The following is a 103,689-nucleotide window of genomic DNA, read 5'->3' on the forward strand; positions in this document are numbered from 1 at the left end:
ATATTCCCAACGCGATGGCGCTGGTAGCGGCGCAGGTGCCGCGCGACCGCAGCGGCTGGGCGCTGAGCTGCGTCTCGACCGGCCAGATCGGCGGGGTGATCCTCGGGCCGATGCTCGGCGGGCTGCTGGCGGACTGGGTCGGCCTGCGCATGGTCTTTATCGTTACCGCCGCGCTGCTGCTGGTAAGTTTCCTGGTGACGCTGTTTCTGATTAAAGAGACCGGCTATACGCCGGTGAGTAAAAAGGACAAGCTGAGCGGGCGCGAGGTGTTCGCTTCGCTCGACAACCCCAGGCTCATGCTTTGCCTGTTTGTCACCACCATGGTGATCCAGATGTGCAACGGCTCGGTTAACCCGATTCTGACGCTGTTCGTGCGCGAACTGGCGCCGACCGCGGATAACATCGCCTTTCTCAGCGGGGTGATCGCCGCGCTGCCGGGCATTTCAGCGCTGATTGCCGCGCCGCGCCTGGGCAGGCTGGGCGACCGTATCGGCACCCAGCGGATTCTGCTGGCGACCATGGTGGTGTCGCTGCTGCTGCTGATCGCCATGTCTTTCGTCACCAGCGCCACCCAGCTCGGCGTGCTGCGCTTCCTGCTCGGCTTTGCCGACGGCGCGATGATGCCGGCGGTGCAGACGCTGCTGGTGCGCCACTCGCGCGACAACATTACCGGCCGTATTTTCGGCTACAACCAGTCCTTTATGTATCTCGGCAACGTCGCCGGCCCGCTGCTCGGCGCGGCGGTGTCGGCGCTGACCGGCTACCGCTGGGTCTTCTTCGCCACCGCGCTGGTGGTGCTGGTTAACGTGCTGCTGCTGAAGCGCTTTTACCGGCGTCCACGTACGGTGCTGGAGCCGAAGGGGAAAAGCGCAGCGCATAGCGCCAGCGACGCTGAGTCAACAGAAACTCGGCGCTGACGCTCGGGCTCCAGGAGTCGTCGCCGCCTACGCCCATATGCGCGGCGTCGAGATGCAGCCAGCATCCCGGCTCCGCACGCAGCAGATGGCGGTGCGTCGCGTCGCGCAGCTGCTCAAGGCTGTAGCGGCTCAGCGAGAAGCTGAAGTCGCCGCTGACGCGCCAGCCTTCCGCCTCCAGCCGCCGCGTGCCGCCGCGCAGGCCGTTTTCGCTCGGAAAAACGTAAGGGGTATGCAGCGCGTCGAGAGGCAGCTGCCAGCGCGAGAACTGCGCCGCCAGCTGGCGATCCGGATAGTTTTCATGGGGGCCCAGCCCCAGCCAGGTAACCTGCTGCGGCGCGGCGGCGAGCTGACAGCGCAGGCCGATGCGCGCCGGCGCGGGCGCGTCGGCGGCCTGTTCCACCTCAACCTCCAGATGCATTTCGCCCAGCGCGTCGAACCGGTAGCGTTTGTGGCTGAGAAAGGCGAGCCGACCCTGGGCGTACCAGCCGTGCAGCACGCTGATCTGCACCGCGTCCGACAGCGTCGAAGCCTCTGTTCGCTCTACGCGGCAGGTCATGGCGTCGTAGCCGGCCGCTTTCCAGCGCTCTGACCAGGCGTTGGGATCGACGCGCTCCGCTTCACTGGTGCCGATATCGTTATCGAGCGGCGCGCGGATAAAGCAGTCCTGCAGCGGCGACAGCAGCCTCGCCTGCTCGTCGACCAGCCACTGCGTCAGCTCGCCGCTTCTGCGGTTAAACTGCCAGCGCTGATTGCGGTGCGTGACGGCGATAGCCGTCTCCTCCATGCTGAGCCTCGGCGGCTCGCCCGCACTCGGCTGCGGCGGAAGCGCCAGCGCGGCGGGCAGCGGCCACTGATGCCAGGCGACGCGCCAGTCGGCGTCAGACCAGGCGGTGGCGGCGCGCTGGTGTACGGCGACGTTTAGCCAGCACTCGCCGGTAAGATCCGCTATCGGCGGAACGCAAATGCGCTGCATTCCCTGGGGCGCGATATCCAGCGCGGTTTCGCCCTGCGCCACGACCTCGCCCTGCTGCTCAACGCGCCAGCGCAGCACCTCATTATCGCTGCGGCGAAACAGGTAGTCGCTGCTGACGGTAAAGCTAAAGGGATCGTCGGCGTCCGGGGTAAAGTGGAAGAACTGCTGCGCGCGCTGCGCTTCAAACAGCGCCGGATGCGGCGTGCGGTCGGCGAACACCAGACCGTTCATGCAGAACTGGCGGTCGTTAGGCTTGTCGCCGAAGTCGCCGCCGTAGGCCTGCCAGGGCTGCCCGTTTTCATCGTAGCGCGTCAGGCTCTGGTCGACCCAGTCCCAGACGAAGCCGCCCTGCAGGCGCGGAAACTGACGAAACGCCTGCCAGTATTTTGCAAAGCCGCCGAGGCTGTTGCCCATGGCGTGCGCATACTCGCACAGGATCAGCGGCCGGTTTTCGCCCGGCAGGCCGATCCACTTTTTCAGCGACCATTTCGGCACGGCGGGGAAGGGCTGATCTTCATCGACGCGCGCGTACATCGGGCAGAGAATATCGGTCGCCGCGCTGTTGGCGCCGCCGCCTTCATACTGCACGGGGCGCGTCGCATCGGCGCTTTTCACCCAGCGATAGAGCGCGTCGTGCGTGCTGCCGTGCCCCGACTCGTTGCCCAGCGACCAGATAATAATGCTGCAGTGGTTGCGGTCGCGCTGCACCATGCGCGTGACGCGTTCGCTAAAGGCGGCAAACCAGCGCGGGTCGTCTGCCAGGCGGCTCATCGGCTGCATGCCGTGGGTTTCGATATTGGCTTCGTCGACCACGTAGAGGCCATAGCGGTCGCACAGTCGATACCAGAGCGGATGGTTAGGGTAGTGCGAACAGCGCACCGCGTTGAAGTTATGCTGCTTCATCAGTTCAATGTCGCGCCGCATCGTCGCTTCATCCACCACCTGGCCTCTCTCCGCGTGATGTTCGTGGCGATTCACGCCGCGTATCAGCAGCGGCTGGCCGTTCAGGCAGAGCAGGCCGTTTTCGATAGCGACGCGGCGAAAGCCGACATCGTACGCCTCGACCTCAATGGTTTCGCCCTGCGCGTCGAGCAGCGCCAGCGTGACGCGGTAGAGCGTCGGCGTTTCTGCGCTCCACAGCGCGGGCGCGTCAACGCGCAGGCGCAGCTCGGCGCGATCGGCATAGTGGCCGCGCTCGTCGATAATCGCGCTGCCGAGCGGCTGCTCGATGACGCCAGTCTGCTTGCCTTCTCGCCACAGCGTCAGCCGCAAACGCAGCGCCGCGTCCTGAGCGGTGACGCGTACCCGCGCCACCAGATCCGCGCTGCGATATTCCGGGCTCAGCAGCGTCTCCAGCTGGACATCCGCCAGGTGCGGCGTCGGCTTATGCAGCAGCGAGACGTCGCGGAAAATGCCGCTCATGCGCCACATATCCTGGTCCTCCAGCCAGGTGCCGTCGCTCCAGCGCAGCACCATCACCGCCAGGCGATTCGCGCCGCGCACCAGCGCCGCGCTGAGGTCGAACTCAGCAGGCAGACGGCTATCCTGGGAGTAGCCGATAAACCGGCCGTTGCACCACAGGTAAAAGGCGGAGCTGACGCCGTCAAAGATAACGCGCGTCTGTCCCGTTTCAGGCCAGCTGTCGTCAAGAGTGAATGTGAGCGAGTAACAACCTGTAGGGTTCTCTGCCGGCACGCACGGCGGCGTCGCCGCGATTGGATACTGGACGTTGGTATAAATGGGGGCGTCATAACCGTGCATCTGCCAGTTAGCGGGTACCGGCAGCCTTGCTGCGTCAGGCAGATCCTGCTGCAGCCAGCTTTCCGGCACCGATTCAGGACGGTTGAAGTAGCTAAAGTTCCACGCGCCGTTCAGGCTGCGCTGCGCGGCAGAGGGCTGCTCGTCGCGCGCCGCCTCTTCGCTGCGCCAGCTGGCGAAAGGCGGATGGGCATCAAGGCGATGCAGGCTGGTGACGACCGGGTTCTCCCAGTCGCGGCGGGCAAGAAGTTGACTCAGCGAAATCGGCGGCGTTGACATAGCGGTGTCCTTAAATTGTATTGCGCTCACAATGCAGGGTTTGCCGCGCTCTGTAAAGAGCGAAGGTTTAATGAAAGGGGCAATTTTTTAACGCGCTCTGCGCCGTGAACCGCCACGATGTCGGTTTTATGTCACTTTCGTACCAGTAAATTGTTAAGCCTGGTATGCAAGGATTAATACCGCCCTGAGTCAGAGAATTCTCTCTTGTCGCCTCGGTTTGCCGCTCATACACTCAGCCCGATTTCATCCATCCTGAGGTTGTTATGGTACGTATTGTTAAACTTGCCGCGGTCGTGGCGCTGGCGACCGCGCTGAGCGGCTGTATTTTCCCGCCCCCGGGCGGCGGCTGGGGAGGTCCTGGTGGCGGCGGCGGTGGCGGTGGCTGGGGCGGTCACGGTCACGGTTTTACTGGTCCGCGTTAACCCCACATAACTTCCGCTTTATTTCGGGCTGAAACGATTTGCGTCTCGCTTAATTAGCAGTAAAACGTTTCGCCCGCTCCTTAAAAAATGTTTAAGCCCTGTTTTAATAAAACACGTTATAAAGAGCCGCGGAAAATCGGCCAAAAACGCTGTTTTTTTATTTTGGCGAGTGATAACGTCTGCTTTTATTTACCCCATGGGAAAAGGGCATGAAGAACCTTATCGCTGAATTACTGGTAAAACTGGCGGCAAAAGAAGAAGAATCGAAAGAGCTGGTCGCTCAGGTTGAGGCGCTGGAAATTATCGTAACGGCGATGCTGCGCAAGCTGGAGCCGGAACAACAGCGCGCTATCGCCGCCGGTATCGACAACGCGATGCATAATGCCGATGCCGACGCCAGTAATGAAGACGCGCTTTTGTTACGTAACTACCTGGACAAATTACTTAATCATCCGCGCGTCTGATGGTTGATAGCGGAGCAGTGCGATCAGTGCTGCAAATTTGTGCAAATTTCCACCACTCTGTTTCTCTCGTGCCAGAATTAACGGATTATTCATCAAGGGAGTCATACCATGAAGTTGCATTTAACGGCAGTCGTGATGGCAGGTTTGCTGATGAACGGCGTCAGCATGGCGCAGGCCGCCGAGAAAACGGCGCAGCAGCAAAAAATGACGCAGTGCAACCAGCACGCCAGCACGCAAAATCTGAAAGGGGACGCGCGTAAATCTTTTATGAGCGAATGCCTGAAAAAAGAGAGCAATATCTCCAGCATGACGCCGCAGCAGGTAAAAATGAAAAGCTGCAACACCGCAGCGGGCGATAAAAAGCTTAGCGGCGACGCGCGTAAAAGCTTTATGAGTTCCTGCCTGAAAAAAGCCTGATATGCGGTTTATTACGGCCGCCGCGCGGCCGTAATATTCCCGCGCCACTCCCGCTTAGTTTTTTTAATATTTACACTTGCTAAAACTTTAAATAGACGCCTTAACAACGGCTTAGCCGCTTTTTTTATTTTCAGACTCTGCCTTCCGCTTTCCTTTGCCACACTTACTTTTTGTAGGGGAATAGCGGCGTCCGTCGAGGGCGCATTGTTGAATAACGACAAAGAAGGAGCCGTGTCATGAATTATCAGCCCGTCATCGCCCTAAAGGATCTGCCCGATCGCCAGCCCACCAAAACGAAAATAGCCGATACCGATATTCTGCTGGTGCGCGACGGAGAAAAGGTGCGCGCTTATCAGGCCACCTGTCCGCATGCGGGCGCGCCGCTGGAGCAGGGCGCTATCTGCGGCGATAAGCTGGTTTGCCCCTGGCATAAGGCGGTGTTTGCACTGGAAGATGGCCATATGTGCGAGCCGCTGGCGCTGGCCGATCTCAAACAGTTTCCGCTGCGCGTCGAGAACGGCATTGTGCAGGTCAATCCCAAAGCCATGTCATCTGCGACGCCCATTGGCAGCGGCGGCGACGCGCCCGTTTATGCGGTGCTCGGCGGCGGCGCGGCAGGCAGCGCCGCCATCTGGACGCTGCGCCGGGAGGGCTTTAAGGGAAAGGTGGTGCTGGTGGAACGCGAGCCGGAGGCGCCCTATGACCGCACGGCGCTGACGAAATTCGTCCCCTCCGGCAAGATGGATATCAAGAATGTGCCGCGCATTCTGAAAGAGGACATTTTGCAGCACGTCGATCGCCTCCAGGGCGAAGTAACGCGTCTCGATACGCGTGAGCAGCGTATCCACTTCGCCGACGGCGGCTCGCTGTTTTACGACAAATTGCTGATCGCCTCAGGCGGCGCGCCGCAGCGTCCCGATTTAGCGGGCAGCGATCTGGCGGGCGTACACCTGCTGCGTTCGCTGGCGCAGGCGGATGCGCTGCTCAAGGAGGTTGACCAGAGCCAGCAGCTGGTGATTGTCGGCAACAGCTTTATCGGCATGGAGATGGCGTCGGCGCTGCGCAATCGCGACGTTGAGGTCACGGTGGTGGCGCGGCATCCACTCCCTTTCGCGCGCCAGTTCGGCGAGCAGATTGGCCGCTATTTCCGCGATCTGCACGGCAGCAACGGCGTGCACTTTGTTGATGGCGAGCCGGCAGAGCTGGAGGGCGAGCAGCACGTTACCGCGCTGCGTCTGCAGGATGGCCGCCGCATCAAGGCAGACGTGGTGCTGCTGGCGACCGGCATTCAGCCCGCTACCGGGTTTATTCACAATCTGCCGCTGCGCGAGGATGGCAGCCTGCTCGCCGACAGCCAGCTGCGCGTGACGCAAAACGTCTGGGTGGCGGGAGATATCGCCAGCTATCTGACGCCGCAGGGGCCGCTGCGCGTCGAGCACTATCGCGTCGCCCATCAGCAGGGACGCATCGCCGCCTTTAATATGCTGGACAAGCGCATGATGTACGACCGCGTGCCCTTTTTCTGGACCACGCACTTCGGCACGCGCTACGAGTATCTTGGTCATGCCAGGGAGTGGGACGAGTATCGCCTCATCGGCTCGCTGGAGGAGAAAAAGTTTATCGCGCTTTACGGCCAGCAGGGCAAGCTGGCGGCGGCGTTCTCCTGCGGCATGTATACGCTCACGGCGGCGCTGGTGCTGGAGATGCAGCAGCCGATGACCATGGAGCAGGCGCTGGCGACGGTGGCGAGCCGGCAGGGATAGCGGAAGCGGGCGGAGCGGGCGCTCCGCCCTGTGCGTTACTTCTTGCTCAGCGCTTCAGACTTCGCCATGCACTGCTGCATCGCCTCCATCACGGCGGCGCGAAAGCCTTTCTCTTCCAGCACTTTCACCGCTTCGATGGTGGTGCCGCCGGGCGAGCAGACCATATCTTTCAGTTCGGCGGGATGTTTGCCGGTTTCCAGCACCATTTGCGCCGAGCCTTTTACCGCCTGGGCGGCGAACTGATAGGCCTGGGCGCGCGGCATGCCGCCAAGCACGGCGGCATCCGCCATCGCCTCGATGAACATAAAGACATAGGCGGGCGCCGAGCCGCTAACGCCGACCACCGAATGGATCAGATATTCGCTGACCACCGCCGCTTTGCCGAAGCTCTCGAATATCGTGACCACCTCGTCGATTTCCGGCTGGTCGACCAGCACGTTCGGCGTTATCGAGGTCATCCCTTCGTTGACCAGCGCCGGCGTATTCGGCATGACGCGCACGATCTTGCGGTCGTGGCCTAGCACCGTCGCCAGCGAATCGAGCGTCACGCCCGCGGCGATAGAGACCACCAGCGCCTCTTTTTTCAGCTGGCTGGCCAGATCTTTCAGCACTTTCAGGATGACGTTGGGTTTGACCGCGCCAAACAGAATATCGACTTCGCGCGCCAGCGCCTCGGCGCTCTCGGCGGCCTGAATGCCGTACTCGCGCGCCAGCGCCTCGTTGGCCTCCGCCTTGCGGTCAAATACCCAGATGTTCGAGGGCGCGACCTGGCCGCTTTTCACCAGTCCGCCGATAATGGCTTTGGCCATATTGCCGCCGCCGATAAACCCAATCTTCTTCTCCAGCATCGCCGTATCCTTAAGAAAGTTCGAAAATCTTAACGCGTTAGCTTACTTCAGCCAGGATTAATAACAAGTCAGCAAGGAGAACACTGCATGGGCGACAATGAAAATCAAAGCCGGCACTACCCGGTTAAAGAGAATATGCCGTGGCAACGTATTGAGTGGCGTATTCAGCATGCGGGCTTCGCGCTGCTGCTGCTGATTGTCGTCGCTGGCGCGGCAGGGCTGTTTTCAAAAGGCTGGCTGAGCAACCAGAGCGTCGCCAGCGCGGATAAGCGGCTGAGCGTCGATTACGAACGCTTCGGGCGACGAGAAAGCAACATGGATATGACGCTGCGTCTGAAGCAGCTGCGCGGCGACGATTATCAGATCAGGCTGCGCGGTCCGCAGCTCGACGATATTCAGCTGCAGACGCTCCAGCCGCAACCGGACGAGGCCTGGAGCACAGGCGATAGCCTGCTGCTGCGCTGGCACCGGCGCGCCGATCAGCAGGAGGCAACTATCTGGATCGGCACCCAGGCGCAGGATTTCGGCCGCTATCACCTTACCGTCACGCTCGACGACGCCTCCAGCGTACGCTTTAGTCAGTTTATCTACCCTTAGGAGAGCCATATGGAAACGGTTTTGCGCGCAGCCAGCATGTATCTGCTGTTGATGGTGGTGTTTAAAATCGCTGGACGGCGCACCCTCATGGAAATGACCTCTTTTGATCTGATTTTGCTGCTGATTATCAGCGAGGCGACCCAGCAGGCGCTGCTCGGCGATGACTTTTCCGTCACGGGTGCCGGATTGACCATCGTTACGCTGATTGTGATTGATATTCTGTTCGGCGTGATGAAAACGCGCTTTCCCCGCATGGAGCGGCTGATTGACGGCTCTTCGCTGATCCTGGTGGAAGAGGGCAAACTGCTGCGCCAGCGGGCGAAGCGCGCCGGAGTAGACGAAGAGGATATTCTGCAGAGCGCGCGTAGCTCGCAGGGACTGGAGCGGCTGGACCAAATAAAGTTTGCCATTCTGGAGAAGACCGGCAAGATCTCCATCATTCCCAAAGAGTAAGGAAAGAACATGGTTATCTGGGTTGATGCCGACGCCTGCCCCAACGTCATTAAAGAGGTGCTCTACCGCGCGGCGGACCGCACCAAAACGCAGGTGACCTTCGTCGCCAACCAGTCGCTGCGCGTGCCGCCGTCGCCATATCTGAAAACGCTGCGCGTGCCTGCCGGGTTCGACGTCGCGGATAACGAGATCGTAAAGCGCGTGGAAGTGGGGGACCTGGTGATTACCGCCGATATCCCGCTGGCGGCGGAGGTACTGGAGAAAGGGGGCGCAGCGCTTAACCCGCGCGGCGAGCGCTATTCGCCCGCCACTATCCGCGAAAAGCTGACCATGCGCGACTTTATGGACACGATGCGCGCCAGCGGCGTACAAACGGGCGGTCCAGCGGCGATGAGCCCGCGGGACCGCCAGCAGTTCGCTAACGCGCTCGACAGCTGGCTGACGCAGCGCCAGCGCTGAAATCAGACAAAGCTGTCGTCGTCGTCGTTAAAGCCGTCGAAGCTGTCGTTGCCGAGATCGTTGAAGTCGTTATTATCCGCGTAGTTGTTATCCCAGCCGTTGTTCTGGTCGAGGAAACCGCTGCCGCCGCTGTTGAAGGTGTCGAGATTGTCATCGACCTGCGGCAGCGGCGCGTCGGGTTCGTTGATAATGTTAACGATCTCTTCCGGCTGCGAGTGGTGGAACAGGCTGGTCAGCATATCCGCCATCACCACGCCGCCTGCGACGCCCACTGCGGTTTGCAGCGCGCCGCCGAGAAAGCCGGTGCCGCGCGCTGGGGCGGCAGGTGCATTGTTATATTGCTGCGGCTGCTGCGGCTGCTGCGGCGCATTGTTCCACGCCTGCTGCTGTGGCTGCTGCGCAGGCGCCTGCTGGCGCGATCCGCCGCCGAACAGGCTCGACAGAAAACCGCCGCTGCTCTGCTGCTGAGGCTGCTGTTGCTGTTGCGCCAGGCGATTCTCCAGCTCGGTGATGCGCTCGTTGAGTTTCTTCATCGCCGCTTCCTGGATCAGGATCGCCTGCGCCATATAGTAAGGCGCGCCGGGCTGCTGCTGCAGATGTTCTTTAATCAGCTGTTCCGCCGCCGCGTCACGCGGTCCGGTCTGGCTCTCGGCCTGTTTCAGACGGCTGAACAGACCCTCAATTAACTGATGTTCCTGACTGTACATAATGGCTCTCCTGTTGCGATTGAATAAGTATATGGGGACGCGGCGCGGCAAAGTAAAATCCACCAGGTAAGCAAATGTTGCCGCCGCTTGATTTGACGCGATCTGCACGAAATGCGCATGGTTAACCCGTTAATATTTAATGAAATTGGTGTGAAAGTCTGAAAAGGATGCGCAATTCTTGCTTCACGGGTGGAGGCTATAGCGGTTTCCAGTTATGATGCGTCGCATTATTAAGCGATACGCCGAGATTTACGGCCTGTAACGGCGGAGGAACTGCCCGATGTCTCTACCCATTTATCTGATCGGCGCGCGCGGCTGCGGGAAAACCACCGTGGGCGAGGCGCTATCGCGCGCGCTCGGCTACGCCTTTCGCGATACCGATCACCATCTGCAGCTCAGCACCCAGCGCAGCGTTGCGCAGATTGTGGCCGATGAAGGCTGGGAAGGCTTTCGCGCGCGGGAAACGGAGTCGCTAAAAGCGGTTACCGCGCCATCCACGGTGATCGCTACCGGCGGCGGCATGGTGCTGGCGGAGCACAATCGTCGCTTTATGCGCGAACAAGGACGCGTGATCTGGCTCAGCGCGCCATCACATATTCTGGCGCAGCGGCTGGAGAGCCAGCCGGAAGCGGCGCAGCGCCCAACGCTGACCGGCCGTCCTATCGCTGAAGAGATGGGCGATATTCTGCGTGAACGCGCGCATCTCTATCGCGACGCCGCCCACCATGAAGTCAACGCCATGCAGACGCCGGAGCGCGTTATCGACGAGATTCTTCAGTCGCTGTCGCTGGCGCGCGCCAGCTAGTTTCCGCTTTTTTCTTCAGATTCCTCCCGCTTTCCCGTCTGGGTTGCGTAGCCTGGCTATACTGATCCTCAGACGGGAATCGTCTCGTCGTGTGGAATACGATTAGCCAGGAGGGATTAAATATGCCGACCAGACCGCCTTATCCACGCGAAGCTCGCGTCGTCACCGTTGAGAAGGGACCGCCGGGCAGCACCGTAACCTCATGGGAGTTACGCGCCGATCATCCATCGCCCAATACCTTAATTAGCGAACATACGTCTGAAGCGGAAGCGCAGGATGCCAAAGTTCGCTATGAAGATGTGGAAAAAGAGTAGGATAATCTCTCTGGCAGGGACGCCAGCCTGAATACGCTTTTTCGCTGATTTCTATTTGCTGTTATTAGCTGCCTGGGCGCAGCGAAGCTGTTATCCATTCTGCTATTTCTCTTAACTCCCCTATAAAATCATTTCTCTTTGCCGCCTGCCCGGTTATTTCACTGCGCACTATTTCCCCTGACAAAAATTGACGCTTGACCCTTATTCCCCCGCGTTTTAGTTTTAACCATCGATACAGGAACTCGGTTCCATATAGTGAAACTCGCAATATGACCACACTCGAAAACGCTGCCGCGGTGCTTAAGCTGTTTCAGCAAAAAGGGGTGACGCAGGGAAATCCCGGGCTGACGTTTACCGATGTCGTCGAGGCGCTGCGCCTGCCGAAAAGCACCGTATCGCGCCTGTTGGCCACCATGGAAAGTCAGGGCATGCTGGAGCGCGACGCAGAGAGCCGCTGTTTTCATATTGGCCGCGTGCTGCTGTCGGCCGCCGGACACTATCTTTCCGCGCCGCTGGTAGACAGCGCCGCGCCGGCGATGGCGCGGCTGGCGGATAAAACCGGCAGCATCGGCTATATCTCGCGCCTCGACGGTCGCGATCTGGTGGTGATGCGCATGTTTCACGGACGCCACTTCACCCAGTTGGTGACGCCGCCGGGAAGCCGCATGATCGCCGCCGCTACCTCGACCGGCCGCGTGCTGCTGGCGCAACTCAGCGAAGACGAGGTGCGCGAGCGCTACCGCGACGCCTGGCAGCCGCTGCCGCCCAATTCGCCGCAAACGCTGGAGGCGCTCTGCGCGCAGCTGGCGGCGATCCGTAGCCAGCGCTGGTCGCTGGCGCGCAATGAAACGCTGCCCGGCATCAGTTCGCTCTCCGTCGCGCTGCATAATAAATATCACGGCGACACGGTGGCGCTTTGCCTTTCGTTTTTATCGCAGGAGAGTTCACCTGGCTATCCGCCTGCGCTGCTTGATGAATTACGCATAACGGCCAGCGACCTGGCCGAGAAATATGGCGCAACGCCACTCTGAATTTAATTTTTTATCGGCGCAATACTTTCGCCACACCGGGAAAACGCCAGGCCTTCGGGCCTGTTTATTCAACCTCACGGACGAAATAAAAAAACGACGTAAGCGAGCCTGATTCAGGCTCGCGAAGCGTCATTTCATTTCTACCGGCATTGCTGACGGGGACAATATGGAGAAGGTTAATCCAGTTAAACAGGCTGGCGTGGCGATAGTATTAATCGCCCTGTCGGTGGCGGGCGCCATTATCGGCGTGCAGCTTATTACCACTATCGGCGTGACGCCGAATACCTCAATTATCGGCGCGCTATTCGCCATGCTGCTGGCGCGAATTCCCTTACAGGCGTTTCGCCGCTATCGTTCGATTGAAATTCAAAACCTCGCGCAAACCGCAATTTCTTCTGCCACCTTCGGCGCGGCCAACAGCTTATTAATGCCGATCGCCGTGCCGTGGGCGCTGGGCGAGCCGCAGCTGGTGCTGCCGATGTTCTGCGGCGTCAGCGCGGCGATGCTGCTGGACGCTTATCTGCTCTACCGCCTGTTCGATACCCGCGTCTTTCCCGCCAGCAACGCCTGGCCGCCGGGCGTGGCCGCCGCAGAGGCGATCAAAGCGGGCGACAGGGGCGGTCGACAGGCCTGGCTGCTGGCGGCGGGCATCGTCGGCGGCATTCTCGGCTCGATGCTGAAGATCCCGATGTCCGCTTTCGGCACCGCCTTTATCGGCAATATCTGGGCGCTGGGCATGCTCGGCGTCGGCTTTCTGGTGCGCGCCTATGCGCAACCGGTTGCCGGCATCGATATCAACGCGCTCTATTTGCCGCACGGCGTCATGGTCGGCGCGGGGCTGGTGGCGCTGATTCAGGTGGTGATGGTGATCCGCAGCCGTCGCCACGACGAGCAGAAAGTGAGCCGCGGCGGCAATGAGGTCAGGCGCGCGCTCGGTCTTGGCGGCGCGGGCTACCTGATTATTTCGGCGCTGCTGGCGCTGGCGGGCGGTCTGTGGAGCGAAATGAGCCTGCCGATGCTGCTGCTGTTTGTGATTTACGCCGCGTTCGCCGCCTTCGTGCATGAGCTGATCGTCGGCATCGCCGCGATGCACTCCGGCTGGTTCCCGGCCTTCGCCGTGGCGCTGATTACCCTGATCGTCGGCATCCTGCTCGGCTTTCCGCCGCTGGCGCTCTGCTTGCTGTGCGGCTTTACCGCGGCGACCGGGCCCGCCTTCGCCGACATGGGCTACGATCTGAAAGCGGGCTTTATCCTGCGCGGCAACGGCGCGGATCTGCAGCAAGAGCTGTGGGGCCGCCGCATCCAGCTGATCGCGGCGATGATCGCGTTCCTGGTCTCTATTCCGGTCGTCTGGTACGCGCATAACCTGTTCTTTGCGGAAAACCTGCTGCCGCCGGTGGCGCGCGTTTACGCCAAAACCATCCAGGCGGGCGCGGAGCCCGGCATCGCCGGCAGCCTGCTGATATGGGCGATTCCCGGCGCGGTTATTCAGCTGATCGGCGGGCCGAAGCGCCAGCTCGGCGTGCTGCTTGCCACCGGCCTGCTGATCAACAATGCGATGGCCGGCTGGGCGGTGGTGGTGGGCATCGCGCTGCGCATCGTGATCCTTCGCGTATGGGGCGAACGCGGCCGCTCGCCAATGGAGGTGATGGCGGCGGGCTTTATTGCCGGCGACGCGCTCTATAGCTTCTTTCACTCGCTGTTTGCCAGCGGAAAAAAATAATTAAGGGATGTCATGAGCTTGCACCAGACGTTACAGGTATTTGAATTATTCGACAGCGCATTGATCGACGGTCAGCAGGTGGTGGATCTTTTTGCCGCTTTTCCCGGCGTGAACGCCAGCTTTAAACGCGTCAGCGGGCCGAAAGGGCGCACCGATTTCGTTCGCATCGATATTCCGGGCGCGCAGGGCAAAGCCGGCGGCGGCAGCGCGCCGACGCTCGGCATTATCGGCCGCCTGGGCGGCATCGGCGCGCGCCCGACGCGCATCGGCATGGTCTCCGACGCCGATGGCGCCGTGGCGGCGGTGAGCAGCGCGCTGAAGCTGGCCGTTATGCAGACCAAAGGCGACGTGCTGGCGGGCGACGTCATCGTCACCACCCATATCTGTCCCGATGCGCCGACGCGTCCGCACGAGCCGGTCGATTTTATGGATTCGCCTATCGACGACGTCACCATGAACGACAATGAGGTGGTGCCGGAGGTTGACGCTATCCTGTCGATCGATACCACCAAGGGCAACCGCATTATCAACCACAAAGGATTTGCGCTGTCGCCTACGGTAAAAGAGGGCTATATCCTGCGCATATCGGACGATCTGCTGCGCATCATGGAGATGACCACTGGCCGTCCGGCGGTGACCTTTCCCATCACCACGCAGGATATAACGCCTTACGGCAACGGCATTTATCACCTCAACAGCATTCTGCAGCCCTCAACCGCCACCGATGTGCCGGTGGTCGGCGTGGCGATCACCGCCGAGTCGGTGGTGCCGGGCTGCGGCACCGGCGCCAGCCACGAAGTGGATATCGCGGCGGCGGCGAAGTTTGCGGTGGAGGTGGCGAAAGAGTTCGGCCGCGAGACCTGCCATTTCTACGATGCGGACGAATATGCCCGCCTGCTGGCGCTCTATGGCAGCCTGAGCCATCTGCGTAAACGAGACTAATATGACGAAATCCCTGGTTACGCTGACTATCGGTCAGTCGCCGCGCAGCGATATCATGCCGCTGCTGACAGAGTTTTTACCCGGCGAGCAGACCGACCATGTCGGCCTGCTGGATGGGCTGAGCGAAGCGGAGATCGCCACGCGCTACGCGCCTGACGCCCAGGACGGCGTGCTGGTGTCGCGCCTGCAAAACGGCGCGCAGGTGCGGCTGGCCACGGCAAAGGTAGAACAGGGATTGCAGGCAAAAATCGCCGCGCTGGAAGCCGAAGGCTACGACACTATTCTGCTGCTCTGCACCGGCGAGTTCGGCGCGCTGACCGCGAAAAGCGCGCTGCTGCTGGAGCCGGACCGCATTATTCCGCCGCTGGTTTCCGCCATTGTGCAGGAGCATCAGGTCGGCATCGTGGTGCCGGTCGAGGAGCAGATTCAGCAGCAGGCGAATAAGTGGCGCAATCTGAAGCGCCGCCCCTGTTTCGCCGTCGCCAGCCCCTATATTCCCGATAATGAGAAGCTTACCGACGCCGCGCTCTCCCTTCAGGAGCAGGGCGCGGACGTGGTGGTGCTGGACTGCGTCGGCTATAACCAGACTCATCGCGACTTTTTGCAGAAGCTGCTCGGCATTCCGGTGCTGCTCTCCAACGTGCTGGTCGCCAAACTGGCCGCTGAACTTATCGTCTGATAACCGACGCGATCACAAAGCGGGAGGCGGCGCTGCAATTCGCGTGACAGATCAGCGAGTTCCGCTCTACACTGCCAGCTACCTTAATGTGCTGTGAGGAAGTAATATGCTCAATGTAAGCGAGTATTTTGACGGAAAAGTGAAATCGATCGGTTTCGACAGTGCCAGCACTGGTCGCGCCAGCGTAGGCGTGATGGCGGAAGGCGAATACACCTTCGGCACGGCGCAGCCGGAAGAGATGACGGTAGTAAGCGGATCGCTGAAGGTGCTGCTGCCGGGCGAAACCGAGTGGCAATGGTTTGAAGCGGGTTCGGTGTTCAACGTGCCGGGCCACAGCGAGTTTCATCTGCAGGTGGGCGAGCCGAGTTCCTATCTCTGCCGCTACCTGAAAGAGTAAAAATCACCGCAAAGCGGCCCGCGACGTTCTTAGCGCGGGCCGCTTTACTACTCGGGATAGGTTATCCCGGCCGTCTGTCGGGCGATTTTTAGCGGGTGACAGTGACCTGCTCCAGCCGCGTATCCTGCCACGGCGCGCTGCCCAGCTTCGACGCCAGCGGCACCAGCACGCGCAGATCCTCCAGCCACGCGTCGCGCGTCTCATCCGTCTTCTGTCCGTCACCCTCACTACGACAGGCTACCTGCAGGTAGCGACCGCTGAAAGCGGGGTTGATGCGCTGCGCCTCGCCGCCTGCCAGCACGCTGCACTGCTGCCGCGTGCGGCGCACGTCCGATGACGGCGCGCGCGCCACTAAATCCGTATCGACGGTAAACGTCTGTCCGACCACCAGGGGGAAACGCAGCGTGGTTTTTAGCGCTTCCAGTCGACTGGGCTGCGAGGCAATCGACATCGCAAACTTCAGCTGGAGCAGATTGCCCAGCGTCAGGCGCTGCACCTTCCAGATACCGTAATTTTCCAGCTTGCGCAGGTAGCCATGCTCGTCGACGTCGATACGCACCGCGACCTTGCCCGAGGGGCTATTTTCCACCCAGTTCAGCTGACGAAAACGCGGCAGTGCCCAGGGCGCAATCAGCTGATGAACCTGCTGTTCCAGCCCCTTGTCCAGCGGCAGCGCCGCCATAACGGAGGCCGGGTTATCGCTTAGCGCGGGCAGAATCGCGCGCGCGTCGCGGCTGACCGCCTTGTGTGCTGCAGAGACAAAGCGACCCAGCGCGCGGAAGCGTTGCAGATCGGCGGTGGCGCAAAGGCGGGTAAAGGTCTGTTTCATGAGCGGCGTCAGTGGGAAAGAGGCTTTACGATCTGCGATATCGCCGCTGTCCAGCGAGTCGGTCACGTAGCCTTTGTCATCCACATCCATCATCGACACGGGTGCAAACGCCTGTGTCTGACAGTTGAAGCGATAGTTTTCTACCTTGAACGCGTAAGGGGCGTCATAGGGTGGATCGAAATCGCGCGTCGCATAGTCATAGCCAAAACGCACCTGCAATTCGTCGCCGCTGCGCTTCAGGCTGGCGACGTCAACGAGCGCGGTAGAACCAAAGCGGTTGGTCGGCGCGATCTTTTCCCAGACGACCGCTTTCTCCGGCAGGCGACAGATGCGCTTCAGCGTTTCAGGATCCTGATTGGGGCCCGGCTGCGGCGGTGTGTAGCGGCCAAATTCGCTGCCGTAGAAGCGCGCGGTGGTCATGCCTTTGGCGTCGAGCAGATTGCGATAGAGCGCCTCGGCAGAGAGCGTTTTACAGTCGTAAGCCTGCCAGACCTGCATCGCGCCGCCCGATTTACCGGCCAGCGCCACCATCACGTTAAGGCGGTCGTTGATGCGCAACGCATTCAGGCGGGTAAAAGAGGCGTCGCCAATGCTGGCGGAGGAGAAGAGCATCAACCCGGCGAGCAGCGCCGCGCGGGTAGAGGAACGAAACATAGCGGGAATCCTTTGCCGAAAGAAGTGATTATCGGCAAAGGCGCGTCATTCTTGAACCGTCAGCGTTTTGCTTCGCCGCCCAGCGCTTCCACCAGATTGCTGGTGAGCGCGGCGAGTTCGCTGGTCATCAGGATAAAGTCGGCGTCGAAACGCTGAGCGAAATCTTCACGGTCGATATCGTCATTCTGCTCGCGCAGCGTGTCGCTGAACTTCAGGCGCTTCACCGAGCCGTCGTCCGCCAGCACGAACTGAATGCGCTCCTGCCAGTCGAGCGCCAGTTTGGTTACCAGCTTGCCCGCTTCGATATGGTTGGCGATCTCATCGCACACCAGATCCTGTTTTTTACAGCGGATCACGCCGCCATCTTCGAGGATCGCCTTCAGCTCCGCTTCGTCCATCAGGGCGAAACCGGCGGGCAGATCGCCGGAGCGCACCCATTCGGTCAGCATCAGCTCGATCGGGCTTTCCAGCGTCAGCGGCACGACCGGCAGCGAGCCAAGGCTCTTACGCAGGAGCGCCAGCGTATCTTCCGCCTTTTTCGCGCTGGTGCAGTCGACCATGATCAGGCTGTTGACGGTATCGATCCAGATAAAGGTCTGGCTGAGACGGCTGAAGGCGCGCGGCAGCAGGCTGTGCAGCACTTCATCTTTCAGCGAATCTTTTTCGGTTTTTTTCAGCTTGCGGCTCTGTTCCGCTTCCAGCTTGCTGATCTTCGCTTCCAGCGCCTGCTTCACCACCGGCGACGGCAGGATCTTTTCCTCTTTACGGGCGCAAATCACGATCTGGCCGTTGTTCACGTGGGTCAGCGCGTCGCTGCGGTTGCCCATTGGCGACACCCAGCCGGTTTTGCTCATATCCTGGCTGCCGCAGGGAGAGAAGGTGTAAGCCTCAAGCTGTTTTTCCATGTCGTCTGCAGAGAGCGGAATGTCCCGATTCAGACGATAAACCATCATATTTTTAAACCACAACATCATAATTCCTTACCGGGTCGCGCGATCTGGCGCACAAGTCGAGAGGTCAGGGCGCATGATAGCGAAACATCGAAACGGTTTCATTGCCTTTCCCCGACGCCGCTCCTAATGTATCTCCTACCCTGACGAATAATGAGGAATAATGCGTGCGTATAGGTATTGATTTGGGCGGTACCAAGGTCGAAGTGATCGCCCTGTCTGACGAGGGAAATGAGCTGTTTCGCCACCGCGTGGATACGCCGCGCGACGACTACGCCGCCACGGTGCAGGCGATCGCGGATCTGGTGCGTCTCGCCGAAGCGAAAACCGGCCAGACCGGCAGCGTCGGCGTCGGCATTCCCGGCACGATTTCGCCTTACGCGCACCGCGTGAAAAACGCCAACTCCACCTGGCTTAACGGCCAGCCGCTGGATCGCGATCTGGCGCTGGCGCTGCAGCGCGAAGTGCGCATCGCCAACGACGCCAACTGCCTGGCGGTCTCAGAAGCGGTAGACGGCGCGGGCGCGGGCCAGCCGCTGGTGTTCGCGGTGATCATCGGCACCGGATCGGGCGCAGGCGTGGCGATTAACGGCGAAGCGCGCATCGGCGGCAACGGCAACGCGGGTGAGTGGGGCCACAATCCGCTGCCGTGGATGGACGAAGAGGAGCTGCGCTACCGTGAGGAGGTGCCGTGCTACTGCGGCCAGAAAGGCTGCATCGAGACCTTTGTCTCTGGCACCGGCTTCGCCATCGACTACCGGCGGCTGAGCGGGCAGGCGCTGAAGGGCGCGGAGATCGTCAGGCTGATCGCGCAGCAGGATCCCGTCGCCGAGCAGGCGATGCGGCGCTACGAAACCCGGCTGGCGAAGTCGCTGGCGCAGGTGGTGAACCTGCTCGATCCCGATGTGATCGTGCTCGGCGGCGGCATGAGCAATAACGAGCGTCTTTACCAGACGGTGCCGACGTTGATGAAGCAGTGGGTTTTCGGCGGGGAGTGCGAAACGCCGGTGCTGAAAGCAAAACACGGCGATTCGAGCGGGGTGCGCGGCGCGGCCTGGCTCTGGCCGCTGAGAAAGTAGGGGCTACTGCGTCGCGCCGAAGGGGAACTGCCAGTCCTCCGGCACGCCGACCGGCGGCAGCGGCAGGTTGCGCGCGCTGCTGACCTGTTGCCAGGCGCGCAGGCAGAGCGCCTCGTCGCCTTCGGTGCGCAGCACGCTGTAGCCGCCGTCGGCGCGGCGGTGCGCCGACACCAGGCAGCTCTGGCCGGGATAGCGCGGCGCGACGCTGCTGTTGAAGCTGTCGATTAGCTGGTGCTGAACGTCACGCAAATAGTGGCACTGCGCCGCCGAGTAAGCGCGGTCGCAGCTGAGATTGCTTTGCGGTTTGCTGCTGCATCCCGCCAGCAGCGCGCTGGCGAGCAGCAGCGCCATGCCTGTTTTCATTACGCCTCCTGAGGGCGGGGCAGTTCCAGTTTGCTGTAGCCCAGCCCATTAATCTTGCGCACCCGAATCTGTACCGGAATGCGCTCTTTCATCGCCTCAACGTGGCTGATTACGCCGATGGTTTTGCCGCTGGCGTTAAGCGCGTCCAGCGCGTCCAGCGCGGTGTCGAGCGTTTCGGCGTCCAGCGTACCGAAGCCCTCGTCGAGAAACAAAGACTCTATGCGGGTTTTCACGCTGACTAAATCTGAAAGTGCCAGCGCCAGCGCGAGGCTGACCAGAAAACTTTCGCCGCCCGAAAGGGTACGGGTGTCGCGCGCGGCGTCCGCCTGCCAGGTATCGATCACGTCCAGCTCAAGCGCGTCGCTGGCGCGGCGCTGCAGCAGATAGCGGCCGTGCAGCCGATCGAGCTGGCGGTTGGCGAGCGCCACCAGGTGATCCAGCGTCAGCCCCTGCGCGAAGCGGCGGAATTTATCGCCGCTGGCGGAGCCGATAAGATCGTTTAGCTGGCTCCACTGCGCCAGCGCCGCTTCATCCTCTTCGATCTGGGTCATCAGGCTTTGCTGCTGTTCGCGCAGGCGCGCGTCGCTCTGAAGCTGCTGCTGCGCCTCGCCCTGCTGGCGCGCATTGTCGCGCAGCGCCAGACGCAGCGCCTCAAGCTGCGCTTCCAGCGCGGCGGCGTTTTCCGCTGCGCCCTCGGGTCGGCTTTGCTGATGCGTCGCCCGACGCTGGGCCAGCTGCTGCCGCTGAGCCTGCAGCGCCTGGCGCTGCTGCTCAAGCTGCTGTAACCGGCTGCGCAGCGCGCGCGCCTCCTCGTCCTCCAGCAGCGCGGCGCGCAGGCTGGCTTCATCGTCAAAACCGGCGGCGGCCAGCGCATCGCTGAACAACTGCTGCGCCTCGCGCAGCCCCTGGCGGATTTTTTCCTGCTGCGCCTCCAGCTCTGCGGCGCGTCCGGCCAGCTGGCTGAGATGGCTCTGGGTTTTTTGCAGCGCCTCCACCGCGGCGGCGAGGGCGGCTTCCTGCTGCTGGATCTGCGCCTGCATCTGCCGCCGCGCCGCGGCAACGTCGTTATCGCCGAACAGCGCCTGCCGCGTCGCGCGCTGCTGCGCCAGCGTCGCGTCGCTTTGCGCGCGCTGCTGCTGCAGGGCGTCGAGCCGCTGCCGTTCGCTCTCAACGCGCTGCTGCAGGCTGCTGCACTGCGCTTCGGCGCGCGCCAGCTGCGGCTGAAGTTGAGCCAGCTGCTGCTCGCTCTCGTTCCACTGCCGCCAGCGCTGCTGCTGCTGTTGCAGCCAGCCGTCGCGCGACGCCGCGTCGGGCAGGGCAAGACCGGCATCCGCCAGCTCCTGATGCAGCGCGTCGCGGCGCTGCCGCCAGTCGCGCTCTTCCTGTTCCAGACGCTGCGCCAGCGTCGTCGCGCCCTCTTGCAAGTTAGTGAGCGTTTGCTGGGCCAGCTGAAGCTGCTGCTGATGCTGCTGCAGCGCCTGCTGATGGAGCAGGTGCTCATCTTTCGCCTGCTGGCGCAGGCGCGCGGCGCTCTCCTGCTGACGGATCAGCTGCTGCAGCGCCTGCTCTTCGCTGTTGTGCTGCTGCTGCCAGGCGGCCAGCGCGGCGCTGTCGCCTGCATCGAATGTGAGCGCCAGCTCACGCTGTAGCCCAAGCCACTGCTGGGTTAACTCATCCAGCCGTTGGGTTTCTGCCGCCAGTTCCTCCTGCAGCCGCTGCCGTTCGGTCTTCGCCTGCTTAACGGCCTCGCCTTTTTTGATGCCCTGTTCGCGCAGCGCCTCAACCTGCTGCTCCTGTTCGGCCAGCCGTCGCTGATTCTCGCTCAGCTCCAGCGCGGCGTAGCGCTCGACCGCCGGATGCTGGCAAGAGCCGCACAGCGGGCAAGGCTGCTCGGGTTCCAGGCGCGCGCGCCAGGCCGCCAGATCGGCGATATGCTGCTCCAGCTCGCAAATCTTTTTGATATCGGCCAGCGACGCCTTTTCGCGCGCGAAGGCGGCGCGCAGCGTCTGCAGCGTGTCGTCATCCTGCTGCAGCGTCTTTTCCAGCGCGGCGAGGCGCTGCTGACGCGCGGCGAGATGCTGCTGCAGCGGCGTCCACTGCGAGGCGAGCACCGCCAGCTGCTGGCGCAGCGGGCGGCTCGCCTCGCTCTGCGCCAGACTGGCCTGTAGCGCCTGCGGCGGATGGCGCTGCTCCAGATCGGCCAGCGCCTGCTGCGCCCTCTCCAGGGCGCTCGCCGCCTGCTGTTCGGCCTGGCTCAGCGGCGTCGCCTGCTGCGCCAGCCGGGCGATCTCCGCCTGCCGCTGCGCCAGCGTTCGCTGCTGCTGAATTTGCTGTTCACGCAGCGCCGCCAGCGCGGCTTCGCGCTGCGTCAGCTGGGCGAAACGCTCCTGCCACAGCGCCAGCGAAGGGCCCCACTGCGGCAGCGCGCCCTGATCCGCGCGCCACTGCTGCTGTTGCGCCAGCGCGGCCTGCAGGCTGTCGCGCTGTGCCGTTTCCTGCTGCAGGGCGCGCGCGCTTTGCGTCAGCGCCTGCTGCTGCTGGTCGCTTTCCTGCTGCTGCTGCTGCGCCTGCGCCAGCAGGGCGGCGATCTGCTGGTCGAGCGGAATAACCTGCTCCGTCAGCAGCGTCTCCTGCGCCTGCTGCTCGCGCAGCGCGGCGTCGCGCGCCGTCTGGGCCGCCTCGCGGCGCTGCCGATCGCTCTCTGTTTGCTGCTCTGCGGCCTGGCGCTGCTGTGCGAGCTGCTGCTGCGTCTGCTGCAGGCGCTGCTGCTCATGCAGCAGGCTGTCGCGCTGAGCTAATTTATCGCGCAGCTTCTCCGCTGGCTCGCTGCGCGCCAGCCGCTGGCGATCCGCTTCCGCGTCGCGCCACGCCTGTTCTGCCGCCTCGAGCGCGGCCTGCGCGGCCTGAATGTCGCTGTCGAGCTGCTGCGCCTGGGTCAGCCACTGATGCTGCCTGCGCAGGCTATCGTTCTGCTGAGTAAGCGCCTGCTCCGCTTCGGTCAGCGCAGCCAGCTGCTGCTGCAGCGCGGCGCGCGCTTCGGCGTCGAGCAGCGTCAGGGTGCCGGCGCGGCTGCGCAGGTTATCCAGCGCCAGCCGCGCCGCCTTGTGACGCTCGTAGATGGCGATGGAGATCTGGCCATAGATCTCGGTGCCGGTCAGCTCCTCCAGCAGTTCGGCGCGCTCGCCGGGCTTCGCGTTAAGAAACGCGGCGAACTGCCCCTGCGACAGCATCATCGAGCGGGTAAAGCGCTCGAAGTCGAGGCCCGACAGCGACTCGATCAGTTTTAATTTGTCGTTGACCTTGTCCGCGAATATTTTGTCGTCGATGCAGCGCGCCAGCTCGACGCGCGGCGCCTGCAGCTTGCCGTCGGCCGCGCCGCGCGCGCGGTTCTGGCTCCAGAAGGCGCGCCAGGCTTCGCCTTTGATCTCGAACTCCACTTCGGCGAGGCATTCGGCGGTGTCGCGCGTCATCAGACCGTTTTGCGTCTGCGACAGCACGCCGAGGCGCGGCGTCTGGTGATAGAGCGCCAGACAGATAGCGTCGAGCAGGGTGGTCTTGCCTGCGCCGGTCGCGCCGGTTATGGCGAACAGACCATTGCTGGCGAAGGGCTCGGCGCGAAAGTCGATAAACCATTCGCCTTTCAGCGCGTTCAGGTTTTTAAAGCGCAGCGTGAGGATTTTCATTCGCTCTCCTCCAGCGAGGCGAGGGTAGCGCGGAACAGGGCGCTGAGGCGCGCATGCTCGGCTTCTTCGATATCCTCCGCCAGCGCGATGCGGCGGGCGAAGACCTCTTCCACTTTTAGCTCGCTCAGGGTTTCGTTTTTTAGCTGCGCCAGGCTGTGCTGGCGCTGTTCGCGGCTGCGGCGCAGCAGCAGGATTTCGACCGGCAGATCGGCGGTCAGCGCCTCGACGCGGCGCTGCAGATCGCTGAGAAATTCCTGGGTGGTGACTTCGATATCGAGCCAGACCGGCCTGTCGCCCTGATGGCCGGCGAAGGGCGCCAGCTGCGCCTCGATCTCCGCCAGCGAGCCTTTCAGCATCTTCATCGGCTGGAACGGCGGAACGGGCAGCGGCGTCACGCTCTGCAAACCGGCGCTATCCAGCTGCAGCAAAAATACGCTTTTCTCGCTGCCGAGCTCGTCGAAGCTGAGCGGGATCGGCGAGCCGCTGTAGCGAATATGATCGCTGTTGGCGACGCGCTGGGCGCGATGGATATGGCCGAGCGCCACGTAGTCGACGTCGGGAAAAGCCGACGCGGGAAAGGCGTCGAGCGTGCCGATATAGATATCGCGCACCGAATCGCTTTTGCTGACGCCGACGGTGGTGAGATGGCCGGTAGCGATAACCGGCAGCGCCAGCGGATGCGCGCGCGCCGCGTCGACGCTGCGCTGATAGTGCGCGGCGATCGCCTCCAGCAGGCTGAGCTGCTTCTCGCGGCCCGACTGGCCCGCGCGGCTGCGCATAATATCGCGCGGCCGCAGATAGGGAATAGCGCAGAGCAGCGCGCCCGGTTCGCCGGCGCGGTTGCGCAGCAGCAGCAGATTGTGATCTGGCTGCGGCGTGGTGATCACCTGGGTATTCAGGCAGGCGAGCAGGGCGCGCGACTCGTTGAGCGTGGCGACCGAATCGTGATTGCCCGCCAGCACCACCAGCTGGCAGCCGGTCGGCTGCAGCGCCACCACAAAACGGTTAAAGAGTTCGCGCGCATAGCTTGGCGGCGTGCCGCTATCGAAGAGGTCGCCTGCAACGATCAGCGCATCAACCTGATGCTCCTCGATACGCGCCAGCAGCCAGTCGAGAAAGGCCTGGTGCTCGGCCGCCCGGCTCTTGTTATAGAAAAACTGACCGAGGTGCCAGTCCGCGGTATGAATGATGCGCATAAAACTCCCTGCGGTAACGGTTTGCCGGAGAATTATACCGGCTATGGCGCAAAAGCGAAAAAAGCTGCGCCGGCTGTCATAAAGCAGTGTTAACGCGCTGATTAAGCGGCTATGTTTTTCATAAAAGTGTCATAAATCTGACGCATAATGGCGCCGCATATAACGGTGACAGCGGTCACATCAGCAGGAGTTGCAATGGCTAAGCGCATTTTGGTTGTGGAAGATGAAGCCCCTATCCGTGAAATGTTGTGCTTTGTTCTGGAGCAGAACGACTACCAGCCCATCGAGGCCGAGGATTATGACAGCGCGGTAGGGAAACTGATTGAGCCCTGGCCAGATTTAATTCTGCTGGACTGGATGTTGCCGGGCGGCAGCGGTATTCAGTTTATCAAGCACCTCAAGCGCGAAGCCCTGACGCGTGATATTCCGGTGATGATGCTGACGGCGCGCGGCGAAGAGGAAGATCGCGTGCGCGGTCTGGAAGTGGGCGCGGATGACTACATCACCAAGCCTTTCTCGCCGAAAGAGCTGATGGCGCGCATCAAGGCGGTGATGCGTCGCATTTCGCCGATGGCGGTGGAAGAGGTGATCGAGATGCAGGGCCTGAGCCTGGACCCGTCGTCGCACCGCGTGATGTCGGAGTCGACGCCGCTTGAGATGGGGCCGACCGAATATAAGCTGCTGCACTTCTTTATGACCCATCCCGAACGCGTCTACAGCCGCGAGCAGCTGCTGAACCACGTCTGGGGCACCAATGTCTATGTGGAGGATCGCACCGTTGACGTGCATATCCGCCGCTTACGTAAGGCGCTGGAAGTTTCCGGCCACGATCGCATGGTTCAAACCGTTCGCGGAACGGGGTATCGTTTCTCCGCCCGCTACTAAACGGAGTCTTTACCGTGCTGGAACGACTCTCCTGGAAGAGACTGCTCTCCGAGCTGGCGCTGGCCTGCCTGCCGGCGCTGATTATCGGTTTGATTTTCGGCTATCTCCCGTGGCTGCTGCTGATCAGCGTGCTGGGGATGCTGCTGTGGCACTTTTACAATCTGATGCGGCTGTCGCACTGGCTGTGGGTGGATCGCACCATGACGCCGCCCACCGGACAGGCGAGCTGGGAACCGCTGTTTTACGGCCTCTATCAGATGCAGTTGCGCAACCGGCGGCGGCGGCGCGAGCTGGGCAACCTGATCAAGCGCTTTCGCAGCGGCGCCGAGACGCTGCCCGACGCGGTGGTGCTTACCACGGAAGAGGGCACCATTTTCTGGTGCAACGGTCTGGCGCAGCAGCACCTTGGTCTGCGCTGGCCGGAAGATAACGGCCAGAACATCCTAAACCTGCTGCGCTATCCGGAGTTCTCACGCTATATTCGCCAGCGCGATTTCAACAAGCCGCTCACCTTAATTCTCAATAACCAGCACCACATGGAGTTTCGCATCATGCCCTACAGCGAAGGGCAGTGGCTGATGGTGGCGCGCGACGTGACGCAGATGCACCAGCTGGAAGGGGCGCGGCGCAATTTCTTCGCCAACGTCAGCCATGAGCTGCGCACGCCGCTGACGGTGCTGCAGGGCTATCTGGAGATGATGAACGACTCGGTGATGAACGAGCGCTCGCGCGGCAAAGCGCTGCAGACCATGCAGGAGCAGACGCGCCGCATGGACAGCCTGGTGCGTCAGCTGCTGACGCTGTCGCGCATCGAGGCGGCGCCGGCCATCGACATGAAAGAGACGGTGGATGTGCCGATGATGCTGCATCTGCTGCAGCGCGAAGCAGAAACGCTGAGCGGCGGCCGCCACGAGATCCACTTCCATACCGATCCGCATCTCAAGGTGCTTGGCGACGACGATCAGCTGCGCAGCGCCCTCTCTAACCTGGTCTATAACGCAGTGAACCATACGCCGGACGGCACGCGCATCGACATCAGCTGGCTGCGCAGCCGCCAGGGGGCGCAGTTCAAAGTCTGCGACAACGGGCCTGGCATTTCGGCGGAGCACCTGCCGCGCCTGACGGAGCGCTTCTACCGCGTGGATAAGGCGCGCTCGCGCGCCACCGGCGGCAGCGGGCTGGGGCTGGCGATCGTCAAGCATGCCCTTAGCCACCATAATGCGCGGCTGGAGATCACCAGCATTCCCGATAAAGAGACCTGTTTTACCTTTACGCTGCCGTCAAGGTTGATCGTCAGCGCAGGATTGCAGGAGAATGCCGTCCATTAACCGTTAATGGAACCTCTCATGCGCGCCTTGCTGCTGTTGCTTTCTCTCTTTTCGCCCGCGCTGACGCTGGCGGCGGCGCCTCAGCCCGAAATGCTCACCGGCAATCTCAGCAGCGTCGGCTCAGACACGCTGGGAACGCTGATGATGCTGTGGAGCGAAGATTTCAGCGCGCGGGCGCCGGGCGTCAATCTACAGGTGCAGGCCTCCGGCTCTTCCACCGCGCCGACCGCGCTGGCGGCGGGCGCCGCGCAGCTCGGCCCGATGAGCCGCCCCATGCAGGCGGAAGAGCGGCAAACCTTTCAGGCGCGCTATGGCTACGCCCCGCTCGCCGTGCCGGTGGCGCTCGACGCGCTGGTGGTGGTGGTCAATCAGCGCAATCCGCTGACGCAGATCGATATGCGCCAGCTCGACGCCATCTTTTCCGTGACGCGCCTGTGCGGCGCGCCGCAGGTGCCGACGCGCTGGGGCGATATGGGCGTGCGCCAGCCTGACTGGGCGCGGCGTCCGATTCAGCGCTACGGACGCAACTCCGCCTCGGGCACCTGGGGATTTTTCAAGCAGCAGGCGCTGTGCAACGGCGATTTTCGCGCCGACGTGGCGGAGTTTCCCGGCTCGGCCGCCGTGGTGCAGGCGGTCGCCGCCAATCCGCGCAGCATCGGCTACGCCAGCTTCGGTTTTCATCTGAGCGGCGTGAAGACGCTTGCCGTTACTGACGCGCAGGGCGCGGCGGTGGTGCCGGACGCCGACTCTATCCGCAGCGGCCGCTATCCCTGGGCGCGCCCGCTCTATATCTATGTCAATAAGCCGCCGGGCAAGCCGTTGCCGCCGCTGGTAAACGCCTTTCTTCATCAGGTGCTTTCGCCGCAGGGCCAGCGCCGCGTCAGCGAAGCGGGTTATCTACCGCTGTCGGCAGCGCAGCGCGATCAGGCGCTGGCTGTTATAGAGGCGAAGTAAGTACTAACGTGAATTTTTTTCATCTCCGCTGAAATTTCTTCTGTTGCAGAGAAGGCGCACGCGTGCCAATCTGTCTACAGACGTTTAGCCATCCAGATGGCTATATATAACTTAGCGAAATTATTCCCTGCCGTGATTAACGTTCAGGGTGCCAGGAGTGAAGATGACCGCACAGACCGCCCCGTTCCGCGCCGATACCGTCGGCAGCTTCCTGCGTCCAATCGCCATCAAAAACGCGCGCGAGCAGTACGCCGCCGGCCAGATTGATAAAACCGAGCTGACCCGCATCGAAGACGAAGCGATCCGCGACGTCGTCAGCAAGCAGATCGCCAACGGTCTGCAGGTAGTGACCGACGGCGAATTCCGCCGCGCCTGGTGGCACTTCGACTTTTTCGGCGGCCTGGAGGGCGTCGAGCTGTTCGAAGCAGAGCAGGGCATTCAGTTCAACGGCGTCCAGACCAAAGCGCACGGCGTGCGCGTGGTGGGCAAGCTGGGCTTCCGCGATCACCCTATGCTGGAGCATTTTCGCTTCCTGCAGAGCGTCGCAGGCGACGCGGTGCCGAAGATGACCATCCCCAGCCCGAGCGTGCTGCACTTCCGCGGCGGCCGCAAAGTGATCGACGAAAACGTCTATCCCGATCTAGCGGACTACTTCGACGACCTGGCCGACACCTATAAAACGGCGATCAAAGCCTTTTACGATGCGGGCTGCCGCTATCTGCAGCTGGACGATACCGTCTGGGCCTATCTCTGCTCGGAAGACCAGAAGCGTCAAATCCGCGAGCGCGGCGACGATCCCGAGCAGCTGGCGCATACCTACGCCCGCGTGCTCAACAAAGCGCTGGAGGGCAAGCCCGCCGATCTTACCGTCGGCCTGCACGTCTGCCGCGGCAACTTCCGCTCGACCTGGATCTCTGAAGGCGGCTATGAGCCGGTGGCGGAGATTCTGTTCGGCGGCGTGAACATCGATGCTTTCTTCCTGGAGTACGATAACGAGCGCGCCGGCGGCTTCGAGCCTCTGCGCTTTATCAAGCCAGGCCACCAGAAAGTGGTGCTGGGTCTGGTAACCACTAAAAACGGCGAGCTGGAAGATCCGGCGCAGGTGAAGGCGCGTCTGCAGGAGGCGGCGAAGTTCGTCAGCCTTGACCAGATCTGCCTCAGCCCACAGTGCGGCTTCGCCTCAACAGAAGAGGGCAACAGCCTGAGCGAAGAGCAGCAGTGGGCGAAGATTCGCCTGGTGGTCGATATCGCCGGACAGGTGTGGTAATGCTGTAAACTTGTGCAAACAGGCGCGTAAAACGCGCCTTTTGTGCATCATGCCGCGCACTTACGCTGAAATTTCTTACGCGCTGCAGAAAAAATAAGCACATCATCTGATGCCCTGCGGAGATATATCCGAGATATTCACTGCTTTTACTCTGTTTTCCGTCATAACCTTCTGGTTTTCCGATCCCGTATTGCCTTTCTCCGCTATAAACGTTCTACTTACGGCCGTTGTCGTAGCATCCCACTTGTGAACAGAACAAAAGCAGCCTAATTCACCTGCGCGACACGATTAAGGCAAGCACAATGCACTGGCATCGTGCGCTGAGTCGTTGTCAACGCGCGGTCTGGGGACAACATAAACCCAACTTCCACCGCAACACTCGTAACAGGCAATACAGTTGTATGACACATCGTTTAACCTCGAAGGATATCCTCGCGCTGGGCTTTATGACGTTTGCCCTGTTTGTTGGCGCGGGTAACATTATTTTCCCACCAATGGTCGGTATTCAGTCTGGCGAACATGTCTGGACGGCCGCCATTGGTTTCTTGATCACCGCCGTTGGCCTGCCGGTGATGACCGTTATCGCGCTGGCGCGCGTCGGCGGCGGCGTCGACGCGCTCAGCACCCCTATCGGCAAGGGCGCCGGACTGCTGCTGGCCACCGTCTGCTATCTGGCGGTCGGCCCGCTGTTCGCCACGCCGCGCACCGCGACCGTATCGTTCGAGATGGGCATCGCGCCGCTGACTGGCGACGGCGCGCTGCCGCTGTTTGTCTACAGCTTTATCTATTTCGCGCTGGTGATTGGCGTTTCGCTCTATCCCGGCAAGCTGCTGGACACCGTGGGCCACTTCCTCGCGCCGCTGAAAATCGTCGCGCTGACGGTGCTCGGCATCGCCGCGCTGATCTGGCCGGCGGGCACCATCGCGCCGGCTACTGAAGACTATCAGCGCGCCGCCTTCTCCAGCGGCTTCGTCAATGGCTATCTCACTATGGATACGCTTGGCGCGCTGGTGTTCGGTATCGTTATCGTCAACGCGGCGCGCTCGCGCGGCGTTGAGAGCGCCAGCCTGCTGACGCGCTATACCGTGATGGCGGGTCTGATCGCCGGCGTCGGCCTGACGCTGGTCTACCTCAGCCTGTTCAAGCTCGGCAACGGCAGCGGCGCGCTGGTGGCGCAGAGCGCGAACGGCGCGGCGATCCTGCATGCTTACGTGCAGCAGACCTTCGGCGGCATGGGCAGTTTCTTCCTGGCGGCGCTGATTTTCGTCGCCTGCATGGTGACGGCGGTCGGTCTGACCTGCGCCTGTGCGGAATTTTTTGCGCAATACCTGCCGTTGTCGTATAAAGCACTGGTCTTTATTCTGGGTCTGTTCTCGATGGTGGTGTCGAACCTTGGCCTGAGCCATCTGATTCAGATTTCGATTCCGGTGCTGACGGCGATCTATCCGCCGTGCATCGTGCTGATCGTGCTGAGTTTCACCCTGAACTGGTGGAACAAGAGCAGCCGTCTGATTGCGCCGACTATGCTGGTCAGCCTGATTTTCGGCATTATCGACGGCGTGAAAACCACCAGCTTTAAAGATATGCTGCCGGCGTTCAGCCAGCAGCTGCCGCTGGCGGACCAGGGACTCGCCTGGCTGCCGCCCGCGCTGGTGATGCTGCTGATCGCGGCGATTGTGGATCGCGTCAAAGGACGCGAGCAGGTTACGGCGCACTCGTAACCGCCGCCGCTGTTCTCTCTGACCACGGGCTTGCCCGTGGTTTTTCTTTTACAGGTACAGGTTGTTATGCAAGAAACCAACAAGCTCAAACGCGGACTGAGCACGCGCCATATCCGTTTTATGGCGCTGGGATCGGCGATTGGCACCGGACTGTTTTACGGGTCGGCGGATGCCATCAAGATGGCGGGGCCGAGCGTACTACTCGCCTATATTATCGGCGGCGCGGTGGCCTATATCATTATGCGCGCGCTCGGCGAGATGTCGGTGAATAACCCGCAGGCCAGCTCTTTTTCGCGCTATGCGCAGGACTATCTCGGGCCGCTGGCGGGCTATATCACCGGCTGGACCTACTGCTTTGAGATCCTGATCGTCGCCATCGCCGACGTGACCGCCTTCGGCATCTATATGGGCGTCTGGTTTCCTGAGGTGCCGCACTGGATTTGGGTGCTGAGCGTGGTGCTGATTATCGGCGCCGTTAACCTGATGAGCGTGAAGGTGTTCGGCGAAGTCGAGTTCTGGTTCTCTTTCTTTAAGGTCGCCACCATTGTGGTGATGATCGTCGCCGGTTTCGCGATGATTTTCTGGGGTATCGGCAACGGCGGCCAGCCGACCGGCATTCATAACCTGTGGAGCAACGGCGGCTTCTTCGCCCACGGCATCGTCGGCATGCTGCTGTCGCTGCAGATGGTGATGTTCGCCTACGGCGGCATCGAAATTATCGGCATTACCGCCGGCGAAGCCAAAGATCCGGCGCAGTCGATTCCGCGCGCCATTAACTCGGTGCCGATGCGCATTCTGGTGTTTTACGTCGGCACGCTGTTCGTGATTATGTCGATCTATCCCTGGAATCAGGTCGGCACCAACGGCTCGCCTTTCGTGCTGACCTTCCAGCATCTCGGCATTGCGGCGGCCGCCTCTATCCTGAATTTCGTGGTGCTGACGGCGTCGCTGTCGGCGATCAACAGCGATGTGTTCGGCGTCGGACGTATGCTGCACGGTATGGCGCAGCAGGGCCACGCGCCGAAGATGTTTATGAAGGTGTCCGCGCGCGGTATTCCCTGGGTGACGGTGGTGGTGATGATGGCGGCGATGCTGATCGCGGTCTATCTCAACTATCTGATGCCGGAAAAAGTCTTCCTGGTTATCGCCTCGCTGGCGACCTTCGCCACCGTCTGGGTGTGGATTATGATCCTGCTGTCGCAGATCGCTTTCCGCCGCAAGATCGGCAAAGAGGCGGCGAGCAAGCTGCAGTTCGCGGTGCCTGGCGGCATCTGGACTTCGCTGTTCGGCGTGCTCTTCCTGGGCTTTATTATCGCGCTGATCGGCTACTTCCCGGATACGCGTATTTCGCTCTATGTGGGACTGGTGTGGATCGTGCTGCTGCTGGCGGGCTATAAGCTGGTGCGTAAGTCATAAATCGTTATAAGACGAAAACGGCCCGCGCAAGAGATTGCGCGGGCCGTTTTGTTTTATGGCGCAGGGTCAAAGGCGCTACCAGCGGCTGCCCAGCGCGATCTCCACGCCCTGTGGACTCAGATGGCTATCGTCGTAATAGAGCGGCAGACCCTGCCAGGTCACCAGACAGCCGCTGCGGTTGCATAAATTTTCCTGTAACGACACCACGCGCACGTCGCGCTGCTCGTAGCCGCGCAGCAGCCGCGTCACGTCCGCTTCCGGCAGCGAATAGCGCCGGGTGCGAGCGTTCTGCGTCGGCAGGGGTTTCCAGTCGCTCAGCCACTGGCTCAGCTCGCGGCGCAGCGGCATGTTGCGGTTGTTGCTGTAGCGCAGGGGATCCAGCGACAGCAGCGGCGCATCCTCGATCAATACTACCTTTTTGCCCGCCTGGCGCAGCTGGGCGATAACCCCGTCCATACCCTGTTTCAGCGCGCTGAGGTTATCTCTGTCGGGATGATGAGTGTCGCGGTAGCCTGCGCCGGGCAGCGTTTCGATTCCGGCCGCCCAGGAAGCGGCGATGACCACCTCGTCGATGCGCGGACTGACCAGCTCTTTCATGACGGCGGCGTTGAACGCCGCGCACTGGCTGGCGTGCGCCGGCTGCTGGTAGAGCGCGCGCGTGACCCCCGCCGCCAGCAGCGGGCAGGTGGCTTTCGTGAGCTGAAAGAGCGGCTTATCCTGCGCCTCGGCGTAGCGCGCCACGGCGCTGCGCATTGCCGCCGCATGGCTGTCGCCGACCAGCGCGATGCCGGGACGCGACCGCTCAGGCTGACAGCGCGCGCTGGCCGAAGGCAGGTCAGCGCCGTTGGCGACCAGGCAGGGATCGGCCTGAGCGTCGATTTTGTAGGCTTCGCTGCTGACCACCTTATCATTGACGCGCCAGGGAAGGCCGCCGCTGCTCCACAGGCCGACCATCGCAGCGGCGGCGACGCCTGAGATCAGACAATAGATGGGGATAACCGCGCGCGGCTCTCTGGCCGGGCGACGGAAAGGCTGCTCGACGTAGCGCCACGACAGCCAGGCGACGCCGAGCGCTATCGCGCTGATGCTTAGCCCCTGATTGACGCTGACCGGGCCGTCGCTGCAGATGCGCGCCAGCGCCAGCAGCGGCCAGTGCCACAGGTACCAGGAGTAAGAGATTTTGCCGATAAAGCGCATCGGCGCATTTTCCAGCGCCAGGCGGCTGATTGTGCTGCGCGCCGCAATCAGCAGGCAGGCCGCCAGCACCGGCAGCAGCGCCTGGTCGCCGGGAAACCCCTCGCCGTTGTTGAGCCGGCGCGCGCAAAAGGCGATCAGCGCCAGTCCGGCCAGCGTGAAGAGGTTGGCCCACAGGCCGCCGATCGGCCGCGGTCTCCACAGCGCCAGCAGCACGCCCGCGCCCAGCTCCCAGCCGCGCGTCGGCAGCAGGTAGAAGGCCTGCGAGCTGTTTTGCGGCGTTAGCCAGATGCAGCCCGCCAGCGACAGCAGGCTCAGCAGCGCCACCACGGCGAATAATAAGACGCGTTTTCTGGCGGCCAGCAGCATGATAATCGGCAGCACAAGATAGAACTGCTCTTCAATGCCGAGCGACCAGGTGATCAGCAGCGGATTTAAATCTGCCGGTGCGCTGAAATAATCCGCGCCTTTTAGCAGAATAATATTGGGCACCGAAAGAAAGACGCCAAAGCTGTATTTCGCCAGCTGGCTATATTCCAGCGGCGAAAGCAGGAAATAGCCGATAAACAGCAGGCCGAATAGCATGGTCAGCAGCGCCGGCGCGATGCGGCGAATACGGCGCACGGCGAAGCGATAGAGCGAAAACTGGCCGGCAGCGTAGTCGCGGTAGAGCGCGCCGCCGATAAGAAAGCCTGAAATAACAAAGAAGAGGTCGACGCCGACGTAGCCGCCGGGCAGAGGGCTGACGCCCGCGTGAAACAGAACAACCAGCAAGATCGCCACTGCGCGCAGGCCGTCGATATCCGCGCGATAATCCTGTGATGAGAGCGTTTTCATTATCGGATTCCCCGAGTATCGACAAAGGTATTTAACACCGCTGATGTCGTTGGCGCCGCCCATAAAGAAATCGGCGAATCCAGTCGCCGAATTAAGCAAAAGACAAAATAAAAAATAATGATAAAGGGATGATTGACGCCTTTATTTTAAGTCAAAAAAAGGCGGGGAAATCATGTCGGCGCGAATATAGAAAAGTTCGCAGTGGCGCTGAAAAAACAGTGCAGCGGCGGTTAAGGATAAAAGGGCGATAGATTAGGCAGGCTAAAGGCAGATAAGGAAGGGAAGGCGCAGACGCGGAGAGCGTGGCTCGAAGGGCAAGCACGCCGCGCGCTGGCCCGTTACCGGGCCGAGCGCGCAGGGGGATGATGGACTGTGCGATCGCGCCATACTCTCCGCGCTATAGATGATTGCGCCGCCTGTATAAAGGCGTGTCTGGCTCAGGTTTCTTTAATCGCGTCAGGGCCGAGCAGCGCGTTGATTTGCGCATAAATAGCCGGGTTGGCCAGCAGCACCGGATTGCCGTTTTTCAGGCCATTGTTGGCGAGATAGTTGTTGGTGACGCCGCCCGCTTCGCGCATCAGCACGATGCCCGGCAGGCTGTCCCAGGGATTCATGTGCGCTTCGTAATAGCCGATCAGACGGCCCGCCGCCGCCCAGGCGGTGGTGAGCGCGCCGGAACCGATGCGAACGAACATGCCGCCCTCGGCAAGCAGGCCCTGAATGAATGCGGCGGTCTGTTCCGCCGGCGCGCGGCTGGAGTTGCTTAATCCCAGCACCCCCTCGCTGAGATGCTGCGCGCCGTGCGCCTGCAGGCGCGTTTCGTTGACCCAGGCGCCGCGGCCCGCGCGGGCGTGAAACAGCTCCTGATGGTTCGGATCGCAAATCACGCCGATCAGCGCTTCGCCGTCGCACAAGACGGCAAGGGAAACGCACCAGTTATGCAGGCCGTTAAGGAAGCAGGCTGTGCCGTCGATGGGATCCACCACCCACGCCCAGCGCGCGCCCTCGACCTCGCCGCCGCTCTCTTCTCCCAGCACCGCATCGTCCGGGAAGCGTTCGGCGATCAGGGTTTTAATCAGCTCTTCGACGTTGCGGTCCGCCTCGCTGACCACATCCTGTAAATCCCGCTTGTGTTCCACCACCAGCTGCTGGCGCTGCTGATACCAGGCGTAGGCGCGGCTGGCCGCCGCGCGGGCGATTTCACAGGCATAGTGGTAACGCGCGTCTGTTTCGGTTTGCGAAGCGGATGACATCCTTTCCCTCTTATGATTTTGAATCCAGCGAAATGCTATAGCCGCCTCAGATGGCAGCTGGCTCAGTCATGCTCGTTAGCATAGATAAGAAAGGCTTCATTAAGCCGCAAATAAAAATCGCTTTCAAGGAAGGTGAGATCCGTCCGCACGCTTTATTTGCCGCGCGGACGGAAGCAAGAAAGGATTATTCGCTGATTCTGCCAATCTGACGCATATCGTTTCCGGTAGGCGACTGATGGACACGCAGGCCAAAGGCAGGCAGGACGGCAAAGACATGATCAAAAATATCGGACTGAATATTCTCATACTCCAGCCAGACTGTAGTATTGGTAAAGGCGTAAATCTCGACGGGAAGGCCGCTTTCGCCCGGCGCCAGCTGACGTACCATTAGCGTCATCCCTTTGTGAATATGAGGATGCGCGCGCAGCCAGCTCTCTAACCAGGCGCGGAACGTGCCGATGTTAGTCAGGCGACGGCCGTTTAGCGGCGTCGTAAGATCGCACGTTAACTGCGCGTTGTAGTTTGCAACCTCCTGGCTTTTACTCTCCAGATAAGGTGACAGCAGCTCCGCGCACTTCAACGTTTCCAGCTCCGCTTCAGTCAGAAAATGGATACTGGTGGTATCAATATTAATGCAGCGCTTGATGCGGCGTCCGCCCGACTCCGACATGCCGCGCCAGTTTTTGAATGAGTCAGAGATCAGCGTGTAGGTCGGAATGGTAACAATAGTGTTATCCCAGTTGCGCACTTTCACCGTGGTCAGACTGATGTCGATAACTGAGCCGTCAGCCCCATATTTAGGCATCTCCAGCCAGTCGTTCACCTTAAGCATATTGTTGGCCGAGAGCTGGATGCCCGCCACCAGGCCCAGTATCGGATCTTTAAAAACCAGCATCAGCACGGCGGTCATCGCACCCAGGCTGGTGATGAGCACACTGGGCGACTTCCCGAGCAGTAGCGATATGATCATGATGGCGATCAGAACGGCGGCAATCAGCTTTACGCTCTGCACGATGCCGCGTACCGGCATTTGCTGCGCCAGCGCGCTACTGGCGCTCAGGCGCTGCAGCATATCGAGCAGTGAAAAGAAAATCAGCAGCGAGAAGATCATTAGCCAGACCTGAATCGCAATCATTATCAGGCTATAAAACGGCGTGCTGCTGTGCAGAAAAAGCTCGATTTGCAGCTTAAACAGCACGCCCTGCATCAGCCAGACGACACGATCGAAGAGGTAGCTATCCAGCAGCGCTTTCGGCCACTGCCGTGAGCTGGCGTTAGCGTGACGGCGCAGCATCGGCAGCAGGCCGCGATGCAAAATAAAATGGATAATAACGGCAGTTAAAATAATAAATGCAATGACGATCAGAAGCGCAACGGTATGGGTATATTGCGTGAGGCCAGCCTGGATCAGCCAGTCTGCGATAAGGTGCTGCATAAACATTCCCTGTTATTAATTAAAACATTACGCCAGTAAAAGCATAGAATTCCGCAAGGCTATCCATGCCTGGCGGTCACTATTTGACTATAACTTGCCTTCATTCGCAAGGGCCATCAGGCGCGGGTAGAAGCGGAAAAAGAGCGTTTCCAGCTGGTCGTAGTGGTCGATGAAATCCTGATAGGAGTCGCGCAGCGCGGCGAGACGCGGCCGCCGCTGGGCCATGCCGCTGAGCACGCGCGCCATGCGCGCCGGATCGGCGTAGTGCTCGAACCAGCGTTCGCGCCACATCACCGCATTTAGCGCCTGAAAGCTCTCCGGCGTGCCCGCCATCTGCGGCACCACGCGCTGTTCGGCAAAGCGCGAGAAGGCTGCCAGCGTGACCTCAGGATGGATGGTCGCCCAGTGGCGGGCGAGAAAGTGATCCCACACCACGTCAAGCGTAATGGGCGCGACGCGGCGCGTTTCCGGACGAAACAGCGGGCGCGCCTCCTGCACTTCCGGCAGGGCGTCGGTCATTGCATCGAGCCGGCGGTGCATCAGAATGCCGTCGGCAACCGGCGTCGGCCACTGTTCGTGCGGGTTTCCGCGCACGAAATCCGCCAGCAGGTTGCCGAGCAGCGAGCTTTCGGCGAGATGAGCGAGGTGAAGATGGGCAAGAAAGTTCATGCCGCATTATAGCCAGAAGTGCGAACGTGCAGCCAGTTGTTCAGAATTGGCCGCTTTTCCGCTAAACTGTGCCGCCTGTTTTTATGCCTGAGTAAGAAGTTAGCCATGCGTGTCGCCGATTTTACTTTTGAGTTGCCTGAATCTCTTATCGCCCACTATCCGCAGGCGCAGCGCAGCGGTTGTCGCCTGCTGTCGCTGGACGGTCCGAGCGGGCAGCTGACGCACGGGGTCTTTACCGACGTGCTGGAGAAGCTGAATCCCGGCGATCTGCTGGTGTTCAACAATACGCGGGTGATCCCGGCGCGCGTTTACGGCCGGAAGGCGAGCGGCGGCAAAATCGAAATGCTGGTGGAGCGCATGCTGGACGACAAGCGCGTGCTGGCGCACGTGCGCGCCTCTAAGGCGCCGAAGCCTGGCGCAGAGCTGCTGCTGGGCGACGACGAGAGCGTGAAGGCGACGATGGTGGCGCGTCACGACGCCCTGTTCGAGATTGCGTTCGAAGACGACCGCGCGGTGCTGGATATTCTCAACAGCGTTGGCCATATGCCGCTGCCGCCCTATATCGACCGTCCTGACGAAGAGGCGGATCGCGAGCTTTATCAGACCGTCTACAGCGCGCGTCCTGGCGCCGTGGCGGCGCCGACCGCCGGACTGCACTTCGACGAGCCGCTGCTGGCGGCGCTGCGCGAAAAGGGCGTCGAGATGGCGTTCGTGACGCTGCACGTCGGCGCGGGCACCTTTCAGCCGGTGCGCGTCGACAGCATCGAAGAGCATGTCATGCACTCCGAATATGCCGAAGTGCCGCAGGAGGTGGTCGACGCGGTGCTGGCGTGCAAAGCGCGCGGCAATAAAGTGGTCGCCGTCGGCACCACCTCGGTGCGCTCGCTGGAGAGCGCGGCGCAGGCAAGCCAGCAAGCGCTGATTACGCCCTTCTTCGACGACACCCAGATCTTTATCTATCCTGGCTACCAGTATCAGGTGATCGACGCGCTGATCACCAATTTCCACCTGCCGGAATCGACCCTGATTATGCTGGTGTCGGCCTTTGCCGGCTATCAGCACACCATGGCAGCCTATCAGGCCGCTGTGGCGGAACAATATCGCTTTTTCAGCTATGGCGACGCGATGTTCATTACGAAAAATCCGCAGGCACCGCACGAGAAAGTCGGCGCCTGATGACGTCCGGTTTACGGCGGCGCCGTAAACTGCTTGTTTAACCATCGCATCAGACTGTTTCTCTGATGGAGGCTTTGTGAAGTTTGAACTCGACACTACCGACGGGCGCGCGCGCCGTGGCCGTCTGATTTTCGATCGCGGCGTGGTGGAAACCCCGGCGTTTATGCCGGTGGGCACCTACGGCACGGTTAAGGGCATGACGCCGGAAGAGGTTCAGGAAACCGGCGCGCAGATTATCCTCGGCAATACCTTCCATCTCTGGCTGCGTCCTGGCCAGGAGATCATGAAGCTGCACGGCGATCTGCATGACTTTATGCAGTGGAAAGGGCCGATTCTGACCGATTCCGGCGGTTTCCAGGTGTTCAGCCTCGGCGATATCCGCAAGATCACCGAAGCGGGCGTTCACTTCCGTAACCCGATCAACGGCGATCCGATCTTCCTCGATCCTGAAAAATCGATGGAGATCCAGTTCGATCTGGGATCGGACATCGTGATGATCTTCGACGAATGTACGCCATACCCAGCGGACTGGGACTACGCGAAGCGCTCGATGGAGATGTCGCTGCGCTGGGCGCGACGCAGTCGCGATCGCTTCGACAGCCTGGGCAACAAGAACGCGCTGTTTGGCATTATCCAGGGCTCTGTTTACGAAGATTTACGTGATGTCTCGGTCAAAGGTCTGGTAGAGATTGGCTTTGATGGGTACGCTGTGGGCGGCCTGGCGGTGGGTGAGCCGAAAGAGGACATGCATCGCATCCTGGAGCACGTTTGTCCGCAGATCCCGCAGGATAAACCTCGTTACCTGATGGGCGTCGGCAAGCCGGAAGACCTGGTGGAAGGCGTACGTCGCGGCATTGATATGTTCGACTGCGTGATGCCGACGCGCAACGCGCGCAACGGCCATCTGTTCGTCACCGACGGCGTGGTGAAAATCCGTAACGCGAAGCATAAAGACGACACCTCGCCGCTGGATGCGGAGTGTGATTGCTACACCTGTCGCAATTACAGCCGCGCCTACTTGCATCATCTTGATCGCTGTAACGAAATACTCGGCGCGCGCCTGAATACCATTCATAACCTGCGCTACTACCAGCGCCTGATGGCGGGTTTACGCCAGGCTATCGAAGAGGGTAAATTGGAGCGCTTTGTTAGCGAGTTCTACCAACGGACGGGCAAAGCGGTTCCGCCGTTAAACGTCTGATAATTCTATCAATGAGGGAAATTAAATGAGCTTTTTCATTTCTGACGCCGTGGCTGCCGCAGGTGCACCGTCGCAGGGAAGTCCGTATTCTCTGGTGATCATGCTGGTGGTGTTTGGCCTGATTTTTTACTTCATGATCCTGCGTCCGCAGCAGAAGCGTGCGAAAGAGCACAAAAAGCTGATGGATTCCATCGCTAAAGGCGACGAAGTGCTGACCAGCGGTGGCCTGGTAGGCCGCGTAACGAAAGTTTCCGACACGGGCTATGTTTCTATCGCCCTGAACGAGACTAACGAAGTGGTTATCAAACGTGATTTCGTGGCTGCCGTCCTGCCGAAAGGTACGATGAAGGCGCTCTAATATTTACTTCCCTAAGGGAACTGCCGTGTTAAATCGTTATCCTTTGTGGAAGTACGTGATGCTGGTCGTCGTCATTCTTGTCGGCCTGCTCTATGCGCTTCCCAACCTGTATGGTGAGGATCCGGCCGTTCAGATCACTGGCGCGCGCGGCGTCGCCGCCAGTGAACAAACGTTGGATCAGATTCAGAACCTGTTAAAACAAGAGAATATCCAGAGCAAATCCCTCGCGCTGGAAAACGGCGCCATTCTGGCACGTTTCCCCAATACGGATGTGCAGCTGCGCGCCCGTGAAGCGATTGTGAATAAGCTTGGCGAGAACTACGTCGTCGCGCTCAACCTTGCGCCGGCTACCCCGCGCTGGCTGAGCATGCTGGCGGCTGAGCCGATGAAGCTCGGTCTGGATCTGCGCGGCGGCGTGCACTTCCTGATGGAAGTGGATATGGACACCGCGCTGGGCAAGCTGCAGGAGCAGAATGCCGATAGCCTGCGCAGCGACCTGCGCGAAAAGAATATCCCCTATACCAACGTCAATAAAATCGCCAACTACGGCGTGGAAATCCGTTTCCGCGACGGCGACAGCCGCGATGCCGCGATTAACTGGCTGAGCGCGCGCCATCGCGACATGGTCATCTCCTCCAGCGGCAGCGACGCGCTGCGCGCGGTGATGAGCGACGCGCGTCTCAGCGAAGCGCGCGAATACGCCGTTCAGCAGAACATCACTATTCTGCGTAACCGCGTCAACCAGCTCGGCGTCGCCGAACCGCTGGTGCAGCGTCAGGGCACCGATCGCATCGTCGTCGAACTGCCGGGCATTCAGGATACCGCACGCGCCAAAGAGATCCTCGGCGCTACCGCGACTCTGGAGTTCCGTCTGGTGAACACCACTGCCGATCCGACCGCCGCCGCCAACGGCCGCGTGCCGGGCGACTCGGAAGTGAAGCAGACGCGTGAGGGTCAGCCGGTTGTGCTCTACAAGCGCGTGATCCTGACCGGTGACCATATCACCGACTCAACGTCCAGCATGGACGAGTACAACCAGCCGCAGGTCAATATCTCCCTGGACGGCGCGGGCGGCAATATCATGTCTAACTTCACCAAGGACAACATCGGCAAGCCGATGGCGACCCTGTTTGTGGAGTACAAAGACAGCGGTAAGAAAGACGCCAACGGTCGCGCAGTGCTGGTGAAACAGGAAGAGGTGATTAACGTCGCCAATATCCAGTCTCGCCTCGGCAACAGCTTCCGCATCACCGGCATCAACAACCCGAACGAAGCGCGTCAGCTCTCGCTGCTGCTGCGTGCGGGCGCGCTGATTGCGCCGATTCAGATCGTGGAAGAGCGCACTATCGGCCCGACCATGGGCGCGCAGAATATCACGCAGGGGCTTGAAGCCTGCCTGTGGGGTCTGATCGCTTCAATTCTGTTTATGGTGGTGTTCTATAAGAAGTTCGGCCTGATCGCCACCAGCGCGCTGCTGTGCAACCTGGTGCTGATTGTCGGCGTCATGTCGCTGCTGCCGGGCGCCACGCTCACCATGCCCGGTATCGCCGGTATCGTGCTGACGCTGGCGGTGGCGGTGGATGCGAACGTACTGATTAACGAGCGTATTAAGGAAGAGCTGAGAAACGGCCGTTCCGTGCAGCAGGCGATTCATGAAGGCTACAAAGGCGCCTTCTCCAGTATCGTCGATGCTAACGTAACCACGCTGATCAAGGTCATCATCCTGTATGCCGTTGGTACAGGTTCAATTAAAGGCTTTGCGATTACCACCGCTATTGGTATCGCCACCTCGATGTTTACCGCGATCGTTGGAACGCGCGCCATCGTGAACCTGGTGTACGGCGGCAAACGCATCAACAAGCTGTCTATCTGAGGAGTGCGTTGTGGCACAGGAATACAATATTGAACAGCTGAACCACGGGCGTAAAGTCGTCGACTTTATGCGCTGGGACACGCTGGCGTTTATTATCTCCGGCCTGCTGATCGTGGCGTCTATCGCCATGGTCTCCGTGCGCGGTTTCAACTGGGGTCTCGATTTTACCGGCGGTACGGTGATCGAGATCGCGCTGGAGAAACCCGCAGAGCTGGATACGCTGCGTGATGGGCTGGAAAAAGCGGGTTATGCCGATCCTATCGTGCAGAACTTCGGCAGCAGCCGCGACGTGATGGTGCGCATGGCGCCCATGGACGGACCGGCCGGCCAGGAGCTGGGCAACAAGATCATTACCATCATCAATCAGACCACCCAGCAGAACGCGACGGTGAAGCGCATTGAGTTCGTCGGCCCGAGCGTGGGCAACGACCTGGCGCAGGCGGGCGCGATGGCGCTGCTGGCGGCGCTGATTGCGATTCTGATCTATATCGGCTTTCGCTTTGAGTGGCGTCTGGCGCTCGGCACCGTGCTGGCGCTGGCGCACGACGTGATCATCACCTGCGGCATTCTGTCGCTGGCGCACATCGAGATCGATCTGACCATCGTCGCCTCGCTGATGTCGGTGATCGGCTACTCGCTCAACGATAAAATCGTGGTATCCGACCGTATTCGTGAGAACTTCCGCAAGATCCGCCGCGGCTCTTCTTACGATATCACCAACGTGTCGCTGACCCAGACGTTGAGCCGCACCTTGATCACCTCGCTCACCACGCTGGCGATGATCCTGATCCTGTTCATCTTCGGCGGCGCGTTGCTGAAAGGCTTCTCGCTGACGATGCTGATCGGCGTCACCATAGGTACCATTTCGTCGATTTATGTCTCTTCCGCGCTGGCGCTGAAGCTGGGCATGAAGCGCGAACATATGCTGGTGCAGAAGGTAGAGAAAGAGGGCGCCGACCAGCCTTCAATCATGCCGTAACGCGCAAGCGTAATAAAAAAACGGGCTGCCATCTGGCAGCCCGTTTTGTTTGGGCGCTTCTTTTACTGCGCGACGGGCGCGGCAGGCGCGTCGCCCACTACGTCATGCACGCGCACAAAACCGAGCTGGTCCGGCGTCAGGCCGCTCAGGCGCAGCGGCACGATAACCGAGGCGCGCGGCAGCAGCGCGGCGGGCACCTCAATCTCCTGGCTCAGGTTGGTGGCGTCCAGCGGCTTGCCCGTCGCCGGATCGCGCTCGCCCCATACCACGCGCGCGCGCAACGCCGGAACGGGCTGGCTGTCGGTGGCGCTGATGGTCAGGTTAGCGCGCGCGCCATTGGCTTCCGCCGCGACGCGCGTCAGCGAGAGGCGCAGCTTGCCGAGCTGGGTTTGCAGCTCGACCGGCGTGTTAGCCTGCGGCACCAGCCAGGCACCTTGCGTCGAGTTGCTGTTAAGCTGCCCCTGGATTTCGATGGCGCTCGCCTGAGTGGTGAGGTGGCGCATCTGCTGATTCAGCTGGCTTACTTCCTGATGCAGCTGAGTCACTTTGGGGCTGACGGGCGTCGAGCTACAGCCGCTTAACAGCGCCATCGCACACGCCAGCGGCGCCCAAACCGTCCTGATCATAAAGCCTTCCTTGTCCGTTATTTAGGAATACGTAATACCTGGCCCGGGTAGATTTTGTCAGGGTGGGTCAGCATCGGCTTGTTGGCTTCGAAAATCTTATTGTATTCGTTAGGGTTGCCGTAAACCGCTTTCGAAATTGCGCTCAGCGTGTCGCCTTTTTTCACGGTGTAGAATTCCGCTTCCGGCGCGCCGTCGGCTGTTTTGACCTGGTCGTCGACTTTGGTGATGCCTGCGACGTTGCCGGCCGCCACCAAAATTTTCTCTTTCAGCTCCTGAGAAATACCATCTCCGCTCACCGTTACGGTGTCGCCGTTGACCGCTACGTTTACTTTGTCGCTGTCAGGTAAGCCCAGCTTGTCGATGTGCTCTTTCAGCTTTTTGCTGGCATCATCATGGCCGGATACCGCGTCCCACAGTTTTTCGCCTGCCTCTTTCACAAAGTTAAACAAACCCATATATATCCTCCAGATTGTCATGGTGTAGGCCGTCTTTCTGACGACATCAGTAAGCATAGACACTTTCTCGCGACGTCTCCTGCCGAATGGCAAAAGAGGAAAGGCACGCTAATACATTTTGTTGACATGCCATTCGCGCTACACTGTGTGGCCCATTTGTTTAGCGTCAGGAAAGGTCATGCACTGCCCATTTTGCTCTGCTGTGGACACTAAAGTCATTGATTCACGTCTGGTTAGTGAAGGATCGTCCGTGCGGCGCCGCCGGCAGTGTCTGGTGTGCCATGAGCGCTTCACCACCTTTGAGGTGGCGGAGCTGGTGATGCCGCGGGTAGTGAAAAGTAATGACGTGCGCGAACCCTTTAATGAAGACAAGCTCAGCAGCGGCATGATGAAGGCGCTGGAGAAGCGCCCGGTCAGCGCCGATGCGGTGGAAAGCGCGGTAAACCATATCAAAACCCAGCTGCGCGCCACCGGCGAGCGGGAGATTCCCAGCAAGCTGATCGGCAATCTGGTGATGGATGAGCTGAAGAAGCTCGATAAGGTCGCCTATATTCGTTTCGCCTCGGTCTACCGCAGCTTTGAAGATATTCGCGATTTCGGTGCGGAGATCGCCAGGTTACAGGATTGATTATGGATGAACGCTATATGGCGCGCGCGCTGGAGCTGGCGCGGCGCGGACGCTTTACCACGACGCCCAATCCCAACGTGGGCTGCGTTATTGTACGCGACGGCGAGATCGTCGGCGAAGGCTGGCATCAGCGCGCCGGCGAGCCGCACGCCGAGGTGCACGCGCTTCGCATGGCGGGCGACAGGGCGCGCGGCGCCACCGCCTACGTCACGCTCGAGCCGTGCAGCCACCACGGCCGCACGCCGCCCTGCTGCGACGCGCTGATCGCCGCCGGCGTCAGCCGCGTGGTCGCGGCGATGCAGGATCCTAATCCGCAGGTCGCCGGACGCGGACTTTACCGCCTGCAGCAGGCGGGCGTCGCAGTCAGCCATGGGCTGATGATGGCGGAAGCGGAAGCGCTCAATCGCGGCTTTCTGAAGCGCATGCGCACCGGTTTTCCGTTTGTTCAGCTCAAGCTCGGCGCCTCGCTGGATGGCCGCACCGCCATGGCGAGCGGCGAAAGCCAGTGGATTACTTCGGCCGCTGCGCGTCGCGACGTGCAGCGTCTGCGGGCGCAGAGCTCAGCGATCCTCAGCAGCAGCGCCACCGTGCTGGCGGACGATCCGTCGCTGACGGTGCGCTGGGCAGAGCTCGATAGCGAATCGCAGTCGCTGCTGAACGAAGCAGAGCTGCGGCAGCCGCTGCGCGTCATTGTCGACAGCCGCAATCGGGTGACGCCGCAGCACAAACTCATTGCCCAGCCGGGCGAAACCTGGCTGATGCGCGCCGCGCCGGACCAGCAGGTCTGGCCAGAGAGCGTGACGCAGATCGCCGTGCCGCCGCGCGGCGAGCAGCTCGACCTGGTGGCGCTGATGATGCTGCTGGGCAAACAGCAGGTGAACAGCCTGTGGGTCGAAGCGGGCGCGTCGCTGGCCGGCGCGCTGCTGCAGACGGGCGTGGTGGATGAGCTGATCGTCTATATGGCGCCGAGGCTGCTCGGCGACGCCGCGCGCGGCCTGTGCCAGCTGCCCGGCTTAGCGCAACTGGCCGATGCGCCGGCCTTTTCATTTAGCGACGTGCGCCAGGTCGGCCCCGATCTGCGCCTGACGCTGACGCCGCGCTGACCGCGGCGGAAAAGCGAGAGCACGCCGCCAAAGAGTGTGATAGAATCCGCCCCCCTGCGGGGCCATAACAAAACCCTGAAAGGATAAGTATGAAAGTTATCGAAGCTGCTGTTGCCACGCCTGAGGCCAATGTCGCCATCGTTATTGCGCGTTTTAACAACTTCATCAACGACAGCCTGCTGCACGGCGCGATCGATGCCCTGAAGCGTATCGGTCAGGTGAAAGATGAAAACATCACCGTCGTCTGGGTTCCAGGCGCATACGAACTGCCGCTGGCAGCCCGCGCGCTGGCGAACAGCGGTAAGCACGACGCCATCGTGGCGCTGGGCACCGTGATTCGCGGCGGCACCGCCCACTTTGAATATGTTGCCGGCGAAGCCAGCTCCGGTATCGCTAACGTCGCGATGACCAGCGAAATCCCGGTAACTTTCGGCGTGTTGACCACGGAAAATATCGAGCAGGCTATTGAGCGTGCCGGTACCAAAGCGGGTAACAAAGGCGCCGAAGCGGCCCTGACCGCACTCGAAATGATTAACGTATTGAAAGCCATCAAAGCCTGATTTTTGTAAGGGGAATTTTGTGAAACCTGCTGCTCGTCGCCGCGCCCGCGAGTGCGCTGTCCAGGCGCTCTACTCCTGGCAGTTGTCTAAAAACGACATTGCCGATGTGGAATACCAGTTTCTGGCGGAACAGGACGTCAAAGACGTCGACATTACCTATTTCCGCGAACTGCTGTCCGGTGTGGCGACCAACAGCGCGTATCTGGATGGGCTGATGAAACCTTACCTGTCGCGCCAGCTTGAAGAGCTGGGCCAGGTAGAAAAAGCAATCCTGCGTATTTCGCTGTATGAACTGAGCAAGCGCGCTGATGTGCCCTACAAAGTGGCGATCAACGAAGGTATCGAGCTGGCGAAAGTATTTGGCGCCGAAGATAGCCATAAGTTCGTCAATGGCGTGCTGGATAAAGCCGCTCCACAAATCAGACCCAATCGCAAATAAAGAAAAGGCCAGCTTGCTGGCCTTTTTTCATCAGTAAGCGGAACGCAACCATGTCCTGTGGCGAATTCGAACTCATCGCACGCTATTTCAATCGCAGAACCCGCAGCCGCCGCGACGTCGAGACCGGCATCGGCGACGACTGCGCGCTGATGAGCGTGCCGGAGAAACAGACGCTGGCAATCAGCACCGATACGCTGGTGGCGGGCGTCCACTTTTTACGCGATATCCATCCTGCCGATCTCGGCTATAAAGCGCTGGCGGTTAACCTTAGCGATCTGGCGGCCATGGGTGCCGATCCGGCGTGGCTGACGCTGGCGCTGACGCTGCCGGAGGTCGACGAAGAGTGGCTGAAAGCCTTTAGCGAAAGCCTGTTTGAGCTGCTGGAATATTACGATATGCAGCTGGTGGGCGGCGATACCACGCGCGGCCCGCTGAGCATGACGCTCGGCATCCACGGCCTGGTGCCGCAGGGTCGCGCGCTGAAGCGCTCGGGCGCGAAGCCGGGCGACTGGATCTACGTGACCGGCACGCTGGGCGACAGCGCTGCGGGCCTGTCGCTGCTGCAGCATCGTCATCGCATTAACGATCCGGCGGTGCATGAGGCGCTGATTAAGCGCCATCTGCGGCCGATGCCGCGCATCCTGCAGGGCCAGGCGCTGCGTTCGCTCGCCTCGGCGGCGATCGATCTCTCCGACGGCCTGATTTCCGATCTCGGCCATATTCTCAAGGCCAGCGGCTGCGGCGCGCGGCTGAATCTGGAGGCGCTGCCGCTGTCGCCTGCGCTGCGCGACCATTTCGAGCCTGAGCAGGTGCTGCGCTGGGCGCTGAGCGGCGGCGAGGATTATGAGCTCTGCTTTACGGTACCGGAGATGAACCGCGGCGCGCTCGACGTAGCGCTGGGCCCCCCTGGCGTGCCCTTTACCTGCATCGGGCAGATGATGCCGGAAGCGGAAGGGCTGACGCTGCTGGAGCACGGCAAACCAGTTACCTTCAGCCATAAGGGATTTGATCATTTTGACGCGAAATAAGGATGTGGCGAAGGGCCGCCTGCGCATGAGCAATCCCTGGCATCTGCTCGCCACCGGTTTCGGCAGCGGGTTGAGTCCTTATGTGCCGGGCACCATGGGGTCGCTGGCGGCGATCCCATTCTGGTGGCTGATGGCGCGGCTGCCGCAGGACCTCTATTCGCTGATCGTGCTGTTGGGCATTAGCATTGGCGTCTATATCTGCCACCGCACCGCCAAAGATATGGGCGTGCACGATCACGGCAGCATCGTCTGGGATGAGTTTATCGGCATGTGGATTACGCTGATGGCGATTCCGACGAATAGCTGGCAGTGGGTGCTGGCCGGTTTTGTGGTGTTCCGCATTTTCGATATGTGGAAGCCATGGCCGATCCGCTGGTTCGATCGCAACGTGCACGGCGGCATGGGGATTATGGTGGATGACATTATCGCCGGCGTGATCTCTGCGGCGCTGCTCTATGCGGCAGGGGTGTGGCTGGCGGCCTGACTTTTGCTGGCGCGTGCTGAAACCCTTTTCAGCGCGCACTCTATTCCTACAAGCGGGCGGCATGGGCAGAAGAGCAAAGCGTCCCGCGCCAGGGATGGCGCGGGCCGAGCGTGCAGGGATGCCTTGAGCGACTTTGCGATCTGGCCATGCCGCCCGTGTAGGCACTTGATTCGCAGGCTACTATTCGAAGCCTACTACTGGATGGGGCTGATAAACCGTCTCCAGCTCGGTAATCTCCTCAGCACTCAGTTCCACCTCAACCGCTTTCACCAGGTCCGCCAGCTGCTCGGCGCGCGAGGCGCCGATAATCGGCGCGGTCACGGCCGGCTTATGCAGCAGCCAGGCGAGCGCCACCTGCGCGCGGCTCACCCCTTTACGTGCCGCAATCGCCTCGACGCGCTGCGCGATGGCCGCATCATTCTCTTCCGTAGCATGATAAAGGGTTTTGCCATACTCGTCCGAGGCTGTACGCGCCGTGGCTTCGCCCCATGGACGCGTCAGCCTGCCGCGCGCCAGCGGACTCCACGGCAGCACGGCGATATTTTCCGCCTGACAGAGCGGGTGCATCTCGCGCTCCTCTTCGCGCTGAATCAGGTTGTACTGATCCTGCATGCTGACGAACGGCGCCCAGCCGTGCTGCCGCTGGGTATAAACCGCTTTGGCGAACTGCCACGCATACATAGAAGAGGCGCCGATATAGCGTGCCTTGCCCGCCTTCACCACGTCGCTCAGCGCTTCCAGCGTCTCTTCCAGCGGCGTCTCATAATCCCAGCGGTGAATTTGCAGCAGGTCGACATACTCCATGTCCAGACGGCGCAGGCTGTCGTCGATCGACTGCATAATATTTTTGCGCGACAGGCCCTGCGACAGATTGCTGAGCGGGAAGTAAACCTTGGTGGCGACCACAATCTCCTCGCGACGCGCGAAAGCCTTCAGCGCGCGGCCGACGATCTCTTCGCTGCTGCCGTCGGAATAGCTGTTTGCGGTATCGAAAAAGTTAATGCCGGCCTCCAGCGCCTGCTGGATCAGCGGACGGCTGCTCGCTTCCGGCAGCGTCCAGGCGTGGCGACCGCGGTCCGGCTCGCCAAAAGTCATGCAGCCAAGGCAGAGACGGGAAACCTGAAGGTCGGTGTTGCCTAACGGGGTGGTTTTCATGAAAGCTCCTGCTATGCATTAAACCATCAAGCATAGCAGGAGAGGAGGGCAGGGGATTACTGCGCGAGCCAGTCGCGGATTTGCTGCTGAATGCCTTGCGCGTCCAGCTGGTAATCGTGACGCACTTCATCCTGAGTGCCCTGCGGAATAAACTCATCCGGCAGGCCGAGGTTAAGCACCGAGACACGCAGGCGCTTCGCCATCACCGTCTCGTTGACGCCGCTGCCCGCGCCGCCTTTAATCGCGCCTTCTTCCAGCGTCACCAGCGATTCGTGACGCTGCGCCAGCTCGGCGATCAGCGCCTCATCCAGCGGCTTAACGAAGCGCATATCCACCAGCGTGGCGTTAAGCGCTTCCGCCGCTTCCGCTGCCGCTGGCAGCAGCGTGCCGAAGTTCAGGATCGCCAGCTTCTCGCCCTGACGCTTCACTACGCCTTTGCCCAGCGGCAGACTCTGCAGCGGCGTCAGCTCGACGCCGACCGCATTGCCGCGCGGATAGCGTACCGCGCTCGGTCCGTCCTGATAGTGATAGCCGGTATAGAGCATCTGACGACATTCGTTCTCGTCGCTCGGCGTCATAATCACCATTTCCGGCACGCAGCGCAGAAACGCGAGGTCGAACGCGCCCTGATGCGTCTGCCCGTCGGCGCCGACGATGCCGCCGCGATCGATGGCGAACATCACCGGCAGCTTCTGGATCGCCACGTCGTGGATCACCTGATCGTAGGCGCGCTGCAGAAAGGTCGAATAGATCGCGACGATCGGCTTATAGCCGCCGACCGCCATGCCTGCGGCGAACGTCACCGCATGCTGCTCGGCGATCGCCACGTCGAAATAATGTGCCGGATAGCGTCGCGAAAACTCCACCATGCCGGAGCCTTCGCGCATCGCAGGGGTGATCGCCATCAGCTTAGGATCGTCCTGCGCCATTTCGCACAGCCAGCTGCCGAAAATTTTGGAGTAGCTCGGCAAACCTTCGGCGCTCTTGGGCAGCGCGCCGCTGGCGGGATCGAACTTCGGCACCGCGTGCCAGGCGATCGGATCCTGTTCCGCCGGCGCGTAGCCTTTGCCCTTTTTGGTCATGATATGCAGGAACTGCGGCCCTTTCAGGCTGCGCATATTCTTCAGCGTCGTCACCAGCGTCAGCACGTCGTGACCGTCCACCGGGCCGATATAGTTAAAGCCCAGCTCTTCAAACAGCGTACCCGGCACCACCATGCCTTTCAGGTGCTCTTCGGTGCGTTTCACCAGCTCTTTGATCGGCGGCAGTCCGCCCAGCACGCGCTTGCCCCCTTCGCGCAGGCGCGAGTAGGTTTTGCCGGAAAGGATCTGCGCCAGACGGTTGTTCAGCGCGCCGACGTTCTCCGAAATCGACATCTCGTTGTCGTTGAGGATCACCAGCATATCGGGCTTGATATCGCCCGCGTGGTTCATCGCCTCAAACGCCATGCCGGCGGTAATGGCGCCGTCACCGATAATGCAGGCGGTGCGGCGGCCCAGGCCTTCGCGCTCCGCCGCCGCCGCCATGCCGAGTCCGGCGCTGATGGAAGTAGAGGAGTGGCCGACGCTCAGCACGTCATATTCGCTCTCGCCGCGCCATGGAAAGGGATGCAGGCCGTTTTTCTGGCGAATCGTGCCGATGCGGTCGCGGCGTCCGGTCAGAATTTTATGCGGGTAGGCCTGATGCCCGACGTCCCACACCAGATGATCGAACGGCGTGTTGTAGACGTAATGCAGCGCGACGGTCAGCTCGACGACGCCCAGACCCGAGGCGAAATGGCCGCTGGAGCGGCTTACGCTGTCCAGCAGGTATTGACGAAGCTCGTCGCACAGCGCCGGAAGCGACTCTTTCGGGAGAGAACGCAGCTCCTCAACGGTGCTTGCCTGCGCCAGTGTCGGGTATTTTGCAATATCAAAACTCATCAGAGACTCATTATGGAAGTTATTTGTCGCGTTCAATTATGAAGCTTGCCAGCGCCTGCAATGCTGTGGTGTCTAACGATTGCGCCGCAAGAATATCCAGCGCGCTCAGCGCTTGCTGGTGAAGCTCCCTGGCTTTCGCTCGGGCATTGTCGAGCCCCAGCAGCGACGGGTAAGTGCTTTTATCCAGATCCTGATCGGCACCCTGTTTTTTGCCGGTGATGGCGCTGTCGCCTACCACATCAAGAATATCGTCTTGTACCTGAAACGCGAGGCCGATGGCGTCGGCGTAGATATCCAGCGCCGGCAGCGCGTCGCGTCCGCGCTCGCCCGCCGCTAACGCGCCCAGGCGCACGGCGGCGCGGATTAGCGCGCCGGTTTTATGGCGATGGATCTGCTCCAGCTGTTCCAGCCCGACCCGCTGGCCTTCCGCCGCCAAATCGAGCGCCTGACCGCCGCACATGCCCGCTACGCCGCTGGCGCGCGCCAGTTCGGCAATCATCGCGATGCGGCTGGCGTCGCTGACGCCCGGCATCGGCTCGTCCGCCAGGATAGAGAACGCCAGCGTTTGCAGCGCATCGCCGGCGAGTATCGCGGTATCTTCGCCATACTTGATATGACAGGTCGGCTGGCCGCGGCGCAACGCATCGTCATCCATCGCTGGCAGGTCGTCATGGATCAGGGAGTAGGCGTGAATGCATTCTACGGCGGCGGCGGGCGCGTCAAGGCTCGTCGGATCCGCATTGAACATTTCGCCGGTGGCGTAGACCAGAAAGGGGCGCAGGCGTTTACCGCCTAATAATGCCCCATAACGCATAGCGTTAACCAGAGGAGAACTCTGAAAGGGAAGCGGCGCTAATAAGCGAGACAGCGCGGCATTGGCCCGCTCCGGATAAAGGCTCAGCAGGTGAATAAAATCCATTACTCTTTTTCCGGGGTGAAGGGGCTGAGATCGGCGTCTTTATCGTCGCTGAGCAGAATGCGTACGCGCTGCTCGGCCTGTTGTAATGTTTGCTGACCGTTGCGCGCCAGCTGTACGCCGCGCTCAAACTCATTCAGGGCCTCTTCCAGCGGCAGCTCGCCGCTCTCGAGCCGGCTGACGATCTGTTCCAGCTGCTGCAAGGAGGTTTCAAAACTAGCGGGCTGTTCGGCTTTTTTCGGCATATTCAGTGTCGACTCACGTGTAAGACTTACTCTCGTAATCGGTCATGGTAGCGGAGAGCGTTTGATTAGCAAAATAATCAATGTGACTGCGGTTGCAGAAGCAGTCATCTGACAAAGGTGATATACTCTCGCGCCTCGGATGCGGCTGCGCCCTTTAGCCCGCAATTTTTGTGATTTTACCAGCTAAGTGCCGCTCGCTCGCACTTATTTGCCCAACGAATTCGTGTCGCCATGAAGTTTATCATCAAGTTATTTCCCGAAATCACCATCAAAAGTCAGTCGGTGCGGTTGCGCTTTATTAAAATTCTCACCAGCAATATTCGCAACGTGCTGAAGACCGTCGGCGACGATATCGCCGTGGTGCGCCACTGGGATCACATCGAAGTCCGGTCGAAAGACGAAGGGCTGCGCGGCGTGATTGTGGATGAGCTCACCCGCATTCCCGGCATTCACCATGTGCTGTCGGTGGAAGACCGCAGCTACACCGACGTGCACGATATTTTCGAGCAGACGCTGGCGCAGTATGGCGAGAGCCTGCGGAACAAAAGCTTCTGCGTGCGCGTTAAGCGCCGCGGTAAACATGAGTTTAGCTCGCAGGACGTAGAGCGCTACGTTGGCGGCGGCCTTAATCAGCATATCGCCAGCGCGAAGGTGCAGCTGAACAAGCCCGACGTCACCGTGCATCTTGAAATCGACGACGATCGGCTGATGCTGATCACCGGCCGCTATGAAGGGCTGGGCGGTTTCCCGATCGGCACGCAGGAAGATGTGCTGTCGCTGATCTCCGGCGGCTTCGACTCCGGCGTCTCCAGCTATATGCTGCTGCGCCGCGGCTGTCGCGTGCACTACTGCTTCTTTAATCTCGGCGGCGCGGCGCACGAAATCGGCGTTCGCCAGGTGGCGCACTATATCTGGAACCGCTTCGGCCGCTCGCACCGCGTGCGCTTTGTGGCGATCAACTTCGAGCCGGTGGTCGGCGAGATTCTGGAAAAAGTGGATGACGGCCAGATGGGCGTAGTGCTGAAGCGCATGATGGTGCGCGCCGCGTCGATGGTCGCAGAGCGCTATGGCGTGCAGGCGCTGGTGACCGGCGAAGCGCTGGGCCAGGTCTCCAGCCAGACGCTGACCAACCTGCGTCTGATCGACAACGCCTCTGATACCCTGATCCTGCGTCCGCTGATCTCGCACGATAAAGAGCACATCATCAAAGTGGCGCGCGAGATCGGTACCGAAGATTTTGCCAGCACCATGCCGGAATATTGCGGCGTCATCTCTAAAAGTCCGACGGTGAAAGCGGTTAAGGCGAAGATTGAAGCGGAAGAGCAGAACTTCGATTTCGCTATTCTGCAGCGCGTAGTGGAAGAGGCGAGCAACGTCGATATCCGCGATATCGCCGAGCAGGCCGAAGAAGACGTTGTGGAAGTGGAAACCGTGGACTCGTTCGGCAGCGACGATGTGGTGCTGGATATTCGCGCCATCGACGAGCAGGAAGATAAGCCGCTGGCGCTGCAGGGCACCGAGGTGAAATCGCTGCCGTTTTATAAGCTCAGCAGCCAGTTCGGCGATCTCGACCAGAGCAAGACCTGGCTGCTCTACTGCGATCGCGGCGTGATGAGCAAGCTGCAGGCGCTCTATCTGCACGAGCAGGGCTTCAAAAACGTGAAGGTCTACCGCCCGTAATGAAACAGGCTGCGCATAGTGCGCAGCCTCAGGCTGCTTGCAACCTGAAATGCGGGTGACATGGGCAGAAGAGCAAAGCGTCCCGCGGCAAGGACAAAAACGCCGGGAGCGTTTTTGAACAACGCAACGCGTTGGCCCGTATACGGGCGCACCTCAGGGATGAGGTGCGTATTCGCGCGGGTCGAGCTGTCAGGGATGACGTTTTTTGCGTCTTTGCGATCGGGCCATGGCACCTGATGCACAGGCTCAGGCTGCGCGCAGCTTTTTTACTCGCTGTAATCGTAGATGCCCGCCGCCAGCACCAGCTGGGACGCCACCTCCGCCGCTTTCTCTTTACCCGCCAGCAAATCGATCAGCTTAAGCGCGAAATCCATCGCCGTGCCCGGCCCCTGGCTGGTCAGCAGATTGACGCGCGGATCCCATACCACGCGTCTTTCCATCCACTTCTCAGCCGGAATCGTCTCTTTTAAACCGGGAAAGCCGGTCATATTGCCCACCGGAAAGAGGTCGTGCGGCACCAGCACCGTGCCGGCCGCCGCGCAGATCGCCGCGACGATGCGGCCGGAGAGATGGAACTGGCGCACCGTTTCCACCAGCAGCGGACTGTCGCGGAAGGTTTCCGCGCCTTTCAGACCGCCCGGCAGCACGATCGCCGCGTAGTCATCATCGGCCACCTCTACCAGCGGCGCATCCGCCAGCAGGCGCACGCCGCGCGAGCAGACGATTTCGCGCGAGCCGTCGCTCTCTACGCTGGCGGTTACGACTTTCAGGCCGCCGCGCACCAGCAAATCAATAGTGGTGACCGCCTCGGTCTCTTCACTGCCATGTGCCAGGCAAACGAGAACTGGCGTGTTCGCGGTCATAATGGGACTCCTTGCGTTTTACGAGCTCATAAAGGCGGGTGTTTTCCGGCACCGCGATGCCCTGCGCGCGCGCGCGTCGCAGCAGAAAGCCGGAGATGTAATCGATTTCAGTCAGACGCTGCGCGCGCACGTCCTGCAGCATTGAAGAGGTATTGGCCGCGGTGGTTTCAATCACGTTGTAGACGATGTCCCGCAGGCTGTCGGCGGTGATGTGCTGGCCCTCGCGCTCCATCACCCAGCTCAGCTCCTGGCAGAGCAGGTCGATCTGATCCGGCCAGGCGCGCAGCGCGCCGTTCTGGCAGTCGTGCTCCACGGTCAGCGGATTGATGACGCAGTTGACCGCCAGCTTGCGCCAGCAGGCGGCGGCGATATTGTCGTGCCAGGCAACGTCCGGCAGCGCCGCGTGCAGGATATCGGCGAGGTCGCTAAAGGCCGCGCTTTTCCGGTTTGCCGGGCCGATATGCGTAATGCCGCTGGCGACATGTTTGATCACCGTGCCGTCGCGCATCGCCGCATGCGTGGTGATGCCGCGTAGCAGCGGCTGGCTCAGGCCTTTCAGCTCTTCCAGCGTGCCCATGCCGTTGTGCAGCAGCAGCACCGGACAATCGTCCGACAGCACGCTCTGCAGGTTGCGCACCGCGGGCGAAACCTGCGGCGCCTTGAGCGTCACCAGCAGCAGCTGGCTGTCCGCCAGAAACAGCGGGTCGTTGGCGATAAAGGTGTTGTTGCTCACCTGGCCCTGGTAATCAATCACGTTGACGGAACAGTAGGGCTGCGGCACGCGCAGCCATCCCTGCACTTCGTGGCCCTGGCGCGCCAGGGCGGCGAGCCAGACCTGGCCAATAGCGCCACAACCCAACACGGTAATCTTCATACTGCCTCCCGTATCCGGGTTTGTCGTTTGTTCTGTTATACACAGCGATAATAAGTATAGCGTTGTGCGCAGCATGATTTTGTTTAGTGCGGCAAGACGCGTATTATGCATGTCACTTTAGCGTCAGGAGAAGAAGAGATGCCATCTTTCGATATCGTTTCAGAAATCGACATGCAGGAAGTCCGCAACGCGGTCGAAAACGCCAACCGTGAATTAACGACCCGCTTCGATTTTCGCAACGTGAGCGCCAGTTTCGAGCTCAACGAAAAGAATGAAACCATCAAAGTGACCAGCGAGTCCGATTTTCAGGTGAAACAGCTGGTGGATATGCTGCGCGAGAAGATGCTCAAGCGCGGCATCGAGGGCGCCGCGCTTGATATCCCTGAGGAGATCGAGCACAGCGGCAAGAGCTGGAGCGTCGATGCCAAAATGAAAAAGGGCATTGAGAGCGAAGTAGCGAAGAAGATCGTGAAGCTGATTAAAGACAGCAAGATCAAGGTGCAGACGCAGATTCAGGGCGAATCGCTGCGCGTTACCGGCAAGTCGCGCGACGATCTGCAGAGCGCGATGGCGCTGGTGCGCGGCGGCAATCTCGGCCAGCCGTTCCAGTTCAAGAACTTCCGCGATTAATCCTCTTAAGGCGTGCGGCAGCTGAACTGCTGCACGCTTTGCTTACCGCCTTTCTCGCCCCGTTTGTTTCCTCTTCCCTCTGCGTTAAATCAATATGCTTACCGGCAAAGGTGTGCAACTCTCTTGATGAAACCCTCAACAGGAGAAAGAAGTCATGAAAATGATGAAAGCTGCCGTGGTTAAGGCGTTTGGTGCACCGCTGGTTATTGAGCAGGTACCCATACCAGAAGTTGGCGCAGGGCAGGTGCTGGTGAAAATTGCGGCGACCGGCGTCTGCCATACCGATCTCCATGCGGCGCAGGGCGACTGGCCCGTCAAACCTGTGCCGCCTTTTATTCCCGGTCATGAAGGGGTCGGCGAGGTGGTGGCGGTAGGGCCTAATGTCACCCACCTTAAGCTGGGCGATCGCGTTGGCGTGCCCTGGCTCTACTCGGCGTGCGGGCACTGCGAGCACTGTCTTGATAGCTGGGAGACGCTCTGCCATGAACAGAAGAATGCGGGCTATTCGGTTAACGGCAGCTTTGCGGAGTATTGCCTGGCCGATGCCAACTATGTCGGCATTTTGCCTGATAACCTCGATTATGCCGAGGTTGCGCCGATCCTTTGCGCCGGCGTAACGGTCTACAAGGGCTTGAAAATGACGGAGGCCCGGCCCGGAAACTGGGTGGTCATTTCCGGTATCGGTGGACTGGGCCATCTGGCTGTCCAGTATGCCGTGGCGATGGGGTTAAACGTCGCCGCGGTAGATGTTGACGATGAGAAGCTGACTTTCGCGCAGCGTCTCGGCGCCAGCTTGGTGGTGAACGCGCGTAAAGACGATCCTGCAGAGGTGTTTCACGCGCAGTTCGGCGGCGCACATGCGGCGCTGGTCACCGCCGTGTCGCCTGCGGCGTTTGAACAGGCCATCGGCACGCTGCGGCGCGGTGGAACCATGGTGCTTAACGGACTGCCGCCGGGCAAGTTCGATCTCTCTATCTTTGATATGGTACTGGACGGTATCACGGTGCGCGGCTCTATTGTTGGCACCCGAAAAGATTTGCAGGAGGCGCTCGATTTTGCCGGACGGCATAAGGTGAAAGCCACCATCGCTGTCGAGCCGCTGAGTAATATCAACGCCATCTTTGATCGTATGCATGCCGGCAAAATTGAGGGGCGGATCGTAGTGGATATGTCACTTTAATATCGAAGTGAATAGCAAAGAACCGGCGCAAAGCCGGTTCTTTTATCTCAGTTCTAAAAAGCCCGCGTTTAGCTGCTTGCCAGCAGCGCCTCCAGCTCGGGGCGGCTGGTGACCTTGCTGTCGATCTTGATATAGGCGCTTTTCTCTTCCGGCACGATCAGCACTGCAGATACGCCCGGCTGGGCTTTCAGACGCTGTTCCAGATTCGGCACAGCCAGCGCGTTATCGCTCAGCACGATACGCAGGCTGCTGACGTAGGGCGGCTCCTGCATGGTCATGGCGACGAACAGCCAGACCGCCGCCACGATGGCGCCCACCAGAAACACCGTCTGCGCGTCGAAATGGCCGAATACCCAGCCGCCGAGGCTGCCGCCAATCGCCACGCCGATAAACTGGCTGGTGGAGTAGAGCCCCATCGCCGTGCCTTTATAGCCGGCCGGCGACTCTTTGCTCACCAGCGACGGCAGAATCGCCTCCATCAGGTTAAAGGCGAAGAAAAAGAGCTGCACGCCGATAACCAGCGTCCAGAAATGGCCCGCCGCGCCCCACAGCACGATCTCCGCGATAACGATCAGGCCGACGCAGGCGACGAACACGCGCTTCATGCGGCGCTTTACCTCGGCGTAGATAATAAAGGGCACTACGCCGACAAAGGCGATCAGCATCGTTACCAGATAGATTTTCCAGTGCTCGGCAGCGGGCAGGCCCGCCTGCTCGAACTGGCCGGGCAGGGCGACGAAGCTGGACATCAGCAAAATATGCAGACAGAGAATGCCGACGTTAAGTTTGATCAGGCGCGAATTGCCGAGCACCTTGCGGAAGCTGCCTTTCACCATGCCCGATTCGCGGTTCAGCACATGGCCGGGCGCGCTCGGCACCACCAGCAGGGTAATCACGATACCCAGCGAGGCGAGAATGGCGATCATCCAGAACAGCGCGTGCAGGCCGAGCGCGTGGGTGACGATGGGCCCGACCACCATCGCGATAGCGAAGGTGACGCCGAAGCTGATGCCGATAAAGGCCATCGCCTTGGTGCGGTTCTGTTCGCGGGTTAAATCAGAGAGCAGCGCCATCACGGCGGCGGCGATCGCGCCGGAGCCCTGCAGCGCGCGGCCGAGAATGATGCCCCAGATAGAGGTGGTGGTCGCAGCGATAATACTGCCGAGAACGAACAGCAGCAGGCCGCCGACGATCAGCGGCTTACGGCCGATGCGGTCAGACATCAGGCCAAAGGGAATTTGAAAGACCGCCTGCGCCAGACCGTAGATGCCGATGGCCAGGCCGATAAGCGTTTCACTTGCACCCTGAAGAGCCATGCCGTAAGTGGTTAATACCGGCAGGACCATAAACATGCCCAGCATACGCAGGGAAAATACCGTGCCCAAACCCCATGTGGCGCGGAGCTCCACCGGCGTCATTTTATTATCGTTCATTCCAACCTCTGTAAGTTTGCCGTATCTATTTTAGGGAGCAGGGTAGGGCGGGTAAAATAATAGTGTTTAAGAAGTGGTAACAAAAAGAAAGGGCGCGAAATCGCGCCCTTAGCATGCATGGCAGTGCGGCATTACCACACGTAGGTCAGCAGATCTTTTGACGCCGGAGCCATAAAGTCCACCGACATCATCACGCTCAGCGCGGTGATAGCCACGATAGAGAAGACGAACAGCTTACGCGCCCAGACACGATCGTTCGAGGTTTTGTAACCTGATAACGCCATTCCCAGCCACCATACGCTGACGGCCGCCGCGACCACCAGGTATTTATAGCCCGCATAGCCGCCCAGCGACAGCATCAGCGTGGCGATCATAAACGCCAGAATGTAGAGCGTAATATGATTTTTCGCCACGGAAATGCCTTTCACCACCGGCAGAACCGGGATGTTCGCTGCCTGGTAATCTTTAAAGCGGAAGATGGCAATCGCATAGGAGTGCGGCATCTGCCAGAGGCTAAAGATCGCCAGCAGGATCAGCGCGCCGGCATCAAACTGGTTGGTGACGGCGCAGTAGCCGATCACCGGCGGCGCGGCGCCAGACAGGCTGCCAATCAGCGTCCCGTATACCGAGTGACGCTTCATGTAGAGACTGTAAACGCCGACGTAAACCACGAAGCCCATGACCGCCAGCCACATGGCCAGCGGATTGGCACCAAAGTAGAGCAACGCAAAGCCAGCAATACCTAGCGCGGTAGCATAAATCAGGCTTACTTTCGCGGAGATGAGGCCTTTAACCAGCACTCGATTCCGGGTTCTCTCCATCTTCACGTCGATATCGCGGTCGATCACGTTGTTGAAAACACAACCTGAGGCGACAACCAGCGACACGCCGATCAGCGAGGCGAGAAACAGGGCGTAATCAATGCTGCCTTTCGAAGCCAGCAGAAATCCGCCGATCACAGAAATTAAATTCCCGAAAATAATTCCTGGTTTTGTTACTTGCAGGTATTGCTTAATCATTACGCGACTCTTTAGTGAACCATCATGTTGTAGTTGAGGTTCCACATAATCCACAGCGAGCCAACTACGACGATCAGAATAATGATCGCCGAGAAGACGATGGCTACCATGTTCCAGCCGCCTTCGGACTTGGTGTCCAGATGCAGGAAGTAGATCAGGTGAACAACGACCTGGATGACTGCGCAGGCAACCACGACGCCCAGGGTCATACCTTGAGATGACCCACCGCTCATTACCATCCAGAACGGAATACCGGTCAGGATGACAGAGAGGATGAAGCCGATCATGTAGGACTTCACGCTGCTGTGCGGAACGACGTTTCCGTTAGCTGAATGACTCATTACATGACTCCCATCAGATAGACAATGGTAAATACGCAGATCCAGACCACATCCAGGAAGTGCCAGAACAGGCTCAGGCACAGGATGCGGGTATGGTTAGTCGACGTCAGCCCACGTTTGGCAATCTGGAACATCAGCACCAGCATCCAGATCAGGCCGCAGGTAACGTGCAGACCGTGGGTGCCTACCAGGGTAAAGAAGCCTGACAGGAAGCCGCTGCGATTCGGGCCGAAGCCTTCTTCGATCAGATGATGGAACTCATAGATCTCCATGCAGATAAAGCCAAGACCAAACAGGAAAGTCAGCGCCAGCCAGCTAAGGACCGAGCTCTTCTTGTCGTGGTTCATGGCGATAACCGCCATACCGTAGGTGATGGAGCTCAACAGCAGCAGCGCTGTTTCGCCCAGAACGAACGGCAGTTCGAAGATGTCTTTGCCTGCCGGGCCACCGGCAGTGCTGTTGACCATAACTGCATAGGTCGCAAACAGGGTTGCGAAGATAATGCAGTCACTCATCAGGTAGATCCAGAAGCCAAAGACTTTATTGGCTCCCGCATCGTGATGCCCATGCTCCGCATGGGCGTCGTGGTGGTGTTTTGTCAGAGTTTCAGTTGACATTATTTCAGACCCGCTTTGCTGATGTCGTCAAAGTGCTGCTTCTCGATCTTCTCGATCTCGACAACCGGAACGTAGTAGTCCACGTCTTCGTCGAAGCTCTTCACAATCCAGGTCACGATCATGCCCAGGAAGGAGAGGCCAGCCAGCCACCAGATATGCCAGATTGCGGCAAAACCGAATACCGTTGCGAAGGCAGCGATGACGATAGCCGCGCCGCTGTTCTTCGGCATATGAATCTCTTCATATTTCGCCGGCTGCTTGTACGCTTCGCCTTTCTCTTTCATTTCCCAGAACGCGTCGCGCTCGTGGATATGCGGGATAGTGGCAAAGTTGTAGAACGGCGGCGGTGAAGAGGTTGCCCACTCCAGCGTACGACCGCCCCATGGGTCACCGGTCAGATCGCGGTTCTGATGACGGTCACGTACAGAGACGTAGAACATGGTCAGCTGGCAAATGATACCGCAAGCGATCAGGCCTGCACCGACGGCCGCAATAACCAGCAGAGAGTGGAACTGCGGATCGATATCCTGGCTCAGACGACGCGTCATACCCATGAAGCCCAGAACGTAGAGCGGCATAAAGGCAACGAAGAAGCCGATGATCCAGAACCAGAAGGCGCGTTTGCCCCAGGTTTCGTTCAGGGTAAAGCCGAAGGCTTTCGGGAACCAGTAGGTCACGCCAGCCATACAGCCGAATACCACGCCGCCGATGATGACGTTATGGAAGTGCGCAATCAGGAACAGGCTGTTGTGCAGCACGAAGTCCGCACCCGGCACCGCCAGCAGAACGCCGGTCATACCACCTACAGAGAAGGTGACCAGGAAGCCTACGGTCCACAGCATGGCAGAGTGCATCACGATGCGGCCCTGGTACATGGTGAACAGCCAGTTGAAGATTTTCACGCCGGTCGGAATCGCGATGATCATCGTCATGATGCCGAAGAAGGCGTTAACGTTCGCGCCCGCACCCATGGTGAAGAAGTGGTGCAGCCAGACGATGAACGACAGCACGGTAATGGCGATGGTCGCCCACACCAGCGAGGTGTAGCCAAACAGACGTTTTTTCGAGAAGGTCGCAGTGACTTCAGAGAAGACGCCGAACACCGGCAGAACCAGGATATAGACTTCCGGATGACCCCAAACCCAGATCAGGTTGACGTACATCATCATGTTACCGCCCATATCATTGGTAAAGAAATGGAAGCCAAGGTAACGATCAAGCGTCAACAGCGCCAGGGTCACGGTCAGAACCGGGAACGCGGCGATAATCAGGACGTTGGTGCAAAGAGAAGCCCAGGTAAATACCGGCATTTTGAACAGGTCCATACCCGGCGCACGCATCTTCAGAATGGTCACGAAGAAGTTGATACCGGTCAGCGTGGTCCCGATACCGGAAAGCTGGAGACTCCAGATCCAGTAATCGACCCCGACGCCAGGACTGTACTCCGCGCCCGACAGCGGCGGATAGGCCAGCCAGCCGGTCTGTGCGAACTCGCCCACGCCCAGCGACAGGTTAACCAGGATCACACCGACCGCGGTAAACCAGAAGCTCAGGTTGTTCAGGAACGGGAAGGCAACGTCGCGCGCGCCGATTTGCAGCGGCACCGCGATGTTCATCAGACCCACGACGAAAGGCATCGCCACGAAGAAGATCATAATCACGCCGTGCGCGGTAAAGATCTGGTCGTAGTGATGCGGCGGGAGTATGCCGGCTTCCCCGGCGGAAGCCATTACCTGCTGGGTACGCATCATGATGGCATCGGCGAAGCCGCGCAGCAGCATGACGAACGCCATGATGATGTACATGATACCCAGTTTTTTATGGTCGACGGAGGTGAGCCATTCAGACCACAGGTACTGCCATTTACCAAAGTAGGTTAGGGCAGCGATGATTGCCAGACCACCAATGATGATCCCGGCAACCGTAACCATGATAATCGGCTCATGGTACGGCACTGCATCCAGTGTTAATTTTCCGAACATCGTATTATTCCTCGGCTCCCGCGGAAGCGGTGTGACTCATGTCCATGCCTTCGTGCTGAGACATGTCCATCTTCCCGTGGCTGGTCATGAACTTAGCGATGACTTGCTTGAACAGTTCAGGATTCGCTGAAGAGAAATATTCCACCGGATGATTTTCGCTTGGCACTGCGACTTTCTCGAAATCTTCCATAGTGGTCAGCGTGTTAGGCGCCGCTTTAACTTTGGCGACCCACTGCTGGAACTCCGCATCGTCCTTGGTTGCAATGGCTTTGAACTTCATACCAGAGAAACCTCGACCACTGAAGTTCGAGGAAATACCGTCGAACGTTCCTGGCTCATTGGCGATCAGGTGCAGTTTGGTCTGCATGCCCGCCATGGCGTAGATCTGGCTGCCGAGCGTCGGAATAAAGAAGGAGTTCATAACGGAGTTAGAGGTAATTTTGAAGCTCACCGGCGTGTTAGCCGGGAAAGCGATCTGGTTAACGGTGGCAATACCCTGTTCCGGGTAGATGAACAACCATTTCCAGTCCAGCGCCACCACTTGGATCTCAACCGGCTTCACGTCAGAGGCCAGCGGTTTGCTCGGCTCCAGCGCGTGGGTTGATTTCCAGGTCAGCACGCCGAGGAAGAGAATGATCAGGATCGGAATGGTCCAGACCACGGCTTCGACTTTGTTAGAGTGCGACCAGTTGGGGCTGTACTTCGCTTCAGTGTTGGATGCACGATATTTCCATGCAAACACCACCGCCATCAAGATTGCCGGAATAACGACGATCATCATTAAGCCGAAGGCTGTCAGAATCAACGAACGTTGCTCAAGTGCAATCTGTCCCTTGGGATTTAACAACGCATTATCGCAGCCACTCATTAACAAAGTGCCTGCGATTAATGACAAAATCCCCAAACTTTTATTGTATTTCCTGAGTCTCATTTAACGACCTCAATGACAAAGGGCTTATTGTCGTTTAAGTGTGCGCGCATTTTACGGGAAGGTTTATGCAGTGTAAACCAGCATAAGGATGTGTCAGCAGCGTGTTGACACCTTTTGCTAAGGGTGTCACAGATGTTGCCTGGGGTGATAAATTATTAACTGCGACAAGCAGTTGGCACTAATATAACAAAAACCGATGAAAGTATTCTTAAAGAAATCAGGGAAAGAATAAACCTTACTTTTGATACTCAATTCTTTAACAAATCTGCATCATTTGAGTGATGAAATTTATACAATATAATTGCGCACCGGTTTTTAATATATTCGCTGAAGGCAGAAGCAGGATCTTAATATTTCCAGGAAAATAACACTGGATGACAAAGTTTAACTTTTACCGCCCGTCAGGGCGGCCTGATCCATTTTCGTCGTGAAATAATACCTGTTGTTAATTAATGCAGCTGCGCCGCGCTTTTCCGCTGCGCGATGTAGTCAAGCGTCACGCCGCCGCATACCGCCAGCGCCAGCAGCGCCATACCGGCTTCGAACAGCGCGCCCGGCACGTTTTCCAGCCGCCATAGCCCCAGCGCCTGACACGCCAGCGTCGTCAGCCAGAGCGCGATAACAGCGCAGCCGATGCAGAACAGACGCGTGGTCCAGCGGTAGCCGGCGGCAAAACGCGTGCGCATTAAGAAGCACTCGCTGTTTTGCGCTTCGTTCAGCGTGTCGCGACAGAGCAGCAGCAGCAGCAGACCGGGCAGCGCCGCCAGCACGGTGAAAGCGTAAAAGGTAGGCCAGCCCCAGAGCTCTACCAGCCAGCCGGCCGCCGGGCCGACATAGACGCGGCCAACCGCCGAGAGCGCTGAGAGCAGAGCGAACTGCGTGGCGGAGAATGACTTGTTGCACAGGGTCATCAGCAGCGCAACAAATGCCGCCGTGCCCATGCCGCCGCACAGATTCTCCACGAAGACCGCGCTGGCCATGCTCCATAAATGCGGCGGCGTCACCGCCAGCAGCCAGTAGGCGAAATTCGAGACCGCCTGCAGCACGCCGAAAATCATCAGGGCGCGGAACAGGCTCAGGCGCTGCATCAGCACGCCGCCGTAGAGAGCACCGATAATGGTCGCCAGCAGGCCGAGCGTTTTGTTCACCAGCCCGACGTCGCCGGCGTTAAAGCCGACGCCGCGGATCAGAAAAGTGGTGGTCAGCGAGGCGGCGAAGGCGTCGCCCAGCTTATAGAGCACGATAAGGGTGATCAGCAGCCAGGCGTTGTTGCGCTGAAAAAAGTCCTTCAGCGGCAGTGACACCGCCTCGCGCAGCGAATGCGGCGTGGTGGCGCGCGTATCGGGCTCTTTCGCCATCAGGGTGGCGATAAGCGCGGGCACCATCAGCAGCGCCATCAGCCAGTAGGTCGCCTGCCAGCCGAGATAGCGATCCGCCAGCCAGAGCGCGAGCCCGCCGGAGACCAGCATCGCCAGTCGGTAGCCGAGCACGGTGATGGCGGCGCCGCTGCCGCGCTCTTCCGGCGGCAGCACGTCGGTTTTCCACGCGTCGAAGACGATATCCTGCGAAGCGGAGCAGAAGGCGACCAGCACCGCCAGCGCGGCGAGCAGCGTCAGGTCGCGTCCGGGCTGCATAAAGCCCATGGCGATAATCCCGGCGATCAGCGCCAGCTGCGTCAGCAGCAGCCAGCCGCGGCGACGGCCGAGAAACGGCGGCGTAAAGCGGTCCATCACCGGCGACCAGAGAAATTTAAAGACGTACGCCTGGCCGACCAGCGAAAAAAAGCCGATGGTCTTGAGATCGACATTTTCCACCGTCATCCACGCCTGTAGCGTGCCGGCGGTCAGCGCCAGCGGCAGGCCTGAAGCAAAGCCAAGCAGCAGTAAAACGGCGGCGTTTCGTTGAGTGAAGATGCGAAGATAGTGATTCATGCTGACCCTGAAGCGATGCCCGGCGGTGCGCCGGGCATAGAGTGCGGCGAATTAGTGCGCGTTCTGCTTGATAAAGTTGTTGATGCTGGTGTCCTGCGCCATATCGGCGATCACGTCACCCAGCGTCGAGTTCACTGCTTTAGTGATCTTGTCGTTGGTCGCGCTGAAGGCGCCTTCTACGCTATAGGTCTGGCGATAGTTCTTCACCTGCTTGTTGCCGTTCTTAGCGGTGGCGATAATCGAGATATCCGCTTTGGTGGTGATGCTATAGCGTACGTTGCCCTGGGTTACATCCGCATAGAGGTTATTCACCACGATCTGCAGATCGACGGCGCCTTCCGGCCCAATCATATAGCCGCGCGCGGTCATCTGTTTCTCCAGTACTTCCTGCAGCAGGAAGCGCAGATCGCGAGACGGCGTCAGGGTAACCAGCTGGCCGTCGCGATTGACTTTCGCCAGCGCCTGGTCGCTGCGCTGATCGGCGCCGTTGATGCTGACAGTTACGCCCATCAGACTCGGATCCTGCTGCGGCAGCTCGATTTTCGGCTGAATGGTCAACGTATTGCTGTTAGTGGCGCAGCCGGCCAAAATGAAGGCGGCCAGCAGGGGAAATAACAGTTTTTTCAACATACTTATTCTCGTTAATGTTGTGGGTTGGTTTGCAAAAACTGCGGTCATCATAGCATTGCGCGGCAGTGAAAAAAGCCCTTGCGAAGGGGAAATTCGCGGTAACCGCCTTTTTTATACGCTAAGAAAAATCCGGGCATTGACCCACAGTCGCGCTGCGCTATCATGCCGGTCGGTTTAGACGGCGGCGGAAATATTTTCACACATTTGTACGGATGCGTCTGAAAACCTACTAATATTTAACCAGATGGGGCACAGCGCTCGCCATTGAGGAAAGAGACAATGATTCGCGAACAGATCGAAGAGAAGCTGCGCCTGGCTTTTGAGCCGGCTCATCTGGAAGTGCATGACGAAAGCTATCGTCACAATGTCCCGGCGGGTTCCGAAAGCCACTTCAAGGTGGTTATCGTTAGCGACGTATTCGCAGGTCAGCGCTTTCTGGCGCGCCACCGGGCGATTTACGGCGAACTCGCCGCCGAGCTGGCAGGCAGCGTTCACGCGCTGGCGCTGCATACCTATACCCTGAAAGAGTGGGAAGGATTGCAGGATACCGTGCTCGCCTCGCCAAACTGCCGCGGTGCCGGCACCCTCGCCTGATCGCCTCCCGCTTTTGAAAAACGGCCTGCGGGCCGTTTTTTTTCATTATTTAGCGATAAACGCGATCTCCGGCGCAAAAAAGCAGCAAAGCCGCTAAAAAGTGGTGAGTTTACAGCCTCGACTCACCAGGGCGATGCCGCTATAATGCTGCGTCTATTTTTCCGGAATGTCTTCGGGACGCTTCTGGTGACAGGGATCAGGTTCTCTTAATGGAAGCCGTCCCGGTTGTTGGATACGGCGCATTGCATAATGTGTGGTGTCTGAAGTTGACCGAGCACGCGATTTTTTGAGGTAACAAGATGACAGTTTCAGTAGAAACCACGCAGGGTCTGGGCCGTCGCATTACGATTACTGTCCCCGCTGACAGCATCGAAAGCGCAGTGAAGAAAGAACTGGTGGAAGTGGCGAAAAAAGTCCGTATCGATGGTTTCCGTAAAGGCAAAGTGCCGGCCAATATCATCGCACAGCGCTACGGCGCTTCTGTTCGCCAGGACGTGCTGGGCGAGCTGATGACGCGCAACTTCGTTGACGCCATCATCAAAGAAAAAATCAATCCGGCTGGCGCGCCGAACTACGTGCCGGGCGAATATAAAGAAGGCGAAGATTTCACCTACGCGGTCGAGTTCGAAGTCTATCCGGAAGTTGAACTGCAGGGTCTGGACAGCATCGAAGTTGAAAAACCGCTGGTGGAAGTGACCGACGCTGACGTCGACGCCATGCTGGACACCCTGCGCAAGCAGCAGGCCAACTGGAAAGAGAGCGATGCGGCGGCAACGGCTGAAGATCGCGCGACCATCGACTTCAGCGGTTCAGTCGACGGCGAAGAGTTCGAAGGCGGTAAAGCCTCTGACTTCGTGCTGGCAATGGGCCAGGGCCGTATGATCCCGGGCTTCGAAGAGGGCATCGTGGGTCATAAAGCGGGCGAAACTTTCACTATCGACGTGAAATTCCCGGAAGACTACCACGCGGAAAACCTGAAAGGGAAAGACGCGAAGTTCGACATCGTGCTGAAGAAAGTTGAAACGCGCGAACTGCCGGAGCTGACTGAAGAGTTCATCAAGCGTTTTGGCGTGGAAGATGGTTCCATCGAAGGCCTGCGCGCTGAAGTGCGTAAGAACATGGACCGCGAGCTGAAAGGCGCCATCCGCAACCGCGTGAAAACGCAGGCGATCGACGGCCTGGTGAAAGCCAACGACATCGACGTGCCGGCTGCGCTGATCGACAGCGAAATCGACGTACTGCGTCGTCAGGCTGCGCAGCGCTTCGGCGGCAACGAGAAGCAAGCGCTGGAACTGCCGCGCGAGCTGTTCGAAGAGCAGGCGAAACGCCGCGTTGTCGTAGGTCTGCTGCTGGGCGAAGTGATTCGCACCCATGAGCTGAAGGCTGACGAAGCGCGCGTTAACGCCCTGATCGAAGAGATGGCGTCCGCTTACGAAGATCCGCAGGAAGTGATCGAGTTCTACAGCAAAAACAACGAGCTGATGAACAACATGCGCAACGTCGCGCTCGAAGAGCAGGCGGTTGAAGCCGTTCTGGAAAAAGCGAAAGTGACTGAGAAAGCGACCAGCTTTCAGGAACTGATGAATCAGACCACCGCTGCCTGATCGCTGATTTAACCAGAAGTGCTAAGCCCGCGGCTGCAAAGTCGCGGGCTTTTTTGTTTTTCCGGCGCCATCGGCGCTCTTCCGCTGCTATTCGCTTAATAAACCGGCAAATTATTCACGTTGCGCTTTTTCCAGGTTAGCGAATAGAGAAAAGGTTGTTATGCTTGAAACAGCAGGGCAGTATCCCCAGATTGAGGGAGTATGCAGAAGAGAGTTAGACTGGCTGATTAACCGTCCTTGAAGGTGTCGGAAACGAAGCGGAGCTGCGCAGAACGCGCTCGCTTCAGAGAAAATCGGTACAGAATGTAGCCAATGAACTATATCCAGGAGACGGTAATGTCATACAGTGGCGATCGTGAATTTACTGCGCCGCGCAATGCGCTGGTGCCCATGGTGGTTGAACAGACTTCGCGCGGCGAGCGTTCCTACGACATCTATTCCCGCCTGCTGAAAGAGCGCGTCATCTTCCTGACCGGCCAGGTTGAAGATCACATGGCCAATCTGATCGTGGCGCAGATGCTGTTTCTGGAAGCGGAAAACCCTGAGAAAGATATCTATCTTTATATCAACTCCCCAGGCGGCGTGATCACCGCAGGCATGTCGATCTACGACACGATGAAGTTTATCAAGCCCGACGTCAGCACCATCTGTATGGGCCAGGCCTGTTCAATGGGCGCTTTCCTGCTGACTGCCGGCACTAAAGGCAAGCGTTTCTGCCTGCCGAACTCGCGCGTGATGATCCACCAGCCGCTGGGCGGCTATCAGGGTCAGGCGACCGACATTGAGATTCATGCGAAAGAGATTCTGAAAGTGAAACAGCGCATGAATGAGCTGATGGCGGAGCATACCGGCAAGTCGCTGGAAGAAATTGAGCGCGATACCGAGCGCGACCGTTTCCTCTCGGCGAGTGAAGCGGTAGAGTATGGTTTAGTCGACTCCGTCCTGACACATCGCGAATAAGACTCATCTGCCCGTCTCCTTACGCTATAGTTACTGGGAAACGGGTTTGAGTTGAATGAATATTGGCCGTGTTCGCACGGCCTGCGCCGTACGCCAGTATGGCCTGAGAACAAGAAGAGGTTAACTGATGACAGATAAGCGCAAAGACGGTTCAGGGAAGTTGCTGTACTGCTCTTTTTGCGGCAAAAGCCAGCATGAAGTGCGTAAGCTGATTGCCGGGCCGTCAGTGTATATCTGCGACGAATGTGTCGATCTGTGCAATGACATTATTCGCGAAGAGATTAAAGAAGTTGCCCCGCATCGCGAACGTAGCGCGCTGCCTACGCCGCACGAAATCCGCCATCACCTCGATGATTATGTTATCGGCCAGGAAAAGGCGAAAAAAGTGCTGGCGGTTGCGGTGTACAACCACTACAAACGCCTGCGCAACGGCGATACCAGCAACGGCATCGAGCTGGGCAAAAGCAACATTCTGCTGATTGGTCCGACCGGTAGCGGTAAAACCCTGCTGGCGGAGACGCTGGCGCGCCTGCTGGATGTGCCGTTCACCATGGCCGACGCTACCACGCTGACCGAAGCGGGCTACGTGGGCGAGGATGTGGAGAACATCATCCAGAAGCTGCTGCAGAAGTGCGACTATGACGTGCAGAAAGCGCAGCGCGGCATCGTCTATATCGATGAGATCGATAAAATCTCGCGTAAGTCGGATAACCCGTCTATTACGCGCGACGTTTCCGGCGAAGGCGTGCAGCAGGCGCTGCTGAAGCTGATTGAAGGCACCGTGGCGGCCGTTCCGCCGCAGGGTGGTCGCAAGCATCCGCAGCAGGAGTTTTTGCAGGTTGATACCTCTAAGATTCTGTTTATCTGCGGCGGCGCGTTCGCGGGCCTGGATAAAGTGATCTCCCAGCGCGTGGAAACCGGCTCCGGTATCGGTTTTGGCGCAACGGTGAAAGGCAAATCGGAAAAAGCGAGCGAAGGCGAGCTGCTCTCTCAGGTTGAACCTGAAGATCTGATCAAATTCGGCCTGATCCCGGAGTTCATCGGTCGTCTGCCGGTGGTCGCGACGCTCAACGAGCTGAGCGAAGAAGCGCTGATTCAGATCCTGCGCGAGCCGAAGAACGCCCTGACCAAACAGTACCAGGCGTTGTTCAACCTGGAAGGGGTCGAGCTGGAGTTCCGCGACGAAGCCCTGACCGCCATCGCCAAAAAAGCGATGTCGCGTAAGACCGGTGCCCGCGGCCTGCGTTCTATCGTAGAAGGCGCGCTGCTGGAAACCATGTATGACCTGCCTTCTATGGAAGACGTAGAAAAAGTGGTGATCGACGAGTCGGTTATCGAAGGCCAGTCAGAGCCGATGCTTATCTACGGCAAGCATGAAGCCCAGGCGTCTGGCGAATAATTCGCCAGCGTAAGGGCGTTGATATTATTAAAAAAGGGGAAAATTCTTTCCCCTTTTGTTTTTCTCGCTCTCATGACGTTGAATGTCGAACGATCATCCCCATATACTCATAATCCTGTGGGTTTAACTGCACATTCCCTGCATTATGCGGTGCCCATCACCTGGCGGACACTAACTAAGAGAGAGCTCTATGAATCCTGAGCGTTCTGAACGCATTGAAATCCCCGTGTTGCCTCTGCGCGACGTGGTGGTTTATCCGCACATGGTAATTCCGTTGTTTGTTGGTCGGGAAAAATCGATTCGTTGCCTCGAAGCGGCGATGGATCATGACAAGAAGATCATGCTGGTTGCCCAGAAAGAGGCTTCAACGGATGAACCTGGCATTAACGATCTCTTCTCTGTAGGGACCGTAGCCTCAGTGCTGCAGATGCTGAAACTGCCTGACGGCACCGTCAAAGTTTTAGTCGAAGGGCTGCAGCGCGCGCATATCACTACCCTGGCGGATAATGGCGACCATTTTACCGCGCAGGCGGAATACCTGATCTCGCCGGAAATCGAAGAGCGCGAACAGGAAGTGCTGGTACGGACGGCGATCAATCAGTTTGAAGGCTATATCAAGCTGAACAAAAAGATCCCGCCGGAAGTGCTGACCTCGCTGAACAATATCGACGATGCGGCGCGCCTCGCCGACACCGTTGCGGCCCATATGCCGCTGAAATTAGCCGATAAACAGTCGGTGCTGGAGATGTCGGACGTGAACGAGCGTCTGGAATATCTCATGGCGATGATGGAGTCGGAAATCGATCTGCTGCAGGTTGAGAAGCGCATTCGCAACCGCGTGAAAAAGCAGATGGAGAAGAGCCAGCGCGAGTACTACCTGAATGAGCAGATGAAGGCCATTCAGAAAGAGCTGGGCGAAATGGACGACGTGCCGGATGAGTACGAAGCCCTGAAGCGCAAAATTGACGCGGCGAAAATGCCGACCGAAGCGCGTGAAAAAGCCGAAGCCGAGCTGCAAAAATTAAAAATGATGTCGCCGATGTCCGCCGAAGCGACGGTGGTGCGCGGCTATATCGACTGGATGGTCCAGGTGCCGTGGAACGCCCGCAGCAAGGTGAAAAAAGACCTGCGCAAGGCCCAGGAGACGCTGGACACCGACCACTACGGCCTGGAGCGCGTCAAAGACCGCATCCTGGAATACCTCGCCGTGCAGAGCCGCGTCAGCAAAATCAAAGGCCCGATCCTCTGTCTGGTTGGACCGCCGGGCGTGGGTAAAACCTCGCTGGGTCAGTCGATCGCCAAGGCGACCGGCCGTAAGTATGTGCGTATGGCGCTGGGCGGCGTGCGTGACGAAGCAGAAATTCGCGGTCACCGCCGGACCTATATCGGCTCTATGCCGGGCAAGCTGATCCAGAAAATGGCGAAGGTTGGGGTGAAAAACCCGCTGTTCCTGCTGGATGAGATCGACAAAATGTCATCTGACATGCGCGGCGATCCTGCTTCCGCGCTGCTGGAAGTGCTCGATCCCGAGCAGAACATCGCCTTTAACGATCACTACCTCGAAGTCGATTACGATCTCTCCGACGTGATGTTCGTTGCCACCTCCAACTCCATGAACATTCCGGCGCCGCTGCTGGACCGTATGGAAGTGATTCGCCTCTCTGGTTACACCGAGGATGAGAAGCTCAATATCGCCAAACAGCATCTGCTGCCGAAGCAGATTGAGCGTAACGCCCTGAAAGAGAGCGAAATCACGGTGGAAGACAGCGCCATCGTCGGCATCATCCGCTACTACACGCGCGAAGCGGGCGTGCGTAGCCTGGAGCGCGAACTGTCGAAGCTGTGCCGTAAAGCGGTGAAAACGCTGCTGCTGAATAAAGAGCAGAAGCACATCACCATCAATGGCGACAACCTCAAGGATTACCTGGGCGTACAGCGCTTCGACTATGGCCGCGCCGAAAGCGAAAACCGCGTCGGCCAGGTGACCGGCCTTGCATGGACCGAAGTGGGCGGCGATCTGCTGACCATCGAAACCGCCTGCGTGCCGGGTAAAGGGAAGCTGACCTACACCGGTTCGCTCGGCGAAGTGATGCAGGAGTCGATCCAGGCGGCGCTGACCGTGGTGCGTGCGCGCGCCGAGAAGCTGGGCATCAACGGCGATTTCTACGAGAAGCGCGACATCCACGTTCACGTGCCGGAAGGCGCGACGCCGAAGGATGGCCCGAGCGCCGGTATCGCGATGTGCACCGCGCTGGTCTCCTGTCTGACCGGCAACCCGGTGCGTTCCGACGTGGCCATGACCGGCGAGATCACTCTGCGCGGCCAGGTGCTGCCGATCGGCGGCCTGAAAGAGAAGCTGCTGGCGGCCCATCGCGGTGGTATTAAAGTGGTGCTGATCCCGGACGATAATAAACGCGACCTGGAAGAGATTCCGGCCAACGTTATCGCCGATCTGGAGATCCATCCGGTGAAACGCATCGAAGAAGTGTTAGGCCTTGCGCTGGAAAACGCCCCTTACGGCATGCAGGTTGCTACCGCAAAATAGTGATTAGCGACATAAAGCATTAAAAAGCGAAGCTGGCAGGCCAATGAGCGCTTGCCAGCTTTTTTTAGTGCCGTTAATTTAGGGGGCTGCGGATTCAGCGATTAAGATGAATTCCGTTGTTTCGCCTCAACAGGCTTGATATAACGTGCTGCGCATTCGTATCCGCCAGGACGCGCGGATGTGAAGTGAAATAATAAAAGAGGGGATGAAGAGAGTGAATAAGTCACAGTTGATCGACAAAATTGCTGCAGACGCTGACATTTCTAAAGCAGCAGCGGGACGTGTTTTGGACGCATTCACCAGTTCTGTTTCCGACGCGCTGAAAGGCGGTGACGAAGTGGCTCTGGTGGGCTTTGGCACTTTCTCCGTACGCGAACGTGCCGCACGTACCGGCCGCAACCCGCAGACCGGCAAAGAGATCACCATTGCCGCTGGCAAAGTACCGGGCTTCCGCGCCGGTAAAGCGCTGAAAGACGCTGTCAACGCATGACATCGCACCCGTCCGCAGAAGCATTTTCTTCCGTGGACTAGAGGACGGTTCATGCGTTCTCATGTAACATACGGGCACATCAAATTTGATGTGCCTTTTTTATTCGGATCCGGGGATAAATCGCGCTAAGACTTGTCTCAACAGGAGTGAAGCTGCCAGGCTAAACGGCAGTTGCGTAACGGCCTTTATCCGACAGGCGTTACGCCCGAGGTTTATATCCACACTACAGCGGAGCGTTGTCATACCATGATGGACAATTTACGCGCGGCGTCGAATCATGTCGTGCTCAAGGTTATTTTGGGGTTGATTATTCTCTCCTTCGTGCTGACCGGGGTTGGCAACTACCTTATCGGCGGCGGCAGCGATTACGCCGCTAAAGTCAACGGACAGGAAATCAGCCGCGCGCAGCTCGATCAGGCGTTCAACAGCGAGCGCAGCCGCCAGCAGCAGATGCTGGGCGATCAGTTCTCGCAGCTTGCCGGCAACGACGGCTTCATGCAGCAGATGCGTCAGCAGGCGCTGTCGCAGCTGGTGGATCAGGCGCTGCTCGATCAGTACATCAACGACCTCCACATTACTATCAGCGACGATCAGGTCAAGCAGGCGATCTTCGCCCAGCAGGCGTTCCAGACCAACGGCAAGTTCGACAATGCGAAGTATAACGCTCTGCTGAGCAGCATGGGCTTTACCGCCGATCGCTATGCGGAAGCGCTGCGCAAGCAGCTGGCGACCCAGCAGCTGATCAACGCCGTCGCTAATACCGACTTTATGCTGAAAGGCGAAACCAGCAAGCTGGTGGATCTGGTGTCGCAGAAGCGCGACATTCGTCAGGCGACGATTGACGTCAACGCGCTGGCGGCGAAACAAACCGCGACGGCCGACGAGATCGCGCAATACTATCAGCAGCATAAAAACAACTTTATGGCGCCGGAGCAGTTCCGCGTCAGCTACATCAAAATGGATGCCGCCAGCATGCAGGCCAGCGTTAGCGACGCCGACATTCAGAGCTGGTACGACCAACATAAAGCGGACTACACCCAGCCGCAGCGTAACCGCTACAGCGTCATCCAGACCAAAACCGAGGCGGATGCCAGCGCCGTGCTGGCGCAGCTGAAGGGCGGGGCGGACTTCGCCGCGCTGGCGAAAAGCAAATCGATCGATCCCATCTCCGCGCGCAAGGGCGGCGATATGGGCTGGCTTGAGCCGGCCACCACTCCGGACGAGCTGAAAAACGCCGGACTGACGCAGAAGGGCCAGCTTTCGGGCGTGATTAAATCGTCGGTCGGCTTCCTGGTGGTGCGTCTGGACGATATCCAGCCGGAACAGATCAAACCGCTGGCCGAAGTGCGCGACGCGGTGGCCGACAAAGCGAAGCAGGAGAAAGCGGTCGACGCTTTCTACCAGCAGCAGCAGAAAGTGAGCGAAGCGGCGAGCAACGACAATGAGTCGCTGGCAGGTGCCGCGCAGGCTTCCGGCCTGAAAGTGGTTGAGACCGGCTGGTTCAGCCGCGACAGCGTGCCGCAGGAGCTGAACTTCGACGCGGTGAAAAACGCCATCTTCAACGGCGGCCTGACCGGCCAGAACGGTGCGCCAGGCAACAACTCTGACGTGATTACCGTGGATGGCGACCGCGCGTTCGTGCTGCGTATCAGCGAGCACAAACCTGAAGCGATTAAACCGCTGGATGAAGTGAAAGCGCAGATTGCCGACACGCTGAAGCACGATAAAGCGGAACAGCAGGCGAAGGCGCAGGCAGACAAACTGCTGGCCGATCTCAAAGCGGGCAAACAGGATGCGCTTAACGCAGCCGGTCTGACGCTGAGCGCCAGCAAAACCGTCGACCGCAACAGCCAGGATCCGATTGCGCAGACCGCCTTCAATCTGCCGCAGCCCGTTGACGGTAAAACGTCGTGGGGCGTGAGCGAAGATATGCAGGGCAATGTGGTGCTGGTGGCGCTGGATAAAGTCAGCAGCGGTACGCTGCCGCAGGAGCAGGTAGAAGAAATGATTAAGGGCGTGACGCAGAACAACGCGCAGCTGGCGTTTGAAGCGCTGCTCGCGAATCTGCGCAAAGAAGCCAAAATCAAATACGGCGCCGCAGCGCAAATGCAGTAACGCTCGCAAAAAAGTGTTTTGCAGTGAAAACCGAAAAGGCCGCTTGCGCGGCCTTTTCCATTTCTGGTTGTTGCCTTTTGAGGCCTTCTCTCTTCTCTGTCACGCTCTCCTTGCTGTTAAACATAAGGAGAAACAGAGCATGTCTAAATCACTATTGTCCGTTCTTTGCTTTACCCTCGCGCTTGGCGGCGCACTCGGCTATTCCAGCCTGTCAGCGGCGGAAACCGCAGGCGAGACGGCGACTGCTCAGGCCGCGCAGGCGGCAGGCGAAAAAATCAGTATCAACGAGGCGACCGCCGAGCAGCTGTCGGCGGCGATGAACGGCGTCGGGCTGAAAAAGGCGCAGGCGATTGTCAGCTATCGCGAGCAGTACGGGCCGTTTACCGCCGTCGAACAGCTAAAGGAGGTGCCGGGCATCGGCAATTCGCTTATTGAACGTAACGCCGAGCGGCTGAAACTGTGAGCTAAGACGCAACCCTGACGCTTTTGCCGCGCGGTAAAAGGCCTTTTGCTACGCTAAAGAGGTCCAACCAGTTAGGTCCTTTTTAACGACAGGAGATGTCAGGCATGCAGACCACGATTAAAGTTCGCGGCTATCACCTCGACGTGTATCAGCACGTCAACAATGCGCGCTATCTGGAGTTTCTGGAAGAGGCGCGCTGGCAGTGGCTCGAAGAGGCGGACGCGTTCAACTGGCTGCAACAGCAGCAGCTGGCGTTCGTGGTGGTGAATATCAATATCAACTACCGTCGCCCGGCTGTGCTGGGCGACGTTCTGGCTATTCACAGCGAAATGACGCAGCTGAACGGGAAAAGCGGCGTGATTACCCAGCGCGTAACGCTGGCGGGGAGCGAAACCCTGGTGGCGGATGCGGCGCTGACCTTTGTCTGTATCGATCTGCGCACGCAGAAAGCGGTCGCGCTGGAGAGCGAGCTGCGCGCGCGGCTGGAGGCCTTCTCCGCCTGAGTCAACAGCGCGGCGCGCCTGAGCGGCGCCGCGCCGATATCAGACCAGGCCGCTTTTGCTTTTCATCGCCGCCATCACGGCGTCGCGATCGGCGAGATAGTCGTTCAGGCCGCGCGCGCGCAGATGACAGGCGGCGCATTCGCCGCAGCCGTCGCCCTTGACGCCGTTATAGCAGGTCAGCGTCTCTTCGCGTACCAGCGTCAGGCTTTGCCAGTAGTCGGCCAGCGCCCAGGTCTCTGCTTTATTGAGCCACATCAGCGGAGTTTCAAAGCGCACCTCGCGCGCCATGCCGAGGCTGACCGCGTGGTTGAGCGCTTTAACGAACTCGTCGCGGCAGTCGGGATAGCCGGAAAAATCGGTTTCGCAGACGCCGGTGATCACAGCCTCCGCCTCGACCTGATACGCGTAAACCGAGGCGAGGGTCAGAAACAGAATATTGCGTCCCGGCACAAAGGTGCTCGGCAGGCCGCTGGCGGCGGGATCGTAAGAGGGGACCGGAATGTTGTCGCGGGTCAGGCTGCTTACCGCCAGCTCATTCAGCAGAGTGACGTCGAGCACCTTATGGGCGCGCGCGCCCAGCTTCAGCGCCAGCGCGCGGGCGACGTCGATCTCTTCGCGATGACGCTGGCCGTAGTCGAAGGTGACGCAGTGCACCTCATCATACTGCTGCAACGCCTGAATCAGGCAGGTGGTGGAGTCTTGTCCACCGCTAAAGACTACAACGGCTCGTTTCATCATATTGTCCTGGTCGAAAATTTTGCGCCTATGGTAATCACTCTCCCGCCCGCTGAACAGCGGGAAGCGCGCCTTCACGCCGTCAGCGGCGGCGGAACCCAGGCGCGGCTGAAGTCGAACCAGCCAAGGGTATTCAGCTGGATGCCCTCTACGCCTGGAGGCGCAAAGATTTGATAGCGATAGTTGAACAGCGGCAGCAGCAGACCGTCGCGCATCAGGCTGTGGTAGAGCTGGTGCAGCGCGGCGCGCCTCGCCTCGCCGTCGGCCTGCTGCTGTATCCGTGACAGCTGCTGACGAAGATGTTGGCTGGTTTCCGCAGGCCACAACCGATCGATCTCCAGCCAGCTTGCCAGCGTAAAAAGCGGCGCGTCGCCGATCAGCCGGTCGCCCATCACCAAATCCGCCTGCGCCAGATCCTCGCTGCTCTGCCAGCTTTTCACGTCGTGAAAGATCAGGGTGAGCTCACAGCCCTCTGCCCTTAATAGTTCACGCAGCGCCTGCGCCATCTCATGCAGTTCGACCGGCAGCTGGTAGTGCAGCGTCAGGCGCGGCGGCAGATGCGGCGCCTCATTCTCCACCGGCGGCACCGGCCAGCCCGGCAGCAGCTCTTTGCTCGGCGTAATTAGCCCTTCTTCCAGCGGCAGCTGCGCAACGATGCCGCTTTGCTGCAGCAGGCGGAGCAGACGACGCGCCTGCGCCGGGCTAAAACCGGCGCGCGGCCGACAGGCGAGGTAACAAAAGCCGAGGCTGATGCTGCGGCTGACCGGACGCAGCGACGCCAGATCCGCCGCATCGCCAATGGCGATCTGCACCGGATGGCGGCAGCTGGTGCCGAGCGCGCGATCGAACAGCGTCGGCGTAATCCAGTACTCAACGGCCTGCATCAGCGGCAGCTGCAGGTGACAGCGCGTATGGCTCTCGATACGCACCAGCTCGGGCGTAAAGTGCGCCAGCTTCCAGGGGCCGCTGCCGAGGCGCGGCTGCTGAGGATGGGGCAGCAAACAGAGCTGATGCGCCAGTCGCCAGGGCAGCCAGTAGTCGCTGCGGCTGAGCTGAAAGCGCAGCGCCAGCGGATGCGGCGCGTCTACGCTTGCGACGTCCGCCAGCAAACGCTGCGCACGCGCGTCCTGCAAAATGCGCTGAAACTGCTCGACCAGCTGCACGGCCTGAAGCGGCTCGTCGTTATGCCAGAAGAGCTGCGGACGCAGCCAGAACAGCCAGACACGCCCCTCGTCGGCGTGCTGCCAGTGATGCGCCAGATCGCCGACCGGTTCATCCGCTTCGAATCGCGTCAGGCCGGAAAAGAGCTGGCGCGCCAGGTGCTGTTCGGCGCGCCCGACAATCTGCAGCGGCGCGACGGAATCGAGCGGACGATAGTAGGGGATGCGCAGCACCGGGGCGTCGTTTTGCCACTGGCCGCCCATCAGCGGACGCAGCAGATCCACCAGCCGCTCCGGCGCCATATCCAGCACCTGCAGCGCTTCGGCGGCGTTGCCCGCCTGCAGCTGCGTCTGCAGCAGCTGTTGCCGCAGCTGTTCGGGCGATCGAAGAAAGGTCAACGTGCCCAGCCTGCCGCGCCCCGATTCGCCCTGCCAGCGCAGCCAGCCTGCATGCTGCCACTGCGACAGCAGGGTACGCAGGTGGCGATCGCTGCAAAAGCAGCGGCTGGCCATCTCGGCCACGCAGGTCTGCTGGGGCGCGCCCTGGCTCTGCTGCCACAGGCGCTGAAACTGATTAAGGCGATTAAGCTGGCGCATAGAAAACCCGGAACAGTTTTCGAAAAGTATTCACTATTAGTTCCGGGATTGCCAGGCGATAGTGAACGCTGATTTATCAACGGGAGAAAGCAATGGCGCGACTTGCCGCATTCGATATGGACGGCACGCTGCTGCTGCCCAGCCATCAGCTGGGCCAGCAGACGTTAAACAGTTTGCTGGCGCTGCATCAGCGCGACGTGCAGCTGGCGTTCGCTACCGGCCGTCACCTGCTGGAGATGCAGATCCTGCGGCAGCGCATCACGCTGCCCGCCTGGCTGATCACCGGGAACGGCACGCGCGTGCACGATCTGGACAGCAACCTGCTGTTCGCCAGCGATCTCTCCCCTTCGGTGGCGGAAGAGGTGCTGCACAGCCGCTGGGATAGCGCCGCCACGGTGCACGTTTTCAACGACGACGGCTGGTTTACCGACGTGCCGGTGCCGCAGATGCTGCAGGCGCACGCGCTGAGCGGCTTTCGCTACCAGCTGCGCGATCTGAAAAGCATTCCCGCGCACCAGGTCACCAAAATCTGCTTCGTCGAGAGTCACGACCGGCTTTGCCAGCTGAAAACGCAGCTGGAGGCGGCGCTCGGCGACCGCGCCCATATCTGTTTCTCGGCGCTCGACTGTCTGGAGGTGTTGCCGCTCAACTGCAACAAAGGCAGCGCGCTTGCCATGCTGTGTCAGCATCTTTCGCTGCCGCTGGCGGAGTGCATGGCCTTCGGCGACGCCATGAACGACCGGGAAATGCTGGGACTGGTGGGGAAAGGGTTTGTGATGGGCAACGCCATGAGCCAGCTCAAGTCCGCGCTGCCCCATTTGCCGGTTATCGGCCATTGCGAGACACAGGCGGTGTCTCACTATTTAGATCACTGGATGGCGACGCCGCACCTCGCGTATTCCCCCGAATGCTGAGGATTACAGTGAAGCGGACAGGGAGTCCGCGATTTTATTCCAGCTCGCGCTGCCAGCGGCTGATATCGCCAAACTGCCGCGCGACCCAGCCTTCATCGTAATAGCTGTCGGGATAGCGCTCGCCGCTGTCGCACATCAGCGTCACCAGCGCGCCTCGTTCGCCTTTCGCTCGCATCCGCTTCGCCACCTGCATCATGCCCCAGAAATTGGTGCCGGTTGAGGCGCCTGGCTTACGGCCGATAATGTGCGCCAGCTTCAGCATCGCCGCCAGCGTGGCGCCGTCCGGCACCTTCATCATTTCGTCAATCACGTCGGGCATAAAAGAGGGCTCGACGCGCGGCCGACCGATGCCTTCGATCTGGCTGCCGCGCGGGCTGCGCAGCGTCGCGTCGCGGCTGTGCCAGTAATCGTAAAACACCGAGTGCTCGGGATCGACCACCAGCAGCCGCGTGGCGAAGCCCTGATAGCGAATATAGCGGCCCAGCGTCGCCGAGGTGCCGCCGGTGCCGGCGCCCATAATAAGCGTATGCGGCACGGGACAAGGCTCGAGCGCCATCTGGCGGAAAATACTCTCGGCGATGTTATTATTGCCGCGCCAGTCGGTGGCGCGCTCGGCGTAGGTGAACTGATCCATAAAATGGCCGTTCAGCTCGCGCGCCAGCTGCATCGAGGCGCTGTAAAGCTCGCATGGGTCGGTGACGAAGTGGCACTGGCCGCCATAGAACTGGATCTGCTCGATTTTGCGCTTCGCGGTGCTCGCCGGCATGACGGCGATAAAGGGCAGGCCGAGCAGCTGAGCGAAATAGGCTTCCGAGACCGCGGTGCTGCCGGAAGAGGCCTCGATCACCGGCCTGTTCTCGTTGATCCAGCCGTTCGCCAGCCCGTAAAGAAACAGCGAGCGCGCCAGCCGATGCTTCAGGCTGCCGCTGGGATGTGTGCTCTCATCTTTCAGATAGAAATCGATACCGGGATAGTCCGCCAGACGAAAGCGGATCAGGTGGGTTTCGGCGGAGCGCTGAAAGTCCGCGTTGATTTCATTAATGGCGTGGCGAGTCCAGTTACTCATGATGCGATTCCGGCTGATAAGATGCGCTGATTGTAAGGCACGGGCAGGAAAAAGAGTTGGCTTTATTCCCGCTATAATGGCGTACCTGGAGAAAAATATTCTCCCGAGGAGGCAAATGTTAGATAAAACTGACCGTCGTTTACTCGATCTGCTGCAGCGGGACTGCACGCTGTCGCTGCAGGCGCTGGCGGACGCCGTCAACCTCACCACCACGCCATGCTGGAAGCGACTGAAAAAGCTGGAGGATGACGGTATCATCCGTGCACGCGTCGCGCTGCTGGATGCGGAAAAGCTCGGCCTGGCGCTGACCGCCTTTATGTTCGTGAAAACGCAGCAGCACAGCCGCGAATCGTATCAGCGCTTCGTCACGGCGGTGCAGGAGATGCCTGAGGTGCTGGCGTTCTACCGCACGGCGGGCGAGTTCGACTATCTGCTGCGCATTCAGGTGGCGGATATGAAACGCTACGACGACTTTTACAAGCGTCTGGTCAACAGCGTGCCGGGCCTGATCGACGTCACCTCCAGCTTCGCCATGGAGGAGATTAAATACACCACGGCGTTACCCGTTGCCCCCTGAGGCAAAAGAAAGAGAAGAGCGTAGTGCGACTATTCAGCCAGTTAAGTTGGTATTTCATCCGCGAGTGGCGACGCTATCTGGGCGCGATCACTCTCCTGATCGTTATCGCTATCCTGCAGCTGCTGCCGCCGCATCTGGTGGGCGTGATCGTCGATGGCGTCACGCATCACACCATGAGCGGGCGCACTATTATGATGTGGATCGGCGTGATGCTGGTGACCGCCGTGGCGACCTATCTGCTGCGCTACGTCTGGCGCGTGCTGCTGTTCGGCGCCTCCTATCAGCTTGCCGTTGAACTGCGTGAAGATTTCTATCGCCAGCTCAGCCGCCAGCACCCCGCTTTTTACCTGCACCATCGCACCGGCGATCTTATCGCGCGCGCCACTAACGACGTGGATCGCGTGGTATTTGCCGCCGGCGAAGGGGTGCTGACGCTGGTGGATTCGCTGGTAATGGGCTGCGTGGTGCTGCTGGTGATGAGCCTGCAGATCAGCTGGCAGCTGACGCTGCTGTCGCTGGTGCCGATGCCGATCATGGCGCTGTTTATCCACCGCTACGGTAACCAGCTGCATGACCGTTTTAAGCTGGCGCAGGCGGCTTTCTCCAGCCTGAACGACCAGACGCAGGAGAGCCTGACCAGCATCCGCATGATTAAGGCGTTCGGCCTGGAGTCGCACCAGTCGGATCAATTCTCCGCTATTGCGCGCGACACCGGCGCGAAAAACCTGCGCGTGGCGCGCGTGGACGCCCGTTTCGATCCGACCATCTATATCGCTATCGGCTTCTCGAACCTGCTGGCGATTGGCGGCGGCAGCTGGATGGTGTGGCACGACCAGCTGACGCTCGGTCAGCTCACCAGCTTTGTGATGTATCTCGGCCTGATGATCTGGCCGATGCTGGCGCTGGCGTGGATGTTCAACATCGTCGAGCGCGGCAGCGCCGCCTGGAGCCGCATCGGCGCGCTGCTGGCGGAAGCGCCTGCGGTCGAGGATGGCGATCGTGAACCGCCGGCGGAAGCGGGCGTGCTGCAGGCTTCGATCCGCGAGTTTCGCTATCCGGCCAGCGCCGCGCCGGTGCTGCGCAACCTCAACTTTGCGCTGAAGCCCGGGCAGATGCTGGGCCTGTGCGGCCCGACCGGCAGCGGTAAAAGCACGCTACTCAGCCTGCTGCAGCGCCATTTCGATATCGACCAGGGGGATATCCGCTACCACGACATTCCCCTGACGCAGCTGCGCATCGACAGCTGGCGCAGTCGGCTGGCGGTCGTCAGCCAGACGCCGTTCCTCTTCTCCGACAGCGTGGCGAGCAATATCGCGCTGGGCAAGCCCGACGCCACTCAGGAGGAGATTGAGCGCGCGGCGACGCTGGCCTGCGTGCATGAGGATATCCTGCGGCTGCCGCAGGGTTACGCCACCGAAGTGGGCGAGCGCGGCGTGATGCTTTCCGGCGGCCAGAAGCAACGGCTCTCTATTGCGCGCGCGCTGCTGCTCGATGCGGAGATCCTGATCCTCGACGACGCCCTGTCGGCGGTCGATGGCCGCACCGAGCACGATATTTTGCACAACCTGCGTTTGTGGGGCAAAGGGCGCACGCTGATCATCAGCGCACATCGCCTGTCGGCGCTGGCGGAGGCGAACGAAATTCTGGTGCTGCAGCAGGGCGAGATCGCCCAGCGCGGCGATCATGACGCGCTGGCGGCGCAGCCGGGCTGGTATCGCGATATGTATCGCTATCAGCAGCTTGAGGCGGCGCTGGACGAAGACGAATCGGCAAAAGGAGCGCTCGATGGCGACCTCTAAACGCTTATGGCCGACGCTGAAGCGGCTGCTCGCCTACGGCAGCCCGTGGCGAAAATCGCTGGGTCTGGCGGTCGGTCTGCTCTGGATCGCCGCCGCGGCCGAGGTGACCGGACCGGTGCTGGTCAGCTACTTTATCGATAACCTGGTGGCGAAGCATCAGATGCCCTGGGGCATCGTCGCCGGGCTGGTGACGGGCTTTATTCTCCTCCAGCTGCTGGCGGCAGGTCTGCACTATTTTCAGGCGCTGCTGTTTAACCGCGCGGCGATCGGCGTAGTGCAGCAGCTGCGCAGCGACGTTATGGACGCGGCGCTGCGTCAGCCGCTCAGCGCCTTCGACACCCAGCCGGTTGGACAGATTATCTCGCGCGTCACCAATGATACCGAAGTGATCAGGGATCTTTACGTGACGGTGGTGGCGACGGTGCTGCGCAGCGCGGCGCTGATCGGCGCGATGATGGTGGCGATGTTCAGCCTGGACTGGCGCATGGCGCTGGTGGCGATGGCGATCTTCCCGCTGGTGCTGACGGTGATGCTGATTTATCAGCGCTACAGCACGCCTATCGCGCGCCGCGTGCGCAGCTATCTGGCGGATATCAACAACGGCTTTAACGAAGTGATCAACGGTATGAGCGTGATCCAGCAGTTTCGCCAGCAGGCGCGCTTCGGCGAGCGCATGAGCCAGGCCAGCCGCTCGCACTATCAGGCGCGCATGCAAACGCTGCGGCTCGACGGTTTTCTGCTGCGTCCGCTGCTCAGCTTGTTTTCGGCGATGATCCTCTGCGGGCTGCTGATGCTGTTCAGCTTCTCCTCGCCGGGCATTTTCGAAGTCGGCGTGCTCTATGCCTTTATCACCTATCTTGGCCGTCTCAACGAACCGCTGATCGAACTCACGACGCAGCAGTCGATGCTGCAACAGGCGGTGGTGTCGGGCGAACGCATTTTCGAGCTGATGGATGCGACGCAGCAGCGCTACGGCAGCGACGATCGCCCTCTGATGTCAGGACGCATCTCGCTGCGTCAGCTGAGTTTCGCCTATCGCGCCGATCGCGAGGTGCTGAGCGATATTAACCTTGAGGTGCCAGCGCGCAGTTTCGTGGCGCTGGTCGGCCATACCGGCAGCGGTAAAAGCACCCTCGCGAATTTGCTGATGGGCTACTACCCGGCGACGCGCGGCGAAATCTGGCTGGACGATCGTCCCATTGGTCAGCTCAGCCATCAGACGCTGCGTCGCGGCATCGCCATGGTACAGCAGGATCCGGTGGTGCTGGCGGACAGCCTGCTGGCTAACGTGCGCCTCGGTCGCGATATCAGCGAAGAGGCGGTCTGGCAGGCGCTGGAGCAGGTGCAGCTCGCCTCGCTGGCGCGCGCGTTGCCAGACGGCATTCATACGCGGCTGGGCGAGCAGGGCAATAATTTGTCGGTCGGGCAGAAGCAGCTGCTGGCGCTGGCGCGCGTGCTGGTGGAGATGCCGCAGATCCTGATCCTCGACGAGGCGACCGCCAATATCGACTCCGGCACCGAACAGGCGATTCAGCAGACGCTGAGCAAGCTGCGCCAGCACACCACGCTGGTGGTAATCGCCCATCGTCTGTCGACCATTACCGAGGCCGACACTATTCTGGTGCTGCATCGTGGTCAGGTGGTAGAGCAGGGCGATCACGCCGGGCTGCTGGCGCGACAGGGACGCTACTGGCAGATGTATCAGCTGCAGCAGGCGGGCGATGAACTCGCGTCGGGCAAGGCGGTCGCTACCGCAGAGTAAATTGCACCTTTTTTGCGCGCATTTATCAGAATGTTCTCACTCCTTGCACTTCTTTGAGGCCACAAGCACCAAAGAAGTGCAGTTTATTTAGCTTCTGGTTTCGCTTTCCTTTTTCCACTCTCTTCTTTTGCCAATTCAGGCCGGGCCGGGCTGCATTTATGCCGCGCCGCCTGCGCGTTTTCATTCCTGGCACAGCCTTTGCTTCTGTCTCTGCGTGTCTGAGGCGACTCACTTGTCTATTACCCGGAGGGGATGCAATGAAGCTGGTTACCGTGGTCATCAAACCGTTCAAACTGGAGGATGTGCGCGAAGCTCTCTCCTCTATCGGCATTCAGGGGCTGACCGTCTCTGAAGTTAAAGGGTTCGGTCGCCAGAAAGGCCATGCAGAGCTCTATCGCGGCGCCGAGTACAGCGTGAACTTTCTGCCCAAGGTCAAGATCGACGTCGCAATCGCCGACGACCAGCTCGACGAAGTGGTGGATGTGATCAGCAAAGCGGCCTATACCGGCAAGATCGGCGACGGCAAAATTTTTGTCGCCGAGCTGCAGCGCGTTATCCGTATTCGTACCGGTGAAACCGACGAAGCCGCGCTCTAATTTCGGCTACGTTATCTGATGGGATGGAAAAAAATGAATAAAGCACTCACCTTGTTGGGCCTCATCAGCCTGTCGCTGTTACCGTCGCTGGCGATGGCTGCGCCTGCCGTAGCGGATAAGGCCGACAACGCATTTATGATGATTTGCACCGCGCTGGTGCTGTTTATGACGATTCCAGGGATCGCGCTGTTTTACGGCGGTCTGATCCGCGGCAAAAACGTGCTCTCTATGCTGACGCAGGTGGCGGTGACCTTTGCGCTGGTCTGCGTGCTGTGGATTGTGTACGGCTATTCGCTGGCCTTTAGCGAAGGCAATGCCTTCTTCGGCAGCTTTCAGTGGGCGATGCTGAAAAACATCGAGCTGAAAGCGGTCATGGGCAGCTTCTATCAGTATATCCACGTGGCGTTCCAGGCGTCATTCGCCTGTATCACCGTGGGTCTGATCGTCGGCGCCATCGCCGAGCGTATTCGCTTCTCCGCCGTACTGATTTTTGTCGGCGTGTGGGTGACGCTAGCCTATCTGCCGATTGCGCACATGGTCTGGGCGGGCGGTTTCCTTGCACAGGATGGCGCGCTGGACTTCGCTGGCGGCACCGTGGTGCACATTAACGCCGCTATCGCGGGTCTGGTAGGCGCCTATCTGGTGGGCAAACGCGCCGGATTCGGCAAAGAGGCGTTCAAACCGCATAATCTGCCGATGGTCTTCACCGGCACGGCGATCCTCTATGTGGGCTGGTTCGGCTTTAACGCCGGCTCCGCCTCCGCCGCTAACGAAATTGCCGCGCTGGCCTTCCTGAACACCGTGGTGGCAACCGCAGGCGCGGTGCTGTCATGGACCTTCGGCGAGTGGGCGGTGCGCGGCAAACCGTCGCTGCTGGGCGCCTGTTCGGGCTTTATCGCCGGCCTGGTGGCCATTACGCCGGCCTGCGGCTATGTAGGCGTCGGCGGCGCGCTGATTATCGGCCTGGTGGGCGGTCTGGCCGGGCTGTGGGGCGTGACCTCGCTGAAGAAAATGCTGCGCGTGGACGACCCTTGCGATGTCTTCGGCGTGCACGGCGTGTGCGGCATCGTCGGCTGTATCCTGACCGGCGTGTTCGCCTCTTCTTCGCTGGGCGGCGTCGGCTATGCGGAAGGCGTCACCATGGGCCATCAGGTATGGGTGCAGCTGCTCAGCGTCGGCGTAACGATCGTCTGGTCTGCGGTGGTCGCCTTTATCGGCTTTAAGCTGGCGGATATGATTGTCGGCCTGCGCGTGCCGGAAGAGCAGGAGCGCGAAGGTCTGGACGTTAACAGCCACGGCGAGAACGCTTACAACCAGTAAGCCGTCGGGCAAGAAAAGCAGTGCGCTAAAAAAAGAAAAAACAAAAAGGGGCGACGATTCGCCCCTTATTTTTTGCCTTTGCGCGGCCTGATAGCTTATTCGCTGCGCTGACGCATCACCCCTTCCTGCACGGTCGAAGCGACCAGCACGCCCTGCTGGTTATAGAACTCGCCGCGCACAAAACCGCGCGCCCCGGAGGCCGAGGTGCTTACTACGCTGTAGAGCAGCCAGTCGCTGAAGTTGAACGGGCGGTGAAACCACATGGAATGGTCGATGGTGGCGACCTGCATATCCGCCTCAAGAAATCCCTTGCCGTGCGGCTGCAGCGCCACCGGCAGAAAGTTGAGATCGGAGGCGTAGCCCAGCAGGTACTGGTGAATGCGCAGATCGGCAGGCAGCCCGCCGTTGGCGCGGATCCAGACCTGACGCACCGGCTCGTCGACGCGCCCTTTCAGCGGATTGTGGATCTGAACCGGGCGTATCTCCAGCGGCCGCTCGGCGATAAACTTCTCCCGCACCTTTTCCGGCAGCAGATGCGCCATCTTTTGCGCCAGATCCTGCTCTGACGCCAGCGTCTCCGGGCCGGGCACTTCAGGCATCACGTTTTGATGCTCGAAGCCGCTCTCGGGCGCCTGGAACGAGGCGGTCATATAGAAAATAGGCTGCCCGTTCTGTACCGCGCTGACGCGGCGCGCGCTAAAGCTTTTGCCGTCGCGCAGGGTTTCCACATCGTAAATAATGCCTTTTTTGCTGTCGCCCGGCCGTAAAAAGTAGCTGTGGAAAGAGTGGATAATACGCTCTTCCGGCACGGTCTGTTTCGCCGCGTAGAGCGCCTGGCCGACCACCTGACCGCCAAACACCTGACGCAGTCCTAAATCTTCGCTCTGGCCGCGAAAGAGACCCTCTTCCAGCTTTTCCAGATTTAATAAATTCAGCAGATTTTGCAGCGCCTGGCTCATAGTGCAATCCTCACAAAGTTAACCCGCTCAGTGTGAAAGATCCGACCAGTTGCCGTCAATCAAAGAGTGCAGCGGACGCCACGCGGGGAGAGAGAGGAAATATCTGGATTTTATGCCAGGATTAACCACATAAGGCGAATGAAACCCCAGGCGATGAATTCGCAGCCGATAATCATAGTGATCAGATGGAGACGACATCAATGAAACTCTGGCAAGTGGTAAGTGGTATTACCTTAATTGCAGCCGCCGCAGGCTGCGCCGATCACAGCAAGCCGGTACCGGTACCGACGCTGGGCGCCAGCGCGGCAGGGCAACAGGCGGCGATTGCGCAGCCTAACGTGAGCGGTTCAGTCTATATTCGTCAGCGGATCGCATTGCCGCCTGACGCGGTGCTGACGGTCACGCTCTCCGACGCAACAGTATCGAACGCGCCATCGAAAGTGCTGTCGCAGCGCGCCGTGCACACGCAGGGCAAGCAGGCGCCGTTCCAGTTCGTGCTGCCGTTTAACCCGGCGGATATCCAGCCTAACGCGCGTATTCTGCTGAGCGCGGCTATTACTATCGACGGCAAGCTGGCCTTTATCACCGATTCGGTGAAACCGGTCATCAACCAGGGCGGCACCAAAGCAGAACTGCTGCTGGTGCCGGTACCGCAAACCGCGCTGCCTACGCAGCCCGGCGCGGTCAGCACTGTGCCGTCGACCTCGCCGACTCAGGTCACGCCATCTTCCGCCGTGCCTGCACCAACCAGTCTGTAATCACCTCAGAGCGGGGCGGTTTCGCCCCGCTGTCAGGGCTGCCAGCGATAAACATCCAGCGCGACGCGCCCGTCGTCGCTTATCTCAATGCCTTCCGCCGCCAGCGCGTCGCGCTGTCTTAACAGATCGTCGCCCTGTAGCGAAATAGTGCCGTGACGGTTAATGACGCGATGCCACGGCAGCCGACTGCCGGCGGGCAAACGACGCAGTACGCCACCCACCTGACGCGCCGCGCGCGGCGAACCTGCCAGCCGGGCGATATCGCCATAGGTGGCGACTTTGCCTGGCGGAATAGCGGCCACGATGTGCCATATGCGCTGCTGAAAACTCTCTTGCGAATCCATAGCGACCTTGCGCAGAAGCAAAAACGCTACTGTAGCACAGCCATGCGGCCCTCTGGCGAGACGCATTGTTCAAGAAAACAACGGTCATCCGGACGGCGCTTGCAATTGCCGGGGGCTTCCCTGATAATGCCCCCGCCTTCGAAAGAGGGCTTGTCAATGGAGGCTCTGTTGGTCCTCCCGCAATGCTAACTTGTGAACTCGGTCAGGTCCGGAAGGAAGCAGCCGCAGCAGGCGACGCGTGTGCCGGGATGTGGCTGGCAGGGCCTCCACCACTTTCTCCCCTCGGAAAATCCCCAGACGTCTCTCATAACCGCCACTCCATGGCCAGTTAAAGATTTATTTAGAATAAAGCGGGTGTGTTGTCGCTAAGAGGAAGGAAAAACAGTGTGTTAACGCACAAACTTCCATACTGAGCCAGGAACTTTATCGTAAAGCTTATTCATCGTCAGTTCAGCCAGACGGTGATCGGCGGCTGAGTAAAATACCGCCAGTTCGTCATCGGATAATTCGTACTTATTCTTTTCAATCACGCGTTCAAGCGTATCGATCGAGCGGCAGCGTCTCAGCCGCATCAAATAATCAGTTTTAGTCAGATTTTTATCGTTCATAAATAAACCGGTCTCGTGTTTACCTAAATGGAGTGACTGGGTTGCTGAAGGAAAGCGCACTCTTCGCTAAAAAGATTAAATAAGCGTCGGGCGGAACGCTGCCACCGATTCAGATCCTGGGCGTTGATACCGTAATTAGTGAATAGCATAAAGGTATCGTCAAGATAGTCGTCGATTTGCGTTATCAGATCTTCATCTTCAGCATGCTTTATTTTGTAATTCATCGTGAAAGAAGCAATGTGCTCAATCAAATCATTAAGCTGTAAATTGTTCTCAGAAGTTGGGTCGTTAACCCAGCCGTGATGGCTGTCGGTCAGCGTCGCCATGCTTTCGTCAAACAGGCTCTCACACAGGAATTTAAGCTGGGCAATATCATGCCGTTTCGGTGAGTACTCGTCCATCTTTTTCCCCTCCATAGCTTGCACGGATACCGCAATGCGGCGAGTTAAGGTTAAGCGGCCAGGAAGTGGTTACGAATAGCGGTCAGGGCTTGGGATACATTAAATATAAAACACAATCATTAGATTTGCTCACCTCAATTACCAAATATTACAATTCGTCAGCGGGTGAGGGGTGCTGGCTCTCAATCAGCTCAAACTCAAGTCTGCCGGGAAGAACCTGAAACAGAACCTGCTCTTCGCGGGTAAAAACTTCATTTAAATCCAGACAAGGACTAAATATATGTCCATCAAATTGATAAAGCATTTTAAAACGATTGCTGGCTAACTTTTCTACAGACTTTATTTTAAAACTCTCTGGAACTAACTGCGCATGCGGTGAATACCATTGCAAATCACCTGCCAGAGGTTGCGCTATTTTGGGAATATTCCGTTGGATAAACGCCGTTAATTCTGGGACAGGCGGGTTATCCGGGTTGATATTGCTTTCAAGCTGCAGAGACATTTCATTTACCGCTTCAATAGATTGTTAAACCGATCATTAGACTTGTGCAACCACTTTGCAACTCCTCTCTTAACGGCAAAACCTATTGTTATTATTCCTAAAGCTTTTTTCCTCACTGAATCAGATAAATGGCATCTCTTTTTAAGAAGGCGTACAGGACGGCTGATACCTTTTGAAACATATTGCCTGCACGCCTCGCGCTAAAATTAGGATAGATTATTGTTATGTTATAACATAATGAGTGGGTTATGAATCAGAGTGGAATGCTGCTTTCACTGGGCGGAAGAGTCGCTGTCGCCTTGTTCATCATTGTCCTGCTGGCGCTGGCGATAAAATGGGGAGTCGCATCATGATGCGCTTCACCCAACTGCAGGCTGGCTATCAGAACAGGGCGGTAACGCCGGTCATTAATGCCGAGTTAACGTCCGGCAGCATGACGGCGCTGGTCGGCGCTAACGGTAGCGGCAAATCGACGCTGCTAAAAACCATCGCCGGACTGATAAAACCGGTTGCCGGAAAGTGCGAGCTGCAACTTCCCCGGAAGGCTATCGGCTGGATGCCGCAGCGCAGCGAACTGGAAACGCGCTTTCCGTTAACCGTTTTTGAACTGGTGTCGATCGGCTGCTGGCCGCGCTGCGGCTGGTTTGGCGGCATCAGCCGCACCATGCGTCGGGAGATCGAGCGAGCGCTGGATGCGGTGCAAATGCGCGATTTCGCCAGTTCGCAGCCCGCCACGCTGTCGGGCGGTCAGCTGCAGCGCGTGCTATTCGCCCGGCTGCTGCTGCAGCGCAGCCCGCTGTGGCTGCTGGATGAGCCTTTTAACGGCATCGACAGCAAAACCGTGACGCTGCTGATGTCGATCCTGCAACAGCAGCGGCAGGCGGGCACCACGCTGCTGGTGGTGCTGCACGACCGCCCGCTGGTAGAGCGCTATTTCAGCGAGATGCTGTCGCTGGACGATGCTGGCGCGCCCCCTGCCAGAGAGGCGTCGGTCGCCCTGCGGAGCCTGGCCTCATGACGCTGATTCAGCCTTTTATCGAATTCGGCTTTATGCGGCGCGCGCTGATCGCCTGCGTGACGCTGGCGGTCAGCGCTACGCCGCTCGGCGTTTTCTTATCGCTGCGTCGCATGAGCCTGATTGGCGACGCGCTGTCGCACGCGGTTTTGCCGGGCGCGGCCATCGGCTATCTGATATCGGGCCTGTCGCTGGTGGCGATGGGCGTTGGCGGGCTTATCGCCGGGCTGGCGGTGGCGCTGCTCTCCGGCGCCGTAAGCCGCTACACGCCGCTGAAAGAGGACGCCAGCTTCGCCGGTTTCTACCTGGGCTCGCTGGCGCTCGGCGTCACGCTGGTATCGCTGCGCGGATCGAGCGTCGATCTGCTGCATGTGCTGTTCGGTTCGCTGCTGGCGGTGGATAAGCCAGCGCTGCTGCTGGTCGGCGCCATTGCCGCCTTTACCCTGCTGATGCTGGCGGCGATCTACCGGCCGCTGGTGATTGACGCTTTCGATCCCGATTTTCTGCGCGCGCAGGGTAAATGGAGCGCGCCCCTGGTGCATAGCCTGTTTCTGCTATTGGTGGTGCTGAATCTGGTGGCGGGCTTTCAGGTGCTTGGCACGCTGATGTCGGTCGGGCTGATGATGCTGCCCGCCGCCAGCGCCCGCTTCTGGAGCCGGCATCTGGCATGGATGCTCGCCGCTGCGATGGGGCTGGCGATTGCCGCGGCCGTTATCGGACTGGTGCTCTCCTGGCGCTTCTCGCTGCCGGCGGGCCCGGCGGTGGTGCTGAGCGCCGCGCTGCTCTTTTTTCTTTCTATTCTGGCAGGTCCATGCGGCGGCCTTCTGCGCCGCCATTAAACAGGGGTATTTATGAAGAAGTTACCGTTAAGCCTGGCGATCGGCGCGCTGCTGATCAGCCCGCTATCCATGGCGAAAACCGTGAATGTCGTCGCCAGTTTTACCGTACTGGCGGATATCGTGAAGCAGGTGGGCGGCGAGCACGTGAACGTAAAATCGCTGGTTGGGCCGAATGGCGATCCCCATACCTTCGAGCCGACGCCGCAGGATAGCCAGGCGCTGGCCAGCGCGGATCTGGTTTTCGTCAGCGGCCTGGGGCTGGAGGGCTGGATGGATCGTCTGGTGAGCGCTTCGGGCTATAAAGGCGACGCCGTGGTGGCCTCGCGCGGGGTAGCGACGCGCAGGATGGAAGAGGAGGGGAAAACCGTGACCGATCCCCACGCGTGGAATAGCATGCAAAACGGCGTCATCTACGCCGCCAACGTGATGAATGCCCTGATTAAGGCGGATCCGCAAGACGCCGATGCGATTCGCCGCAGCGGCGAAAAGTATATTCAGCAGCTGCAGACGCTGGACGGCTGGGCAAAAAGCGCCTTTGCGGCGATACCTGCGGCAAAGCGCAAGGTGCTGACCAGCCACGACGCGTTCGGCTATTTCGGGCAGCGCTACGGCGTGACCTTTCTGGCGCCGGTCGGCTTCTCTACCGAAGCGGAAGCGAGCGCCAGCGAGGTCGGCGGGCTGATCCAGCAGCTCAAGGCTGAGCATATCCATAGCTATTTTATTGAAAATCAGACCGACCCACGCCTGGTGAAGCAGATCGCCAGCGCAACCGGCGCGCAGCCGGGCGGCGAGCTCTATCCAGAAGCGCTGTCGCAGCCTTCCGGTCCTGCGCCCACCTATGTCGCGGCGTTCCGTCACAATGTCGAAGCGATGATCCGCAGCATGAAATAAAAAAGGCCGGGGAGTTCCCCGGCCAGCTGTCACGACACTCACTAACGTTTCTTCTTTCTTCCCTGCACCGCTTTAAAGCGCGGATTCGATTTGCAAATCACAAAAACACGTCCGTGACGGCGCACGATCTTGCAATCCTTGTGGCGCTTCTTTGCCGACGCCAGCGAACTCAATACCTGCATTTTTAGCGTCCTGATTTATTAAGAAAGCGGCCGAAGCGCTGGTTGAAGCGCGCGGCGCTCCCCTCTTTGGCGAACTCTTTCTGCTTGCCGGTGTAGTAGGGGTGGGAAGCAGACGAGACGTCCAGCGTCATATAGGGCAAGGTTTCACCTTCGAACTCGACGGTGCGCTCGGTTTTGATGGTGGAGCCGATTTTGAAATATTTATCGACGGTGGTGTCGTGGAACACCACAGGACGATAGTCAGGATGAATAGTCGGTTTCATAACGCCTCGAAAATGTTATGTTATAAAGTAACAATATTATGGCGCGCGTTGGCGATAAATGCAACCTGTGTCGGCCAGGATGGCAAAAAGATCCTTCAGCGATCTTTTGCGGGTTAACCATCGGGTAAGTGAGTGAAGAGGGGCGAACAGGCGCGCAAGCAATAAAAAAGGCCGCTTGCGCGGCCTTTTGTGATTCAGCAAAGATTAATGCTGATGGCTCTGTTCGGTTGAGTGACCTTTTTCCAGTTCCGCTTTGTTCTTGCCGAAGCGGCGGCGCACCACCACGAAGAAGACCGGAACGAAGAAGATCGCCAGCGCAGTCGCCGTCACCATCCCGCCCATTACGCCGGTACCGACGGCGTTCTGCGCGCCGGAACCTGCGCCGGTGCTGATCGCCAGCGGCAACACGCCGAGAATAAAGGCGAGCGAGGTCATCAGAATCGGACGCAGACGCATACGACAGGCTTCCAGCGTCGCCTCTACCAGACCTTTGCCCTCTTTCTCCATTAAATCCTTGGCGAATTCGACGATCAGAATGGCGTTCTTCGCCGATAGCCCGACGGTGGTCAACAGACCCACCACGAAGTAAACGTCGTTGCTTAGTCCGCGCAGCGTGGTAAAGATCAGCGCGCCGATAACCCCGAGCGGCACCACCAGCATTACCGAGAACGGAATCGACCAGCTCTCATAGAGCGCCGCCAGACAGAGGAAGACCACAATCAGCGAGATCGCATAGAGCGCAGGCGCTTGGTTGCCGGAGAGGCGTTCCTGGTAGGACATGCCGGTCCAGTCATAGCCGATGCCCGCAGGCAGTTTCGACGCCAGCTCTTCCATCAGGTTCATGGCGTCGCCGGAGCTCTTGCCTGGCGCAGCCTGGCCCAGAATCTCCATCGACGGCAGGCCGTTATAGCGCTCCAGACGCGGCGAACCGTACTGCCACTTCGCCGACGAGAAGGCGGAGAAGGGCACCATATTGCCGCTGCTGTTGCGTACGTACCATTTGCTAATGTCGTCAGGCAGCATACGATCTTTGGCTTCGCCCATTACGTAGACCTTCTTCACGCGGCCGCGATCGATAAAGTCATTGACGTAAGAGCCGCCCCAGGCGGAACCGAGCGTGGTATTGATATCGGAAAGCGATACCCCCAGCGCCTGCGCCTTTTCCTGATCGATAGTCAGCTTGTACTGCGGCGTATCTTCCAGGCCGTTAGGACGCACGCCCACCAGCGTATCGGCGTGCTGCGCCACCATACCCAGCAGCTGATTACGCGCTTCGGTCAGTTTTTCATGACCAAGGTTGTTCTGGTCGATCAGCTCAAAGTCGAAGCCGGTGGCGTTACCCAGTTCGATAATCGCCGGCAGGTTGAACGGGAACACCATCGCATCTTTGATCTGGCCCAGCGCGGCCATGGCGCGACCGGCGATAGCCGGCACCTTCAGATCGCTGCTGCTGCGTTCATCCCAGGGTTTCAGACTGACGAAGGCGATACCGGTGTTCTGACCGCGGCCCGAGAAGCCGAAGCCGTTAACGGTAAACACCGACTTCACGCTGTCCTTCTCTTTATTCAGGAAGTAGTCCGTAATCTGATCCATGACCTTCTGCGTACGCTCCTGCGTCGCGCCCGCAGGCAGCTGCGCCTGAGCGAGCAGCAGGCCCTGATCCTCTTCCGGCAGGAACGAGGAGGGGAGGCGCAGGAACAGATACGCCATGCCCACCACGATCACCAGATAGATCAGCAGATAGCGGCCGGTGCTGCGCACGATATGGCCGACGCTGTCGACGTAGTGGTTGGTGCTCTTGTCGAACAGGCGGTTAAACCAGCCGAAGAAACCGGTGGTTTTGCCGTGATCGCCTTTCTTGATCGGCTTCAGCATCGTGGCGCAGAGCGCCGGCGTCAGGATCAACGCCACCAGCACCGACAGCGCCATCGCAGAAACGATGGTAATAGAGAACTGACGGTAGATAACGCCGGTTGAGCCGCCGAAGAAGGCCATCGGGATAAAGACCGCCGCGAGCACCAGCGCGATACCGACCAGCGCGCCCTGAATCTGCTCCATTGAGACCTTGGTCGCCTCTTTCGGCGGCAGGCCATCTTCGGCCATCACGCGCTCAACGTTCTCCACGACTACGATGGCGTCATCCACCAGCAGGCCGATGGCGAGCACCATACCGAACATCGTCAGCGTGTTTATCGAGTAGCCGAAGGCGCTGATGATAGCGAAGGTGCCGAGCAGCACCACCGGCACCGCGATAGTCGGGATCAGCGTGGCGCGGAAGTTCTGCAGGAAGAGATACATCACCAGGAACACCAGCACGATCGCTTCAAACAGGGTTTTTACGACTTCGAAGATCGAGATTTTAACGAACGGCGTAGTGTCATAGGGGTAAACCACTTTCAGGCCGGCCGGGAAGGTCGACTGCAGTTTGCCCAGCTCCGCCTTCACCGCATTGGCCGTATCCAGCGCGTTTGCGCCGGTCGCCAGTTTGATACCGATACCGGAAGCCGGTTTGCCGTTATAGCGTGCAATAACCTCGTAGTTCTCGCCGCCCAGCTCGATTTTCGCTACGTCGCGCAGGCGAACCTGCGAGCCGTCGGTATTCACCTTCAGCAGGATCTTGCCGAACTCGTCGGTCGAGGTGAGACGCGTCTGGGCGATAATCGAGGCGTTGAGCTGCTGGTTTGGCGCGGCAGGCGCGCCGCCGAGCTGACCCGCCGCGACCTGGGCGTTCTGAGTGTTGATGGCGCTAATGACATCGACCGGCGTCAGCTGGTAGTTATTCAGCTTGGCCGGGTCCATCCAGATACGCATCGCATACTGCGCACCGAAGATCTGGGTATCGCCCACGCCTGGCGTACGGCTGATAGGGTCCTTGATATTCGATGCGACGAAGTCGGAGATATCGTTCTGGGTCATTGAGCCGTCATCGCTGACGAAACCCGCCACCATCAGGAAGCTGCTGGAGGATTTCTGCACCTGAATACCCTGCTGCTGCACTTCCTGCGGCAGCAGCGGCATCGCCAGCTGCAGTTTGTTCTGCACCTGGACCTGCGCGATATCGGGATCGGTGCCGGATTCAAAGCTCAGGGTCAGCTGCAGGTTACCGGAAGAATCACTGTTTGATGAGAAGTACATCAGCCCATCAATACCGTTCATATTCTGTTCGATAACCTGCGTCACGGAGTCCTGCAGCGTTTTCGCATCGGCGCCCGGATAGGCGGCACGAATCTGCACGGCCGGCGGAGCAACATTGGGATATTGCTCGATCGGCAGCTTAAGAATCGATAGCGCACCCGCCAGCATCACGATGATGGCGATTACCCACGCAAAGATGGGGCGATCGATAAAGAACTTAGCCATGTATCAACGGCTCCTGTTAAGACGAAGTTTTTTCAGACTGGGTCTGGGATTGCGCATTCGCGTCAGATTTCTGCTCGGCAGAGACTTCCTGCGGCGTCACCTGAGCGCCTGGCTTCGCGCGCTGCGTGCCGACGCTGATCACGCGTTCACCCTCTTTCAGACCAGAGGTTACCAGCCATTTGTCGCCGATCGCCTGCGCGGCGTTGACGCTGCGCACTTCAACCTTGTTGTCCGCGCCAACCACCATTACGGTCGCCTGACCGGTAGGCGTACGGGCGACGGCCTGCTGCGGAACCAGCAGCGCATTCGGGTTGGTGCCTTCCTCCAGACGCGCGCGGACGAACATGCCCGGCAGCAGTTTGTGATCTGGATTCGGCACGATAGCGCGCAGGGTGATAGAGCCGGTGGTCTCGTCAACCGTCACGTCCGAGAACTCCAGCGTGCCCTTCTGCGGCGATTCGCTGCCGTCCTGCATCAGCAGGGTAACGGTGGCTTTGCCGTCGACCTGTTTCAGCTGACCAGATTCCAGCTCCGCGCGCAGGCGCATAAACTCGTCGCTGGACTGGGTGACGTCGACATACATCGGATCGAGCTGCTGCACAGTGGCCAGCGCGGTGGTCTGCGCACTCTGCACCAGCGCCCCTTCGGTCACGGACGATTTGCCGATACGACCGCTGATAGGCGAGGTCACTTTGGTGTAGGCCAGATTAATACGGGCGGTTTCGACGTTCGCTTTCGCAACCTGCACCGCGGCGGCGTTCTGCGCGGCGGTAGCGACGGCGTTATCGTAATCCTGCTGGCTGATATATTTGGTGCCGAGCAGCGGCTTGTAGCGGTTAACCGTCAGCTGCGCGATGCGGGCGTTGGCTTCCGCCTGCGCCAGATCGCCTTTGGCGCTGTCGTAGCTTGCCTGATAAGTGGCAGGATCGATCTGATAAAGCGATTCGCCCGCTTTGATATCGCTGCCTTCTACAAAATTACGCTTCAGAATGATACCGGAAACCTGAGGGCGCACTTCAGCCACGCGATAGGCGGAGGTACGGCCCGGCAGCTCCGTGGTGATCTTCAGGGGTTCGCTTTTAAGGGTAACAACCCCCACTTCCGGCGGGTGCTGCTGGGCGGCTTGCTGGGATTTATTATCATCACATCCTGTTAACACAAAGCTGCCTGAAAGCATCAGGACGGCCGCCAGAGGCGCTAATCCTCTGTTTTTATTCATAAATAAACCTCTAGTGTCCGATATCAATTGATCAATGGATCACAAACCGATAAACCCATTGCTGCGCTAAAACCCGGGTCGTGCTATGGTACATACATTCACAAATGTATGTAAACTTGCCAGTTTGTAAAAAAAGCTCCCTATGGCACGAAAAACCAAAGCCCAAGCACTTGAAACGCGTCATCAAATTCTTGATGCCGCCCTTGCGTTATTTTCCTGCCAGGGCGTTTCCGCCACTTCGCTTGCGGATATTGCCGCCGCGGCTGGCGTAACGCGGGGCGCAATTTACTGGCACTTTAAAAATAAAGCCGATGTGTTACACGAAATCTGGCTGCGCACCGACGCTGGGCTTGATGATGTGGAACTTGAGTATCAGACAAAATACCCTGGCGATCCACTTTCTGTATTGCGCGCGATGCTGATCTATATCTTTGAAGCGACAGCAAAGGATCCGCAGCGCCGCGCGCTGATGGAGATCATCTTCCATAAGTGCGAGTTCGTCGGCGAAATGGCCGCGCTGCAAATCATGCAGCAAAGCCTGCTGTCAGAGTGTTATGACAAAATAGAAGATGTTTTGAAAGAGTGCATTGAGGCAGGGCAATTACCCGTCACGCTCAATACCCGCCAGGCGGCGCTGCTGATGCGGGGCTACGTCAACGGCATGATGGAGAGCTGGCTGTTTACGCCGGAGAGCTTCGACCTGGCCGCGAGCGCGCCGCAAATCGTCGAAGCCTTTATTGATATGCTGCGTCTGAGTCCGACGTTAACCGCGTCGCATCAGGCCTGACGCTCCGCGTCGCGCTTTTTCTCGTAGTCGCGCTGCACGATCGCCAGCGCCGCCAGCACGGTATCGGCTGGCAAGCGGTTCTCTTCCAGCAACTGAATCAAATCCACCGCCAGTTTTATCTCGTCAGGCGCGTTTTCCAGTGACATTCTCGTTCCTTATATACGCAGTTTCGCTGCGACCAGCAGCATAAGTAGCGCGCCGGCCAGCGCGATGCCGAGCGCGGCGGGGTGGAGCGTCGCCAGCGAGCCAAGATCGAAATAGCTGGCGATATAGCCGCCGACCAGCGCGCCGACGACCGCCAGCACCAGCGTGGCGACAAGGCCACCGGGCCGACCGGGGAAAAAGCGCCGTTTCAACCAGCCCGCGACCGCTCCCGTGATAATCCAGGCGATGATTCCCATTTCAGGCTCCTGAACAGATGGCGCTAAGTATAGGCGTCAGAGAGCGTCGCCGCGCAGCGAAAGCGCCCAGTTCACCGCATGAATCGCCTGACGACAGCGCGCCATGCGGCCCTCCAGCACCTCGAGATCCTGCTTCAACTGCTGCTGCGCCGCCAGGCTCTCTGCCAGCGCCAGCCGCTGTTCGCGCTGGTCGATCATCGCCTGCAGCCGCCGCTCATACTCGCGGTATTCCGCCAGCTTCTGCTGGCGCGGCGTCGCCGCGGGCCGTTCGCGGCGCGGACGCAGCTGCTGCGTATTCGCTTCGCGCTGCAGGGCCGCAATCTGATTCACCAGCTTCTCCGCCAGCCAGACGCGCTCTTGCGCATTCGATGAGGCGCAGAGCAGCTGCAGATTGCGCTCAATCTCCTGCAGATAGTCTGCCAGCCGCGTGCCGCTGGCGGTAAACAGCTGGCGGTCGAAGCGCGGCGTGCGGCAGTAGCCGTCGGGATGGCGCGCGATCTGCGCTTTAAGCGCCGCCAGGCAGGCGGCCAGGCGTTGTTGTGTGGTGGCGTCCGCCATTATCTTTTCCTTATCTGTGCTAACGTAGCGCGCATGCAAAGGATTCAGGCAAGGCTATGCAACGTATTTTACTGCTGACTCTCGGCTGGCTGGCTATCATACTCGGCGCGCTGGGCATTGTATTACCATTATTACCGACCACGCCATTCGTGCTGCTGGCGGCCTGGTGCTTCGCCCGATCGTCGCCGCGCTTTCACCACTGGCTGCTGTGGCGTTCGCCGTTTGGCCGCTATCTGCGCCACTGGCAGCGCCACCGCGCGATGCCGCCGGGCGCGAAAGGGCGCGCCATGGTGCTGACGCTGGCGACCTTTTGCCTCTCAATCTGGCTGGTGAAAATTCTGTGGGTACGCCTTTTTCTTGGCGTAATGCTCTGCTTTTTGCTGCTGATGATGTGGCGTATTCCTGTGGTGGCCGAATCGCCCGACGATCGCGCGCCGCCGCGATAAGGTTGCATTTAGCCGGCCATTTGCTTAGATTTGGGCATCTTCGTGCGTGGCTTCCCTTTTTTTACTCTCTGCGTCTGATTCATTTTGGAATCTGACGCTATGGAAGCTGCGCGATATAAAGTTTTTACCAGGCGTAACATTATGACCGCAACTGCGCAGCAGCTTGAATTCATTAAAGAGAGCATTAAAAGCATTCCGGATTACCCGAAACCCGGGATCCTCTTCCGCGACGTCACCAGCCTGCTGGAAGATCCGCAAGCCTACGCCGCGACCATCGCGCTGCTCGTCGAGCGCTACCGCGATCGTGGCATTACCAAAGTGGTCGGCACCGAAGCGCGCGGTTTCCTGTTCGGCGCGCCGGTCGCGCTGGGATTAGGCGTCGGCTTCGTGCCGGTGCGCAAGCCAGGCAAACTGCCGCGCGAGACCTTCAGCGAATCCTACGAGCTGGAATATGGCACCGATGCGCTCGAGCTGCATAAAGACGCCATTAAGCCTGGCGACGTGGTGCTGGTGGTAGACGATCTGCTGGCGACCGGCGGCACCATCGAAGCCACGGTCAAGCTGATCCGCCGCGCAGGCGGCGAGGTCAAAGACGCCGCGTTCGTGATTAACCTCTTCGATCTGACCGGCGAATCTCGCCTGAAAGCGCTGGGCGTCAACTGCTACAGCCTGGTCAACTTCCCGGGTCACTAAGTGACGATGGCCTCGCCGCGCGCGAGGCCAGCAAGTGATAGGCAATGCCCGCCGTCGCTGTTAAACTACTGCAACGATATACAGGGGTTGCAGCGCGTCTGCGCTCATCTTTCCAACCACATCCAGTGATCGAATCCACATGAGCTATCAGGTACTTGCGCGAAAATGGCGTCCTCAGGCATTTGCTGACGTTGTCGGTCAGGAACATGTCCTGACCGCGCTGGCGAATGGACTGTCACTGGGACGTCTCCATCATGCTTATCTCTTCTCCGGCACGCGCGGCGTGGGCAAAACCACCATCGCGCGCCTGCTGGCGAAGGGACTCAACTGCGAAACCGGCATCACCGCCACGCCGTGCGGCCAGTGCGACAACTGTCGCGAGATCGAACAGGGCCGTTTCGTCGATCTGATCGAAATCGACGCCGCCTCGCGCACCAAGGTGGAAGACACGCGCGATCTGCTGGATAACGTGCAGTATGCCCCCGCGCGCGGCCGCTTTAAGGTCTATCTGATCGACGAAGTGCATATGCTGTCGCGCCACAGCTTCAACGCGCTGCTGAAAACGCTCGAAGAGCCGCCTTCGCACGTTAAATTCCTGCTGGCGACCACCGATCCGCAAAAGCTGCCGGTGACGATCCTCTCCCGCTGCCTGCAGTTTCATCTCAAGGCGCTGGACGTCGAACTGATCCGCAAGCAGCTCGACTATGTGCTGCAGCAGGAGCAGATCGAAAACGAACCGCGCGCGCTGCAGCTGCTGGCGCGCGCCGCCGACGGCAGCATGCGCGACGCGCTTAGCCTGGCCGATCAGGCGATCGCGATGGGGCAGGGCGTAGTCAGCAGCCTCATCGTCAGCCAGATGCTCGGCACGCTGGACGACGAGCAGCCGCTGGGCCTGATCGAGGCGCTGGTGGACGGCAGCGGCGAACAGGTGATGACGCTGCTCAACCAGGCCGCGTCGCGCGGCGTTGAGTGGGAAGCGCTGCTGGTAGAGATGCTGCGTCTGCTGCACCGTATCGCCATGGTGCAGCTGCTGCCCGGCTCGATCAGCGATGAAGAAGAGAGCCACGCGCCGCGCCTGCGCGAACTGGCGCGCGTGGTGCCGCCCGCCGACGTTCAGCTCTACTATCAGACGCTGCTGATGGGGCGCAAAGATCTGCCGCTGGCGCCTGACCGCCGCATGGGCGTCGAAATGACCCTGCTGCGCGCGCTGGCGTTCCATCCGCAAACGGCGATTGCCGAACCGGCAGCGCGCCCAACCATGACGCCGCAGGCGGAACCGTCCGCCGCAGCCGCGCAGCCTCAGCCGCACGCCGTTGCGCCGCAGCAGCATGTCGCCGCCGCGCA

At 59.7% G+C, this 103,689-nt stretch carries 102 protein-coding genes and 1 other RNA gene (1 of these 103 only partly in view); 60 read left to right on the forward strand and 43 right to left on the reverse strand.

Annotated elements, in window-relative coordinates:
- On the forward strand, positions 1-917 hold the 3' portion of the coding sequence (locus tag B3229_RS06980; protein ID WP_286870193.1) for a multidrug efflux MFS transporter. The gene continues 355 nt to the left of window position 1, outside the view; only the last 917 of its 1,272 coding nucleotides appear in the window; its start codon lies beyond the left edge, outside the window; the stop codon is at positions 915-917.
- On the opposite strand, the gene B3229_RS06985 is transcribed toward B3229_RS06980, so the two are convergent.
- Positions 802-3,927, reverse strand: coding sequence for a beta-galactosidase (locus B3229_RS06985; RefSeq protein ID WP_286870194.1), 3,126 nt, complete (start codon positions 3,925-3,927; stop codon positions 802-804). The two genes, B3229_RS06980 and B3229_RS06985, sit on opposite strands and share 116 nt — an antisense overlap.
- A gap of 263 nt (positions 3,928-4,190) precedes the next feature.
- Here B3229_RS06985 and B3229_RS06990 point away from each other — a divergent pair, with 263 nt between their 5' ends.
- From B3229_RS06990 to B3229_RS07005, 4 genes are all read left to right on the forward strand, one after another.
- Positions 4,191-4,349, forward strand: coding sequence for a hypothetical protein (locus B3229_RS06990; protein ID WP_286870195.1), 159 nt, complete (start codon positions 4,191-4,193; stop codon positions 4,347-4,349).
- A gap of 209 nt (positions 4,350-4,558) precedes the next feature.
- A complete protein-coding gene (gene iraP, locus B3229_RS06995) occupies positions 4,559-4,813 on the forward strand; it encodes an anti-adapter protein IraP (protein WP_048786477.1) in 255 nt (84 codons plus the stop codon).
- A gap of 108 nt (positions 4,814-4,921) precedes the next feature.
- Positions 4,922-5,230 carry a PsiF family protein gene (locus tag B3229_RS07000; protein ID WP_048786480.1) on the forward strand — a complete coding sequence of 103 codons (309 nt, stop codon included), beginning with the start codon at positions 4,922-4,924 and terminating at the stop codon, positions 5,228-5,230.
- A gap of 236 nt (positions 5,231-5,466) precedes the next feature.
- The gene (locus B3229_RS07005) at positions 5,467-6,993 is read left to right on the forward strand and encodes an FAD-dependent oxidoreductase (protein WP_286870196.1); all 1,527 of its coding nucleotides are present in this window, start codon (positions 5,467-5,469) and stop codon (positions 6,991-6,993) included.
- A gap of 35 nt (positions 6,994-7,028) precedes the next feature.
- On the opposite strand, the gene proC is transcribed toward B3229_RS07005, so the two are convergent.
- Positions 7,029-7,841 (reverse strand): pyrroline-5-carboxylate reductase, encoded by an 813-nt coding sequence (proC, locus tag B3229_RS07010; protein ID WP_286870197.1) that lies wholly within the window; start codon positions 7,839-7,841, stop codon positions 7,029-7,031.
- A gap of 87 nt (positions 7,842-7,928) precedes the next feature.
- On the opposite strand from proC, the gene B3229_RS07015 reads away from it, so the two are divergent.
- Genes B3229_RS07015 through B3229_RS07025 form a run of 3 tightly spaced genes read left to right on the forward strand, consistent with a single transcriptional unit; the run spans position 7,929 to position 9,350 of the window.
- Positions 7,929-8,438 (forward strand): hypothetical protein, encoded by a 510-nt coding sequence (locus B3229_RS07015; RefSeq protein WP_048780827.1) that lies wholly within the window; start codon positions 7,929-7,931, stop codon positions 8,436-8,438.
- 9 nt (positions 8,439-8,447) lie between these two features.
- The gene (locus B3229_RS07020) at positions 8,448-8,891 is read left to right on the forward strand and encodes a DUF421 domain-containing protein (protein ID WP_033752766.1); all 444 of its coding nucleotides are present in this window, start codon (positions 8,448-8,450) and stop codon (positions 8,889-8,891) included.
- Between the two features lie 9 nt (positions 8,892-8,900).
- Positions 8,901-9,350, forward strand: coding sequence for a YaiI/YqxD family protein (locus tag B3229_RS07025; protein ID WP_286870198.1), 450 nt, complete (start codon positions 8,901-8,903; stop codon positions 9,348-9,350).
- A 2-nt stretch (positions 9,351-9,352) separates the two neighbouring features.
- Here B3229_RS07025 and B3229_RS07030 read toward each other — a convergent pair whose 3' ends face one another.
- On the reverse strand, positions 9,353-10,057 hold the full coding sequence (locus B3229_RS07030; protein WP_286870199.1) for a DUF2076 domain-containing protein: 705 nt from the start codon (positions 10,055-10,057) through the stop codon (positions 9,353-9,355).
- 280 nt (positions 10,058-10,337) lie between these two features.
- On the opposite strand from B3229_RS07030, the gene aroL reads away from it, so the two are divergent.
- The 7 genes from aroL (at position 10,338) to ppnP (ending at position 15,948) form a co-directional block, all read left to right on the forward strand.
- On the forward strand, positions 10,338-10,862 hold the full coding sequence (aroL, locus tag B3229_RS07035; RefSeq protein WP_048780825.1) for a shikimate kinase AroL: 525 nt from the start codon (positions 10,338-10,340) through the stop codon (positions 10,860-10,862).
- Between the two features lie 122 nt (positions 10,863-10,984).
- A complete protein-coding gene (locus tag B3229_RS07040; protein WP_033752762.1) occupies positions 10,985-11,176 on the forward strand; it encodes a YaiA family protein in 192 nt (63 codons plus the stop codon).
- Positions 11,177-11,445: 269 nt separating this feature from the next.
- A complete protein-coding gene (locus B3229_RS07045) occupies positions 11,446-12,207 on the forward strand; it encodes an IclR family transcriptional regulator (protein ID WP_048780824.1) in 762 nt (253 codons plus the stop codon).
- A 166-nt stretch (positions 12,208-12,373) separates the two neighbouring features.
- Positions 12,374-13,930, forward strand: a complete 1,557-nt coding sequence (locus B3229_RS07050; RefSeq protein ID WP_286870200.1) for an OPT/YSL family transporter — start codon at positions 12,374-12,376, stop codon at positions 13,928-13,930.
- A 12-nt stretch (positions 13,931-13,942) separates the two neighbouring features.
- On the forward strand, positions 13,943-14,872 hold the full coding sequence (locus tag B3229_RS07055; RefSeq protein WP_286870201.1) for a DUF1177 domain-containing protein: 930 nt from the start codon (positions 13,943-13,945) through the stop codon (positions 14,870-14,872).
- 1 nt (position 14,873) lies between these two features.
- The gene (locus B3229_RS07060; protein WP_048780821.1) at positions 14,874-15,551 is read left to right on the forward strand and encodes an AroM family protein; all 678 of its coding nucleotides are present in this window, start codon (positions 14,874-14,876) and stop codon (positions 15,549-15,551) included.
- A gap of 106 nt (positions 15,552-15,657) precedes the next feature.
- Positions 15,658-15,948, forward strand: coding sequence for a pyrimidine/purine nucleoside phosphorylase (gene ppnP / locus B3229_RS07065; RefSeq protein WP_033752757.1), 291 nt, complete (start codon positions 15,658-15,660; stop codon positions 15,946-15,948).
- 88 nt (positions 15,949-16,036) lie between these two features.
- Here ppnP and B3229_RS07070 read toward each other — a convergent pair whose 3' ends face one another.
- The gene (locus B3229_RS07070) at positions 16,037-17,431 is read right to left on the reverse strand and encodes a hypothetical protein (protein ID WP_286870202.1); all 1,395 of its coding nucleotides are present in this window, start codon (positions 17,429-17,431) and stop codon (positions 16,037-16,039) included.
- A gap of 59 nt (positions 17,432-17,490) precedes the next feature.
- Positions 17,491-18,402, reverse strand: coding sequence for a recombination-associated protein RdgC (rdgC, locus tag B3229_RS07075; protein WP_286870237.1), 912 nt, complete (start codon positions 18,400-18,402; stop codon positions 17,491-17,493).
- A gap of 146 nt (positions 18,403-18,548) precedes the next feature.
- Here rdgC and mak point away from each other — a divergent pair, with 146 nt between their 5' ends.
- Positions 18,549-19,460, forward strand: coding sequence for a fructokinase (gene mak, locus B3229_RS07080; protein WP_286870203.1), 912 nt, complete (start codon positions 18,549-18,551; stop codon positions 19,458-19,460).
- Between the two features lie 3 nt (positions 19,461-19,463).
- Here mak and B3229_RS07085 read toward each other — a convergent pair whose 3' ends face one another.
- Genes B3229_RS07085 through sbcD form a run of 3 tightly spaced genes read right to left on the reverse strand, consistent with a single transcriptional unit; the run spans position 19,464 to position 24,702 of the window.
- Positions 19,464-19,823, reverse strand: coding sequence for a cell envelope biogenesis protein TolA (locus tag B3229_RS07085; protein WP_286870204.1), 360 nt, complete (start codon positions 19,821-19,823; stop codon positions 19,464-19,466).
- A complete protein-coding gene (locus B3229_RS07090; RefSeq protein ID WP_286870205.1) occupies positions 19,823-23,506 on the reverse strand; it encodes an AAA family ATPase in 3,684 nt (1,227 codons plus the stop codon). Before B3229_RS07090 ends, B3229_RS07085 begins: the two co-directional genes overlap by 1 nt.
- Positions 23,503-24,702, reverse strand: coding sequence for an exonuclease subunit SbcD (gene sbcD, locus B3229_RS07095; protein ID WP_286870206.1), 1,200 nt, complete (start codon positions 24,700-24,702; stop codon positions 23,503-23,505). The genes B3229_RS07090 and sbcD overlap by 4 nt, the downstream gene beginning before the upstream one ends.
- Before the next feature lie 195 nt (positions 24,703-24,897).
- On the opposite strand from sbcD, the gene phoB reads away from it, so the two are divergent.
- The 6 genes from phoB to proY all read left to right on the forward strand — a co-directional run bounded on the left by phoB (position 24,898) and on the right by proY (position 32,273).
- Positions 24,898-25,587: a phosphate response regulator transcription factor PhoB gene (gene phoB, locus B3229_RS07100; protein ID WP_033788773.1), complete on the forward strand. Its 690-nt coding sequence runs from the start codon at positions 24,898-24,900 to the stop codon at positions 25,585-25,587.
- 14 nt (positions 25,588-25,601) lie between these two features.
- Positions 25,602-26,915 carry a phosphate regulon sensor histidine kinase PhoR gene (phoR, locus tag B3229_RS07105; RefSeq protein WP_048783411.1) on the forward strand — a complete coding sequence of 438 codons (1,314 nt, stop codon included), beginning with the start codon at positions 25,602-25,604 and terminating at the stop codon, positions 26,913-26,915.
- 18 nt (positions 26,916-26,933) lie between these two features.
- Positions 26,934-27,869, forward strand: coding sequence for a PstS family phosphate ABC transporter substrate-binding protein (locus B3229_RS07110; RefSeq protein WP_286870207.1), 936 nt, complete (start codon positions 26,934-26,936; stop codon positions 27,867-27,869).
- A 163-nt stretch (positions 27,870-28,032) separates the two neighbouring features.
- Positions 28,033-29,136: a cobalamin-independent methionine synthase II family protein gene (locus B3229_RS07115; protein WP_048783406.1), complete on the forward strand. Its 1,104-nt coding sequence runs from the start codon at positions 28,033-28,035 to the stop codon at positions 29,134-29,136.
- A gap of 401 nt (positions 29,137-29,537) precedes the next feature.
- Positions 29,538-30,857: a branched-chain amino acid transporter carrier protein BrnQ gene (gene brnQ, locus B3229_RS07120; RefSeq protein ID WP_048783404.1), complete on the forward strand. Its 1,320-nt coding sequence runs from the start codon at positions 29,538-29,540 to the stop codon at positions 30,855-30,857.
- A 66-nt stretch (positions 30,858-30,923) separates the two neighbouring features.
- The gene (gene proY / locus B3229_RS07125) at positions 30,924-32,273 is read left to right on the forward strand and encodes a proline-specific permease ProY (RefSeq protein WP_033752747.1); all 1,350 of its coding nucleotides are present in this window, start codon (positions 30,924-30,926) and stop codon (positions 32,271-32,273) included.
- A gap of 75 nt (positions 32,274-32,348) precedes the next feature.
- On the opposite strand, the gene B3229_RS07130 is transcribed toward proY, so the two are convergent.
- The 4 genes from B3229_RS07130 to B3229_RS07145 all read right to left on the reverse strand — a co-directional run bounded on the left by B3229_RS07130 (position 32,349) and on the right by B3229_RS07145 (position 37,661).
- Positions 32,349-34,304, reverse strand: coding sequence for an acyltransferase family protein (locus B3229_RS07130; protein ID WP_286870208.1), 1,956 nt, complete (start codon positions 34,302-34,304; stop codon positions 32,349-32,351).
- A gap of 437 nt (positions 34,305-34,741) precedes the next feature.
- A complete protein-coding gene (locus B3229_RS07135) occupies positions 34,742-35,557 on the reverse strand; it encodes an inositol monophosphatase family protein (RefSeq protein ID WP_286870209.1) in 816 nt (271 codons plus the stop codon).
- A gap of 184 nt (positions 35,558-35,741) precedes the next feature.
- On the reverse strand, positions 35,742-36,992 hold the full coding sequence (locus B3229_RS07140) for a mechanosensitive ion channel family protein (protein ID WP_286870210.1): 1,251 nt from the start codon (positions 36,990-36,992) through the stop codon (positions 35,742-35,744).
- Positions 36,993-37,079: 87 nt separating this feature from the next.
- On the reverse strand, positions 37,080-37,661 hold the full coding sequence (locus B3229_RS07145) for an ACP phosphodiesterase (RefSeq protein WP_286870211.1): 582 nt from the start codon (positions 37,659-37,661) through the stop codon (positions 37,080-37,082).
- Between the two features lie 105 nt (positions 37,662-37,766).
- Here B3229_RS07145 and queA point away from each other — a divergent pair, with 105 nt between their 5' ends.
- From queA to secF, 5 genes are all read left to right on the forward strand, one after another.
- Positions 37,767-38,837, forward strand: coding sequence for a tRNA preQ1(34) S-adenosylmethionine ribosyltransferase-isomerase QueA (gene queA / locus B3229_RS07150; RefSeq protein ID WP_286870212.1), 1,071 nt, complete (start codon positions 37,767-37,769; stop codon positions 38,835-38,837).
- A 76-nt stretch (positions 38,838-38,913) separates the two neighbouring features.
- A complete protein-coding gene (gene tgt / locus B3229_RS07155; RefSeq protein WP_033752742.1) occupies positions 38,914-40,038 on the forward strand; it encodes a tRNA guanosine(34) transglycosylase Tgt in 1,125 nt (374 codons plus the stop codon).
- Between the two features lie 25 nt (positions 40,039-40,063).
- Entirely contained in the window at positions 40,064-40,396 is a 333-nt protein-coding gene (gene yajC / locus B3229_RS07160; protein ID WP_033752741.1) for a preprotein translocase subunit YajC, read from the forward strand.
- 25 nt (positions 40,397-40,421) lie between these two features.
- Complete coding sequence (secD, locus tag B3229_RS07165; protein WP_071997378.1) at positions 40,422-42,269, forward strand: protein translocase subunit SecD; 1,848 nt, start codon at positions 40,422-40,424, stop codon at positions 42,267-42,269.
- 10 nt (positions 42,270-42,279) lie between these two features.
- Positions 42,280-43,248, forward strand: coding sequence for a protein translocase subunit SecF (gene secF / locus B3229_RS07170; RefSeq protein WP_286870213.1), 969 nt, complete (start codon positions 42,280-42,282; stop codon positions 43,246-43,248).
- A 62-nt stretch (positions 43,249-43,310) separates the two neighbouring features.
- Here secF and B3229_RS07175 read toward each other — a convergent pair whose 3' ends face one another.
- Entirely contained in the window at positions 43,311-43,874 is a 564-nt protein-coding gene (locus B3229_RS07175) for a DUF3251 domain-containing protein (protein ID WP_286870214.1), read from the reverse strand.
- Positions 43,875-43,891: 17 nt separating this feature from the next.
- Positions 43,892-44,329: a peptidoglycan-binding protein LysM gene (gene lysM, locus B3229_RS07180; protein ID WP_033752737.1), complete on the reverse strand. Its 438-nt coding sequence runs from the start codon at positions 44,327-44,329 to the stop codon at positions 43,892-43,894.
- Positions 44,330-44,507: 178 nt separating this feature from the next.
- On the opposite strand from lysM, the gene nrdR reads away from it, so the two are divergent.
- The 6 genes from nrdR to pgpA all read left to right on the forward strand — a co-directional run bounded on the left by nrdR (position 44,508) and on the right by pgpA (position 48,571).
- Entirely contained in the window at positions 44,508-44,957 is a 450-nt protein-coding gene (gene nrdR, locus B3229_RS07185) for a transcriptional regulator NrdR (RefSeq protein ID WP_033788790.1), read from the forward strand.
- A 2-nt stretch (positions 44,958-44,959) separates the two neighbouring features.
- Positions 44,960-46,060, forward strand: a complete 1,101-nt coding sequence (ribD, locus tag B3229_RS07190; RefSeq protein WP_193390080.1) for a bifunctional diaminohydroxyphosphoribosylaminopyrimidine deaminase/5-amino-6-(5-phosphoribosylamino)uracil reductase RibD — start codon at positions 44,960-44,962, stop codon at positions 46,058-46,060.
- 89 nt (positions 46,061-46,149) lie between these two features.
- Positions 46,150-46,620 carry a 6,7-dimethyl-8-ribityllumazine synthase gene (gene ribE / locus B3229_RS07195; protein WP_033752735.1) on the forward strand — a complete coding sequence of 157 codons (471 nt, stop codon included), beginning with the start codon at positions 46,150-46,152 and terminating at the stop codon, positions 46,618-46,620.
- A 19-nt stretch (positions 46,621-46,639) separates the two neighbouring features.
- Entirely contained in the window at positions 46,640-47,059 is a 420-nt protein-coding gene (nusB, locus tag B3229_RS07200; protein WP_033752734.1) for a transcription antitermination factor NusB, read from the forward strand.
- A 50-nt stretch (positions 47,060-47,109) separates the two neighbouring features.
- Positions 47,110-48,087 carry a thiamine-phosphate kinase gene (gene thiL, locus B3229_RS07205; protein ID WP_286870215.1) on the forward strand — a complete coding sequence of 326 codons (978 nt, stop codon included), beginning with the start codon at positions 47,110-47,112 and terminating at the stop codon, positions 48,085-48,087.
- Between the two features lie 25 nt (positions 48,088-48,112).
- Positions 48,113-48,571 carry a phosphatidylglycerophosphatase A gene (gene pgpA, locus B3229_RS07210; protein ID WP_376747219.1) on the forward strand — a complete coding sequence of 153 codons (459 nt, stop codon included), beginning with the start codon at positions 48,113-48,115 and terminating at the stop codon, positions 48,569-48,571.
- A gap of 180 nt (positions 48,572-48,751) precedes the next feature.
- Here pgpA and B3229_RS07215 read toward each other — a convergent pair whose 3' ends face one another.
- Genes B3229_RS07215 through xseB form a run of 4 tightly spaced genes read right to left on the reverse strand, consistent with a single transcriptional unit; the run spans position 48,752 to position 52,809 of the window.
- Positions 48,752-49,726 carry an aldo/keto reductase gene (locus tag B3229_RS07215; protein ID WP_277268711.1) on the reverse strand — a complete coding sequence of 325 codons (975 nt, stop codon included), beginning with the start codon at positions 49,724-49,726 and terminating at the stop codon, positions 48,752-48,754.
- A gap of 56 nt (positions 49,727-49,782) precedes the next feature.
- Positions 49,783-51,648 carry a 1-deoxy-D-xylulose-5-phosphate synthase gene (gene dxs / locus B3229_RS07220; protein WP_286870217.1) on the reverse strand — a complete coding sequence of 622 codons (1,866 nt, stop codon included), beginning with the start codon at positions 51,646-51,648 and terminating at the stop codon, positions 49,783-49,785.
- Between the two features lie 19 nt (positions 51,649-51,667).
- Positions 51,668-52,567, reverse strand: a complete 900-nt coding sequence (ispA, locus tag B3229_RS07225) for a (2E,6E)-farnesyl diphosphate synthase (protein WP_033752729.1) — start codon at positions 52,565-52,567, stop codon at positions 51,668-51,670.
- The gene (gene xseB / locus B3229_RS07230) at positions 52,567-52,809 is read right to left on the reverse strand and encodes an exodeoxyribonuclease VII small subunit (RefSeq protein ID WP_033752728.1); all 243 of its coding nucleotides are present in this window, start codon (positions 52,807-52,809) and stop codon (positions 52,567-52,569) included. Before xseB ends, ispA begins: the two co-directional genes overlap by 1 nt.
- 231 nt (positions 52,810-53,040) lie before the next feature.
- Between xseB and thiI the strand changes: the two genes are divergently transcribed.
- Complete coding sequence (gene thiI, locus B3229_RS07235; RefSeq protein ID WP_286870218.1) at positions 53,041-54,489, forward strand: tRNA uracil 4-sulfurtransferase ThiI; 1,449 nt, start codon at positions 53,041-53,043, stop codon at positions 54,487-54,489.
- A 266-nt stretch (positions 54,490-54,755) separates the two neighbouring features.
- Here thiI and yajL read toward each other — a convergent pair whose 3' ends face one another.
- The gene (gene yajL / locus B3229_RS07240) at positions 54,756-55,352 is read right to left on the reverse strand and encodes a protein deglycase YajL (RefSeq protein ID WP_048783375.1); all 597 of its coding nucleotides are present in this window, start codon (positions 55,350-55,352) and stop codon (positions 54,756-54,758) included.
- On the reverse strand, positions 55,306-56,226 hold the full coding sequence (panE, locus tag B3229_RS07245) for a 2-dehydropantoate 2-reductase (protein WP_286870219.1): 921 nt from the start codon (positions 56,224-56,226) through the stop codon (positions 55,306-55,308). Before panE ends, yajL begins: the two co-directional genes overlap by 47 nt.
- 138 nt (positions 56,227-56,364) lie before the next feature.
- Between panE and B3229_RS07250 the strand changes: the two genes are divergently transcribed.
- Both B3229_RS07250 and adhP read left to right on the forward strand, forming a co-directional pair.
- A complete protein-coding gene (locus B3229_RS07250; protein WP_033752724.1) occupies positions 56,365-56,856 on the forward strand; it encodes a YajQ family cyclic di-GMP-binding protein in 492 nt (163 codons plus the stop codon).
- 154 nt (positions 56,857-57,010) lie between these two features.
- A complete protein-coding gene (gene adhP / locus B3229_RS07255; RefSeq protein WP_286870220.1) occupies positions 57,011-58,036 on the forward strand; it encodes an alcohol dehydrogenase AdhP in 1,026 nt (341 codons plus the stop codon).
- 68 nt (positions 58,037-58,104) lie between these two features.
- Here the strand turns inward: adhP and B3229_RS07260 are convergent, their stop codons facing one another.
- From B3229_RS07260 to B3229_RS07295, 8 genes are all read right to left on the reverse strand, one after another.
- Positions 58,105-59,469 (reverse strand): MFS transporter, encoded by a 1,365-nt coding sequence (locus B3229_RS07260; RefSeq protein WP_286870221.1) that lies wholly within the window; start codon positions 59,467-59,469, stop codon positions 58,105-58,107.
- Between the two features lie 131 nt (positions 59,470-59,600).
- Complete coding sequence (gene cyoE / locus B3229_RS07265; protein WP_033752721.1) at positions 59,601-60,488, reverse strand: heme o synthase; 888 nt, start codon at positions 60,486-60,488, stop codon at positions 59,601-59,603.
- An 11-nt stretch (positions 60,489-60,499) separates the two neighbouring features.
- Positions 60,500-60,829: a cytochrome o ubiquinol oxidase subunit IV gene (locus B3229_RS07270; protein WP_048783368.1), complete on the reverse strand. Its 330-nt coding sequence runs from the start codon at positions 60,827-60,829 to the stop codon at positions 60,500-60,502.
- Positions 60,829-61,446 (reverse strand): cytochrome o ubiquinol oxidase subunit III, encoded by a 618-nt coding sequence (locus B3229_RS07275; RefSeq protein ID WP_033752718.1) that lies wholly within the window; start codon positions 61,444-61,446, stop codon positions 60,829-60,831. The genes B3229_RS07270 and B3229_RS07275 overlap by 1 nt, the downstream gene beginning before the upstream one ends.
- Positions 61,446-63,428: a cytochrome o ubiquinol oxidase subunit I gene (gene cyoB, locus B3229_RS07280; protein WP_048783362.1), complete on the reverse strand. Its 1,983-nt coding sequence runs from the start codon at positions 63,426-63,428 to the stop codon at positions 61,446-61,448. Before cyoB ends, B3229_RS07275 begins: the two co-directional genes overlap by 1 nt.
- A 4-nt stretch (positions 63,429-63,432) precedes the next feature.
- Positions 63,433-64,359: a cytochrome o ubiquinol oxidase subunit II gene (gene cyoA, locus B3229_RS07285; protein WP_048783360.1), complete on the reverse strand. Its 927-nt coding sequence runs from the start codon at positions 64,357-64,359 to the stop codon at positions 63,433-63,435.
- Between the two features lie 449 nt (positions 64,360-64,808).
- Positions 64,809-66,290 carry a muropeptide MFS transporter AmpG gene (ampG, locus tag B3229_RS07290; RefSeq protein ID WP_286870222.1) on the reverse strand — a complete coding sequence of 494 codons (1,482 nt, stop codon included), beginning with the start codon at positions 66,288-66,290 and terminating at the stop codon, positions 64,809-64,811.
- 51 nt (positions 66,291-66,341) lie between these two features.
- The gene (locus tag B3229_RS07295) at positions 66,342-66,920 is read right to left on the reverse strand and encodes a lipoprotein (RefSeq protein WP_033788805.1); all 579 of its coding nucleotides are present in this window, start codon (positions 66,918-66,920) and stop codon (positions 66,342-66,344) included.
- Positions 66,921-67,199: 279 nt separating this feature from the next.
- Between B3229_RS07295 and bolA the strand changes: the two genes are divergently transcribed.
- The 9 genes from bolA (at position 67,200) to B3229_RS07340 (ending at position 77,593) form a co-directional block, all read left to right on the forward strand.
- Entirely contained in the window at positions 67,200-67,514 is a 315-nt protein-coding gene (bolA, locus tag B3229_RS07300; RefSeq protein WP_033752711.1) for a transcriptional regulator BolA, read from the forward strand.
- A 299-nt stretch (positions 67,515-67,813) separates the two neighbouring features.
- Positions 67,814-69,118, forward strand: a complete 1,305-nt coding sequence (gene tig / locus B3229_RS07305; protein ID WP_033788806.1) for a trigger factor — start codon at positions 67,814-67,816, stop codon at positions 69,116-69,118.
- Positions 69,119-69,454: 336 nt separating this feature from the next.
- Positions 69,455-70,078 carry an ATP-dependent Clp endopeptidase proteolytic subunit ClpP gene (gene clpP, locus B3229_RS07310; RefSeq protein WP_033752709.1) on the forward strand — a complete coding sequence of 208 codons (624 nt, stop codon included), beginning with the start codon at positions 69,455-69,457 and terminating at the stop codon, positions 70,076-70,078.
- 127 nt (positions 70,079-70,205) lie between these two features.
- Positions 70,206-71,477, forward strand: coding sequence for an ATP-dependent protease ATP-binding subunit ClpX (gene clpX, locus B3229_RS07315; RefSeq protein WP_033752707.1), 1,272 nt, complete (start codon positions 70,206-70,208; stop codon positions 71,475-71,477).
- A gap of 190 nt (positions 71,478-71,667) precedes the next feature.
- The gene (gene lon / locus B3229_RS07320; RefSeq protein WP_033752706.1) at positions 71,668-74,022 is read left to right on the forward strand and encodes an endopeptidase La; all 2,355 of its coding nucleotides are present in this window, start codon (positions 71,668-71,670) and stop codon (positions 74,020-74,022) included.
- A 214-nt stretch (positions 74,023-74,236) separates the two neighbouring features.
- Positions 74,237-74,512, forward strand: coding sequence for a nucleoid-associated protein HU-beta (gene hupB, locus B3229_RS07325; RefSeq protein WP_033752705.1), 276 nt, complete (start codon positions 74,237-74,239; stop codon positions 74,510-74,512).
- 246 nt (positions 74,513-74,758) lie between these two features.
- The gene (ppiD, locus tag B3229_RS07330) at positions 74,759-76,627 is read left to right on the forward strand and encodes a peptidylprolyl isomerase (RefSeq protein WP_286870223.1); all 1,869 of its coding nucleotides are present in this window, start codon (positions 74,759-74,761) and stop codon (positions 76,625-76,627) included.
- A 139-nt stretch (positions 76,628-76,766) separates the two neighbouring features.
- On the forward strand, positions 76,767-77,090 hold the full coding sequence (locus tag B3229_RS07335; protein WP_048783351.1) for a ComEA family DNA-binding protein: 324 nt from the start codon (positions 76,767-76,769) through the stop codon (positions 77,088-77,090).
- A 104-nt stretch (positions 77,091-77,194) separates the two neighbouring features.
- Positions 77,195-77,593, forward strand: a complete 399-nt coding sequence (locus B3229_RS07340; protein WP_048783350.1) for a YbgC/FadM family acyl-CoA thioesterase — start codon at positions 77,195-77,197, stop codon at positions 77,591-77,593.
- 39 nt (positions 77,594-77,632) lie between these two features.
- Here the strand turns inward: B3229_RS07340 and queC are convergent, their stop codons facing one another.
- Both queC and B3229_RS07350 read right to left on the reverse strand, forming a co-directional pair.
- A complete protein-coding gene (gene queC / locus B3229_RS07345; protein ID WP_216492256.1) occupies positions 77,633-78,328 on the reverse strand; it encodes a 7-cyano-7-deazaguanine synthase QueC in 696 nt (231 codons plus the stop codon).
- 74 nt (positions 78,329-78,402) lie between these two features.
- Positions 78,403-80,085 carry an SgrR family transcriptional regulator gene (locus B3229_RS07350; protein WP_286870224.1) on the reverse strand — a complete coding sequence of 561 codons (1,683 nt, stop codon included), beginning with the start codon at positions 80,083-80,085 and terminating at the stop codon, positions 78,403-78,405.
- A 92-nt stretch (positions 80,086-80,177) separates the two neighbouring features.
- Here B3229_RS07350 and cof point away from each other — a divergent pair, with 92 nt between their 5' ends.
- Entirely contained in the window at positions 80,178-80,999 is an 822-nt protein-coding gene (gene cof / locus B3229_RS07355) for an HMP-PP phosphatase (RefSeq protein ID WP_286870225.1), read from the forward strand.
- 34 nt (positions 81,000-81,033) lie between these two features.
- Here the strand turns inward: cof and B3229_RS07360 are convergent, their stop codons facing one another.
- Positions 81,034-82,065, reverse strand: a complete 1,032-nt coding sequence (locus tag B3229_RS07360) for a PLP-dependent cysteine synthase family protein (protein ID WP_239670395.1) — start codon at positions 82,063-82,065, stop codon at positions 81,034-81,036.
- 115 nt (positions 82,066-82,180) lie between these two features.
- On the opposite strand from B3229_RS07360, the gene B3229_RS07365 reads away from it, so the two are divergent.
- The 5 genes from B3229_RS07365 to amtB all read left to right on the forward strand — a co-directional run bounded on the left by B3229_RS07365 (position 82,181) and on the right by amtB (position 88,119).
- Entirely contained in the window at positions 82,181-82,642 is a 462-nt protein-coding gene (locus B3229_RS07365) for an Lrp/AsnC family transcriptional regulator (RefSeq protein WP_286870226.1), read from the forward strand.
- A gap of 23 nt (positions 82,643-82,665) precedes the next feature.
- Complete coding sequence (locus tag B3229_RS07370) at positions 82,666-84,441, forward strand: SmdA family multidrug ABC transporter permease/ATP-binding protein (protein ID WP_286870227.1); 1,776 nt, start codon at positions 82,666-82,668, stop codon at positions 84,439-84,441.
- Complete coding sequence (locus B3229_RS07375) at positions 84,428-86,203, forward strand: SmdB family multidrug efflux ABC transporter permease/ATP-binding protein (protein WP_286870228.1); 1,776 nt, start codon at positions 84,428-84,430, stop codon at positions 86,201-86,203. Before B3229_RS07370 ends, B3229_RS07375 begins: the two co-directional genes overlap by 14 nt.
- Before the next feature lie 257 nt (positions 86,204-86,460).
- A complete protein-coding gene (gene glnK, locus B3229_RS07380) occupies positions 86,461-86,799 on the forward strand; it encodes a P-II family nitrogen regulator (protein WP_033752690.1) in 339 nt (112 codons plus the stop codon).
- A gap of 33 nt (positions 86,800-86,832) precedes the next feature.
- Positions 86,833-88,119, forward strand: a complete 1,287-nt coding sequence (amtB, locus tag B3229_RS07385) for an ammonium transporter AmtB (RefSeq protein ID WP_048784564.1) — start codon at positions 86,833-86,835, stop codon at positions 88,117-88,119.
- 95 nt (positions 88,120-88,214) lie between these two features.
- Here amtB and tesB read toward each other — a convergent pair whose 3' ends face one another.
- Positions 88,215-89,078, reverse strand: coding sequence for an acyl-CoA thioesterase II (gene tesB / locus B3229_RS07390; RefSeq protein ID WP_286870229.1), 864 nt, complete (start codon positions 89,076-89,078; stop codon positions 88,215-88,217).
- 200 nt (positions 89,079-89,278) lie between these two features.
- Between tesB and B3229_RS07395 the strand changes: the two genes are divergently transcribed.
- Complete coding sequence (locus B3229_RS07395) at positions 89,279-89,836, forward strand: YbaY family lipoprotein (RefSeq protein ID WP_048784562.1); 558 nt, start codon at positions 89,279-89,281, stop codon at positions 89,834-89,836.
- Between the two features lie 32 nt (positions 89,837-89,868).
- Here the strand turns inward: B3229_RS07395 and B3229_RS07400 are convergent, their stop codons facing one another.
- Positions 89,869-90,180: an MGMT family protein gene (locus tag B3229_RS07400; protein WP_048784561.1), complete on the reverse strand. Its 312-nt coding sequence runs from the start codon at positions 90,178-90,180 to the stop codon at positions 89,869-89,871.
- A gap of 166 nt (positions 90,181-90,346) precedes the next feature.
- Between B3229_RS07400 and ffs the strand changes: the two genes are divergently transcribed.
- Positions 90,347-90,443, forward strand: an RNA gene (gene ffs / locus B3229_RS07405) — signal recognition particle sRNA small type.
- A 126-nt stretch (positions 90,444-90,569) separates the two neighbouring features.
- Here ffs and B3229_RS07410 read toward each other — a convergent pair.
- The 3 genes from B3229_RS07410 to B3229_RS07420 form a co-directional block, all read right to left on the reverse strand.
- The gene (locus tag B3229_RS07410) at positions 90,570-90,788 is read right to left on the reverse strand and encodes an HHA domain-containing protein (RefSeq protein WP_033752683.1); all 219 of its coding nucleotides are present in this window, start codon (positions 90,786-90,788) and stop codon (positions 90,570-90,572) included.
- 23 nt (positions 90,789-90,811) lie between these two features.
- Positions 90,812-91,189: an Hha toxicity modulator TomB gene (gene tomB, locus B3229_RS07415; protein ID WP_033752682.1), complete on the reverse strand. Its 378-nt coding sequence runs from the start codon at positions 91,187-91,189 to the stop codon at positions 90,812-90,814.
- Between the two features lie 148 nt (positions 91,190-91,337).
- Positions 91,338-91,691, reverse strand: a complete 354-nt coding sequence (locus B3229_RS07420) for a hypothetical protein (protein WP_048784560.1) — start codon at positions 91,689-91,691, stop codon at positions 91,338-91,340.
- 349 nt (positions 91,692-92,040) lie between these two features.
- Here B3229_RS07420 and B3229_RS07425 point away from each other — a divergent pair, with 349 nt between their 5' ends.
- From B3229_RS07425 to B3229_RS07435, 3 genes are read left to right on the forward strand one after another with little or no spacing between them, the layout of a single operon-like run.
- Positions 92,041-92,709, forward strand: a complete 669-nt coding sequence (locus tag B3229_RS07425) for a metal ABC transporter ATP-binding protein (protein WP_286870230.1) — start codon at positions 92,041-92,043, stop codon at positions 92,707-92,709.
- Positions 92,706-93,545, forward strand: a complete 840-nt coding sequence (locus B3229_RS07430) for a metal ABC transporter permease (RefSeq protein WP_286870231.1) — start codon at positions 92,706-92,708, stop codon at positions 93,543-93,545. Before B3229_RS07425 ends, B3229_RS07430 begins: the two co-directional genes overlap by 4 nt.
- Positions 93,546-93,557: 12 nt before the next feature.
- Complete coding sequence (locus tag B3229_RS07435) at positions 93,558-94,436, forward strand: metal ABC transporter substrate-binding protein (protein ID WP_286870232.1); 879 nt, start codon at positions 93,558-93,560, stop codon at positions 94,434-94,436.
- Between the two features lie 41 nt (positions 94,437-94,477).
- Here B3229_RS07435 and ykgO read toward each other — a convergent pair whose 3' ends face one another.
- The 4 genes from ykgO to B3229_RS07455 all read right to left on the reverse strand — a co-directional run bounded on the left by ykgO (position 94,478) and on the right by B3229_RS07455 (position 99,460).
- A complete protein-coding gene (ykgO, locus tag B3229_RS07440; RefSeq protein WP_071997379.1) occupies positions 94,478-94,618 on the reverse strand; it encodes a type B 50S ribosomal protein L36 in 141 nt (46 codons plus the stop codon).
- A 2-nt stretch (positions 94,619-94,620) separates the two neighbouring features.
- Entirely contained in the window at positions 94,621-94,881 is a 261-nt protein-coding gene (locus B3229_RS07445; protein ID WP_286870233.1) for a type B 50S ribosomal protein L31, read from the reverse strand.
- A 204-nt stretch (positions 94,882-95,085) separates the two neighbouring features.
- The gene (locus B3229_RS07450; protein ID WP_286870234.1) at positions 95,086-98,241 is read right to left on the reverse strand and encodes an efflux RND transporter permease subunit; all 3,156 of its coding nucleotides are present in this window, start codon (positions 98,239-98,241) and stop codon (positions 95,086-95,088) included.
- Between the two features lie 16 nt (positions 98,242-98,257).
- The gene (locus B3229_RS07455) at positions 98,258-99,460 is read right to left on the reverse strand and encodes an efflux RND transporter periplasmic adaptor subunit (protein ID WP_033752673.1); all 1,203 of its coding nucleotides are present in this window, start codon (positions 99,458-99,460) and stop codon (positions 98,258-98,260) included.
- A 142-nt stretch (positions 99,461-99,602) separates the two neighbouring features.
- Here B3229_RS07455 and acrR point away from each other — a divergent pair, with 142 nt between their 5' ends.
- Positions 99,603-100,247 (forward strand): multidrug efflux transporter transcriptional repressor AcrR, encoded by a 645-nt coding sequence (acrR, locus tag B3229_RS07460; RefSeq protein ID WP_033752672.1) that lies wholly within the window; start codon positions 99,603-99,605, stop codon positions 100,245-100,247.
- On the opposite strand, the gene rsmS is transcribed toward acrR, so the two are convergent.
- From rsmS to priC, 3 genes are read right to left on the reverse strand one after another with little or no spacing between them, the layout of a single operon-like run.
- Complete coding sequence (gene rsmS / locus B3229_RS07465; protein WP_065426302.1) at positions 100,238-100,393, reverse strand: pleiotropic regulatory protein RsmS; 156 nt, start codon at positions 100,391-100,393, stop codon at positions 100,238-100,240. The two genes, acrR and rsmS, sit on opposite strands and share 10 nt — an antisense overlap.
- A gap of 9 nt (positions 100,394-100,402) precedes the next feature.
- Positions 100,403-100,648 (reverse strand): GlsB/YeaQ/YmgE family stress response membrane protein, encoded by a 246-nt coding sequence (locus tag B3229_RS07470; RefSeq protein WP_048784553.1) that lies wholly within the window; start codon positions 100,646-100,648, stop codon positions 100,403-100,405.
- A gap of 36 nt (positions 100,649-100,684) precedes the next feature.
- Positions 100,685-101,206 carry a primosomal replication protein PriC gene (gene priC / locus B3229_RS07475; RefSeq protein WP_048784552.1) on the reverse strand — a complete coding sequence of 174 codons (522 nt, stop codon included), beginning with the start codon at positions 101,204-101,206 and terminating at the stop codon, positions 100,685-100,687.
- Positions 101,207-101,262: 56 nt separating this feature from the next.
- Here priC and B3229_RS07480 point away from each other — a divergent pair, with 56 nt between their 5' ends.
- The 3 genes from B3229_RS07480 to dnaX form a co-directional block, all read left to right on the forward strand.
- Positions 101,263-101,652 (forward strand): DUF454 family protein, encoded by a 390-nt coding sequence (locus B3229_RS07480; protein ID WP_286870235.1) that lies wholly within the window; start codon positions 101,263-101,265, stop codon positions 101,650-101,652.
- A gap of 141 nt (positions 101,653-101,793) precedes the next feature.
- A complete protein-coding gene (gene apt / locus B3229_RS07485; protein ID WP_048784550.1) occupies positions 101,794-102,345 on the forward strand; it encodes an adenine phosphoribosyltransferase in 552 nt (183 codons plus the stop codon).
- Positions 102,346-102,484: 139 nt separating this feature from the next.
- Positions 102,485-103,689, forward strand: a 1,205-nt coding sequence (gene dnaX, locus B3229_RS07490; RefSeq protein ID WP_286870236.1) for a DNA polymerase III subunit gamma/tau, incomplete at its 3' end; no start/stop codon positions are given.

Origin of the sequence: Pantoea sp. UBA5035, assembly GCF_002415245.1 — a bacterium.
GTDB lineage: Bacteria > Pseudomonadota > Gammaproteobacteria > Enterobacterales > Enterobacteriaceae > Pantoea > Pantoea septica.

What these genes read in the sequence shown, in the direction of transcription:
- B3229_RS06985 (WP_286870194.1), bottom strand. Translation starts at nt 3,927, where the DNA reads ATGTCAACGCCGCCGATTTCGCTGAGTCAACTTCTTGCCCGCCGCGAC.
- B3229_RS06990 (WP_286870195.1), top strand. Translation starts at nt 4,191, where the DNA reads ATGGTACGTATTGTTAAACTTGCCGCGGTCGTGGCGCTGGCGACCGCG.
- iraP (WP_048786477.1), top strand. Translation starts at nt 4,559, where the DNA reads ATGAAGAACCTTATCGCTGAATTACTGGTAAAACTGGCGGCAAAAGAA.
- B3229_RS07000 (WP_048786480.1), top strand. Translation starts at nt 4,922, where the DNA reads ATGAAGTTGCATTTAACGGCAGTCGTGATGGCAGGTTTGCTGATGAAC.
- B3229_RS07005 (WP_286870196.1), top strand. Translation starts at nt 5,467, where the DNA reads ATGAATTATCAGCCCGTCATCGCCCTAAAGGATCTGCCCGATCGCCAG.
- proC (WP_286870197.1), bottom strand. Translation starts at nt 7,841, where the DNA reads ATGCTGGAGAAGAAGATTGGGTTTATCGGCGGCGGCAATATGGCCAAA.
- B3229_RS07015 (WP_048780827.1), top strand. Translation starts at nt 7,929, where the DNA reads ATGGGCGACAATGAAAATCAAAGCCGGCACTACCCGGTTAAAGAGAAT.
- B3229_RS07020 (WP_033752766.1), top strand. Translation starts at nt 8,448, where the DNA reads ATGGAAACGGTTTTGCGCGCAGCCAGCATGTATCTGCTGTTGATGGTG.
- B3229_RS07025 (WP_286870198.1), top strand. Translation starts at nt 8,901, where the DNA reads ATGGTTATCTGGGTTGATGCCGACGCCTGCCCCAACGTCATTAAAGAG.
- B3229_RS07030 (WP_286870199.1), bottom strand. Translation starts at nt 10,057, where the DNA reads ATGTACAGTCAGGAACATCAGTTAATTGAGGGTCTGTTCAGCCGTCTG.
- aroL (WP_048780825.1), top strand. Translation starts at nt 10,338, where the DNA reads ATGTCTCTACCCATTTATCTGATCGGCGCGCGCGGCTGCGGGAAAACC.
- B3229_RS07040 (WP_033752762.1), top strand. Translation starts at nt 10,985, where the DNA reads ATGCCGACCAGACCGCCTTATCCACGCGAAGCTCGCGTCGTCACCGTT.
- B3229_RS07045 (WP_048780824.1), top strand. Translation starts at nt 11,446, where the DNA reads ATGACCACACTCGAAAACGCTGCCGCGGTGCTTAAGCTGTTTCAGCAA.
- B3229_RS07050 (WP_286870200.1), top strand. Translation starts at nt 12,374, where the DNA reads ATGGAGAAGGTTAATCCAGTTAAACAGGCTGGCGTGGCGATAGTATTA.
- B3229_RS07055 (WP_286870201.1), top strand. Translation starts at nt 13,943, where the DNA reads ATGAGCTTGCACCAGACGTTACAGGTATTTGAATTATTCGACAGCGCA.
- B3229_RS07060 (WP_048780821.1), top strand. Translation starts at nt 14,874, where the DNA reads ATGACGAAATCCCTGGTTACGCTGACTATCGGTCAGTCGCCGCGCAGC.
- ppnP (WP_033752757.1), top strand. Translation starts at nt 15,658, where the DNA reads ATGCTCAATGTAAGCGAGTATTTTGACGGAAAAGTGAAATCGATCGGT.
- B3229_RS07070 (WP_286870202.1), bottom strand. Translation starts at nt 17,431, where the DNA reads ATGTTTCGTTCCTCTACCCGCGCGGCGCTGCTCGCCGGGTTGATGCTC.
- rdgC (WP_286870237.1), bottom strand. Translation starts at nt 18,402, where the DNA reads ATGTTGTGGTTTAAAAATATGATGGTTTATCGTCTGAATCGGGACATT.
- B3229_RS07085 (WP_286870204.1), bottom strand. Translation starts at nt 19,823, where the DNA reads ATGAAAACAGGCATGGCGCTGCTGCTCGCCAGCGCGCTGCTGGCGGGA.
- B3229_RS07090 (WP_286870205.1), bottom strand. Translation starts at nt 23,506, where the DNA reads ATGAAAATCCTCACGCTGCGCTTTAAAAACCTGAACGCGCTGAAAGGC.
- sbcD (WP_286870206.1), bottom strand. Translation starts at nt 24,702, where the DNA reads ATGCGCATCATTCATACCGCGGACTGGCACCTCGGTCAGTTTTTCTAT.
- phoB (WP_033788773.1), top strand. Translation starts at nt 24,898, where the DNA reads ATGGCTAAGCGCATTTTGGTTGTGGAAGATGAAGCCCCTATCCGTGAA.
- B3229_RS07110 (WP_286870207.1), top strand. Translation starts at nt 26,934, where the DNA reads ATGCGCGCCTTGCTGCTGTTGCTTTCTCTCTTTTCGCCCGCGCTGACG.
- B3229_RS07115 (WP_048783406.1), top strand. Translation starts at nt 28,033, where the DNA reads ATGACCGCACAGACCGCCCCGTTCCGCGCCGATACCGTCGGCAGCTTC.
- brnQ (WP_048783404.1), top strand. Translation starts at nt 29,538, where the DNA reads ATGACACATCGTTTAACCTCGAAGGATATCCTCGCGCTGGGCTTTATG.
- proY (WP_033752747.1), top strand. Translation starts at nt 30,924, where the DNA reads ATGCAAGAAACCAACAAGCTCAAACGCGGACTGAGCACGCGCCATATC.
- B3229_RS07130 (WP_286870208.1), bottom strand. Translation starts at nt 34,304, where the DNA reads ATGAAAACGCTCTCATCACAGGATTATCGCGCGGATATCGACGGCCTG.
- B3229_RS07135 (WP_286870209.1), bottom strand. Translation starts at nt 35,557, where the DNA reads ATGTCATCCGCTTCGCAAACCGAAACAGACGCGCGTTACCACTATGCC.
- B3229_RS07140 (WP_286870210.1), bottom strand. Translation starts at nt 36,992, where the DNA reads ATGCAGCACCTTATCGCAGACTGGCTGATCCAGGCTGGCCTCACGCAA.
- B3229_RS07145 (WP_286870211.1), bottom strand. Translation starts at nt 37,661, where the DNA reads ATGAACTTTCTTGCCCATCTTCACCTCGCTCATCTCGCCGAAAGCTCG.
- queA (WP_286870212.1), top strand. Translation starts at nt 37,767, where the DNA reads ATGCGTGTCGCCGATTTTACTTTTGAGTTGCCTGAATCTCTTATCGCC.
- yajC (WP_033752741.1), top strand. Translation starts at nt 40,064, where the DNA reads ATGAGCTTTTTCATTTCTGACGCCGTGGCTGCCGCAGGTGCACCGTCG.
- B3229_RS07175 (WP_286870214.1), bottom strand. Translation starts at nt 43,874, where the DNA reads ATGATCAGGACGGTTTGGGCGCCGCTGGCGTGTGCGATGGCGCTGTTA.
- lysM (WP_033752737.1), bottom strand. Translation starts at nt 44,329, where the DNA reads ATGGGTTTGTTTAACTTTGTGAAAGAGGCAGGCGAAAAACTGTGGGAC.
- nrdR (WP_033788790.1), top strand. Translation starts at nt 44,508, where the DNA reads ATGCACTGCCCATTTTGCTCTGCTGTGGACACTAAAGTCATTGATTCA.
- ribD (WP_193390080.1), top strand. Translation starts at nt 44,960, where the DNA reads ATGGATGAACGCTATATGGCGCGCGCGCTGGAGCTGGCGCGGCGCGGA.
- ribE (WP_033752735.1), top strand. Translation starts at nt 46,150, where the DNA reads ATGAAAGTTATCGAAGCTGCTGTTGCCACGCCTGAGGCCAATGTCGCC.
- thiL (WP_286870215.1), top strand. Translation starts at nt 47,110, where the DNA reads ATGTCCTGTGGCGAATTCGAACTCATCGCACGCTATTTCAATCGCAGA.
- pgpA (WP_376747219.1), top strand. Translation starts at nt 48,113, where the DNA reads ATGAGCAATCCCTGGCATCTGCTCGCCACCGGTTTCGGCAGCGGGTTG.
- B3229_RS07215 (WP_277268711.1), bottom strand. Translation starts at nt 49,726, where the DNA reads ATGAAAACCACCCCGTTAGGCAACACCGACCTTCAGGTTTCCCGTCTC.
- dxs (WP_286870217.1), bottom strand. Translation starts at nt 51,648, where the DNA reads ATGAGTTTTGATATTGCAAAATACCCGACACTGGCGCAGGCAAGCACC.
- ispA (WP_033752729.1), bottom strand. Translation starts at nt 52,567, where the DNA reads ATGGATTTTATTCACCTGCTGAGCCTTTATCCGGAGCGGGCCAATGCC.
- xseB (WP_033752728.1), bottom strand. Translation starts at nt 52,809, where the DNA reads ATGCCGAAAAAAGCCGAACAGCCCGCTAGTTTTGAAACCTCCTTGCAG.
- thiI (WP_286870218.1), top strand. Translation starts at nt 53,041, where the DNA reads ATGAAGTTTATCATCAAGTTATTTCCCGAAATCACCATCAAAAGTCAG.
- yajL (WP_048783375.1), bottom strand. Translation starts at nt 55,352, where the DNA reads ATGACCGCGAACACGCCAGTTCTCGTTTGCCTGGCACATGGCAGTGAA.
- panE (WP_286870219.1), bottom strand. Translation starts at nt 56,226, where the DNA reads ATGAAGATTACCGTGTTGGGTTGTGGCGCTATTGGCCAGGTCTGGCTC.
- B3229_RS07250 (WP_033752724.1), top strand. Translation starts at nt 56,365, where the DNA reads ATGCCATCTTTCGATATCGTTTCAGAAATCGACATGCAGGAAGTCCGC.
- adhP (WP_286870220.1), top strand. Translation starts at nt 57,011, where the DNA reads ATGAAAATGATGAAAGCTGCCGTGGTTAAGGCGTTTGGTGCACCGCTG.
- B3229_RS07260 (WP_286870221.1), bottom strand. Translation starts at nt 59,469, where the DNA reads ATGAACGATAATAAAATGACGCCGGTGGAGCTCCGCGCCACATGGGGT.
- cyoE (WP_033752721.1), bottom strand. Translation starts at nt 60,488, where the DNA reads ATGATTAAGCAATACCTGCAAGTAACAAAACCAGGAATTATTTTCGGG.
- B3229_RS07270 (WP_048783368.1), bottom strand. Translation starts at nt 60,829, where the DNA reads ATGAGTCATTCAGCTAACGGAAACGTCGTTCCGCACAGCAGCGTGAAG.
- B3229_RS07275 (WP_033752718.1), bottom strand. Translation starts at nt 61,446, where the DNA reads ATGTCAACTGAAACTCTGACAAAACACCACCACGACGCCCATGCGGAG.
- cyoB (WP_048783362.1), bottom strand. Translation starts at nt 63,428, where the DNA reads ATGTTCGGAAAATTAACACTGGATGCAGTGCCGTACCATGAGCCGATT.
- cyoA (WP_048783360.1), bottom strand. Translation starts at nt 64,359, where the DNA reads ATGAGACTCAGGAAATACAATAAAAGTTTGGGGATTTTGTCATTAATC.
- ampG (WP_286870222.1), bottom strand. Translation starts at nt 66,290, where the DNA reads ATGAATCACTATCTTCGCATCTTCACTCAACGAAACGCCGCCGTTTTA.
- B3229_RS07295 (WP_033788805.1), bottom strand. Translation starts at nt 66,920, where the DNA reads ATGTTGAAAAAACTGTTATTTCCCCTGCTGGCCGCCTTCATTTTGGCC.
- bolA (WP_033752711.1), top strand. Translation starts at nt 67,200, where the DNA reads ATGATTCGCGAACAGATCGAAGAGAAGCTGCGCCTGGCTTTTGAGCCG.
- tig (WP_033788806.1), top strand. Translation starts at nt 67,814, where the DNA reads ATGACAGTTTCAGTAGAAACCACGCAGGGTCTGGGCCGTCGCATTACG.
- clpP (WP_033752709.1), top strand. Translation starts at nt 69,455, where the DNA reads ATGTCATACAGTGGCGATCGTGAATTTACTGCGCCGCGCAATGCGCTG.
- clpX (WP_033752707.1), top strand. Translation starts at nt 70,206, where the DNA reads ATGACAGATAAGCGCAAAGACGGTTCAGGGAAGTTGCTGTACTGCTCT.
- lon (WP_033752706.1), top strand. Translation starts at nt 71,668, where the DNA reads ATGAATCCTGAGCGTTCTGAACGCATTGAAATCCCCGTGTTGCCTCTG.
- ppiD (WP_286870223.1), top strand. Translation starts at nt 74,759, where the DNA reads ATGATGGACAATTTACGCGCGGCGTCGAATCATGTCGTGCTCAAGGTT.
- B3229_RS07335 (WP_048783351.1), top strand. Translation starts at nt 76,767, where the DNA reads ATGTCTAAATCACTATTGTCCGTTCTTTGCTTTACCCTCGCGCTTGGC.
- B3229_RS07340 (WP_048783350.1), top strand. Translation starts at nt 77,195, where the DNA reads ATGCAGACCACGATTAAAGTTCGCGGCTATCACCTCGACGTGTATCAG.
- queC (WP_216492256.1), bottom strand. Translation starts at nt 78,328, where the DNA reads ATGAAACGAGCCGTTGTAGTCTTTAGCGGTGGACAAGACTCCACCACC.
- B3229_RS07350 (WP_286870224.1), bottom strand. Translation starts at nt 80,085, where the DNA reads ATGCGCCAGCTTAATCGCCTTAATCAGTTTCAGCGCCTGTGGCAGCAG.
- cof (WP_286870225.1), top strand. Translation starts at nt 80,178, where the DNA reads ATGGCGCGACTTGCCGCATTCGATATGGACGGCACGCTGCTGCTGCCC.
- B3229_RS07360 (WP_239670395.1), bottom strand. Translation starts at nt 82,065, where the DNA reads ATGAGTAACTGGACTCGCCACGCCATTAATGAAATCAACGCGGACTTT.
- B3229_RS07365 (WP_286870226.1), top strand. Translation starts at nt 82,181, where the DNA reads ATGTTAGATAAAACTGACCGTCGTTTACTCGATCTGCTGCAGCGGGAC.
- B3229_RS07375 (WP_286870228.1), top strand. Translation starts at nt 84,428, where the DNA reads ATGGCGACCTCTAAACGCTTATGGCCGACGCTGAAGCGGCTGCTCGCC.
- glnK (WP_033752690.1), top strand. Translation starts at nt 86,461, where the DNA reads ATGAAGCTGGTTACCGTGGTCATCAAACCGTTCAAACTGGAGGATGTG.
- amtB (WP_048784564.1), top strand. Translation starts at nt 86,833, where the DNA reads ATGAATAAAGCACTCACCTTGTTGGGCCTCATCAGCCTGTCGCTGTTA.
- tesB (WP_286870229.1), bottom strand. Translation starts at nt 89,078, where the DNA reads ATGAGCCAGGCGCTGCAAAATCTGCTGAATTTATTAAATCTGGAAAAG.
- B3229_RS07395 (WP_048784562.1), top strand. Translation starts at nt 89,279, where the DNA reads ATGAAACTCTGGCAAGTGGTAAGTGGTATTACCTTAATTGCAGCCGCC.
- B3229_RS07400 (WP_048784561.1), bottom strand. Translation starts at nt 90,180, where the DNA reads ATGGATTCGCAAGAGAGTTTTCAGCAGCGCATATGGCACATCGTGGCC.
- B3229_RS07410 (WP_033752683.1), bottom strand. Translation starts at nt 90,788, where the DNA reads ATGAACGATAAAAATCTGACTAAAACTGATTATTTGATGCGGCTGAGA.
- tomB (WP_033752682.1), bottom strand. Translation starts at nt 91,189, where the DNA reads ATGGACGAGTACTCACCGAAACGGCATGATATTGCCCAGCTTAAATTC.
- B3229_RS07420 (WP_048784560.1), bottom strand. Translation starts at nt 91,691, where the DNA reads ATGTCTCTGCAGCTTGAAAGCAATATCAACCCGGATAACCCGCCTGTC.
- B3229_RS07425 (WP_286870230.1), top strand. Translation starts at nt 92,041, where the DNA reads ATGATGCGCTTCACCCAACTGCAGGCTGGCTATCAGAACAGGGCGGTA.
- B3229_RS07430 (WP_286870231.1), top strand. Translation starts at nt 92,706, where the DNA reads ATGACGCTGATTCAGCCTTTTATCGAATTCGGCTTTATGCGGCGCGCG.
- B3229_RS07435 (WP_286870232.1), top strand. Translation starts at nt 93,558, where the DNA reads ATGAAGAAGTTACCGTTAAGCCTGGCGATCGGCGCGCTGCTGATCAGC.
- ykgO (WP_071997379.1), bottom strand. Translation starts at nt 94,618, where the DNA reads ATGCAGGTATTGAGTTCGCTGGCGTCGGCAAAGAAGCGCCACAAGGAT.
- B3229_RS07445 (WP_286870233.1), bottom strand. Translation starts at nt 94,881, where the DNA reads ATGAAACCGACTATTCATCCTGACTATCGTCCTGTGGTGTTCCACGAC.
- B3229_RS07450 (WP_286870234.1), bottom strand. Translation starts at nt 98,241, where the DNA reads ATGGCTAAGTTCTTTATCGATCGCCCCATCTTTGCGTGGGTAATCGCC.
- B3229_RS07455 (WP_033752673.1), bottom strand. Translation starts at nt 99,460, where the DNA reads ATGAATAAAAACAGAGGATTAGCGCCTCTGGCGGCCGTCCTGATGCTT.
- acrR (WP_033752672.1), top strand. Translation starts at nt 99,603, where the DNA reads ATGGCACGAAAAACCAAAGCCCAAGCACTTGAAACGCGTCATCAAATT.
- rsmS (WP_065426302.1), bottom strand. Translation starts at nt 100,393, where the DNA reads ATGTCACTGGAAAACGCGCCTGACGAGATAAAACTGGCGGTGGATTTG.
- B3229_RS07470 (WP_048784553.1), bottom strand. Translation starts at nt 100,648, where the DNA reads ATGGGAATCATCGCCTGGATTATCACGGGAGCGGTCGCGGGCTGGTTG.
- priC (WP_048784552.1), bottom strand. Translation starts at nt 101,206, where the DNA reads ATGGCGGACGCCACCACACAACAACGCCTGGCCGCCTGCCTGGCGGCG.
- B3229_RS07480 (WP_286870235.1), top strand. Translation starts at nt 101,263, where the DNA reads ATGCAACGTATTTTACTGCTGACTCTCGGCTGGCTGGCTATCATACTC.
- apt (WP_048784550.1), top strand. Translation starts at nt 101,794, where the DNA reads ATGACCGCAACTGCGCAGCAGCTTGAATTCATTAAAGAGAGCATTAAA.